This window comes from Arthrobacter sp. T572 (assembly GCF_056780115.1).
The window spans coordinates 4,099,311-4,209,041 of record NZ_JBRAZQ010000002.1 but is presented as its reverse complement, the minus strand read 5'-3'; the positions used below and the strand labels follow the sequence as shown (position 1 = coordinate 4,209,041).

The window sequence follows — 109,731 nt, the reverse complement described above, 5'->3', positions numbered from 1 at the left end:
TGCGCTGCTGGGCGATCCACAGACCATCATCCTGGATGAGCCGGTCAACGGCCTTGATCCGGAAGGTGTGGTCTGGGTCCGGAACCTGGTCAAGTACCTCGCCTCGGAGGGGCGGACGGTTTTCCTGTCCAGCCATTTGATGAGCGAGATGGCACTGACGGCGGACCACCTGATCGTGATCGGCCGAGGCAAGATCATTGCCGATGCTCCTATTGCGGACATCATCACCGGCAAGGGCCAGGTCAGGACCCGGGTGCGGACGGACCAGCCGGAGAAGCTCATGCAGCTTCTGGCCGGTACCGGCGTGTCAGTGGAAGTCCACGAACGCGAACTGCTGGAAGTGACAGGGCTGGATCCGCGCGGCATTGCCCGCACGGCGTTGGACAACCAGGTCATGGTCTATGAGCTCACACCGCTCCAGGCAAGCCTCGAAGAGGCGTACATGGAATTGACCAAGGATGAGGTCGAATACCACTCGCACATCACCGCTGGGGCCCAGGTTCCCGCCCAGGCTGGAAGGAAGTAAACATGAGCACCGCAACTTTGGACCGCCCCATCCGCAACTCGGTTGGCCCGGGACCGGCCTTCCACCGTGTGCTGAACTCGGAGTTCATCAAGTTCCGCACTCTCCTTTCCACGCTGATCCTGCTGGCCTCGACTGCCCTGGTCATGGTGGGGTTTGCTGCACTGGCAGCCTGGGGAACCGGCCAGTTCTCCCAGGAAATGGCCAACGATCCCGAGGCTGCAGCAGCCATGGCAGCCCAAGGCGGAGACCTCGCCGTCAGCATTCCCACCTCGGGCATTTCCTTTGCGCAGCTGATCCTTGGCTCACTGGGCGTGCTGTTGATGAGCTCGGAGTTCACCACCGGCATGGCCCGCTCCACCTTCGCGGCCGTGCCCAACCGGATTTCGCCGTTCCTGGCAAAGCTCATCGTGGTGGTGGTCAGCGCCTTCCTGTTGACTGCGGTTTCCACGTATGTGGCGGGCCTGGTCGCCTTGCCGATCGTTGATAACTACGATCTCAAGCTGGATCTGGGCAGTTCCCAGTCGATCAAACTCCTGCTGGTCAACAGCATTTACGTTGCAGCGGTGGCCGCCATCGGCATGGCTTTGGGAACCATCGTGCGTAACTCTGCAGGCGGCATCATGAGCCTCGTGGGCCTGTTCTTCGTGGCACCCATCGCCTTCCAGCTGATCCCCGGGGACTTCTTCAAGGAAGCCAGCAAGTACCTTCCCACCAACACCCTGACGCCACTGACCGCCGTCGAACATGTCCCGGACACCCTGGAGGCCTGGCAGGCAGCCCTGGTCCTGGGCGCCTGGGTGATTGTTCCGGTCGCCATCGCCATGGTCTTGCTGAAGAAGCGGGACGTCTAAGCCCTCTAGGCTCGAACCATGACAGATGTTCCACCAGCGAAAGACGCGCCGGCACCCACTGCCGACGCGTCTTTCGCGGAAATAGCCCAGCGCCGCAGGGGCCGGGTCCGCCGCTGGTTCTTTGAACGGCCGCGTGCCATGGATGCCGTGGTGGTGCTGTGCTACGTCCTCCTGGCCCTGCCCACCATCATTGGTTCCATCACCGAGGGCAAATGGCTGGTGGTGGCGCTGCTGCTGATGATCGCGGCGGTCCTGGCCTTCAGGCGGCGTTTCCCGCTGCAGGTAGTGATCGCCGTAGCGCTGTTGGAAGTGTCAGCCACCATCCTGAACCCGTGGGGCTCCAACGTGTCCGCGGGCCTGTGGTTCGCCCTCTACGCACTGGCCTCCATCAGGAAGCGGTCGGTGTCCCTGGTGGTCTTCGTCGCCGCAAGCCTGCCGCTGAGCCTGCTCTACCTCTTTATGTGGACCAGCCCCAGCGAGATGGACAACCTTCAGGATGTGCCGGAGAACTTCCACCTGATCAACAACATTGCCACGTCCGTGACCATCATGTTGTCCAACCTGCTGGCCACCGGAATCGGCATATCGGTCCGGCAGCGCCGCGAGCATGAAGCGGAGATCGCGGCGTGGGCGGCACGGACAACACAGCTGGGGAAGGTCACCGAACGGAACCGGATTGCGCGCGAGATGCACGACGTCGTGGCGCATTCGCTCACGGTCATGGTCAGTCTCTCCGATGGAGCCGCGGTGGTGGTCAAGAAGGACCCCGCGCGTGCCGGTGAGGTACTGGGTGAACTGTCCCGGACCGGCAGGGCTGCCTTGGCCGACATGCGCCGCGTCCTGGGCGTCCTGCGGGACGATTCCGGGCGGCCGGCGCCGTTGACGCCCTTGGAATCGGGACACAACCTGGCCAAGCTCCTGGACGGTTTCCGCACTGCCGGGCTGCCGCTGCACTACGCGCACACCGGTCCGGCGCTGCCATCCGATCCCGCCCTGGAGCTGACGGTCTACAGGATCGTGCAGGAATCGCTCACCAACGTGCTGCGGTACGGCCGTTCGCTCAGCCGGGTGGACGTCCAGGTGACCAACGACGGCGATCTGGTCACCATTGACGTGCTCGACGACGGCCGCGGCACCCGGGATGGTGGTGCGGAAGCCGTGGGCAGCCTGGGGACGGGCCAAGGCATCGCGGGGATGCGGGAACGTGCCGGAATCTATGCTGGAATCGTTACTGCCGGTCCAAGCAAGAGGGGAGGCTGGGCTGTCCATGCCCAGCTGCGCTTGAACGGCGACAAGGGGGAACTGTGACAGAAGACGGCATCATCAAAGTCCTTTTGGTGGATGACCAGCCACTGCTGCGGATGGGTTTCAGGCTCATCCTCGAAGGCGAAGACGACTTCTCGGTGGTGGGGGAGGCTTCCGACGGAATCGAAGCGATCGGTTTGGTGGCTGAGTTGCAGCCGGACGTGGTGCTCATGGATGTCCGGATGTCCGGCATGGACGGAATCGAGGCCACGCGGCACATCTCGTCTTCCGGGTCCGAAGCCAGGGTCATCATCCTGACCACTTTCGACCTTGACGAATATGCCTTCTCAGGTCTGCAGGCAGGAGCCTCGGCATTCCTGCTGAAGGACGTGGCCCCTACCGAACTGGTTCATGCCGTTCGGCTGGTAGCCAGCGGGGATGCGGTGGTGGCTCCCCGCGTGACGCAGCGCCTGCTGGAAACCTACGTACGCGGCGGGCATGCCCCGGGGCATGCCGCGCCAACCCACAGGGACCCGCTGCTGGACGAGCTCACGCCCCGGGAAACGGAAATCCTCACCACCATCGCCGAGGGTCTGTCCAACGCGGAGATCGCCCATAAGTTCTTCCTGTCCGAGGCCACGGTGAAGACGCACGTCCGCAGGATCCTCAGCAAGCTGCAGTTGCGGGACAGGGTGCAGGTTGTGGTTTATGCGTACGAAACGGGCCTGGTGGTCCCCAGCAATCCGGATTACTGACGCACAGCCCCGCCACAGTTCCGCCATGTACAAGCCATAGCTGTGGCGCGTTTCATGGATGCATGACCTCCTCCAACCAACCCCACCCACATCATGACCGAGGCCTCGAGTTCGACCTCACGACGCTCCTGAGCAGGCGTCGCACGCTCGGTGTCCTGTTGGGCGCCGGCACCTCAGCAGCCCTGGCCGCCTGCACGCCGGGCACCGGAGGCGGCTCCGCAACGCCGTCGTCCACTGCCAGCGCTGCCGCCACGGCAACGCAAGGTACGACGCCGGCCGACTCGCCTTCGCCAACGGGGACGGTGACCCGTGCTTTTGCCGAATGCGGCGTGGAGATCCCGGAGGAAACCCTGGGGCCGTACCCAGGGGACGGTTCCAACGGACCAAATGTGCTGGAAGCTTCAGGCGTGGTGCGCCGCGACATCACATCGAGCTTCGGTACCTCCACGAGGAAAGCCGAGGGTGTTCCGCTCACCGTCACGCTGACACTCCTGGACAACGCGAACGGTTGCGCTCCCTTGGCCGGCGCTGCCGTGTATGCGTGGCATTGCGACCGGGACGGCAAGTACTCGCTGTACGACGACGGGGTGGAGAACGAGAACTACCTCCGCGGGGTGCAGGAAGCGGACGCGAACGGCCAACTCACTTTCACCACGATCTTCCCCGGTGCTTACTCCGGGCGCTGGCCTCATATCCACTTTGAGGTCTTTGAATCGATGGGCAACACCACTGCGGCCGGGCAGGTGCTGGCCGTATCGCAGATCGCGCTGACTGAGGCGGCGTGCAAAGACGTCTATGCCTCGGCCGGGTATGAGGCAAGCGCCCGCAACTTCCCCAGGACAACCCTGAAGACCGACATGGTGTTCCGCGACGACGGGGCCATCTACCAGTTGGCGACCATGTCCGGTTCGGTGACCGGAGGCTACACGGCGGCACTGAACGTCACCGTGTAGTCCCCGCGGTCCGTTCCGGTGCCTTCCGGGCCCATCTCGTAGACTCGGGGTCATGTCCTCCTCGAACCAGTCCGCAGCCCGTGACCACATCCAGGACCTCGGAAGCTTTGTGTCGGCTTCGCCGTCGAGCTTTCACGCCGTCCATGAGGCAGGGCGGAGGCTGGATGCAGCAGGCTTCACGGCTTTGGACGAGAGGCAGCAGTGGGAGGGGGGTCAGGGAAGGTACTACGTGATCCGGGATGGTGCCTTGATCGCCTGGGTTGTTCCGGGGAACGCCACAGCCACCACGGGTTTCAACATCCTGGGCGCACACACCGACTCGCCGTCTTTCAAACTCAAGCCCAAGCCGACCACCGGCAGGTTCGGGTGGCTCCAGGCCGGCGTCGAGGTCTACGGTGGGCCGCTCCTTAACTCGTGGCTGGACCGGGAGCTGCAACTGGCCGGGCGGCTGGTGCTGCGCGATGGCTCCGAGCATCTGACGGCAACCGGCCCGCTCCTGCGTTTCCCGCAGCTGGCCATCCACCTGGACCGTGCGGTGAACGACGGCCTTGCGCTGTCCAAACAACAGCACATGAATCCGGTCTTCGGGTTGGGGGACCCTGCGGGTGAGGATCTGTTGGGCCTGCTCGCCGCACGCGTGGAAGGCGCCTCCGTGGATGCTGCGGAAATAGGCGGGTACGACGTCGTTATTGCGGACACGCAGGCACCTGCGGTTTTCGGGGCCAACAGTGAGTTCTTCGCATCCGGGCGGTTGGATAACCTGTCGTCCACGCACGCGGGGCTGACGGCATTGATCGATCATGCCGAAGAGGTTCCCGCTGATGCTCCGATCGCTGTCCTGGCTGCTTTCGACCACGAGGAAATCGGATCCAACTCGCGCTCCGGTGCCTGCGGACCTTTCCTCGAAGACGTCCTGACCCGGATCGCAGACGGGCTGGGAGCGTCGGTGAGCCAGCGGCGGCAGGCGTTGTCGGCGTCGTTCTGCGTTTCCGCCGACGCGGGGCATGCAGTGCATCCGAACTATGCGGAGCGGCATGATCCTGCCAACCGGCCGCTGCTTAACGGTGGTCCCCTCCTGAAGATCAATGCCAACCAGCGATACGCCACCGATGCCCCGGGGGCGGCGTTGTGGGCGCAGCTCTGCCATGAGGCCCAGGTGCCTTACCAGGAGTTTGTCTCCAACAATGACATTCCGTGCGGTTCGACGATCGGCCCGCTGACTGCAACACGGCTGGGGATCCGCACCGTAGACGTGGGTGTGCCGCTGCTGTCCATGCACTCTGCTCGTGAACTTTGCGGTGTGGAGGATCCCTACCACCTGACGGTGGTGGTTGGTTCTTTCTTCCGGCGTCACGTGTGACCGGAAGCACCCGCGTCCTTCTCAAGCAGTCATTTCAGGTGCATTTCAAAATTTATCTTGGTGCAACAGTTGATGCCTTGAGCAATACATTTTGTGCAGCTTCCCTTTTTGGCGGGCGTCAAAATGTACGGGCGCACAGCTTGGAGCCCCATCGCGGTAGCTAGTGTGGGAAAGCCATGTGGCCCGGTGCACACACCAGGGCCGTTTCCAGCCAGACTCGAAGGACGGCGCGATCCATGCACGCTGACCAACAGCTTTCCAAGTCGCTGAAGCCCCGACACCTCTCCATGATCGCCATCGCAGGCGTGATCGGTGCGGGCCTGTTCGTGGGCTCCGGTGCCGCGATCCAGCAAGCCGGACCGGGAATTCTTCTCGCCTACCTGGCAGCCGGCCTCGTCGTCATCCTCGTCATGCGCATGCTCGGCGAGATGGCCGCAGCCAACCCGGAAACCGGTTCGTTTTCCACCTACGCGGACAAGGCCCTGGGCCGCTGGGCAGGGTTCAGTATCGGCTGGTTGTATGCGTGGTTCTGGATCATCGTCCTTGGCATTGAAGCAACAGCCGGTGCGGCCATCATGCACCGGTGGGTCCCCGGCGTCGATCAGTGGGTGTGGGCGCTGATCCTCATGGTGCTGCTCACCCTGACCAACCTGGGTTCCGTGAAGTCCTACGGCGAGTTCGAGTTCTGGTTCGCCTCCATCAAGGTAGCGGCGATCGTTATCTTCCTGCTCGCGGGCATCGCGGCCATCTGCGGACTGATCCCGGGCGTATCCGCCCCCGGCGTGGCCAACCTCCTGGACCAGGGCGGCTTCATGCCCAACGGCCCGGGCGCGGTCCTGGCCGGCATCCTTGTGGTGGTCTTCTCGTTCTTCGGCGCCGAAATCGCCACCATCGCCGCCGGCGAGTCAGCCAACCCCGTGGACGCCGTCAAGAAGGCCGTGAAGTCCACTGTGTGGCGCATCCTGATCTTCTACATCGGCTCCATCGCGATCGTCGTAACCCTCCTGCCGTGGAACAGCGCCTCGGTTGCCAAGAGTCCGTACGTCGCGGTCATTGAGCTCTACGGAATCCCCGGTGCGGGAACCATCATGGACATCGTTGTCCTGACCTCCGTGCTCTCCTGCCTCAACTCCGGCCTGTACACGGCCAGCCGCATGCTGTTCTCGCTGTCCCGGCGTGGTGATGCTCCCAGGTCCTGACACAGGATTTCCAAGCGCGGCGTCCCTGCAGCGGCAGTCCTTGCCTCAACCGTGGTCGGCTTTGTCACCGTGGGCCTCAACTACATCGCCCCGGACACAGTCTTCCTGTTCCTCGTGAACACCTCCGGTGCCATTGCCTTGTTCGTGTGGCTGGTCATTGCCGCGTCACAGCTGGTCCTCCGCAAGCGCATGGGTGCCGCCGCCAAGGATCTTTCCCTCAAGATGTGGTTCTTCCCGTACCTGACATGGATTGCCATCGCCAGCATCGTGGCCTTGATCATCGGAATGGTCATCCTGGAGTCCACCCGCGAGTCGCTGTTCCTGTCGCTCGCACTGGCCGTGGTGGTTGTTGGCATCGGCGTGTGGCGCTACCGCAAGGGTGGTACCGCGCACCAGGCGACCCAAGCGGAACGCAAGCCCGCAGAGGTAGGTTCCGGCCCGGCGTCGTAAGCGTTCCTTGGCTGCGGGGCAGCTGCCGCCAGAGTTCGACGGCGGGTGCCCCGTTGCGCTTTATGGGCCGCCCGGGTCAGCCGCGCCGACTCAGCGGCGGGAACTCAGAGGTCGCGTGTGGCGGGCTGCTGGCCGGCCCCGGCGCGTTTCCGGTCCGCCTGGATGATGCCGTCGCGGACCCCGGCCCGGACAACGAAATACAGCGCATACAGGACGACGGACGCGCTGAGGATGGTCAGGACGAGCGAGCTCAAGGGATCCATGCTTCCACCCTAACGGGATGCTGACCGCACCCTGGTGGAGTCAAAATCAACACTTTGGGCATTCTCGTGCTAGTGTCTTTGACGCTGTTACGGAGAAAAAGGAAACCGCTTCTCCGAATCACCCTGCGCGGGTGGCGGAATGGCAGACGCGCTAGCTTGAGGTGCTAGTCCTCGAAAGGGGGTGGGGGTTCAAGTCCCCCTCCGCGCACACAGGAAACCCCTGGAAGATCAAGGTCTTCCAGGGGTTTCGTTGTTGGTGGAGCCCACGGTTCCCCGGAGGCTCCCTACGCCCCGGGGCGGGGAGCAAACATGATGACGGCGACGCCCACCAGGCAGATGACTGCTCCCATGACATCCCACCGGTCCGGGCGGAAGCCATCCACCAGAATCCCCCACGCGAGGGATCCTGCGATGAACACTCCGCCGTAGGCGGCGAGTACGCGGCCAAAGTGCGCGTCCGGCTGGAAGGCTGCGAAGAATCCGTAGATACCCAGGGCTGCAACGCCCAGTCCAGCCCACCACCACGCCTTGTCCTCGCGGACTGCCTGCCAGATCAGCCAGGCGCCACCGATCTCTGCAATTGCGGCCAGGATGAAGAGCACAACAGACTTTGCGATGGTCATCCCATCAGTATTCACTGCCCGGCGGGAGCCGTTTTCCACATAAGCACTTCCGGAGCTTTGAGTGGGGCAATGGGTCGAATAGCTTTGAGTGCGGGGGATGCACTAAGATATTGAAGTCTGTGCTGCGCCCTCCTTCCGAAACTTCGGCGGGGGAGCGATGCACAGCATCGCAAATGAACCTCCTGTTACGGAAAGACCGTAACCGCTTAGCCCAAAGGAGGTGGGTTCACATATGCGTCCTTACGAATTGATGGTAATCATCGACCCCGAGGTCGAAGAGCGTACCGTAGAGCCGTCGCTTCAGAAGTTCCTGAATGTCATCACCACCGATGGTGGAACCATCGAGAAGGTTGACATCTGGGGCCGTCGCCGTCTGGCATACGACATCAAGAAGAAGTCTGAAGGTATCTACGCAGTGGTGAACTTCACCGCTGAGCCGGCTACCGCCAAGGAACTTGACCGCCAGCTGTCTCTTAACGAGACGATCATGCGCACCAAGATCATCCGCCCCGAAGACCAGAAGGTTGTTGCTGAGTAATCAGCCCTTCAAGCTCTTTACCCCGTAGGAACGAACAAGGAGGCAGTAGATGGCAGGCGAAACCACTATTACCGTCATTGGCAACCTGACCAATGACCCGGAGCTGCGGTTCACGCCGTCCGGCTCGGCAGTAGCGAACTTCACCATCGCTTCTACTCCCCGGACCTTTGACCGCCAGTCGAACGAGTGGAAGGACGGGGAAACCCTGTTCCTCCGCGCATCGGTATGGCGCGAAGCCGCTGAGAATGTGGCCGAATCCCTCACCAAGGGGATGCGCGTCATTGTCTCCGGCCGTTTGAAGAGCCGTTCCTACGAAACCAAGGAAGGCGAAAAGCGCACCGTCATCGAGCTTGAGGTCGACGAAATCGGCCCGAGCCTGCGTTACGCAAATGCCAAAGTCAACCGCACCCAGCGCTCCGGCGGCGGGTTCGGCGCCGGAAACGGTGGCCAGGGTGGCTTCGGCGGCGGCAACGCCGGTGGCTTTGGAGGAGGCGCTGCAGCTGGTGCACACCAGGGCGGCGGCAACTCCGGTGGAGGCTGGGGCGGCAACCAGTCCGCACAGCAGGATGACCCCTGGGCTACGCCCGGTGTCAGCAATGCAGGCGGCTGGGGCAACGGCCCCGATTCCGAACCTCCCTTCTAAACACCTAAACACCACCATCCCGTGGATCTCTATCCACGGGCTCCATAGAAAAGGAGCTCCACGATGGCTAAGGCTGAACTCCGTAAGCCCAAACCAAAGTCCAACCCCTTGAAGGCCGCTGACATCACTGTCATCGACTACAAGGACGTAGCACTGCTGCGCAAGTTCATCTCCGACCGCGGTAAGATCCGCGCTCGTCGCGTCACTGGCGTTACCGTTCAGGAACAGCGCAAGATCGCCCAGGCAATCAAGAACGCCCGCGAAGTTGCTCTGCTGCCTTACTCCGGCGCTGGCCGCGGCTAAGGGAAGGGATTAACTAACATGGCAAAGCTCATTCTGACCCACGAAGTAACCGGTCTCGGTGCTGCTGGCGACGTTGTCGAGGTCAAGAACGGTTACGCACGTAACTACCTCCTGCCCCGCGGCTTCGCTCTGACCTGGACCCGCGGTGGCGAGAAGCAGGTTGAGTCCATCAAGGCTGCCCGCGCTGCCCGCGCCCACGCTTCTGTTGAAGCTGCACAGGCACAGGCCCAGGCTCTGTCCTCCAAGAAGGTCAAGCTCGAGGTGAAGGCCGGCGAGTCCGGTCGTCTCTTCGGCACGGTCAAGCCGGCTGATGTTGCTGCTGCTGTTGAAGCTGCCGGTCTCGGCTCCATCGACAAGCGCAACGTTGAACTGCCGAACCACATCAAGTCCGTGGGTTCGTACCAGGCCAACGTCCGCCTGCACGAGGACGTTTCCGCTGTCATCGACCTCGAGGTCGTTGCCAGCAAGTAGCGCAGGGTTCCCTGAGACCGAGCTTGCGAGGTTTTAGGGAGCGTTATGCAGCGCAAGTAGTCGCCGACTGCACCTGAAGGACCCCCGTTGCCGGATTCCGGTGGCGGGGGTTCTTTCGTCCGCGGCTTCGTGCGCCGAGATGGCAGTTAATCGCAGTGTTGACGCTCGGGATTGTCATCAAATGCCAACTCGGCGGGGTAATTTATGGCCGATGGATCTCCGTCATCACATGGTGGTAGCCGGATCGGATCAGTTCCGCGAGGACGTCCCGGTCTACGTCACCCAGCTTGTTGACGTAGAGGCAGGCAACGCTGGTCTTGTGCTTTCCAAGGTCCGGAAGCAGCTTGTCCGCAGCGGGTCCCTCGGTCAGTCCGTAAAGCACCAGGTTGCCCTTCCGGGGCGAGAACCCTACGGCCGGTGCGTCTCCTTCGCGTCCGGTGTCGTATTTGTAGTGATAACTGCCGAAACCGACGATCGACTCCCCATACATGTAGGGCTCCTGGCCGGTGATTTCACGCATCATCTCCAGCAGCTCGAACCCATCGGCCCGCCGTACGGGGTGTTCCACGGCGGTCAGGAATTCTTCCACCGGCACGTCGGTGGGCTGGGTCTTGTTCTCTGCCATGACCGTAGTCTGGCAGGTCCGGGGAGTGTCGGCCAGCAGCGGTGATAGCCTGCCCCGGTGACTTCCAACAGCATGCGCAGCCGCCCCTTCCATCAAGTCGATGTCTTCTCCGGGGAGCCGTACAAGGGCAACCCGCTTGCCGTCGTCGTCGACGCCGAGGGCCTGAGCAGCCAGGCCATGCAGGGCTTTGCCAACTGGACCAACCTGTCCGAGACAACGTTCCTGCTGCCTGCTACGCACCCGGACGCGGATTACAGGGTGCGTATCTTCACGGGCAGCGAGGAGTTCCCCTTCGCTGGCCATCCCACCCTCGGCTCGGCCCACACCTGGCTGGAGGCCGGGGGAGTTCCCAAGACGGACGGCCTCCTGGTCCAGGAGTGCGGTGCGGGTCTGGTCAGGGTCAAGCACGACGCCGGGCGGTTGGCTTTTGCGGCGCCGCCCCTGACCCGCTTCGGTCCGGTCGGGGAGGAAGTGCGGGCACAGTTGATGGCCGGGCTGCAGCTGGCCGACGGTGCACTCCTGGATGCGTCGTGGCTGGTCAACGGTCCCCGCTGGATCGGGGTGCTCTTGGGCTCGGCCGACGACGTGCTGGCCATCGAGCCCGACCTCGCTGCGCTCGGTGAGTTGAACGTCGGGGTGATCGGCCCCCATAAGGAGGGTGCCGGCGTCGACTTTGAAGTCCGGACGTTCTTCCCGGGCGATGCCATGATCGAAGACCCAGTCACGGGCAGTTTCAACGCCGGGGCGGCGCAGTGGCTGATCGGAAGCGGACGTGCGCCGAGGGAGTACGTGGCTGCCCAGGGAACCGTTCTGGGCCGGGCAGGCCGTATCCACGTGAGGGCCGAAGGCGACGACATCTGGATTGGTGGTGAATCCACCACCTGCATCCAGGGAACCGTGGTGTTGTAGGGCAGGGAACGCAGTCCCGGGTGCGCGGGACCTGCGTTGTCGGCACCCGTTGCTGTTGTTAAGCTCAAGCATGCCGCACCAAAAGGGATCCCCATGAGCGAATACTCCCCGGCCGTTGATGCCTACATCGCGTTGCAGCCTGACGACGTGCAAGCGGTCCTGCATGAAATCCGGAGGACCATCCATGATGCGGTGCCCGACGCCGGCGAGATGATCAGCTACGACATTCCCACCGTCACGTTGGGCGGCCGGTACGTGGTGTATTTCGCGGCGTGGAAGCATCACATCTCCGTCTACCCCGTTCCGCACGCGGACAAGGAGCTCGCATCGGAGCTTGAACCCTACCTGGCAGGAAAGGGCACGTTGAAGTTCGTGCTGGCCAAACCCATCCCATACGGCATGATTGGCAGGGTGGCTGCACAATTGGCAGCGGAGAAGGACCGCCGGGGTTGATTGACGCGCGCCGCCAAGGGTACTGAAGGTATGGGCGCACACAGGAGGACAACGCATGGTTTCCGCACGGACATTTGAGTCGATCGTCATCATCTTCAACCCCAACAGCACGGGAGACGCACCGGAACTCGCAGAGCAACTGCAGGGGAAGTTGACGGAGATGCTGCCGTATTCGCCCGAACTCGTCCTCAAGCCGACCCAGCACGCCGGCCACGCAGTGGACCTGGCCCGTGAAGCGGCATCGGCGGGCGGCGACGTCCTGGTGGTGTCCGTGAGTGGCGATGGCGGCTACAACGAGGTGGTGAACGGCGTCATGCAGGCGCAGAACCCCAAGGCCGTTGCTGCGGTCATGGCAGCGGGAAACGCCAACGACCACCGCCGGACTGTGGGGACCAAGCCGCTGGAAGAAGCCATTGTGGAAGGCCACGTGCGGAATATCGACCTGCTGCGCATCCACACCGGCCAGCAGGAAAACGAGCCGCTGGAGTACGCACACTCGTACATCGGGTTCGGACTCACTCCCGTGGTGGCGACCGAGCTGGAAAAGGGCAGCAAGGGCGCCCTGAAGGAGATGGTTTCCGTCATCAAGACCTTCTCCGAGTTCGAGCCGTTCGAGATCCGGCTGGACAACGGAAAACGCCAGAAGGTGGACAGCCTGGTCTTCGCCAACATCCCGGAGATGGCCAAATACGCCACACTCAGCGAGGCGGAGGACACGCCCAGGGATGGCAAGTTCGAGGTAATTTTCTTCCCGCACATGCCCAAGTGGCGGGTGGCGCTGAACGCCCTGCGCGCAACCACCCAGGGCCTGGGTGACCAGCCGAGCGTCAGCAGTTACGAGTTCACCACCCTCAAGCCCTTGCCGTACCAGATGGACGGCGAGGTCAAGAATGTCGAGGCAGGCATCAAGGTCCGGGTTGAGAGCGCTCCGGCAGCTTTGCCCACCATCGGCTGACCTCAGCCGCTGCACGCCTTAGCGACGAAGTCGTACAACGAGCCGCGAAGTCCGGTGGGGGCAGCCACTTTGAGAATGCCCCGGCGTTCGCCCACGGCTATCCGGACCGGCAGCAGCGTTCCCACCTTGTCTTCCGCTACCGCATGCGGATCGCAACGCGCAGCCCGCATCGGCAGCCGCAGTTCCGTGGCATCGCCGCCGGCCTCGATGGTCACGTTCCTGGGCCACGCGCCTTCCACGGCCTCGGCCAGAAGCGTCGTTCCGTCGATTGACTCGATGGTCAGGCTCTTCTGCGAACCTTCCAGCCCTGTGGGGGTGACCAGCAAGCGCACGACGGCGGTACGGCCATCCGCTGCAGGCTCCAGTCCCGGATCCAAGGACAAGGCGGCGACGCCTGCCGCTTCAGCTGCCAGGCATAATTCGCCTGAAGTGCGTGCAAGGATTCCGAAGGGGTCGTGCGCGTCTGCGGCAACCTCCCGGTCCTGTCCGTTGACGCTGTAGTGAACCGTCGCCACAGGGGTCGCAGTGTCCACGTCGCCGCATGCCGGCCCAGGCAGGACGGCGGGGAGCGCTTTGGGCTGTCCGGGTGGCAGTGCCAGGGGAGTGTTTGCCGACGTCCAGCTGATGCTTCCCGGGAACAAGGGGGACTCTACGCGGGCCCCGGTGACGCTGAGCTCTTCCGTTGTGCTGTTGGTGAGTTCGAGCAGGATGGCCTGCGTTCCGTACTGGTCCCTTGACTGGTTCAGTGCCACGCTGACGGCAGCTGCGGGTGTGCTTCCGGCGGGCTCGGGAACCGCCGTTCCACACCCGGCCAACGCTGCAGCAGACATCAGAACCAGACAAACCGCGGCGCGACGCCGGTGAAGGGACGCCATGGGCTCAGTCTAGGAGCAGTCCCTATGGCGATCAAATTATAAGCATGCTTAGCTTAAGGACAATACGCCCGGTTTTGTCACGCAGGAAGGAAGCCACATGTCCACCGTGACCCAGCTGTTCCAGTCCCCGCCAGCAGCTGTCTGGAAAGTCATTGCCAATGGTTGGCTCTATTCGGGCTGGGTGGTGGGCGCCTCGCGGATCCGCGCGGTGGACGACCATTGGCCTGAGGTTGGCTCCCGCCTGCACCACTCCGTGGGCTCCTGGCCGTTCCTGATCGACGACAGCACCAGCGTCACTGCCGTTGATCCGGGCCGCTCTTTGGAGCTGCAGGCACGCGGCTGGCCCATGGGGGAAGCCAAAATACTGATCACGCTCGAGGACCTCGGGGCTGGTAACTGCCGGGTCTCCATCTCGGAGGATGCGGTCCGCGGGCCCGGAAAATTCGTACCAAAGGTGCTGCGGGACCCTGTTATTGCCGTCCGTAACCGCGAAACGCTAAGGCGCCTGGATCTCATGGCCCTTGGCGGCGCCGGAGAAAGCAGGCCCGCCATCTAGGCCCCGCGGGCGCCCGGGAATAGATCCATCGCCTGACCTGTTCAGCCATGTAGATGCATATGCATGTATGCTGGAGATGAACAAGCAACAGGAGAATGCCATGGAAACCCGCCGCATCACCGTCCTTTCCGCCGGGCTCGGCGTACCGTCGTCCAGCCGCCTGCTCGCAGACCAGCTGGCTGCCTCGGCAGGGCGGCAATTGCGCGAGGCAGGCATCGAGGCGAGGATCGACGTCGTTGAACTCCGCGACCTCGCCGTGGACATCGCCAACAACTTCGTCACCGGGTACGCCGCACCGCGCCTCGCTGAGGTGATTGCCGGCGTCGAGGACTCCGATGGAATCATCGCCGTCAGCCCTATCTTCAGCGCCTCCTACAGCGGACTGTTCAAGTCGTTCATTGATGTCCTGGACCCCAAGTCGCTGGACGGCAAGGCCGTCCTTCTGGGCGCTACCGGCGGCACCGACCGCCACCAGATGGTGCTGGATTACGCCATGCGGCCGCTGTTCAGCTACCTGCGCACCCGGATTGCGCCAACCGCAGTCTTTGCCGGGCCCCAGGACTGGGGAAATGACGACGGCGGGTCCCCGCTGTCCGCGCGCGTTGACAGGGCCGCCGGCGAGCTGGTGCAGATGCTGAAGGGACCGCAGCCGGGCCGTAAGCCGCAGGCGCTTGAGTCGCTGCCTTTCGAGCAGCTCCTCGCTGGAATTTCAGCGGGCCGGTAGGGCGAACTTTTCACCGCGGCCAGTCGTTGTGGCAGGCATGAAGTGTCCTGTGGATTCTGTCGACCTGGTGATGAGCGAACGCAGCGGAGTGGAGATTGACTACTGCCCGCAGTGCAGGGGCGTGTGGTTGGACCGGGGGGAGCTGGACAAGATCATTGATCGGGTCAATTCCGAGACCGGCCAGATGCCCCCGCGGCCCGCTGCTGCCCAGCAGCCGCCCATAGCCCCGCCGCCTTTGTACAACCCGTTCGAATCGCGTCCGCGCTACGACGACCGTGACCGCCGGGATTACGACCGGAATGACTACGACCGCCGCGACGGCTACAACCGCGATCAGTACGGCCGGAAGCGCAAGAAGAAGGAAGGCTTCCTGGGCGACCTGTTCGACTTCTAGTCGTCCAGGAGTTCGATGAACTCGCGCGCCTGTTTGATGGTGATGTCGGAATGGCGCGTGAGGGCACGTGCCGCGCCCTCCACGTCGCCGCTCTTGGCCAAGGTGCGGATGCGTCCGTAGATTTCGTCGTTGAGCATGTTGCTGCTTACTTCACGCGTCACGTCGCCTTTGCTGACGATGGCGCGGTAGCGGTAGGGAAAGCGCTCGGGTTCGTCGTCGTCGTCAGCCAACAGGTCCTTGGGCGGTGTCTCCGGGGTAAACGGCTGCGGGTGGGCGGCGAGTGCTCCCACGGCGTCCCTTGAAGCGCGGAGTCCCTCGCCGGTCGCTTGCAGGTACAGCTTGATGGCTGCCATGCCCTGCCCCTGGGCGATCAGCGAATAGAGCCTTCGGTGCTGCTCCTCGTTGAGCTTGGCGGCCGAATCCTTGGCCAGCTGCACGGGATCCTTCGGTGCCTTGGCTGCGGCGGCATCGGCCCTGGTGACTGCCTGCCGTTTGGTGAAGGAGCGGATAAGGAGCAGTACGCCCGCGATGACCGCTAAAAGGATCACGAGCGGGATGAGGAGCGAATCCATGGCGTTTCAGAGCCGATCTATGTAGTTCTTGGCGGTGGCTAGGTCTGTCCGGGTGGCCTGTCTGAGGACCTTGATGGCTTGAATCTTGTGGCCGCTTCGCACCAGGTTCTGCAGCTCGAAGGCGAGCTGCGGATTGAGCTGTCCATTGGGAAGGACTGCCGGTGGCTGCTGTGCAGGGACGGAGTGCCCACCGCCGCCCGGCTGGTCTACGGGCGCAGTCCGCTGCTGGCCGGAGCGGTTGCGCTGGGTGGTCTCCTCGATCCTGGCGCGGGAGGCCAGGGCGGCCTGAACCTGGGACGCCTGATGAGCGGCGGAGCGCGCTGCCAGTTCGCGTTGGTACCGTTCGGCGTCGGAGATCCCCGTGTCGCGGGGTTTTAAGGCCGCAGAAAGAGCCCACAAAAGTCCGACGACGATGATGAGCGGAAGAGCAATCGTCAGCACGTCGCCAAGGTTCGTCCCCATGCTTAGAGCTTATGCCAAATGTCGGTTATCCACAGCACATTCCCGGGTTGGCATAGGGCGGTGATAGAACGCTGTCAAATCCGGACGCCGTTTGTAAGATGCATCACAATTTCGGCATGCTTATCCCCCAAGAAGCACTTGGATTGATGCCGGGTCGACTCGAGGCTGTGGATGGTTTTCCACTGTAAATTTCTTTAACCCACAGCTTGTGGGGAGCATTTCCGCAGGTCAGGGCATGGTTACGTGGAAAAGAAATTCTCTATCCACAAGGTAAAGCACAGGCTGTGCACATCCGTGAACACCTATTCCACAGGTTATCCACAAGTGTGCGTGGGAGTCGGCTTTGCGACAGGGCGGACCACCGCTAACGTGGCTCGGGTACCTGTTTCAGGAGGAATCCGTCCGTGGAGATCCGACTATAGGCACGCACTTGTGCGGCCGCGGAAAGATCCTGTGGATAAGTTGTGGAAAATGGGGAAGTCCCTGAATTGTCAGACCCCGGAGATACAACTGGAGCACTCGGCTGGTCCGTAGGCTCGGACAATCCGTCCAGGTTCAACTGCGCTTGACGCACCGCTGAGCAAGACTCTCTGCAGCGGTACATATTTGGAGGACGGCTTTGTCAGTTACGCACTTGGACTCGATCGAGGGCACCCGCGCTTCCGACTCAAGCAGGAAACCTCCCCAGGACATTGCTGCCGAACAATCTGTGCTCGGCGGCATGATGCTCTCCAAGGACGCTATCGCGGACGTCGTGGAGATTGTTCGGGGCCACGACTTTTACCGTCCTGCCCACGAGACCATCTACGAGGCCGTCATCGACCTCTATGGCCGCGGCGAACCTGCCGACGCCGTGACGGTCTCGGACGAGCTGACAAAGCGCGGAGAGATCAACCGCATTGGCGGACCCGCCTACCTGCACGAGCTGATCCAGACCGTTCCCACCGCTGCCAACGCGGGATACTACGCCGAAATCGTGGCCGAACGGGCTGTCCTGCGGCGCCTGGTGAATGCCGGAACCAAGATCGTGCAGATGGGCTACGGCCAGGATGGCGAGGTCGAGGACCTCGTCAACCAGGCGCAGGCGGAAGTTTATGCGGTAGCCGAGAAACGCACGGCAGAAGACTACGTGGCTTTGAAGGACGTCATGGAGTCCACCGTGGACGAGATCGAGGCCTCCGGCCACCGTGGCGAGGGCATGGTGGGCGTCCCCACCGGCTTCTACGAACTGGATGAGCTTACCCACGGCCTGCACCCTGGCCAGATGATCGTTATCGCCGCGCGTCCGGCTGTGGGTAAGTCCACGTTCGCCTTGGACTTCGCCCGTTCGGCGGCCATCAAGCACAATCTGGCTACGGTCATGTTCTCCTTGGAAATGGGCCGGAACGAGATCGCCATGCGTCTTCTCTCGGCAGAAGCCACCATCAGCCTCCAGGACCTCCGCAAGGGCACCATCAAGGACGAGCAGTGGTCCAAGATCGCCACCACCATGGGACGCATGAATGATGCCCCACTCTTCATCGACGACAGCCCCAATATGTCCCTCATGGAGATCCGGGCCAAGTGCCGCCGTTTGAAGCAACAGCATGATCTCAAGCTCGTGATCCTCGACTACCTCCAGCTCATGAGCTCCGGTAAGAAAGTGGAGTCCCGCCAGCAGGAAGTCTCCGAGTTCTCGCGTGCCCTTAAGCTGCTTGCCAAGGAACTCCAGGTCCCGGTCATCGCGCTTTCCCAGCTGAACCGTGGCTCGGAACAACGCCAGGACAAGCGGCCCATGGTGTCCGACCTCCGTGAATCCGGCTCGATCGAACAGGACGCCGACATGGTCATCCTGCTTCACCGCGAGGACGTGTACGACAAAGAATCACCCCGTGCCGGCGAGGCCGACATCCTGGTGGCCAAACACCGTAACGGCCCCACCAAGGACATCGTGGTCGCCTTCCAAGGCCACTACTCGAGGTTCGCCAACATGGCCGGCGACTCCGGCGGCGGCGGGTTCTAAACCGTAGGGCTTTCGGCGGTGGTGCTACTTCAACTGCCTCCGCAGTAGGCAGAACTCATTGCCCTCGGGGTCCTGTAAAACGTGCCAGTTTTCGTCGCCGGTTTGTCCGACGTCGGCGTGCCGGGCTCCAAGGGACAGAAGGCGTTTCAGCTCCGCTTCCTGGTCCCGGTCAACAGGGTTGACGTCAATATGCAATGGAAGGCGACCCGTGCGGGGGTTGGTGCTTGGGCTCAGGATGATGGTGGGCTGCAGCCCGCCAAAACCCGCGTCTGGTGGCCCAATTTCAATCGCTCCATCCTCGCGGTCCAGTTCAACGTAGCCAAGGACGTCGCTCCAGAACCTGGCAAGCAGTTCAGGGTCGGCACAGTTAAGGACCAGTTCGCTGATGCGGCAGGACATGGAGGCCAGTGTAGTCAGTGAAGCAGCAGGTAAAACAGCACGACCAGGCCCGGTATCAGGGCTTGGCCGATCGCGCTCGTCAGGAGGCGCCGTTCCGTGACCCACAGCCAGAAGCCCAGGAACACGTGGCTTGCACAGCAGAACAGCACGATCGCCACGCCTCCGGCGGCATTGCCGAAGTTGACCATCCATAGTCCGACAGCGATGCCAATCCCGTAGACGATGTTGTAGGCGCCCACATTCATGGCCCACATCCGGACGGCCGCCACGTCCGGCGGTTTGATGAGGAAAAGCCGGTGGAAGCGTTGATCCCCGTGGAAGAAGATCTCAAGCGTACCGACGCTGAGCAACGTCAGGGCGGTGAGCCCGGCAAGAAGCTGGCTTAAGAGGTTCATGGTGGGCTCCTGACCATGTCCAATCCCGCTGTTTCCGTGCAGAATACGCCCGCGGGGATGCACTCTCAAGGTTTCCCAGGAACAGAAGGCCAGGACTCCGCGCAGATCGCGGAGCCCTGGCCTTGAGCCGAAAAGTCAGCAGCCCTCGAAGTCGCTCAGCACCTTAACTTTCGCCGCGGAGCCGGACGAGGGGTCGAAGGCGTAGCCGACCCATTCCTTGGCCAACCGCCGGGCGAGTTCCACGCCCACCACGCGCTGGCCCATGGTGAGCACCTGGCAATCGTTGGACAGGATGGAGCGTTCAACGGAGAAGGAGTCGTGCGCCGCGGTGGCACGGATACCGGGAACCTTGTTGGCAGCAATGGCTACGCCAATGCCGGTGCCGCAGAACAGGATGGCCCGGTCGGCCTTGCCGTCGCGGATCATTTCACCGGCCGCGATGCCAACGTACGGGTAGGGCTTGGTGAAATCCTCATCGGCACGGTTCACTCCGATGTCGATCACCTCGGTGATCCGGGAGTCGGCCTGAAGGTCGGCGAGGATCCGGTCTTTGTAGTCAACGCCGGCTTCGTCGGCGCCCACGATGATGCGCATGGTCGTTCTCCTAGTGGGTTGCTGCGGCAGTTGCGGGAACTGCGGTGAAGTGGGGTCCGACGGCGGTAAACACCATGGCGAGCGACGTCGCCCCGGGGTCCGGCGTGCCGACGCTCTTTTCGGCGAGGGGCCGGGCGCGGCCCTTGAGCGGCCGGAGCTCGGCGGTCGCTGCCGCAGCTTCGGTGGATGCGGCGGCGGCGGAAGCCCAGGCTTCCTCGACCGAAGAACCGGAAGCCACACCCTCCGAGAACGAGGACGTGAACGGCAGCAACGAATCCACCATGGTCTTGTCACCGATGTCGGCCTTGCCAAGTCCAGTGATTCGCTCGGCGAAGGCGCGGACAGCCTCGGCGAGGTCTGCCGGCGTCGGGATTTCGGCGTCGCCCAGCCGTTCGCCAAAGGCGCGCAGCCCGGCTCCCCACAGGACGCCGGAGGTTCCGCCGGCCTTGTCTGCCCAGGCGTCGCCACCGGCGATCAGCACGGATCCGGCGCCGGCACCGGCGGAGTATGCGGCAGCGGCTGCTTCGAGTGCTGCCGAGGACCCGCGGACCATACCGCGGCCGTGGTCGCCGTCGCCGGCTATTGCGTCCATCTCGCCCAACTTTGTCTCTGAATCACGCAACAAAGAGGCAGTCTCTTCCAGTGCGGCGAGGCACTGGCCGGCATAGGCACGCGATTCTTCTGTGGAGGAGTAGTTGGCGGCAGCCTCGGCTACAGCGTCGTCCACAGCAGTGTCAGCGGTGGCAGCGTCGAATCCCACGGAACCACGGCGGTATGCGGGGGTCAACGCAGGAGCCGTCCAGTACTCCTCGAGTTCATCGTCCAGCCACGTTACGGTCAGGGACACACCTGCCATGTCCAGACTGGTCACCAATTCGCCGACCTCAGGCATCACCAGGGTGTAGCCGGCCTCGCGGAGGAGAGGAGCAACCGTACGCCAGAGGACGAACAATTCCTCGTTCTTGGTGGAGCCCAGGCCGTTCAGGATGACGGCAGCACGTCCGGACGCGCCTGCGGGTGCTTCCTCCAGAACGCGGCGGACCAGTTCCCGGCCGAGTTCGACGGCGGTGGGCAGTTCGGTATCGAACAGCCCAGGCTCGCCGTGGATGCCGAGGCCCAGGCCCATGTGACCTTCGGGAAGGCTGAAGAGCGGGGTGTCTGCTCCAGGGAAGGTGCAGCCACTGAAGGCGGTTCCGATGGTCCGGGTGGAGTCGTTGGCCTTGCGTCCCAGCCGGACCACGGAGTCGAGATCCAATCCGGCCTCGGCAGCGGCCCCCATGACCTTGAAGACCACGAAGTCACCGGCGATGCCGCGGCGCTTCTCGATTTCGGCCAGGGGAGCGCTGGCAATGTCGTCCGTGACCAGCACGTTCTCGGCTCGGATACCCTCAGCATTCAACCGTTCGCTGGCCATCCCAAAGTTCAAGACATCTCCGGCGTAGTTGCCGTAAGTGAACACGACGCCGGCGCCGGAGTTGGCTGCCTTGGCCACCGAGTAGGCCTGCTGGGTTGAGGGCGAGGTGAAGATGTTGCCCACCACGGCACCATCAGCGAAACCCGGGCCGATGATGCCGGCGAACGCGGGGTAGTGGCCGGAGCCGCCGCCGGTAATGACGGCGACCTTCGGCGTGGCAGGCCGGTTGCGGCGTACCGCTCCGCCCTCAACCTGGCGGCACCAGGTCCGAGTGGGCGTCGCAGAAGCCGGCGAGGGCTTCGTCGGCAAAATCGGCGGGATCGTTGAAGATTCTGGTCATGGTGGGTCCTGGTGTTCCTTGTGAAGCAGGGACTAGTGGATGTGGCTGCCGCCGTTGATGTCGATGGTGGTGCCGGTGAGGTAGGCGGAGTCCTCGGAAGAGAGGAACGTGATCACGGCTGCCACTTCCTCGGTGGTGGCGTTGCGGCCCAGTGGGATGCCGGCGTTGATGGCGTCTTCCTGCTCCTGGGTGCTGCCAGCGCGGATGTTGGTGTCCACGGCGCCGGGGGTGATGGCGTTGACGGTCACGCCGGTTTCACCGATTTCACGGGCGAGTGCCTTGGTGAAGCCCAGGATCGCTGCCTTGGCTGCGGAGTAGGGAACCTTGCCGAAAACGCCGCCACCGCGCTGGGCGGAAACGGAGGACATGTTGACGATGCGGCCCCAGCCATTGGCGATCATGTCCGGCAGGAAGGCCTTGGTGACCAGGTAGGTGCCGGTGGCATTGACGTCCATGACCTTGTGCCAGAGCTCAAGGGTGGTCTCCAGGAAGGGGATGGGGGAGGTGATGCCGGCGATGTTGGCCAGCGCGCCAACGGGGGGCAGGTTCCCGCCGGCAACTTCAGCGGCAACCGCGGCCTGGGCGGCGGTGACGGAGGCCTCGTCGGCCACGTTGATCTCGAAGCCGAACGCAGGGACGTTGAACTCGTTGCCGATTTCGGCGGCAACCTTGGCGGACTTCTCGCCGTCGAGGTCCAGGATGACGATTCCCCAGCCCTGGGCGGCGTAGCGGCGGGCGGTGGTCAGGCCGATGCCGCGCTCGGAGGTAGCTCCGGTGAGGACTGCGGTGCGCTGGATGGTGGACATGGTGCTCCTTGGAATGGTGGTTGTTAGATGAGGTCAGTGATGAAGCTGCCGGCTTTGGCGGTGGCAGCGGGGCGCTCGTCATGGGTGACGTCGCGCGTTTCAAGTTCAAGCGAGAAGTGGCCGGTGTAGCCGGCATCCCGCAGCTTGGACAGGCCGGTGGCGAAATCCGCCTGGCCATTGCCGATGCTGAGGTTGATGTTCCCCGGCTCGGTTTCGGTGGCGGGCACTGCATCGCGGAGGTGGACGTGCGTGATGCGGCCGCCGAAGCGGTCCACGAAGTCCACGGGATCGCCTCCGGAGGCAACGATGTGGCTGAAGTCCATGACAATTCCGACGTCGGAACCGGCCAGGCGGTCGGCGAGCAACTGCGCGCGTTCGGTGTTCCAGCAAAGCCGGAAATAGTGGAGGGACTCGGTCCACAGTTCGACGCCGAACTCCTTGGCCCGCTCCGATGCGTGGATCAGCTGCGAAGCAACAGCGTCGATGTCTTCTTCCAAACTGCGGACCGGTTCGTGGTCGATCGCGCCACACGGAAGGACCAACGCCTTGGCACCTGTCTTGGCAGCAAGGCTGAGCAGCATCCCAAGGTGACGTTCGCGCTCTTCCGCGGCTCCGGCGTCGAGCGTTGCATTCAGGTCCCCGACGTCGCCGTTGACCGAGCGGACGCGCATTCCCGAGTTATTGACGACGGCGGCAACCGCCTCGACCGCCGCGGCGTCCAGTGCATAGGGCACGTGGTCGCAGACGCCGGGGAGGGCGCCCAGGTCAATCTCGTCGAAACCGAGGCTGCGCATGGTGCGGAGGGCAGTGTCCAGATCCTGGTGGCGGAAGCTGATGGAAGAGCAGCCCAGTCGTGAATGGAACATCGTCGTTGATCCTCAGAGTGCGACGCCTCGTCGTAGAGGCGTTTTAGTGATGGACACCACGGTAGCTCCGTTAACTGTCGACAGTCAACCTTTGGAGTTGACTGTTGACATTGCTGGTGTCACCCGTCACAGTTGACGTATTATGTTGACTGTCGACAGTGAGGTTGCCGTAGACGCGCCCCACTCATCGAAAGGGAAAGACAAGATGAGCAATGAAGCTCTGACCATGCGTGGTCCGGTTCATGGAACCAAAGAAGCAAAGCGCGTCGCCGTCGGCTCAGGCGTAGGCGCAGTCATTGAAACCTATGACTTCATCGGCTTCGGCACAGCCGCCGCACTGTACTTCGGTACGGCATTCTTCCCGGGCGCCGACCCGGTGACCGGTACGTTGGCCTCCTTCGCGACCCTCGGCGTCGGGTTCGCTGCCCGCCCGCTGGGCGGCATCATCGGCGGCCACCTTGGTGACAAGCTGGGCCGCAAGCCAGTCCTGGTTGCCTCGCTCATCCTCATGGGCCTGGCGACGTTCGCCATCGGCCTTCTTCCCACGTACCAGCAGGTGGGCCTCCTCGCGCCGGCGCTGCTGGTGATTGTCCGCATCATTCAGGGCCTCGCATTCGGCGCTGAATGGGGCGGGGCCATCCTCATGAGCTACGAACACGCACCCTGGAAACGCAAGGGCCAGTTCACGGGCATCGTGCAGGCCGGCTTCCCCGTAGGCCTGCTGTTGGCGAACCTCGTGTTCCTGGGCAGCGTGGGCCTGGGCGGTGAATGGGCCTGGCGCGTTCCGTTCCTCGCCAGCATCGTGCTGGTGGCAGTCGGACTGATCATCCGCTCCAAGGTCCCCGAGTCCCCCGTGTTCGAGGACGTCAAGACCAAGGGCGACATTGTGAAGTCCCCGGTCGTCGAGGTCATCAAGACCGACTGGCGCAACATTGTCCGCGGCATCGGCCTCCGTGTCGCAGAAACCGCGGGCTACGCCGTTTCCGTGACCTACATGATCTCCTACCTGCACAGCAACCAGCTGGCCGACAAGACCCAGACCCTGGTGGCACTGTGCATCGCTGCCGGCATCGGCATCTTCGCCACCTACGCATGGGGTGTGCTGACAGACAAGGTTGGTCGCCGCCCGGTCTACATCTGGTCCACGGCCTTTGCTGTTGTCTTCGGCATTCCGATGTTCCTGATGGTCAACACCGGCCTCTTCATCTGCATCATTGCCACGATCGTCATCGCCTACGCCGTATGCCAGAACTCCCTCGCCGGCGCCCAGGGCGCCTGGTTCCCGGAGCTCTTTCAGGCCAAGACCCGCTCCTCCGGCGCCTCCCTGGCCTACCAGATTTCCGCCATGGTTTCCGGTTTCACGCCGTTCATCACCACCCTGCTGTTCGTGAGCTTCGGCTGGGTGGGTCCGGCCGCACTGTTCAGCATCTACGGCGCCATTGGTCTCTGGGCCGCAGTTGTCACCAAGGAAACCTGGGGCAAGCGTGAGCGTCAGCTCGCCGAAGAAGCCGCCAGCAAAACCCCCCAGACGGTAACCGCCTAAGCAACCACTCGACGTCGGGCGCGTTCTCTCCATCAGTGCGCGCCCGACTCCGGAAGGAAACCAGTGTCTCTTTCAGCAGCCCAGGCGGCTCCCATCGCCGCAACCTCGCCCGAGCGCGTCGAGCGTATCCGTGCCGCTGCGTACCGCATCCGCCATCACGCCCTGAACATGGGCGAAGTCCAGGGCCAGGGCTACGTGGGCCAGGCCCTCGGTGCGGCGGACATGCTCGCTGCGGTCTACGCCGACCAGCTCACGTACCGCGCCGAAGACCCCCACTGGGAGGGCCGGGACCGGTTCCTGCTCTCCACCGGGCACTACGCAATCGGCCACTACGCGGCCCTGGCCGAGGCCGGAATCGTTCCGGTTGACGAACTTGAGACCTACGGCTCGGACGATTCGCGCCTGCCGATGTCGGGCATGTCCACGTACACCCCGGGCATGGAAATTTCCGGTGGTTCCCTGGGCCACGGTTTGACGATCGCCGTGGGCATGGCACTCGGTCTGCGGGCGCAAGGTTCCGCTTCCCGGGTCATCAACTTCCTCTCTGACGGTGAACTGGACGAGGGTTCCACCTGGGAAGCGGCCATGGGCGCGCACCACCACCAGCTCGGGAACCTGACTGCGATGGTGGACATCAACGCCCTCCAGGCCGACGGGGCCACGAACACGGTGCTGCGCACCGAACCGGTGACCGAGAAGTGGGAATCGTTCGGTTGGTACACCCAACGGGTGGACGGGAACGACGTCGGTGCGCTGCTGGCTGCGTTCGACAATATCGCCTCTGTTGCGGCTCCGGTTGGCCGGCCGTCCGTGATCCTGTGCGATACGAAAGTCGGCCGCGGCGTTCCCCTGCTGGAGACCCGCGAGAAGGCGCACTTCATGCGCATCGAAGAACACGAGTGGCAGATCTGCCGTGAGCAGCTGACCGCTGGATATGAAGGGACGGCCACGGCATGAGCACCGCAACAGAGGCCCGCAACACTACAGGGGCTGCCAAGCCGAAGCTGAAGACCTCGGCGATGATTGCTTCCTTCGCCGACCCGGGACAGAAGACCACGTCTGCTCCCTTCGGGCACGCACTGGTTGCCGCGGCCGAGGCGAATCCGAAGATCGTCGGGCTCACCGCAGACCTGGGCAAGTACACGGACATGCACATCTTCGCCAAGGCATTCCCGGAGCGGTTCTTCCAGATGGGCATGGCGGAACAGCTGCTGTTTGGTGCGGCAGCGGGCATGGCCGAGACAGGGCTGGTGCCGTTTGCGTCCACGTACTCCGTCTTCGCTGCCCGGCGTGCGTACGATTTCCTCTGCCTGGACATCGCCGAACCGAACCTCAACGTGAACATCGTGGGCGGACTCCCCGGCCTGACCACGGGCTACGGTCCCAGCCACCAAGCCACCGAAGACATGGCGATCTTCCGCGGTATGCCCAACCTGACCATCGTGGATCCGTGCGACTCCGTGGACATTGAACAGGCAGTGCCGCAGCTTGCAGCCTCCGATGGGCCTACCTACCTGCGCTTGCTCCGTGGCAACGTGCCCACTGTGCTGGACGAGTACGACTACACGTTCGAACTCGGCAAAGCCAAGGTGCTGCGCGGCGGCAATGACGTGGTGTTCGTCTCCTCCGGGTTGATGACCATGCGCGCGTTGCAGGCAGCCGATGCACTGGCAAAGCACAACGTGGACGTGGCCGTGGTGCACACGCCCACCATCAAGCCTTTCGACTCCGCGACGGTACTTGCGGAGCTGAACACCGACCGGTTGGCCGTCACCCTGGAGAACCACACGGTTGTTGGCGGCCTGTTCGAAACTGTTGCCTCCGCCGTCGTGACCGCAGGGCTCGGCAAGCGGGTGGTTCCCATCGCGCTGCCGGACCAGTTCCTCGACGCCGGTGCGCTGCCAACGCTGCACGAACGCTACGGACTGTCCGTGGACCGGATTGTTACGAAGGTGCTGTCCGAACTCGGCTGAGCACTTGTCCTCCAGGGGCGCGGGACCGGCATACTGCCGGTACCGCGCTTCTGGCCGTAGTATCGACTGTTAACAGTCGCCCATTGACACCAAGGAACATCATGGCCCTGAGCGCATCCCTGCTGGGACTGGAAAAGAAGAGCCTCCGCGAGCAAGCGCTCTCGGCACTCCGTACTGCCATCACCAGCGGTGAACTCGAACCCGGGCGTCATTTGGTGGAAACCGAACTTTCCGACATGCTGCAGATCAGCCGCGGGACACTCCGCGAAGCCCTTCGCCAGTTGGAGCAGGAAGGGCTTGTCTCCGCAGGAGCGCGGGGCCGCCTCTCCGTGCGGCACCTGGACGTCAAGGAGATCCGCGACATCTTTGCCGTCCGGGGCGTCCTGGAATCGCTCGCTGCGCGCACCCTCAGCGACATGCCGGACAAGGAGGCCGCGCTCGCCGAGTTGCGTGCCGCCGTCGACACCATGGCCAAGGCCGGGGAAGCCTCCCTGGAGCAGCAGATCGAGGCCGACCTGGAGTTCCACCGCACCCTGTGCCGCCTCTCGGGCAACGAGACACTGCTGCATCAATGGGAGTCGCTGGAAGGCTCCATCCGGATGTCCATCATGTTCGCCGGCCTGGAACGCGCCACGAGGAACATGAGCGTCGGGCGGCACCACGACATTGTGGCTGCAATCGAGACAGGCGATGCCGCCAAGGCCCGTGAGACGATCATCGCGCACATGGATGGCGCGGCCGAGAACCTGGTGGGTTAGTTTCCTGCGTCCTTCAGCAGATGGTCCGGCAGCCGGTTTCCCGGGGCGCGCCCCCTGATTTCCAGCAGTTCGCGGGCATGCGCGTGGAGTTTCCTGTCCTCGTCAGACACCGGGATCCAGGCAGGAATGGGTACCGCGGTTCCGGTTTCGTCACGGGCCACCATGACTGTCAGGCAGTACGTGGTGAGGTTCATGTCCTTGGTCTTTGGATCACCGGAGCGGACATGTACCGCGATGTGCATACCTTTGGCACCCGTGTAGACGAGCCGTGCTTCGACCTCCACCACGTGGCCGATCAGGAGGGGACGGTAAAAGCGGACGCCTCCCGAGAACACGGCGACCGTGTCCTTGCCGCAGTAGCGTGAGGCGCATACGTAGGCGGCCTCGTCAATCCACTTCATGACGATGCCGCCGTGGACTTTGCCGCCCCAGTTCACATCGGTGGGGGACGCCATGAACCGCAGCGTGACGCGTTCGGCGGTACCGGCGTCGGTATATTCCTGGGCGTTCATGGCATTGACGATCTGCTCGCGGACTTCGATACGCGCCAAGGCATGGTCCCGGGCTTCGATTTCACCGGGTGTCTTTGGTTCGAACTGGGGGACGGGGATCGGCTTGCCGTCCGGGCCAACTGCCACGAAGATCACCATGCACTGGCTGTGCATCGTTTCCGGTCCGCCCTTGGGATCGTGGGAACTCACCACGGTGTGGATGTGCATTGAGGAGCGCCCCGTGTACACGATGGTGGAGGTTACCTCCACCATGTCGCCGCTGTTGACGGGATCAGCGAAGTGGATGTTGCCCACGTACGCCGTCACGCAATACGACTTTGCCCAGCCCACAGCCGCCGCGTAGGCCGCTTTGTCCACCCACTCAAGGACGGTTCCGGCGTCGACGGAGCCGCTGTGGCCCACGTCCATGGGGGCCGCGAGGAAGCGGAGGGTCACAGAATTCGCGGGGGACTCGCTCATGCTGGAAGTTTACTGGCGGGGTGGGTTTGTTACGGCTCTGCTCCTTGGTCGGCAGCCGATTTGGCCCTTATATGAGAATGAATATCATTTAACTCATGTCACTCCCTTCATTTCCTTCCTTGAGCCTGCCCGGACGCCGCCCCGGGACCAAGTCCATGATCGCCGTCGGGCTTTCCGCGCTTCTCCTGGCCGGCTGTGCCGGACCGGCCGCCAATCCCGGCGCCGCCCCCACTGAAACTTCCGCCTCCAACGCGAAGGAGGCCGGCGCGCCTACGCCCCGCCTCGTGTACACCTACGACGGCGGTGTGGCCGTCCTCGACGCAAAGTCGCTTGAGCCGGCAGGCGCCGCTGCGGAACTGGACGGATTCAACCGGCTGAATCCCGCCGGCGACGGACGCCATGTCTTCATCTCCACCGGCGATGCGTTCCGCCTGTTCGATGCCGGATCCTGGAGCGAACCCCATGGCGATCACAGCCACCATTACGTGGGCGATCCCAAGCTCACCGATCTCTCCTTCGAAGCGAACAAGGCCGGGCACGTAGTGCGTCATGCCGGCAAGACGGTCCTGTTCAGCGATGGATCAGGCAAGGTGGAAACTTTCACGTCAAGTGAGCTCTCGGACGCGGCAGAAGAGGGCAAGCTCCCCGCCACGGACGTCTACACCACGCCTGAAGCCCATCACGGCGTGGCGGTGGAGCTGGAGGACGGCAAGCTGCTGGTCACCCTGGGAAATGAGGAAGGCCGCTCCGGGATCGCCGTCCTGGATGCCGGAAAGGGACAGGAGCGCAGGGAAATTCTCCGGAATGAGGAGTGCCCAGGCGTCCACGGTGAAGCTGTTGCTGCCGACGAGGCCGTGGTGGTTGGCTGCGAAAACGGCATGCTGATCTACAAGGACGGCAAGATCACCAAGGTGGCCAGCCCGGATGCCTACGGGCGAATGGGAAACCAGGCCGGCTCGGAAGAATCGCCGGTCATTCTGGGCGACTACAAGGTAGACAAGGAAGCCACCCTGGAACGGCCCACGCGCATCTCCTTGGTCAACACGGAAACCGCGACGCTCCAGCTCGTTGACCTGGGTGCGAGCTACTCCTTCCGTTCCCTGGGCCGTGGTCCGGCGGGCGAGGCCTTGGTGCTGGGAACGGACGGCGCGCTTCGAGTGATCGACCCTGCTTCCGGAGCCATCACGTCCACCATCCCGGTGGTTGGCGCCTGGGAAGAGTCCGAGACATGGCAGGACCCGCGGCCCACGCTCTTCGTCCAGGGCTCGACGGCGTTTGTCACCGAACCTGCCACGCAGACCCTTCACGCTGTGGACCTGAAGGTTGGAAAGGTCGCCAAGTCGGCAAAGCTCGAGCACGTGCCCAACGAGCTGACCGGCGTTAAGGGCTAGCGTCCCTCTCTCACCTATCGGCAGCGTGAGCCGGATGCTCTCTCACCTAACGGCAGCGTGAGCCGGATGCTCTCTCACCTATCGGCAGCGTGAGCCGGATGCTCTCTCACCTATCGGCAGCGTGAGCCGGATGCTCTCTCACCTATCGGCAGCGTGAGCCGGACGCTCTCTCACCTATCGGCAGCGTGAGCCGGATGCTCTCTCACTTTCTTCAGGGAAGTGAGAGAGCATCGGCGTATTCGCGGTGTTAGGTGAGAGAGCGTCGGTGGAAAGGGGGTGTTAGGTGAGAGAGCGTCGGGGGCGGGGGTGGTTAGGCGAGAGCGCGGAGCTTGGAGCCCGGGCGGCCGAACAGGGCGTTGTCGGCGGAGATCCGGCCTGCGCCTGCCAGGGCGAGTGCCAGGGCAGCTCCTGCGAAGAGCAGCACCAGTTCGTATCCGCCATTGGTGACGAAGACGCCGGCGGGGGCGTGCACCAGGAACAAAGCGCCCAGCATGTTGACGGTCAGGAGGGCCGCGAAGACCCTGGTCAGAAGGCCGACGATCAGCGCGATTCCGCCCACGAGTTCCAAAGTGGCGACGATGGGTGCTACCGCGGAAGCTCCGGGGACGCCCATCTGCGTGAAGGCTGCCTGCGTGCCGGCGATGGTGAATTCGTTGAACTTCTGCCAACCGTGTGCGGCGAAGAGAAATCCTGCAACAACACGCAGGATGGTCAGGGCTGTGGTGGTCAGGGTGGACTTGTTCATGGCTTCAACCCTCCCGAATAAAAGTTGAAGAGTCAACCAATCACGACTTAAAGTGACGCTTCCCACGCGGCCTTTGCAACCACGGCTGTAACAAACGGGTGGTGATGGGCAGGAAAATGTACGTCATCAGCGGCGTCAGAATCACGATCGTCAGCAGTACTTGCAAAACCAAGGGCCAGTCCTGTGTGAGCGGATGCAGGAGGAAGTTGGCCAGCAGGCTCAGCGGGAAAAATGGCAGGAAGATGCTGACGGCCTGCTTCCAGCGCGGAGGCACCACGGTCTCCGGAACCACAACAGAGACATCCCCCGGCTGCGAGAACCAGCCCTCGATGCCGGTGCGGCGCTCCACCCGCGTGGTCTCCATCATGTCGCGGGCACTGTCGATCCACCACCGGCGTTCCTCCGACTGCTCCCAAGCCTGCAGGGTGTCAGCACTGGAGAAGCGGTACAGCATGTGCCATTCCGTGGAATCGTCGCCATTCCGAACCCAGCCCGATCCCAAGTATCCGGGCCATTCGCGGGCCAGCTCCTGGCCGGCATGTGCCCAAGCGTTGGCCTGCCGTGTATAGCCGGGAAGGATGGTGCGGGCTACGGAAACAGTGACGGGATGCTCGTGTGACACGCCCCAAATGTACCCGCCGTCCAGCGGTCTACCCTTGTTTAGTGCCTGAAACCACAACCACTCCCGCTCGATCCAATGCCCGCGAAATCCTGCGCCTTGCCGTCCCGGCCTTCGGAGCCCTCATTGCCGAGCCGCTGTTCCTGTTGGCTGACTCCGCGATCGTGGGCCACCTGGGCGTGGCAGAGCTGGCCGGCGTGGGGCTCGCATCCACTGTGCTGCATACGGCTGTAGGCCTGATGGTTTTCCTGGCGTACTCAACCACACCTGCGGTCGCCAGGGCGATCGGTGACGGGAAGCTCGGCAAGGCTTTGGCTGCAGGGCGCGACGGCGTGTGGCTGGCTGTGCTGCTGGGCGTGGTGCTGGCGGTTGTGGGGTGGATCATGGCCGGGCCGCTTGTTGGCCTGATGGGCGCCACTGGACAGGTGCGGGACTTCGCTGTCGATTATCTGCGCTGGTCCATGCCCGGACTGGTGGCAATGCTCCTGATCTTCGCCGGAACCGGTGTGCTCAGGGGTTTGCAAGACACCCGCACGCCGCTGTTGGTGGCAACTGCGGGGTTTGCCCTCAACATCGCCCTCAACTGGTTCCTGGTTTATGGGCTCGATCTGTCCGTGGCCGGTTCGGCAATCGGTACCAGCATTGCGCAGTGGGCCATGGCGGCGGTGTACCTGGTCATGGTGGGCCGCAATGCACGGAACCATGGCGTCTCCCTCAGGCCCGACTGGCGCGGCATCCGCGCCCTGACGAGGGTGGGCTCGTGGCTGATGCTCCGAACGTTGAGCCTGCGCCTGGCGATCCTGGCGACGGTGCTGGTTGTGACCGCCCAGGGCGAGGTGAACCTGGCGGCGCACCAGCTGGCCATGACCATTTTCTCGTTCCTGGCCTTCGCGCTTGATGCACTCGCCATTGCGGCCCAGGCCCTGATCGGCAAGGAACTGGGCGCGGGGAACGCGGTGCGGGTCCGGGAGCTGACCCGGACCATGGTCCGTTGGGGCCTCGGGTTCGGAGTGATCACTGGCGTCTTGCTGGCGATCGCTGCACCGTGGGCAGGATACGTCTTCACCTCCGACGCCGGCGTCATCAGCGCCCTGACTTTTGCCCTGTGGGTCCTCGCGGCGGGCCAGCCCCTCGCGGGGTACGTGTTCGTGCTGGACGGGGTGCTCATCGGGGCAGGTGACGCACGCTATCTGGCGATTGCCGGCGTCGTGAATCTTGCTGTTTACTTGCCGCTGTTGGCGGCGGTCCACCTGACGCAGCCCGACGGCGCGGCGGGGCTGGTGTGGCTGTGGCTCGCGTTTGCGCTGGGCTACATGCTGGCGCGGGGAGTGACCCTGGGGGTGCGTGCGAGGACCGATCAGTGGGTGGTGCTGGGTTCGCACTAAACTGGACGGGTGACTCTCCCCGCAAATTCGTCCCGGACTCCTTCTGCTCCTGCAGCTGATCTCTGGAAGCCCGTGCTGCTCCGGGCCGTGATTGCGCTGGTTTTTGGCGTGGTGACAGCTTTTTGGAGCAGCCCGTCGGTGCAGGTCCTTGCCTGGGCTGCGGGTCTGTACCTGCTGGCCACTGCCGGTGCCGTGTGGATGCTGCGCTCTCTTCCGGTTGTAGTTCCGGTGGTTGTAGCGCTGGGCGGAGTGGGTGCCTTGGTGACCCAGTCAGACGCCGGTGTTGCGTTGTCCGCGGTTGTTGCCCTGGGCGTCCTTGGCGTGGCCGAACTCGTGCAGGGGCTGCGCAAGCGCGATCAGCTGGCCCGCGACTGGCTGATCTCCGGCATTGTGGGTGTGGGCACGGCGGTGACTTTACCGTTCTTTATCGGGCTTGGTGCGCACGCGCTTCTGGGTGTTGCCGGGGGCGGCGCCATCATTGCCGGTGTGCTGTGGATACTGTCCGGGCTGAGCCTGCGGCACGATACGCGGTCGGGTAGCGGACACCATGCGCCCGGCGCTTCGCCGGAGGCCGTAAACTAGTAGCTGGACGTTCTACTGGCTGTAGAACTATTGCAAAACGGGCGGGAACCGAACAGTCCCGCCATCATTGGAGGAATGACCGTGGCTGACCAGACACCAGGAGAACCGCGCAAGATGCGGACCTCGGTCAAGGGACCGCTCATGTTCTCCGCGTTCTTCGGCGTCCTCGCGTTCTTCGCCGTGCTGATCTTCGCGTCCGGCGGCAGCGCCCGGGCTCCGCGGTTCGACCTCGCCTTCACGGGCGCGGGAATCGCGTTTATCGTGAGCCTCGTGATCGCAGCGATGTTGTCCATGAGCCACAAGGAGAACGCCGAGCACCTTGGCAAGGGGTCCGGCGTCAACCTCAGCTCCAAGCGTCCGGGCCATGGCGGTTCGCCCGCGCCTGGTGCCGCGGACCAGCCGGAAAACCCCGACGCCGACCGCTGAGTCCCAGCGCTTCTCCACTTCTGGTGGGGGAGCGCTTTTGTTTTCCCGCCAGCCTTGGTTGCTCCGGTAGCGCAGTCTGCCGGCCGTCAATGCGGAGCTAGTCCCCCTGGGCGGCTTTCCTTTTGCGGTAGGCCGCCACGTGGGCCCTGTTGGCGCAGTTGCCGGTATCGCAGTAGAGCTTTGAGCGGTTCCGGCTGAGGTCGAGCAGAATGGCGTCGCAGTCGTCGGCAGCACAGACGCGCATCCTGTCCATTTCCTTGCTGCGGATGACGTCGATGATGGCCATGGCGGCTTCCGTGCCCATGCGGTCCGCGAGTGGTGCTTCCGGGGTTGTGGCGTGAAGATGCCAGTCCCAGTGATCGTGTTTGACCAATTGGGGAAGGGCTTTGGCATCGGCCAGGAGCTTGTTCACTGACTTGGCGGCGGTATTTTCCTCGGCGGCCCAGAGTGCTGCCAATTCGCTCCTGAGGCGTTTGATGCTGCGGAGCTCGGCGGCGTCGTGGGTGCGTGATCCGGAGAATTGCTCCGCAACAAGGAACGCGTCCAGGTCGGCAGGAGTGGCCAATGCTTCTTCGCCGTTCGCGGCAGTGTTGACCAGGTTGACGACGCTGCGGAGGGCAACCTCAGTGTCAGGCGCAAAAAGCACTTTGACTCCTTACATGGTTCGGGAGTAATGTCATGACCATAAGCCCACTTTACTCCTGACAGGAGGCTGCTGTGTCAGCTGCAACGACCACGGCTGATGCAAAGGGTTTCCTCGCATCGGGACTCGGCATCGCCCTTTTCTCATCCGCCGTCTTCGGCACCTCCGGTTCGTTCGCAAAGTCCATGCTGGAAACCGGCTGGTCACCCGGCGCGGCCGTTGCCGTGCGCCTCACAGGTGCGGCACTGATCCTGGCGATTCCCGCCGTCGTGGTTTTGCGCGGCCGCTGGCACCAGCTCAAGGACAACTGGCTCACCATCCTGCTGTTTGGCCTGATCGGTGTAGCGGGCTGCCAGCTCTTTTACTTCAACGCCGTGGCCCGGCTTTCCGTAGGTGTTGCGCTGCTGCTTGAGTACCTGGCACCGGTGATGATCGTGCTGTGGCTGTGGATCTCGAGCCGGCGCCGTCCCCGCGCCCTCACGTCCATCGGCGCGCTGCTTTCCCTGGGCGGCCTGGTCCTGGTCCTCGACCTGACGGGTGCCGTGAAGGTGGATTTCATCGGCGTGCTCTGGGGCATGGCCGCGGCTGTCTGCCTGGTGATCTACTTCTTCATCACCGCCAAGGAAAACGACACACTGCCGCCATTGGTGCTCGCTTCGGGCGGGCTGGTGGTGGGTGCCGGCGTGATGTGGTTGGTGGGCCTGGCAGGGCTGCTGCCCATGTCTTTCAACACTGCCGACACCAAGCTCGGCCTGTGGACCACGCCGTGGTGGGTCTCGGCCGCGGGATTGATCATCCTTGCCACCGTGCTGGCCTACGTCTCAGGCATCATGGCAGCCCGCAGCCTGGGTTCCAAAGTCGCTTCGTTCGTGTCGCTGACCGAGGTCTTGTTCGCCGTCGTGTGGGCCTGGCTCCTGCTGGGTGAGCTGCCCGGGCCGATCCAGCTGATGGGTGGGGCGCTGATCGTTGGGGGCGTTGTCCTGGTCCGTGTTGACGAACTACGGGGTGATCGGCGCAGTGGTGTGTCCCTGGCCGACACGGAGGCGTCGCGGGTGCTTGACCACGCCAACGACGTCGAACCGGTCCCATCCGGGCCCGTCACCAAGGGACCCCGCACTTAGCTCGCAGCGGCCTGAGCCACGAAACGCGGTTTCAGAGCCAAGAACGCTTAAAAGGCAAAATGCCCCGGACGACCATGCGTCCGGGGCATTCCCAACTGTCTTAGTTGGAAGCCTGCTGCTGCTGCTCGGCGTTCTTCTGAGCGCGGTCGCCGGCTTCGCGGAGGGCGTCAGCAACCTTCTTCAGGTTGGAAGCGTGCTGGCTGTCCCACTCGCCGCGGAACTTGTCAGCGTCCGGGCCCTTCCAGTCGGTGCCGTCAAGAGCGCCCTTGAGCTGGGAGCGCTGCTGCTCGATGTTCTCGGCACCGGCCTTCAGCTTGTTGCCGAGCTGGCGAAGCTGTTCAACGTCTGCACCCCAAATAGCCATGAGATATCTCCTTCTTTGTTCGGACCCGAGCTCTTCGGCATCCCCAGCGGCCTCCGGCTCATCCGGAAGATCCAATACCTAAAACCTATCCCGGGATTCCGAACATCGTCGATGGGCACCCCTCCCCATGCACGTCTGCCCATGGTTAGCATGGGTTTATGTGCCGCAATATCCGGACCCTCCATAACTTTGAACCGCGTGCCACCACGGAGGAAGTGGAGGCCGCAGCGCTGCAGTACGTGCGCAAGATCAGCGGTTCCACCAAACCTTCCAAGGCCAATGAGGAAGCCTTCGCCGAGGCTGTCCACGAGATCGCCCACATTACGCAGCACTTGCTGGACTCCCTGGTGAGCCACGCACCTGCCAAGAACCGCGACGACGAAGCCGCCAAGGCGAAAGCCCGGGCGGCCGTCCGCTTTGGAACGGCCTAGCCCGGACCGCTGTTTTTGCAGTGGCTGCTACTTCCCGAAGGAGCGCAGCCGCAGGGAGTTGGCGACCACCAGCACCGAGCTTGCAGCCATTGCTGCGCCCGCGATCATCGGATTCAGCAGACCGACCGCTGCCACCGGGATGCCGATCGCGTTGTAGAAGAAGGCCCAGAACAGGTTGGTCTTAATGGTGGACAGCGTCTTCCTGGACAGCTCGATGGATTGCACCAGTTGGTGCAGATCGCTGCCCATCACCGTAAGGTCCGAGGCCTCAATGGCCACATCCGTGCCCGAGCCCATCGCGATGCCGAGATCCGACTGTGCCAACGCTGCGGCATCGTTCACGCCGTCGCCGGCCATAGCCACGGTAGCGCCGGTTGATTGGAGCTTCCGGACGGCTTCCACTTTGCCTTCGGGCAGCACTCCTGCGAACACGTCCCCTTGCGGGATTCCGACGGCGGCCGCCACCTGCGCGGCCACTGCAGCGTTGTCGCCGGTCAACAGCATGGGGCGGATTCCGAGGTCCTTGAGCCGCTGAATGGCGGCGGCCGAACCGGGCTTGATGGTGTCCGTCAGGCTGATGATTCCAGCCGCTTGACCATCCACCGCTACCCAGATGGCGGTAGCTCCGAGGTTCTCCTGCTCCGTCAGGGCTTCACGCTGTTGGGCGTCCACGGTGATGGAGTTTTCCTCGAGCCACCCGGTACGTCCAACGACCACGCTCCTCGTGGTGCCATCAAGGGCGACGGTGCCGCGGACGCCACCGCCCGGTGCGGAGGTGAATCCGTCCACGTGCGGGAGGGTTGCGGACCCGGGAATCGCGGCGTGGGCGGCAGAAGCGATCGCCTGCGCAATGGGGTGTTCCGAGGCGGCTTCCACAGCGCCCGCCAGTGTCAGGACATCGGCGGGGGAGTGGCCGTTCAATGCAGTGGTGTGATCCACGGCCAGTTGGCCGGTGGTGACTGTCCCCGTCTTGTCCAGCAGGATCGTGTCAACATGGCGGGTATCCTCAAGGACCTGTGGCCCCTTGATGAGGATCCCCAACTGGGCTCCCCGCCCCGTGCCCGTCAAAAGGCCCACTGGTGTAGCCAGGCCCAGGGCGCAGGGGCAGGCAATCACCAGTACCGCGACTGCGGCGGTGAACGCTGCATTAGGATCGCCGGTCAGGATCAGCCACGCCAGGAACGTGACGAGGGCGATGGCCAGCACGATCGGCACGAACACGGAACTGATCCTGTCAGCCAGTCGGGCGATAGGTGCCTTTCCCGTCTGGGCCTGGCTGACCAGGCGTCCCATCTGGGCCAGCGTGGTGTCAGCCCCGACGCGGGTGGCCCGCACCAGGAGACGGCCCGAGGTGTTGATGGTGGCTCCGGTGACAGAACTGCCGGGACCTACCTCCACTGGCACGGATTCACCAGTGACGAGGGAGGCATCGACGGCTGAAGCACCTGCTGTGACAACCCCGTCCGTGGCGATCTTCTCGCCCGGGCGGACAACGAAGACGTCGTCCACCAGAAGCTGGTCGGCAGGGATTTTCTGCTCACGGCCGTCCACCAGGAGGGTGGCATCCTTGGCGCCAAGGTTCAGCAGTGCCTTCAGGGCATTGCCTGCTTTGGCTTTTGCGTTGGCTTCAAGATAGCGGCCCAGGAGCAGGAAGGTGGTGACCACAGCGGCAACCTCGAAGTACAGGCCTCCGCCGGACATGCTCTCCATGCCTGGGTGCTCGGTCATCCGGGGATCACTGAACAACTGCCACGCTGAGTAGAGATAGGCCGCGATGACACCGATCGACACCAAGGTGTCCATGGTGGAGGCGAGGTGCCGGGCATTGACTGCAGCGGCCCGGTGGAAGGGCCATGCCGCCCAGCTCACCACAGGCAGGGCGAGTGCTGCGGCAACCCATCCCCAGTGCGGGAACTGGAAGGCCGGAATCATGGACACGGCAAAGACCGGGACTGTGAGGATCGCGGCAAGGACCAGCCTGGGGCGCAGGGTGGACGCCGCGGGGCCGTGGTCCATGTGGTTCTGGTGTGCTTGGTGGTCTGTGGGTTTGTGTCCCGCATGTTCGGGCTGGTCAGGGTAATCGGACTGCTCAGGCTGCCCAGGGTGCGGAGGCTGCTCGGGCTGCTCAGGCTGCCCAGGGTGCTCAGGCTGCCCAGGCTGCGGGCGCGCATGCGGGGCGGGGGTTTGGCGGATGGTGGCCTTGTAGCCCGTGGCGTTGACCGTGTCTACGAGTTGCTGATCCGTGACGGTCGACGGGACGGTGACATGGGCTGACTCCAGGGGAAGGTTGACGGTTGCTTCGACGCCCTCAAGCTTGCCGAGCTTCCGTTCTACTCGATTGACACACGAGGCACAGGTCATGCCTTGGATGTCGAGTTCAACGACCCGGGTATCGGGTTGGCTGAAAATCTCCTGGTTGGTCAACGGAAACTCCTATGCTTGGTTGGCTACCACCACGTAGCCGGCTTCAGCCACGGCCTCGCCGATTTCCGACGGCGAGAGCTCGCTGGTGGATGTGATGGTCACGGCGGACAGGCCGCCGGGATTGAGGTCCACCTTGACGTCCTGGACGCCGCTGAGTGCCTCGAGTTCTTCACTGACGCTGGATACGCAGTGACCGCAGGTCATGCCGGAAACGTTGATGTTGGTCTGGATGGGCTCGCTCATGATGCGCTCCTTGGTTGAGAGTTGGATGGAGTGGTGTGTTCCGGCGGAGTTACCGCAGCAGGCGCCCGATGGCATCGGTAGCCTCCTTTACCTTGGCGTCGATATGTTCGGCCCGAAGGTCGGGGTCCGGCTCAGAGGCGGCACCCACTACGCAGTGGCCGATGTGCTCCTCAACGAGTCCCAGGCTCACCGCATGCAGCGCCTTGGTGGCTGCAGCCACCTGCGTGAGGATGTCGATGCAGTACTTGTCTTCATCGACCATGCGGGCGATGCCCCGTATTTGGCCTTCTATGCGCTTCAGGCGGCGCAGGTAGGCGTCCTTGTTGCCCGTGTAACCGTGGGGTGCTGCATGTTCAAGATCCACCTCCACGGTGGGCAGCGCACCCGGTTGGGTGAGGTCTGCGTTGGTCATGTAAACCAACATATACCCCCAGGGGGTACCGGATCAAGTACCCCCGGGGGGTATATTCCCAGCTGTGGCCAAGAAGTGAGATCACAAAAGGAACCGCATGAACTCCCAGCCTTGCCCCACCCTGGAAGCGGCAAGCCATCCGCCCGCACCAGCTCCCGCATACAGGATCAGCGCACCGCCGGCATCCCGTGCCAGCACGTCCGGCCGGCCATCTCCGTTGAAGCCACCAGGCGCAACGAGTGCATTCATCACATTCCAGCCCTGGCCGACCTCCCGGCGTTCGCTGAGCCATCCTCCCTTGCCGTTCGCGGGGTGCAGCCACAACGTTCCCGAGCCGTCGCGGGCCAGGACATCAGGCGCACCGTCCGTGTCGAAGTCACCCGGCCCCAGAATCGCGGTCGTTGCATCCCAGCCCGTACCAAGGCTGGCCCGCGGCAACCATCCTCCCTTGCCGTTTCCGGGGTACAGCCACAATGTTCCCAAGCCGTCGCGGGCCAGGACATCCGGGTGGCCGTCACCGTTGAAGTCGCCCGGTGTGGCAAGGACAGACATGTCATTCCAGCCTGAACCGACCTGCAAGCGCGGCAGCCATCCGCCGGAACCATTGCCCGGATACATCCACAGATAACCGGCACTGTCCCGGGCCAGTACGTCAGGTTTCCTGTCGCCGTTGAAGTCGCCGGGACTGACGACGGCGGTCATCGGGTTCCAGTCGGAGCCCACCTGGGCGCGGGGGAGCCATCCGCCGGCGCCGTTGCCGGGATAAAGCCACAGCAAGCCCTGGGGGTCGATGGCAAGGAGGTCCGATGTGCGGTCCCCGCTGAAGTCGTTTTTCAGTGGGGTGGGCATGTCGCCGTCGATCACTGCCATGGGACCCTGGGACGTGGTGATGTATGCCTTGTTGGTGACGTAGTTGACCGCGAGATCATTGACGGGGCCTGTGCTGAACGTGGACAGCGCCGACGTCGCGGGGTCGTAGACACCAGCCCCTGCGCCCAATTTCAGGTATGCCTTCTTTGTCATGCGGTTGACGGCAACATCCCCGGGAGCCGACCCGGTGGGCACGTGCTTGGTACCTGACCCGCTGAAGATCGACAGCACGCCTGTCTGCGACAAGGCTGCGGACCCGCTGTTCTGTGAGCGGCCCAGGTACACGGTATTCGCCGTCTCCTCGACAGTCAGTGCGGTCGGGTAGGAGTTGGAGTCGGAATAGAGGACGGTGGCGGCGTTGGTGGCGCCGTCGACAACCTCCAACACCATGGTCGACCGGAGGCTTGAGGCGACATAGACCTTGTTGTTTGACTGGCTGAGTGCAAGCTCCCTGATGGGCAGCACGCTGTTACCCAGCGGGATGGACGTCACCGAGTGGGTGATGCCGTCTATCGCTTTGAGCCCGCCGGCCACGGCATACACCCGGTTGCTTGCTTGATTGACCACCAGCTGGGACGGCCGGTCCATGCCGATGGCGACGGTGGAGTTGGTGTTTCCGTTGATGACGGAAACACCTGCGTTGGTAGCTACATATATCTTGTTGGTGAGCTGGTTGACGGCGACGGTTCTCGGCTCCGGACCTACGGCCACTTTGGTGACGGCGAGTGTGGCGCCGTTGAGCACCGCCACCGTTCCGCTGCCGGTCATGCTGGCGTAGATCCTGTTGCTGGCCGCATTCACGGCTATCGCCGCCGGCGCCCCACCCAGCGCCACTGTCCTGGTGGCGTGGGTCTTCCCGTCCACCACGGTCACCCCGGTCCGGGTGGCAACGTACACCGTGTTGGTGAGCGGATTGACCGCAACCCCTGCGGCACCGGACCCAGCGTTCACCCGGTGAGTGACGTCGTCGGCGTTTGCAGGACCGCCGGTAAGGCTGGAAGCCAGCAACAACGACGCGGCCAATGCACCAAGCAGGACACGCCTGAAGCCGTGCCCCGCGCCCCTTGTAACAGGTTTCACCGCAATCCCCCCACCGCGCCGGTTACCGTGGTCGTGGCCCGGATTCTACCGGGAGCTGGAAGGCAGGAACAGCCCCGACGGCGGTACCCGCCGCGGTGCGCCCCGCGCCGGGGCCCGTTCATGTTTCCTTCACCATCAGTTGCTAGGCTGCCGCGCACAAGCCTGACGCAGAGATCGGCCGACCAGGAGGAACGCATGACGGACGCTACCCCGCCAACTACCGAACTTGACGATTGGTGGGTCCGGGACAACCTGCGTGAAACCATCGACCACCTGGTGGAGCTGGGTTACACCATCAACGGCGGGCAGGGCGAGGACCCGGACCTCATTGATCCCGGCGGATCCGCAGTGCAAACGTGGCACGAGGACTATCCATATGAACAACGGATGACCCGCGAGGAGTACGAGATCGAAAAGTACCGCCTGCAGATCGAACTGTTGAAGTTCCAATACTGGGGGCAGGACCTGGGACTTAAGCACGTGATCGTGTTCGAGGGCAGGGACGCGGCAGGCAAGGGCGGAACCATCAAACGGTTTACCGAGCACCTGGATCCCCGGTCCGCGCGCACGGTGGCACTCGGGAAGCCGTCCGACCGTGAGCAAGGCCAGTGGTACTTCCAGCGCTACGTCCAGCACCTCCCCACGGCCGGCGAGATCGTGATGTTCGACCGCTCCTGGTACAACCGCGCCAACGTTGAACGCGTCATGGGTTTCTGCACCGAGGACGAATACACCACGTTCATGGGTCAGGCGCCGGTCTTCGAAAAGATGCTGGTGGATGCGGGAATCCACGTCACCAAATTCTGGTTCTCCGTGACGCTCCAGGAGCAGAGGACCCGTTTTGCCATCCGCCAGATCGACCCGGTGCGTCGGTGGAAGCTCTCGCCCATGGACCTCGCTTCGCTGGATCGCTGGCACGAATATACGGACGCGAAGGAACAGACCTTCCTCCACACCGACTCCGACCACGCGCCCTGGACCACCATCAAGTCCAACGACAAGAAGCGCGGCCGCATCAACGCCATGCGCTACTTCCTCAACCAGTTCGACTATGAGGACAAGGACACGTCCGTGGTCTACGCTGCCGATCCCCTGATCGTACGCCGCGGCCGCGACGCCGTAGGCGACTGACGCCAGGCCGCGCCTTGGCCAGCCACCGGTAAACCACGACGCCGGCACTCAACGCGAGTGCCGGCGTCGAGCCTTGGCGGGTAGATCCGGAAAGTCCGTTACATTTTTCGGATTGCCGGACATTAACCGGTTATGAGCTTGCGAACGGGCCAAGGAGATCGCGTGGAGACAGCGAGGGAGAAGCGCTTTCTCGCAGCCCACACGGCCTGCCATGACGAGGTTTACTGCTACTTCCGGCGTCGGACAGAAGGAATAACAACAGCCGAGGACCGCGAGGTTCTCCTGCTGACGTACTGGGACGGATTCACCTCCGCCGAGGTGTCCCACCTGCTCAATGTCACCGCGCCGGCGGTAAGGATGCGCCTGCACAGGGCACGGAAGGAACTCAGCCGACTGCTTCTGTCGGATCAAGCCACGGAGGAACGCCAGCAATGAGCAGTAAGAAGATGTCAGCGCTTGACCGCCTCACGGCAGCCGACCCGGCCTTGTTGGTCATCGAAGAAGACCTGGTCCGCAGCCGCCGGAAAAGCCTGGCCGTCATGCACAGTGATGCGGACCAGCTCACCGTGAACGCCTCCGGGGCGGACCTTCACCACCGGCCCTCGTCCCGCCGTTTTCGGGTGACGGCGGGGATTGGGCTGGTGGCGGCCACGGCTGCGGTGTTTGCCGGAGTCGTTATGTCAGCCGTGCCGGCACCGCTGGCCGGAGTGCCTGCGCCGGGTGTGGCAGAAACTCCTGCCACGGAGCCTGGCATTGCCCCGGGAACAGGATCCGCCGACCTTCCGCCGATGCCCGTGGTGACGCCCGCCCCTTTGCCGACAGTGGAGGCCGGGATCGTTACCGGCCGTGCAGGGACGGTGGCCGTTTCCACGCCGGACATCGACCGTCAATTGACCGAGGGCATTCAGATGCGTCCGGATGTTCTTCGGCACCTGAAACTTGGCGCGGACCAGAACGGCTGCATCGGTCAGGGCTTCCTGTTCCCCACCGGCACCAAAGTCTCCGACAAAGGCTTGGTGATGCCCGACGGAAAATCCTTCAGCATGGGTGACGTCATCCAGTTCGGAGGGATCGAGCTGGAATCAAAGGCCGTGGGAGTATGCTCGGACGGCCGTCCGCTCGTCTATGTCGAGGATGTGCGGGCTGCCGACCAGGCCATGCCCGGACTTAGCGGGTGACGCCAAAACCCGACGCCGGCACCCGGCTTGAGTACCGGCGTCGAGCGCTTTATTCGGCGGGCTCGTCCTCTGCGACCGGCTCCCTCAAGACCAATGCCGTCCCCTGGAAGGCACCCAGTTCCAGGAAGAAGCTGTGGAGATCGTCCACCTGGCCCACGTCCTCGCCGCTGAAGAGGTCGTGGACGATGGATCCTGGCACAAGGTGCGGGGACTGGATGCTGCCGGAGATGTCCTGGTCGGAGAAATTCAGGACCGTCACCTCCAACGCCCCGGAACCAAGCTGGTTGACCAGGACCAGAAGGCCGCGATGTGAAACGTCCGGGACATCCAGGAGCGTGCTGGTGGCGATGCCCGATTCCTCACGCACCGTGAGGATCTTCTGCAGCCGCCGCGCGTAGGACTCCGGGTCCTTGAGCTGGTCAGGCAGTGAACCATAGAGGCTCCGGGCGCGGGGCATGCCCGCCAGTGAGGTCTTGGCTTCCGGGCTGGTTCCCATGAGGTCGTGCGCGCCGCGGTTGATCCAGCGGGTGTCGCCCTGTGAGGTCAGTTCGGCCACCCTGTTGCGATCCAGGGCGGTGACACCGGTCAGGTCCCAGCCGGAGAGCGCGAACACGCCCGGCTGCAGGGCGTTGTACATGGACAACAGCACGTGCGCGTCGAGAATCCGGGCTTCCTGCTCCTTGGTGATGGCCTCGGGATCCTTGATGCCCAGGGCTGCCATGATGAAACTGACGGTGGTGCAGGCGATGCCGTTGGTAGTGAAAACGGCGTTGTAGGGACCGTTTTCCCCGGTCAGCCGTTCGCGCATGGTGTTTTGGACCTTCTCCGCCACCTCGGCTCCGGTAAGTTCCTCACCGCCGAGTTCGAAGATGTCTTCCCGGTGGCCGGCGGCGAAATGCAGCAACTCGTAGGTCAGCTCATCGTGGTTCTGGAGCGCATGGACCAGGGAGGCCTGATCAACGCCGATCTCCATGGCGAGCTTGATGGTGAGGCGCAGGAACTCGGTGTCGGCGGTGACCAGTGCGTAGTGGTACGCCGGCCTGGTGATGAAGTCGTAAGACAGATCGGCGCCGGACACCGACTGGGCTTTGATGTCGTCGATGGTCAGGTTGAGTTCCTGGAAGGAGAAACCCCCCACCTTGCGGATCATCGAACCGATCAACTGGTTCGCGGCCTCGGACAAGGGGTGGCCCTCGGACCAGCCCGGCTGCTCTTCCGCACTCTTTTCCACACCCAGGAATCCGTTGGCATCCAAGCGCAGGGCGCCGGTTCCGAGGTCCAGGAGCGAGTGCAGCGCATCGCCCACCACCAGGCGCATGCCGGCAAAGGTGGGGTCAAGCCAGTTGATGGACGGTTGCCCGGCTTTGAAGTAGTGGAGATAGACCCAGCGGCGCGTCTTGCCGGTGGTGTCCACGATGGGACGGGTGGCGCTCCAGTTGGTCTCCTTGACGCCCGGTTCGTAGAAGATGACGCGCTGGAGGCGTCCGATGATGTACCCGGCCTGCTGCAGCGCTTTCTCGGCCTCGGGACTGATGTTCACCGAGTCCGCACCCTCGGGAACGTCCGGCAGCAGGTGCCAGTCTTCCTCCGGGATGTCCACCATGTGGTAGATGCCGGGGTAGTCACGGAAGTTCATTTCGGCGAGCCGGAAGTCGGCTCCCTTGCCCGTGTGTCCCGGGACAATATCGTCGATGATCGTGCCGTCGTGGTCTGCGGCAACCTCGCACATCTGGCGGAACTCTTCCTCCGTGCCGAAGGCAGGATCGATCGCCATGCTGATGCGGTCGAAATGCCCGTCAACACTGGGCGTCTGCGACCATCCACTGATGCCGCCGGCCAGCTTGACCGGACCCGTATGGAGACCGCGGATGCCGATTTCACGGAAGGCTTCCCACAATTCCGGATCGCCCAGGGCGGAGAGGAAGGACTGGCCATCGCCGGTAATGAAGGACAACGGGTAAGCGGTGAACCAGACAGGTGCACGCTCTACCGCGGACCGTGGGTTGGGACGGGCGTAGGCGTTCTGCCACATGCTGGCCTGCCCGGAAAGCTGCCGCGCCAAGGTGTTGGCGTCGCCCAGCATGGACTGGTTGCGCAACCAGTCGACATAGGTGGCGTTGCGGCCGTCCAGTTCCAGCGACGGACGGGCGGCAAAGAACTGGCGACGGCGGGCGATGGGCCGCAGTGCCTTGGGCCGGGCCGGGTAGAACTGTTCGTCGAAGGTGATCTCGGCGGCGTCGCTGGCCGGGGTTTCTTCCGTTGCCTCCACGTCCTTCGCTTGGCTGGGGGCTTCCGCAGGCCCCGCAGCTGATTCCGACACACGCTCGCTGACTACAGGCTCCCGCACAGCATTCTCCTTTACGTGGCCACCGCGTCTACGGCGACCGTCCGAGGGGTCGTTCAAGAGGTCACGTACCCAGGCTTGCCGGGCGTATTCATGCTAAGCATCCTTGGCAGCTGTTTGTCGAGCCACCCATGTACATCCCACTTCACAACCCCGAAGCTTAAGGAACGCAATCCGGGGGAGCATCCATGTACAAGGCACCCAGCAAGGAAGCCACGGACACGTGGCTGGACCACGGTTTCTTTGTCCTGGCCGGAGCAGCTGCCGTGTGGCTGGCATTCCTGTTGGCGGGCGAAAGCCTCCAGCTCGGCTGGGGCCAGCTTTGGTCCTGGTTGGTGTTCTGGGCGTTCCTTGCCTACCTGCTTTTGCCGCGCCTCCACCGGATCCTGACCACGATCTATGTGCCGGGCTATTTCATTGGCCGGGCCCGGACCAGCGACGGACTGCTTGGTGATCCCGTCAATGTGGCACTCCTTGGGACCGAACGGCAGATCCACGCCATCATGAACCGTGCCGGCTGGACCATCGCGGACGACGTCACCTTTGCCAGCAGCCGCCGCATCGTCACCTCCACGCTCTTGCGGCAAAGCTACGAGCAGGCTCCGGTCAGTCCGCTGTACCTTTTCGACCGGCAACAGGACTTCGCGTACCAGCAGGAAGTGGACAACAACCCCGGCAAACGGCACCATGTGCGCTTTTGGCGCTGCCCCGAGGGGTGGATGCTCCCTGGTGGACACAAGGTGGATTGGCTTGCGGCCGGAACCTACGACCGCAGCGTCGGCTTCTCCCTGTTCACCCTGCAGATCACGCACAAGATCGAGCAGAATACCGACGTTGAGCGCGACCACATTGTCCGGACAGTGTCCGAGGGCGAGCCTGCGGTCACCGTGCGGGTCATTAAGGACTTCTCCACGGGTTACCACTCGCGGAATGGGGGCGGCGATTCCATCTCCACGGACGGTGACCTTCCCGTTGTCGACGCCCGCTCGGTTCCGGTGTCCGTCCCCAACGCGCCGCAGCAGACGGACAGCCGGGACCGTCGGCCCGCCCCCACGATCGTCGGTGCCGCCCTTGTGGTGGTGAGGGCGCTCGCCGCGCTCGCTTTGGCGGTCACGTTGTTCTCCTCTTCCAGCGAATTAGCCGATGTCACCCTTGGAGACGGTCCGGCGGATGCGCAAACCACGACGGCGGCAGTCACCTTCGTGGGTATCGCCGTCCTGGTGTTCGGCTTGGGTGAGGTGTTCCTGGCATGGCGGATCTTCCTTGGCAGCAATGGTGCGCGCGTGATCGCGATGGGGCTGAGCTCGGTCTCCATCGTGGTCCAGGCCATTGATGCCTCCACCGGAACCACCAGCATCACCCTGGAAGCCGGCCTGGCGGGCTTGGCCACTGACATTCTGGTGCTGCTGGCACTTTCCAGCCAGCGTTCCCGCGTGTACGCCAAACGCCAACGGGTCCCGGCTGTCCCGCCAAACCTCACCCCAAAGCGCCTCGCTTCCTGAGCCGGACTTTGCGCCGCGGGCGCAGGGACCGTAGCCTCACAAGGGTGAATGGGGACACAGAGCAAACATCAGGGCCGACGGCGAACAAGGATCAACGCGGGGGCTCGGCATTCCTGCCTGTGGGCATCGTCTTCGCAGTCCTTGCGGTGGCCATGGCCGTCATCGGAAACCCGGCCTGGATAGCCTTTGCAACCATGGGAGCCACCTTCTTGATCCTAGGATTTAGGGGCCGCGCAAAGAAGCAGCCCACAGACACGCCGCCGGACTAAAACGGAACCGTAAGCGCCGTACTGCCACCACCAACTTTGAAGCCCGGCGCCGTCGAGGTCGCGGGAAAAGTCGGCGTGTCGTCTGGGGAGCCGGGCCAAAGTAGGTGGTGGCGGCACACGGCCCCTGGCCAACCACCCCTAAAACCCCGACGGCGGCACTCAGGTCGAGTGCCGCCGTCGGGCTTCCCGTTGGGTGAGAGAGCGTCGGCTCAACGCGTCGGGAGGTGAGAGAGCGTTCCCCAGAAAGGGGGTTTAGGTGAGAGAGCGTCGGTAGTTGCCCGATGCTCTCTCACCTTGTCCGTGAAGGACACCCTGAAGACGTGGACCGTGCTGGAGACGGTGTTGTCCATTGTGGGCTTCGGGATGGCAGCCCTCCTGTACACCTTCGTGAGGTAGGCGTTCGCGCCTGAGGTGAGTGCCGCCGTCGTACGCTTGTACCGTCGCCACCAACTTTGAACCGAAACGGCCCCGACACGTCCGTCCCAGCGGCGTGTCGGGGCCGTTTGTGCGTCAAAGAAGGTGGTGGCGGTACGCCACGATCCCATGGAAACGCCGGGTATTAAACAAAAAGCTCCGGAGTGCGTTATTGGGGGATACGCACTCCGGAGCAGCCTTTGAGCAGGCGCTTTCGCTGACCTGCAGTCATTACTCTACGTGGGCCGGGACGGCATTGCCACCCACATGAATAAGTACTTTCACTTTAGTTTTTCGGTGGGCTGTCCGGCCGCCTTTTCTGGGGAACGATCAGCACGGGACGGCGTTGATGATGGCTTAGCCACGCGGCCACAGAGCCATTCAACGCCTCGGAAATGCGGTGCCCCAGGCCGGGTTCCGGGGTGCCGACAATGATCATGGAAGCATCGATGTCAGCCGCAAGCCGGCCGAGGGCCCGGGCAGGATCACCGGCCAGCAAACGCAGGGTCCAGTCGGCGGAACCGCCATCCATGGCTTCTCCGATGACCCGTCCCAGATCACCGCGCATGGCGGCAATGTCCTCGTCGTCCTTCTCTGGATGAAGCGACATCCTGTGGGTTTCCCGGGAGGGATCCCATTCAACCAGGTAGCTCGCCTCGTCCACGTATGCGCACACCAAGGGCACGCCGAGTTGCTCGGCCAAGGTCCGGGCGGTTTGCAGGACCTCCACGTGCTGATCCGGCAGGACACCCACCACCAGCGGAATCCGTCCACGGAAATTCTCGGCAGCCATACCTACATTGTTGCGCCGCGGCATGTGCTTGAACAGGCCGCACGCTCACCCAACTAGTACGAAAGTAGTGGTGGGTTAGGCTGCGGTGACCGGGGTGATGGTGACGTTGTAGCCGAGGTTGTTGAGTTGTTTGATGGCGTTGTTCTTGGCTCTGGTTGGGTTGATCCTGTTGAAGTGGTCGGCGCCGGGGTCGGTGTAGCACTCGCCGTTGCGGAGCATGTGCCAGGCCGCTGTGAGGATGGAGTGTTCGATGGCGACGAGGGCTTTGTTGGTTCCGGAACGGGCGGTGATGCGGCGGTATCTCGCGGCGAGGTAGGTGTTTTTGGATCGGGTCGCGGACATGGCCGCGGTGCCGAGTGCTGCTTTGAGGTATTTGTTGCCGGGCATGATGTGGCTGGATTTGATCCTGCCGGCGGATTCGTTGGCGCTGGGGCAGACCCCGGCCCAGGACGCGAGCCGGCCCGGGGTTTCGAACACGCTCATGTCAGCTCCGGTTTCGGCGATGATCACTTCGGCGACTCGTTGGGATACTCCGGGGATGGTGGCCAGGGCTTCCCTGGCCTCACGAAAGGGTTCCATCGCCTCCTCAATCCGTGCCGTGAGGGTATCGATGGTGCGGGTGCGGGCGTCGATCTGGTCCAGGTGCAGTCGTGCCATGAAGGCGTGGTGGGGTTTGAACCTGCCGGTGAGGGCGTCGACCAGTGCCGGGATTTTCGAGCGCAGCATTCCACGGGCCATCCCGGCCAGCACCTCGGGGTTCCGTTCGCCGTTGATGAGGGCTTCGAGCATGTCCCGGGAAGAGACCCCGGTCAGGTCTGAAACCACGGAAGAGAGTTTGATCCCGGAGCTTTCCAGGAACTTCTCCAGCCTTTGGATTTCCCGGGCCCGGTCGCGGGTGGCGATGGCGCGGGCCCGGGTGAGGTCCCGCAGTTCGCGGATGGGTTCGGGCGGCACGAATGATGCCCGCAGCAGCCCGTGCGCGGCCAGTTGGGCCAGCCACGCGGCGTCGGAGACATCGGTTTTGCGTCCCGGGATGTTCCGGGCGACTTTGGCGTTGACCAGCATCACCGGCAGGGTTTCTTCGAACAGGTAGAAGAACGGTTTCCAGTAATCGCTGGTCGCTTCCATCACCACAACAGTGACGTGTTCGCGTTCGAGGAACTCCCGAAGTTCCAGGATCGCGTGCGTGGTCGCGCCCCAGGTTGTGACCTTTGAGGTGTAGGTCCCTGCCCGTTCTCCGGGGACCCGCACGCAGACCTTCGCGTCGCGTTTGGAAATATCCATTCCCGCGGCCCGTTCATGAACAATGTCCATTCCAGCTTCCCTTCAATACATCCAGTTACCGGCGTCGTCTCGGGGAGGACAGGGAGAATATTCAGGAATCTAGTACCCGTGCTTGAAAGCAACAATCCACGGTTCCCGTGGAAGTCCTCCACGCCACGCTGGGTCACGGACTCAAGGCACCAAGTTGGGCCGGCGTTCACCGAGACGAACAATCCCATGATCAACCCGTATGGGCAGAGCCCACCAGAGCCCAGGCGAGCCAACCGCATACTTTCCCGGATCACGGCGCGCCGAAGGCACTCACACGCTGGGTCGCATTTGTGCGCGTTATGAGCGCTCAAAACGCGCACTAATGCGACCTACTTGGGTGAGGGGGGTGGGGCGGGCGGGTCAGGTTTGTTCCAGGTCAGGCTCACCCTGAAGTTGGACGCCGTGCTCGCCGAAGCAATGAACGCACCCGCCTCCGCATGAAGGTCGATCCCGAACTCCACGCTCACCTGGTCCGGCCGGTTTTCCAGGCTCAGCAGTTCATCGATCACACCCTGCACCGCGGGACGGACATGCGCCAGGGCACGCTCGAACGTCTGCTGCGCCCGCGCAAAAACCCCGGAGTGATCCCCGACGTGGTCACCACCCCTGGTCACCAGGCTCCCGGCGGTGCTCGCCACCTCCACGACCACCGTGCCGCCGTCGTGGGTGCTGAACTCCACCAGCCGACTCATGGCGCGGTTCCCGCACCCACAGCCGGCCGCAGGCGCCGGGCATTCACAAAGAACGCAATACCAACACCGCACAGCAGCACCAGATGCAGCAGCAACGGCAACGCCTGCGTCATGTACCAGCTCTCCATGAAAACGCCTTTCCCTTGGATCCAAATGATGGGTTGCAACACCGTGGGCAGCAGCAGGAGCCAGGCCAGGGTCTGCTGCGCCGGATACTTCATGGCCAGCAAACCCGCCCCCAGGCCGAATGCTGCCACCGCGAAACTGCCGTAGACCGTGGCCGCTTCCACCGTGTAGTTGAGCCCCGCCAGCCCGAAGACCCCTTGGGATACCACCAGTCCGGCCATCGCCAGGCGGCCCTGGCCGGTGTTGTCCGGCAGCCCGGCGATGACCAGCAGCAGATACCCGAAGGCAGTAACCACGCCATAGATGATGCGGAGCACGATGTCGCCGCCGACGTCCTGCCAGAAATACGTGTCGAACCAGATGAAGAACACCGCGAAACCTGCGCCAACCGCGCCTGCGGCCGCCAGCACAGCACCGGCCCAGGCCAGCGGGGAAGCGGCCAACTGCGGCGGTTCCTTCCGGACGGCTTCTTTAACGCCCTTAACGCCCGACGGCGGAACTCCCGCGGGTGCCTTGGCTTGGGTTGGTTGCGTGGTGGGGCTGGACGGGCGGGGTTTTCGCGGCGGGAGGTCGATGGCCGTGAAGGATCCACGTTCTTCCTCTCTCTGAGCCGGGGCGGCCCCTTCCGAGTCCTCGGTCTTCCGGAGTTCCGCCCGGGCAGCTGTGGCAAGACCATCCGGGTCGGCAGCCTTCGGATCCACTCCGGCCAGTTCCTGTGCGACGTCCACCACCGCCTCCCACGCACCCAGGGACGAGTGGTAGCGCAGCTCACCCTGAAGGTCGGAAATGCGTTGCCGGCGCTCGCAGTCCCTTTTTCGCTGGGCCGCGTCGGGGAAGGCAGGGTCGTCCTCGACCTGTGCAAAGCCATCTGCGGCAGCCAGCCAGTCCCCGGCCTCCTCGGCTTCCAGCGCCGCACGGTAGGCCATGGTCAGCTCCAGCCGTTTCCGGGCGTTGTCCCTCAAAGCTGCGGCATCCCGGTAGTCCGGCTCGAGGGTCAGGAGGTCCTCCAGCAATTCAAGGGCCGGTTCAAACCGCCGTGCCCGCAACTCCGCTGATGCCTGGACGTAGAGTGCACGCAGCTGGGCACGCTTGCGGGTTTCGGCTGCATCTTGTGCAGGGGCCGGTTGGTCCGCTTCCCGGACGGGGCGCGCCTGCTTGTGCGGGACGTCCTGCCCCGGTGCGAAGGCTGGCTGCCCGGCCAAGGTGCCGGCCGGCGTCGCGGTTTGATCGGTTGGGGTGGGCCGGGCCGGTACGGTGCGTACCGGCGTCGTACCTTCCGCAGAAGCAGCCGCGCGCGGGGTGCCGTTGAGGGTGAACAGTTGCGTGGAACCGCCCCGGACGTAGAGGGCGGGCGTGACCCATTCGAGGGTGCCGTCCGGGCTGGCCATCACTGAGATACGGCCGATCCGTGCGGCCTCATCAACGGTGCGGCCGTTGGCGATGGCTGCGTAAAAGCCGTGGGCGAAGGCGATGGCGGCGTAGTCGCTGATGGCGAACTGCATGGCAGCCACGGCCCCGATACCGCTCCTGACCAGTGATGATGCCGTGCCGGAGAAGAGATCGCTCTGGCCCATCTCCCCTGAAGAGCAGGAGTTAAGGACCACCAGCCGCGGGCGCGGTGCGGCGACGCTGAGGAGGGCCATGAGCCTGACGGCACGCACCATGGCCGCGCGGCCATCCTGGCCGACCAAAGCGATCCTGCCTTCGTCGGTGCGTGAGTCGTAGTCGCCGTGACCCACGAAATGCACCACATGCCACGGTCCGGAAAGCAGCGTGGATTGGATGTCGTCCCACGTGCCGCTCCTGGTCCAGACAAGTTCCACCCGCCCCTCGTCCACAGGACCGGCCAAGGCGCGGCCCAGGTGGTCCTTTTCCGCCTGGACATCCAGGGCAGGGAGGTCGCGGGGCGAGGCGACGATGCCCAGGATCCTCAGTGGGGGAGCAACATCCAGCGGATTCGGATGGTAATCCGGTGCAGGAACGTGGCGCAGCAAGGGTTCGGTCTGACAGAGGTACGTTTCCGTTTCGGGGTCGAACAGCGTCTCCCAGGGCATGGTCGCAAGCTCCGGCGCGGCGAGCCTCAGCACCACGCGAAGCTGCTGGCCGGCGTGCTGGGCCGCGCCGAGGCTGGCCCTGTACGTCCCGTACACCTCGCGGGTAAACAGCGACTGGAAGAGTTGCCGGCCCACGTCCCGGACCGCCACCTCGGCCACCGGCAGCGTCCTCCGGGCCGCGACCGCAGACGCGAGGACCGTGGCCTCCAACTGGGGGAGCCGTTCAATGATCGCGTCGACATCCAGGGTGAAGACGCCGGAGGCGTGGCCTCCCGCCGGCGCACGGACCACGTGCACCGTATATTCACCGCGTGCAGAGCCGGCGCCGATCTCCAGCTCGATGTCACAGTCCATCGCGGGTCCCTTGTAGCGGCCCGTTGCCCGGGCCCTACGTACAGATTGGCCCTGGACCGGGTTGCTTACAAGGGTTTGCCGGGAACTCTTGCTGGTGAATCCGGCCCGTCCTACGGTTAATCCGGGGTGTTGATCCGGGTCTCCAGTGGAAGGTGGCGTGCGATGGAAATCTTCATGTGGTGGCTGGACCTGCCCTTGGCCAGCAAGGAATGGCTGCGCGAGAACCTGCGCGCCGAGGAGCTCCCGCTACAGGTCCTGCAACACATTGCCGAGGCCGGCGGACCCCACCCGGACAGCCTCGGCGGCGGGCTGACGCAGCGGGACTGGGACTTCATCGAGACGCAATCGGAGTTTGTGGACTGATCAGCCCGCCGGCTTCCACCCCAAGGCCGGGCCGAGCTTTTCCGCGATGTCGGTCAGGATCTGCACGTAGTCCTCGTGGTCGAAGCTGAACGGCAGCGCGAAGGCAACCTCGTCGACTTCCTGGAAGCCCTGGTGGGCGTAGAGCTGATCCGCGATTTCCCCGCTGGTGCCAATAAGGTCCTGGGCGAACATCATGCGCTTGGGGCCCTGCGGCGTTGTGGTGCGCGGCGTGCGTTCGTCCACGTAGCGCCGGTACTTTTCTCGCTGCGCATCTGTTGCGGAGTCGGTGGGGATCACCACCAGGCCTTGGGACACGCGACCCTTGTTGCCGGATGCTTCGCGGTAGGCACGGATCTGCGCCTGCTGGACACGGGCGAAGTCCGGCTCCTGCCCTTCTTCGGGGAAGATGACGCTGCTGGAGAGCAGGTTGAAGCCGTTCGCTCCCGCCCAGATGGCTGACTTGAGGCTGCCGGCGCCGTACCACAGGCGGTCCCGGAGACCGGGGGAGTGCGGTTCCACGCGGTTGGAGAACTCCTCCACCACCCCCTGCTTACCGGAGAAGTCCCTGACTTTGTCTCCCGCGACCAGCCGCGCGAACCGTTCCACGCGGGCGTAACTGAAGTCCTCCGTGCCGGCGGTGTCCGGGTAGAGCTCGTGCCTGACGGTGTCGTAATTCATCGGTTCCCCGACGCTGACTCCGGGGTTGATGCGCCCACCGCTCAACAGGTCCACCGTGGCCAGGTCCTCCGCCAGGCGAAGCGGGTTTTCCCAGCCGAGCGGGGTCACCGCCGTGCCCAGCTCAATTCTGGACGTGCGCTGGGTGGCGGCGGCCATCACGGCCACGGGGGACGAAATTCCGAACTGCAGGTGCCGGTGCCGCAGCCAGGCGCTGTCGAACCCGAGCCGCTCCCCGAGTTCGATGACCTCCAGCGTGGACCTGTGGCCTGCCGCCGGGTCAGCGGGATCAAACAGGCCGATAGTGAGGAAGCCAAGCTTGAGGAGCGGCTGGTCGGGCTTGGGCATGCGGATTCCCTTCACGTCTCTGGCGGCGGCTACTGCCCACGATATGCCCACCAGCAGAGCACGACGGCGGGAGGTTACCTTTTGTGATGGGGCTGCGGCTCCGGCGTTCTGGACTGTGTCCTAGTTCAGTGCAGGGGTGTCCTTCGGGATGACGCCCGAGCCATACAGGTCCGTGGCGAGATCCTGCAGGGCACGCAGCGCAACACGCTGGGTGAAAGGTCCGTAGGAAACGCGTGCTACTCCGAGCTGCTGCAGTTCTGCGGCCGGCAGGGCTCCCGGTGCACCGATCACGGAAAGTTTGCCGTGGCCGAGTCCTTCCACCAGCGGTTCGATGACATCACGCGTCAGGGCGCCGGGAACGAAGACCAGCGAGGCTCCGGCATCGAGGAAGGCGCGGCCACGCGCAATGGCGTCGTCGATGCTTTCCTGGATCGGCCGGTCGCCGCCCCTGGCGATGGCGTCGGTACGTGCGTTCAACTGGAAGGGAATGCCTTCATCGTCCGCTGCCTTGACGATGGCCCGCACGCGGGAGACAGCTTCGTCGAAGGGCCGCAAGCGGTCTTCCACATTGGCACCGACCACACCGATCGCAATCGCCCGGCGGATGGTTTCGGCAGGGTCTTCGTAACCGTCGTCGAGGTCTGCGGTGACCGGGAGGTCAACTGCCTTGACGATTCGTTCCACGCCGCCCAGTGCGACATCCAGCGGCATGGTTCCGTCGGCGTAGCCAAACGCCGATGCGATGGAGTGCCCGGCCGTAGCGATTGCCTTGGTTTCCGGGAGGGCGGCAATGGTGGTTGCGCTGACGGCATCCCACACGTTGACCACGCTCAGGATTTCCGGTGCCTCATGAAGGGCCTTCAGTTGTTCTGCGCGGGCTTTGGTACTTGTTTCGGTCATGGTGTTCTCCGTCATCCTCGGTTGGGAGTTGTGCCAAAGCCAGCCTAGACGGCAGGAGCCTTTGCAGGGCAAGGCGGGGTCAGGCGGCGTAACAGGGGTATCAGCGTGGGCCCCTGCAGCAGTGGTCCTGCCGTCTATCCCTTCCTTGGTCTGCTTCCAGTCATGAATCCCGCAACCCTTCAAGAAGGGCTCGGAGGCTGACGTGCAGGTGCCACCAGCATGTGTTTGCTGGTGGCACCTGTATGGCAAGCGCTGCAGGGCCTGTCAGGCTCTGCGTTTCCGCAATCCACGGAGCAGGATGGCTGCGAGGCCTCCTGCCGCCAGTACCCAGGGGGCGCCGACGATGATCGGATCCATCCACTGGTGGCTGAGGTCGGTGCGCTTTTGTCCCACCCGGGAACGGACCCCTCCACGGGTGAACTCACTGAGCACACCCGTCTCGGTAATGGGGTTGTCGGGCCGAAGGGTGGCGAATGAGCGGAGGTGGTGCTCAAACGCGTCAACCCTGTCTGCTGCGACGAGCAGCAGCCAGTGGGCTGCCCGGCCCTCGCTGTACTTGTAGGCGTACTTCCGGATAGCTCCCGAGACTCCGGCCGGAGGCGTGGACGTCCCGAAAACCGGAGGCAGGAAGGCGTGTTCCACCGACCTTTCACGCGGCCATTTTTCCGGCTGGCGTTCCGGGAAATCCCAGCGCGCACCCGTCTCAATGCCGGGTTGTTCGCGGGGGTAGGAGGGGCGGTCAGCGGGGTCGAGGTCGGCGCCCCACCCCGGGATACGGGCCCGCAAAGCCTCTGCGGACTCCTTCAAGCCAGACTTGCTGGCGACGTATGGTGTGGCTGTTTCAGTCAAGGTGCGCTTCCCTTCAGGACTGGCCGGCGACAACCAGCGGCTTGATGATGTTGTCCAGCTTGGCGGAGAACATGTGGTAGCCCTCCGCGATATGTTCAAGCGGAATGCGGTGCGTGACAATGTCGCTCGGCTTCAGGTACCCGTTGCGGACGTGCTCGAAGAGCCGGGGCCATTGACGTTTCACCGGACACTGGTTCATGCGCAGGGTCAGGCCTTTGTTCATGGCGTCGCCAAACTTCACGGCACTGAAAAGCGGACCATAGGCGCCCACCACCGAGACCGTGCCACCCTTCCTTACGGAGTCGATGGCCCAGTTCAGGGCGATGGGAGAGCCGCCCTGGAGCTTGAACTTGCTGCTGGTGACGTGCTGCAGGAAGTTTCCGTCGGCCTCGGCCCCCACGGCGTCAATAACGACGTCGGCACCCAGGAAGTCGGTTTCCTTCTTGAGGTGCACCACGATGTCGCCGTACTCGGTGAAGTTGTACGTCTCGGCGTGGGCGAAGCTGCGTGCCTTCTCCAATCTGTACTCCAGGTGGTCAATGACGATCACCCGTCCCGCGCCCATGAGCCAAGAGGACTTGGCGGCAAAGAGTCCCACTGGGCCGGCGCCGAATACCACTACGGTGTCGCCTTCCACTATGTCCCCAAGCTGGGCGCCGAAGTAGCCGGTGGGCAGGGCGTCGGTCAGCAGGACCGCGTCCTCTTCCTCCATCCATTCGGGAATCTTTGAAGGTCCCACGTCTGCGAATGGTACGCGGACGAACTCGGCCTGGCCGCCGTCGTAACCACCGCAGGTGTGTGAGTAGCCGTAGATGCCGCCCACCGCCGTCGCGTTCGGATTTACGTTGTGGCAGTTCGAGTACAGTCCCCGGGAGCAGAAGTAGCACGAACCGCAGTACACGTTGAACGGCACCATGACCCGGTCGCCTACGGCGAGGTTCTCCACGGACGAGCCCACTTCGTGGACAGTTCCCACGAACTCGTGACCGAAGGTCATGCCAACCCGGGTGTCCGGCATCATGCCGTGGTACAGGTGCAGGTCGGAGCCGCAAATGGCGCCCGCGCTGACCTTGACGATCGCATCGTTCGGATGCTCGATTTTGGGAATGTCCTTCTCTTCGACCCTGACCTTGTATGGGCCGCGATAAACCATTGCTCGCATCAGTACCCCGTTCTGGACATTGCTTGTTCAGACATCTGAAAAGTCCCTCAGACTCCGGCTGGGTGGAGGACAACCTTCGTCCAGCCGTCTTCCCGGCTGTCGAAGTTCCGGTAGCCCTCTGGAGCCTCGTCAAGGCTCAACTCGTGGCTGACGATGAAGGACGGGCTGGCCTTTCCGCCGGCTACGAGGTCCCGCAGTGCGCGGTTGTACTTCTTGACGGGACACTGGCCCGAGCCCATGGTCTGACCCTTGAACCAGTAGTTTCCGTAGTCGAAGGCAACCTGGCCTTGCTTCTCGAGTTCGTCGGGGGAACCCGGATCCTGCGGCAGGAAGACACCCACCACACCCAGGCCGCCCACAAAGCGGACTGAGTCTACGAGCCGGTTCAGGGTTTGGTTGGGGTGTTCGTTGCCTTCGGGATCGTGGGCCTGGTAGCCCACGCATTCGCATCCCCGGTCCGCGCCGAATCCCATGGTCTGGTCCTTGACGAACTCCACAGGATCAACTTCGGCGTCATTGACGGGAATGGCGCCGATCTGTTCGGCCAGCTTCAGCCTGTCTTTCTGGCGGTCCACCACCATGACCTTGCCTGCACCTTTGATGATGGCGGAGTAGGCGGCCATGAGTCCCACCGGTCCGCCGCCGTAAATGACCACGGAGTCGCCCGGGTAGACGCCTGCCATTTCGGTTGCGTGCCAGCCTGTGGGGAAGATGTCTGCGAGCATGACGTAGTCGAGTTCCTTCTCCTCGGCGTCCTCCCCCAGCCGCAGGCAGTTGAAGTCGCCATAGGGAACCCTGAGGTACTCAGCCTGTCCACCCTGGTAGGGACCCATATCCGCGAAACCGTAGGCAGCGCCGGCAAGCTTTGGCTCGGGCTGCATGGTCAGGCAGTAGTTCGTGAAGCCGCGTTCGCAGTTCTTACAGAATCCGCAGGCGATGTTGAAGGGCAGGACAACCCGTTCACCCACTTTGACTTTGCTGACCGCGGGGCCAACCTCAACCACCTCCCCCAGGTTCTCGTGTCCGAAGGAGCGTCCCGGTTCGAAGCTCGTCCTGCCCTCGTACATGTGCAGGTCCGAGCCGCAGATATTGGCCGAGGTGATCCGCACCAATACATCGGCCGGGTGTTCGATCTTGGCATCGGGGATTTCTTCGACGCTGACATCGTTTGGTCCTTTGTAAACTACTGCCTTCACTGTTTCGCTCTCTTCCTTGGTTTATCCCAAGGGCCTTACGTGGCATCCACGAAGCTGTTTGGAGGCGCGCGCCATCAGGCCGCGAAGGAATGTGATACGTAGAGGACCTCGGGTGCCCGGAAGGCGTGAGGCCCAGGATTCAAGACGACTGGCTGCCCCGGCACATTCCCGGTTGCCCAGCTGTTTACAAGGTGAAACCGATCAAGACTTAATAGTAAGGAACCTTATTAACAATGTCGAGGGGTTACGCATATGGATCCGGCGCAACCCCCACCGGCCGCCGGCAACATCCTCCCGCAAGCTATGGAAGCTGCAGGTTGATGCTCGCCGGTTGGACCGATGGGAGCCCCCGTCGAACTACCCCTGGTGCGCTGCCGGTGGCCCTCAGGCCGATGCTGCCGGGAAGCGCTCCCACGCCCGGTGGGCAGCCAGCAGGCCCGTCAACTCTGCCACCACGGCGTCTGCATCCTTTCCCGCAACAACGCCGGGTGCGTCCTGCGGGACACCTGCTGCGGCCAAGGCCGGCGCGGCGCCGTCCAGCGAGGCAATGGCCTTTGCGTGGCGGAAAGCCTCACCAAGGAGCAATCCAGCCCGCGGATCCAAGGTGCCGGCGGGAGCGCCGGCCTTGGCGTCCAAGCCGGGTTCGGCATCGGCAGCCGGCGTGGCGGCCGTGGCCACGATGACGGCGTCGAACTCTGTTGAGCGGGCGGTGAGGTAAGTACGCTGAACGGGGATCCCGCCGTCGTTCTCTGATCCCAGGAAGCCGCCTTCCGGGGCGATAACCAGCGGGACGATGCCCTCTGCGTCCAGGGCTTTCCGTGCCGCGGCCACCGCAGAAAGGTCGCTGTCCTGGTCGGCCAGAATTCCGACAATGCGGCCGGCGACGGGCCAGGTCTTCCCGACCTGCGACAACGCCGGGCTGGGTTCGACCTCCGGCACTTCGACGGTTGCAGACGGCGCCGGGAGGCCGAGGCCCTTGGCTACCGCGGCGCACAATCCAGCGTCCACGTTGGCCAGAGCTGCAAGCTGGCGTTCGCGGATCGACTTCTCGTAGCACTTGCCGAGCTCAAACGTGTAAGCCTGGATCACGTGGTCCTGCTCGATCGGGCTGAGGCTGCGGAAAAACAGCCTGACCTGGCTGTAGTGATCGTCAAACGAAGCCGGGTTCCGGCGCTCCTTGAGGGATGCGGCGAGTTCCTCCGGGACGTCAATGAACGCCCCCACGTCCTGGCCGGCGTGGAAGGGGCAACCGCCGTCGAGGGAGTTGGGGCGGTACGGCGCAACGCCACTGTGGTCTGCCTGCTGGTGCATGCCGTCGCGCAGCATGTCGTTGACCGGAGTCTGCGGCCGGTTAATCGGAATCTGTCCGAAGTTCGGCCCGCCCAGGCGTGAGATCTGGGTGTCCAGGTAGGAAAAAAGGCGTACCTGCAGCAGTGGGTCATTGGTGACGTCGATCCCGGGGACAAGGTGGCCGGGGTGGAATGCCACCTGCTCGGTTTCGGCGAAGTAGTTGGTGGGATTGGCGTTGAGGGTCATGACGCCGATGGGCTGGACCGGCGCCAGTTCCTCCGGCACGAACTTGGTGGGATCCAGCAAATCGATCCCTTCGAACATCTGGTCCTCGGTGTCCGGGAACGTCTGGACCCCCAGCTCCCATTCCGGATAGGCACCGGCCTCGATGGCGTCGGCCAGGTCGCGGCGGTGGAAGTCGGGGTCCATGCCGTTGATGATCTGCGCTTCTTCCCACACCAGCGAGTGGACGCCTTGCTTTGGCTTCCAGTGGAACTTCACCAAAGTGGTGCGGCCCTCGTCGTTGATGAACCGGAAGGTGTGGACGCCGAAGCCTTCCATGGTCCGGTATGAGCGCGGGATTCCACGGTCAGACATGTTCCACATGGTGTGCGCCTGCGCCTCGGTGTGCAGGGAGACGAAGTCCCAGAAGGTGTCGTGGGCACTCTGCGCCTGCGGAATTTCGCGGTCCGGATGCGGCTTGGCGGCATGCACGACATCGGGGAACTTGATGCCGTCCTGGATGAAGAAGACGGGAATGTTGTTGCCTACCAGGTCATAGGTTCCCTCGTCCGTGTAGAACTTCGTCGAAAAGCCGCGGGTATCACGGACCGTATCCGCTGAACCGCGGGAGCCGAGGACGGTGGAGAATCGGACGAAGACGGGAGTTTCGACATCCTTGGCCAGGAACCCTGCCGTGGTGATGTTGGCGGCCGTCCCGTAGGAGCGGAAAACTCCGTGGGCTCCCGCGCCGCGGGCATGCACCACACGCTCCGGGATGCGCTCGTGGTCGAAGTGGGTGATCTTTTCCCGGAGGTGGTGGTCCTGCAACAGAATGGGACCGCGCGCACCTGCCTTCAGCGAGTGGTCGGTGTCGCGAAGGCGGAGACCCTGGGCTGTTGTCAGGTACTGGCCTGACTGGGCGCGGGAGGTGGCGGGGGCTCCCGTGGGCGTACCGGTCGGGGAAGCCGCCTCGGGTCCGCGCTGATCCTGCTTGGGCGGCAAGGGTTCCCTGGGTGTCGTGGGTTCTTCCAGGCTGGCCGGTTCGCTTCCCGGCACGCCTGGAATGTCGATGCTGTTCTTCTTTTCCGCCATGAATTTCTCCTCAGGATGGGCAAAACCAGCAGTATTCGACCGATGGCCGAAATGCTAAGCATACTTAGCATGCTCTGCACCCTAGGGAAGATTCTTCAACTCCACAAATTTTGCCCGGAATCCGGACCGGGCATACGCGACAGGAAACCAAGCCCCGTACTCCTCATCCGTCACGTGCGCCAGCCGCGTCACCACGTGGCCGTTCCCATGCTGTGGATCCGGGATGGATGCCCACCCGCATGGGAGGAGCAGGCGCCCCCGACGATCTCCGGCTGGGACACCTCACGCAAGCCTGGCTTGCAGCCGGCTCAGGGCCGGAACGCACGGAACCGGCCAGTACTGGTACCACCGGAAAACCCGGGAACCGCACCCGTCGGTCCACGATCATCGCTTTCAGGACGCGCTGCTTGCCTCGCTGTCCGAACACACGGGAAGCGCCATCCGTTGAACCACGACGGCGGATGGTCACCCAGGCGACCATCCGCCGTCGGGCGTTTCTAGCCGATGCGGGACGCGTCCGTGAGCCGGTGGAACCACCGGTCGTGATAGACCAGCGGGTCGGCTGTGCCGGGCTGGCCGAGGATCTCCAGTACCTCTGCGGCCAACAGGATGGACGTACCCACCGGCACACGGTGCGTGATCCGGCAACGCAACGCCCACGGTGCTGCCCGGAGCAGCGGCTCACCCGTGGGCAGCGTGGCCCAGTCCATGGCCGTGGTGAAGCGCTCTGTACCTGGCTTGGAGAAGGTCTTCACGAGGTCCAACTGTCCGGCGTCCATCATGTGGACCACCACTGTTTCGGCCTGGATCAATTGCTCGGCCGACCTGCTCCCGGACAGGGAGAAGGAAAGCGCCGGCGGCTCGGCGGACACCGATGCTACGGAGGAGGCAGTGAGCCCCACAGGCCCCACTTCACTGGCCGCGGTCACTATGGCAACGCCGGCAGGATGTGAGCGGAAGGCGTTGCGGAAAAGGTGGTGTGTTGTGTCGGCCGGGGCGCTGGAGAGGGGCATAACCTGTGCTTTCGTTGCGGGCCCAGGATTTTCGGGGCCCTTACAACCCTAAAACCTCAACATTTGTTGAAGTCCAATCGAGGCAGGCCGGTCGTTGGTTCCCGGCGCCACGCCGTCCCCTCTCCTTGGAAATCATGCATCCACGGTTGACGATTCCTTTCGTCCTGTATTGGGAAGGAGGAGGAGGCACACAATGCTGATGGCGGCCGTCACGGCCAGATAGAAGGCTACTGGATCAGTGCTTTTCCCGTTGGCCGCAAAGAGCGCTGTGGCAATGACTGGTGCTAGCCCTCCGCCGAGCACGTTGCCCAGCTGGTAGCCCAGGGAGATTCCGCTGTAGCGGACGCCGGTGCCGAAGAGCTCGGCGAAGAAGGCAGCCATGGGACCGTGGATCGCGGCGGATCCGCTGTAGGCCACCACGATCGCCGCAACAATGATGCCCGGATTCGCGGTACGGATCAGCGGGAACAACGCAAAGGCAAAACTGACCAGGAACACGCCGCCCAGCAGCATCACCGGTTTACGGCCGATCCGGTCCGAAAGAGCGGCCCAGGCAGGTACTGTAACGACCTGCAGCAGCAGGCCAAGCATCGAAGCGTTGAGCAGCAATGTCCGTGGCAGACCCAGCTCCTGCGTGCCGTAACTGAGGAGGAAGGTGAAGACGATGTACACGAACGTCGAGTATCCGATCAGTGCTCCGGTGGACAGCAGGATCGCCTTTGGCTGGTCACGGATGACCTGGACGATGGGCAGTTTTGCCGGTTTCGCCGCTTTGGCCTTCAGGAAAGCCGGTGTCTCCTCAATGCCGAACCGGACCAGCAGCCCAATGGCGCCTATGACGATGCTCGCGAGGAAGGGCATTCGCCAACCCCAACCCATGAATTCTTCCTTCGGCAGACCGCCAAGCAGCGCGAAGGCTCCGGTCGCCAGCAGTGCACCAATGGATACGCCCAGAATGGTCCAGCTTCCGTAGAACCCTTTCTTTCCGGAAGGCGCGTGCTCAATCGCGATCAGTGCGGCACCTGCGAATTCGCCGCCTGCCGCGAATCCTTGAAGGAGGCGGAGGAGCACCAAAGCTATGGGCGCCCAGATGCCGATCTGGGCGTAGGTAGGAAGTGCGCCGATGAGAACAGTGCAGGCACCCATGACGATGAGGGTGAGGAGCAGCATCTTCTTGCGCCCCAGCTTGTCGCCGAAATGCCCGATAACGATTCCACCCAAGGGACGTGCGATGAAGCCTGTTGCAAACGTCGCCAGAGACAACAGTGTGCCGATCAGTGGGTCCGTGGCCGGAAAGAAGACCACGTTGAAGACAGTGGATGCCGCGATGGCATACGCGAGGAAATCGTAGTATTCGATGGCTGTACCGGCGCATGACGCTGTGGCCAGTTTGACGAGTGATGGGCGGGACTCCGGCTTGTGGTCCGGCGCAGCCTCGTGGGAGATCATTTCCTTCACAGTTCACCTCGTTGTTTGTCAGGCGTCCGCGGCGTCGTTGCCGGGGCGGAGTGGATAGTGACTAACCGAAGACCAGGCCGGGTCGCTGTTCCATGGCTTGTTGCAGGCTGCCGAGGACGGAGCCGGCCATTTCCGTGCCGGAGACGCCTTTCATCGGCTGCTCCTTGATGATGTGGAGACGTGACCCGTCGGCTCCTGCGGCGCTTGTTTCCAGGCGTCCCACGGTTGCGTCCGGGTCGCTGACCAGCCGGGCACGGCAGTGATCCAGTCCCACCGTCGCCAGCGCATAGGTCACCATGGCGTTGACGTTCCTTGGGTACAGAGCGGCGATTCCCCGCACGGGTCCGTCGTACAGGACCATCCGCCTCTCCGCGTGCTTAGGTGCCGGCTCAAGGCTGGAGGGGGACTTCACAAATTCGATGGTGGCTGAGTCCCATTGCTGGGAGAGATGGCTTTCAACACCCACCAGCGCTCCGTGCGGCAGGATCAATCTGGTCCCGTGCTCTGTTGCCGTTTCAGCGAGGGCCAACCGCACGTCGTCGTCCACCAGGGCGCCGCACGACAGGACCATGAGGTCCGATGTCCTGAGGATCCGCGCCCCGTATTCCTTGACCACCTCCGGATGGGCTGCCTCAACCACCAAGTCGGTTTCCCGGAGTTCATCATTGGTTGCCCTCGTGGTTGTGGCGATGCCGGAGCCGAGGGAGCGCGCCTGAACGAAGGTCAGCTGGTGGCTCGCAGTTTGCAAAACATAGGACGCGATGCTGGTTGCTATTCCGCCGCCGCCAAGTACGCCGATTCGCGCCACAACCAACTCCTGATCATTGATGGGTTTGCCGCCCGATGATGGCCGGTGTTGATCAATGTAGCTCTAAGCTCCGCATGAAGGAATAGCTTGAAATAGTATTCCTTTATGCGGAATTTTGGGATGATGCTCCTATGAGCGACACCTTGCAGTCAGTCCAGCAGGCCCTTCGGATCCTCGATACGCTTCAAACCCGGTCAGAGCTCGGCGTTACTGACGTGGCCCGGGAACTCGGGTGTGCCATGTCCACGGCGCATCGACTCATTTCCACGTTGGCCGAGGCCGGCTACGTACAGAGAGCCACCACCGGGAAGAAATACAGGCTTGGTCCAGCCATGCTGGGTGCCAATGATGCCGCGGCCATTGAGCATTGCATCGAAAAGGCTCAACCCCATATGGAGAGCTTGCGGGACTCATCCGGTGAGACCGTCCAGCTGGCCGTGTTGCACAAGGCATCGATTCGCTTCGTTGCCGGCGTCGAATCCCGAAATATCATGCGCGTGACCAGCCGCGTGGGGATGTTGATGCCTGCCCATGCCACGGCATCCGGCAAACTCCTGCTGTCCCTGAAGGATGACGCCGAAGTGGCTCAGTTGTATCCGGACGGCCTGCCCTTGCCGCTGACACCGGCGGGTGCGACGTCGATGGAAGCGCTTATGCGCTCGATCCATGATGCCCGCGAAGGCGGATTCGGGCAGAGCCTCAACGAAGTGGAAACGGGCGTAGCCGCGCTCGCGGTTGCGGTGAATCGTCCGAAGGGGCGGGTTCTCTGCGCGCTCACGGTGAGCGGTCCGTCGGCGCGTTTCGAGTTGGATGGGCCGGCAGGGACTTCGCGTCGGGACTGGCTCTTGGAAGAACTCCGGACCCAAGCCGGGAGGATCGCCGTGGACCTGACCTTTTAGGCCCAGTGATTTCGGCAATCCGTCCAAATAGCCCTAAACGGTTGCCTTTGTGCGGCGGCGGGCGGTTGGGTTGGGGGGCGGAGATATCGCCCGCCCAGGATACGACCCGGGCGGGCGACATCTTTGAATGCTTGACAGGGAATTGTTCGAGTATTCAGGGGCTGGGCGATGCAGCGGGAGACCTGGCCGGACTGGCTGTCCCCAGAGCAAGTTGCCACTTCGCGTCGAACCAATCGAGTTCGAACGAGGCTGCATCTCCTTCGGCATCTGTAGCGGTGACAATGTAATTGTCTGGAGCCCCGTGATGCTCCCGGTATTCCACCGAGTATGAAGAGCTCAACCGGCCAACTTGGACGATCAGGGCATCTGCTGCGGCGTCCCGTTCCTGCATTTCCGACAGAGCGAGGTCGAGCAGTTCTTGCCTGTCGCCGTTCCGGGCGGCCTTGATGACTTTCTCCGTTGTAGCATCACGCATTTTCATATCGGGCTCAAATGTTCTGTCGCAGCCGCTCAGCACCAACCCAAACCCAAGAACTGCCGCCACGATGGCATTCGGTCTCATGCTGCGCACGTCTGCTAACTTACTCCTAGGTCCTTAGCGCATACCACGTTGCGTAGGGGAATGAGGAGTACAAATTCCAGATGCTCCTGTCGAGGGTATCCGTCGTGTGGTAGCTGACCCGGATGTCACGTGTGCCAGCACTCCATGGCGAATACGTGACAATCATTGAGTGATCAACATCGGGAGTGCCCTCCCAGTGCACCTGCAGCACGTCCGCGGGTCCGAGGTCGTTGAGGTAGCCAAGGTAGGAAACCCGGCCTTGCGATACGGCGAAGTTGTGAAAGTGCTGGGCTCCGGTCCACGACCAAGTCTGATTGGCCCAGCTGTACCACCAGCTGCTGTCGTATTGATACCAGCCTCCCACGTGCTGCCATCCTCCAGCATTTAAGGACTGGGAGACGAAGTTTTGGCAATCGTTACCGAATTGCCTGTATGCACCGTTTCGGCCGAAGGCCCAGTAACGTGCGTGATTTACCATCGCCGTGTAGTTGTAACCTGCGGCGCGCGAGATTTCCTGATCACTTTTCTGAGGTACAGGCGACTGCTTGACTTGTGGCGCATGGCTGTTCGCAGCCTCAGCCTTCGCTGGGTCCGCCTTTTGGCCGGACTCAATATGGAGTGCGGCGTTAGAGCCAGGCGGGTTCTTCGAATAGGAAAGCTGCTCCGCGCTGACAACTGTAGATGGAGGAATTCCTTCCGAAGACTTTGGTTTGATGGCATCGATGACCCAGCCTGTGCCTGATCTTGAGAAATCCACGACCTGTTCGTACTCGTAACTTTCTGGAGGTCCGCCAGTTGTGTATGTCAGTTCAGTTCGTTCAGTGACCTCTGCGGTGGCGCGGTCTCCAGTGACTTGGAATTTCTCCGATTCAAAGTTCGTACTAATGCCGGAGTAGCCCTGGCCATACCCTGCCAACCTCTTCTTTCGAGCCTTGAGTTCGCTGTACTCAGCTGCGACCTTACTTTTGGACTTGGTACTAAATCTTTGCAGACTCATCTGGTCAGTGGAGTCAAGGCTTTCGCCAACCAGCATCTGCTGGTTTCGCTCATTGATGGCCGACTGCAGGATCGCTGATAGCTCCTTGATTTCGGCCGGTGTTGTCTGAACGGGTTCTGGAGAAGCAGATGCAACTGCAGGTTCGAATGCGCTCAAACCTACGACCACTTCTACTAAAGCGGCGCCTACATGCTTTGCTCTCGTCACTACTTGTCCCCTCTGCGATTGCGGCCGGAGTTTGCAATGCTGAAGCCGGGAATCGATTCATACGTGGATGTCGGCAACCTTCAGTGTTACTCCGCTGATGATCTGAAGTGGCGGCCGTCACCACAACGTGATGCGTCTCACTGGAAATGGTTTCAACTCGTTGGGTTCGCCGCTGACTATCCACATAGCCGACAAACCCATTGCCCTCCCCAGCCCGCGATGGTTCGATGGGACTCATGGCAACCCCAAATACCGCAGAGAGTTATGTCTTGGCGATCGGGACCAAGAAAGGTCTGTGGCTGGCAACCAGCCCGGACCGCAAGGATTGGTCCCTCTCCGGCCCGCACTTCCTGATGAGCGAGATACCAAGCATCGGGATTGATACGCGGGACGGCACAACACGAATCATGGTGGGTGTCCGTTCCGAGCACTGGGGACCCACTGTTGCCCACTCCGACGACCTCGGCAAGAGCTGGACCGAGCCCGAACACGGCGCCATCACCTTCCCGGACGGCACCGACGCCGCCCTGGAGCGCATTTGGCAGATCTACCCCGACGCCGACTCCCGCCCTGGTGTGGTTTGGGCCGGTTGCGAACCAATTTCGGTCTGGAAATCCACCGACGGCGGGGAGCACTTCGAGTTGAACCGCGGTCTGTGGGACCACCCGCACCGGAGCGAGTGGGGCGCCGGCTACGGCGGCGCGGCCGCCCACTCGATCGTGGTGGACCCGTCGGGCGAGAAGGTGCATGTCGCCATGAGCACGGGCGGCGTCTACAGATCGCTCGACGGCGGTACCTCCTGGGAGCCCCGAAACAAGGGGATCTCGGCCTACTTCATGCCGGATCCCAACCCCGAGTTCGGCCAGTGCGTCCACAAAATCGCAGCCGACGCCACTGTGGAAGGCCGTTTGTACGCGCAGAACCACCACGGCGTCTACCGCACGGATGACAACGGTGACAATTGGAATTCAATTGCCGAGGGGCTGCCGGCAGACTTTGGCTTTGTCATGCTGACACACCCCCGCCGCGAAGGGACAGCCTGGGTGATCCCGCTGAAGGCAGACGGCGAACGCATCCCGCCGGGCAGCAAACTCAGCGTTCACCGGACCGCTGACGCGGGAAATTCCTGGACGGAACTGCACACGGGTCTGCCGGACCACGAATACAACGCGGTGCTCCGCGACGCCGCCTCCGTGGATACGGCAGAACCCGTGGGTGTGTACTTTGGAACCCGCGGAGGGTCCGTCTATGCCAGCGCCGACGAGGGCGGGACCTTTACTGAAGTGGCCTCGCACCTGCCGGACGTGCTGTGCGTGAGGGCCGCCGTCGTGGTTGGAAACCCAACGGGCGCGGACCAGCCGCTGGCAGTCGCGGAAGCGACGGTGCTGGCAGAGGCTGCAGAGGTCGTCGAGACAGCTGCGAAAGCAGCCGGGACGCCCGGGGACACTGCCAGCGCTCCGGTACCCGGTTAGGTCCGTTGTGGCTGACATTACGGTCCTGCTGCCTGGCGTCCTGCAGCCGCTCGTCGGCGGACAGTCCTACCTGACTGCGTCCGCCGACGGTGCTGTGACCGTTGGACAGTTGCTGGACACCGTGACCGGTGAATACCCGGTGCTGGCCCGGCGCCTGCGCGATGAAACCGGTGCGCTCCGCCGTTTCGTGAATATTTACGTGAACGGCGATGAGGTCCGGAGGCTGAAAGGGCTTGATACGGAAGTTGCGGGCGGCCAGGAGGTCTTGATAATCCAGTCCGTGGCCGGCGGCTGAGCTGGTGTTCGGGGTCGGGCCAGGCTCACTGTGGCGGTAGTTCAGGCAACGCGCCAAACACTGCATTCGTCGGTGTTGATGGCTTTCCTCATCCCGGAGATGCGGTCCATGATCCAGACAACACCGATTCCCGGCGCTGTTTCCTGGACGAGTCCGCGGCGGACCACCACGTCATCGTAGGCGGGGCCCACGGACAGTCGGGCCTCGATTTCGTCTCCGCGGTGAAGCTGGCTGACGGCTCGGATACGTGTGGTTCGGGTTGTGGCATCCTTCAACATGGTGTCCTCCTCCTGACTGGAGCTTGTGCCTGCAGTTGCCGGCTATTCCAGTGTGGAGGGGCAATGTTGCCGACGTATTTCGGCGTGGTTAGGGTCCGGTAAGCATTGCGGGTTGGTCGCGTATCGGGCTGCTGCCACAAGACGCGCCGAGTGTTGGCCCGGACCTCCGCGGGCTGGTGCGGACCCCGCTGTAACCTGATGTCGGTTCTTGAGACTCACAGGAACCACAGCCTCCGCCCCCGGGAGATTTCATGGGTTTCTTGCGTCGTTCCATTGCGTTGTCCACAGGCTTGGTGGTGTTCGCCACCGGCCTGTTTTTCGTTCAGGCGCCGGCCACCGCCGTGCCGGCACCAACACCGGACAATCCCAACGTCAGGTTCGTCGAGGGAACCCCGCATTCGGAGCATACCTTCGAGGGCCCGGCCGGGGTGGCGACGCAACCAGCCGACGAATCCGCCGATGTCGAATCCCTCCTGCGGGACGGTGCGGCCGCAACCGGCCCGGGCGGCAATATCCGCGTGAAGCTCGTGACAGCCAAGCTGGCCGACAACACGAATGCCGTCTCCATGTCCGGGGCCGAGCAGGCAGTTGTTGCCACCAGTAATTACTGGAAAGCCATGACGGACAATAAACTCTCCATGTCCGTGGCCAGCAAGGTCGCCGGCTTCCAGTCCAAGGCGAGGTCCACGGACAGCTACAGCACCATCATGTCCACCATCACCAGCGAACTGACCTGGGCTCCGAATCCCTACACGGCACTGGTGATCTTCATCCCCACCAGCACCCTGTCCGGCAATGCCCTGGGTGCCGGCTACAGCAGTGGCAGCTACAGCGGCAGGGTCCTGCTGCCGCAGATCAGCAACTTCACCAACAACGTGATCAGCCACGAGTTCGGCCATGTCATCGGCTTGATGCATGCCGATGCGCTGCAGTGCGGCAGCGGAGCCTCGGACGTGGGTGTCAACAGCAACGGCCAGTTCACCGATCCCTCCTGTTACGTCCGCGAATACGGCGATACCACTGACATCATGGGCGCGGCGCAGTTCGCATCACCGGTGGTCAGTTCCACCCTGTGGGACTATGCGGGCTTGGGCCGCGGAGATGAGATCCGCGACGTCGGTGTGGCCACGGGTGTCAAGAGCTATACCCTCAAGCCGTGGGGAGGCACGGAAGCCCAGCGGGCCATCAAGTTCACGGACCCCGTCAGCAAAGAGGTCTACTACCTTGAACTGCGGCAACCGGTCGGCTACGACAGCTACCTTTCCGGCGCAGGCCGGGAAGGAAACCGCGGCGTAAAAATTGTCCAGCGCGGCGGCGCCACCATTGCCTCCTCCCTGATTCTCATGCCGGACACACGGCCATTCAGTGGCTGGTACAGCTCCAACCATGCCTGGCAGGCGGGCTCGACCTTCACCACGTACACGGGCACACAGGTGACCATCAACTCTGTCAGCTCCACGTCCGCCACGGTCACCATCAACGCCGACCCCAAGCTGAAGGCGCGCATGCGCTTCTCGGCCGGGGATTTCGACGGCGACAAACTCGCCGATGTCATCTCCCGCGAAACCGACGGCTCCCTGCTCCTGTACGCGGGCCTGCGCGGGAACCGGCTGGCCAACCCGGTCCAGATTGGCTCCGGCTGGGGGATCTTCAATTCCGTGATCGGCACCTCTGATTTCAACGGTGACGGTTTCCCGGACATTCTGGCCCGGACCAGTGACGGCGCACTCTGGCTCTACCCCGGCAACGGCAAGGGCGGATTCCTGGCCCGGAGCCAGGTGGGTGTTGGATGGCAGGGCTTTACGAGGTTGCTGGCCGTTGGCGACTTCAGTGGAGACGGCCGCGCGGACCTGATGGCCACGACCACCGACGGCCGGCTGTGGCTCTACCCGGGCAACGGCGCAGGAGGCTTTCTGACGCAGCAGCAGGTTGGACAGGGATGGGATGCCTTCACCAGCCTTACCCCTGCAGGCAGCTTCGGCGGCGGGAAGGCCGGGCTCCTCGCCCGCACGGGCGATGGCACCCTCTATGTCTACCCCGGCGATGGCAAGGGGGGCTTCCAGCCGCGTGCCGCCGTCGGGAGCGGTTGGAACCAGGCCGGTGACATTGTTGGCGGGCAGGATCTGACCGGTGATGCAACCGCCGATGTTCTGACCGCCAGCGGCGCGGACATGCGCGTCTACCCCGGCGACGGGTCCGGCTTTGCCGACCGGCTCGCCATCGGTACCGGATGGAGCGCGTTCCGCCAGGTATGGGAAGCCGGGGACTTCGACGGCGACGGCGTGGCCGACATCCTGGCCCGGGGCACTGACGGCGCACTCTGGCTGTATCCGGGCAACGGCTCGGGCGGCTTCCTGCCGCGGGTCCAAGTGGGGAGCGGGTGGAACATGTTCACCGCGGTTCTGTCGGCAGGTGATTTCGACGGCGATCGGCGCCCGGACCTGGTGGGTCGGGCCTCCGATGGAACGCTGTGGCTCTATCCGACCGACGGGTCGGGGCGATTCCTGCCCAGGAAACAGATCGGCACAGGCTGGCAGGGCTTCACGCAGTTGCTGGCTCCCGGCGACTTCACGGGTGATGGCAAGCCGGACATCGTGGGCCAGACCGGCGACGGTGTGTTGTGGGTCTACCCGGGCAATGGCTCGGGCGGGTTCCTGGCTCGGAAACAGATCGGAAGCGGCTGGAACATGTTCAACCTGGTGCTTCAGGCAGGGGACTTCAACGGCGACGGACGTGAAGACCTGCTGGGCCGCGCAGCCGATGGCGGGTTGTGGCTGTACCCGGGCAATGGTTCGGGCGGGTTCCTCCAGCGCTCGTACCTTGGTTCCGGCTGGAACATGTTCTCCGGCATGGCCGCCCTCGGCAACGGGTTCACGGGTACCGGTGATCCTTCCGTTGTGGGTGTTGCCGGAGACGGCACACTGCTCATGTATTCCGGGACCGGGCGCGGGGCCTTCAAGCCGGTGGTGCTGAACCCGCGGTAGATGGTTTTTTCTTGTGGGACACACGGGAATGCCCGGCATGTCGGGGAACATGCCGGGCATTTTCGCGTGTCGTCACCGATGGACGCGCCCTGGAACCGGGAAGGGCGCAGCGAGTGTTACTTGTGCAGTCCCAGCTGGGCCGTGGGAACCTTGGCAGATTCACGGGCAGTCAGCGCGGAGACGGCAGCGATCACGCAGATGACACCGCTGAAGATGGAGATCTGGACCCATCCACCGGGCTTGGTGCCGCCCATGGCAGTGACGATCGCCGGAGCGAAACCTGCCATGAGGAAGCCGAGCTGGGTGCCGATGGCCAGGCCGGAGAAGCGGACCTTGGTGCTGAACATTTCACCGTAGAAGGACGGCCATACGGCGTTGGCTGCTGCGTATCCGAAGGAGAAGAACACCACGGAGACCAGGAACATGAGCGGTACGTTGCCGGATTCCAGCGTCAGGAGGAAGACCGGGGTCATGATGGCACTGGCCAGTGCGCCATAGATGAAGACTGGCTTGCGGCCGATCTTGTCGGCGAGCATGCCGAACAGGGGCTGCGTGCCCAGAGCCACGATGTTGGCCACCACTACCAGCCAGAGGGTGATCGTGCTGCTGACGTGGGCCACATCCTGGGCGTACTTGATGGCCAGGGTACCGAAGACCGTGCTGACAGCGGCAATGAAGGCGCAGCAGATGACGCGGAGAACGTCCCGCCAGTGCAGTCTCAGGAGGTCGGCCACGGGAAGTTTGGCGATCTGGTTGTTCTTCTTGGCTTCTGCGAAGGCGGGCGGCTCATGCAGTGTGCGGCGGATGAAGTAGGCAACGATGACCACCACGGCGCTCAACCAGAACGGGATGCGCCAGCCGATGCCGTACTTGATGTCGTCGGGCAGTGCCACCACCGGGATGAAGACCAGTGCTGCCAGGATCTGGCCGCCCTGGGTGCCTGTCAGGGTCCATGAGGTGAAGAAGGAGCGGCGGTTGTCCGGCGCGTGTTCCAGCGTCATGGATGAAGCGCCGGCCTGCTCGCCGGCCGCGGAAAGGCCCTGGCAGAGACGTGCCAGCACGAGCAGGACGGGCGCCCACCAGCCGATGGTCTTGAAGTCGGGGAGGCAGCCGATCACGAAGGTGGCCGCACCCATGAGGACCAGCGTGAACATGAGGACTTTTTGCCGTCCGATCCTGTCACCGAAATGGCCCAGGATGATGGCGCCGACCGGACGTGCGACGTAGGCGAAGCCGAAGGTCGCGAAGGACATGATGGCTGCATTGGCGTCAGCGTCAGGGAAGAAGACGTGCGGGAAGATCAACGCTGCGGCGGATCCGAAGATGAAGAAGTCGTAGTACTCAACGGCGCTGCCCAGGAAGCTGGCGAGTGCGGCTTTCTTGGGTGTACCCGTTGTTGATTCAGTGCCGGGCGTCGCTGACGGCATTGTTTGGCTCATGGGAGGTTCCTTCTGTGACAACGATGTCGCGGGTAAAGCGAAGAGGGATCGCGAGCGAGGTGCGGCTGGCTTATCCCGACAGTAACCACATGGTGAGAGCTACTTGTGCAATACAGCAATAGTGGCTGTGAGTGCGGTCACTTGTCAAGAGAAGTAATCACCATCTAGAAATAGCTCTCACTATGTGGGAGCATTTCCCTTATGAGTGTGAAAGAGGACACAAAGACCGACATGGTGGGCAAGGCTCTGAGCCTTTTGGTTTTGCTTGGCGACGAACCGAAGGGCGCCAGCGCCGCGGACCTTGCGCGAAGTGCGGGGTTGCCGTTCAGCACCACTTACCGACTGCTTGGCTCGCTGACACGCGACGGGTTTGTGGACTATGAGGCGGATGGTCGCCGCTATCACCTGGGCCTTCGTGTATTCCAACTTGGGCAGCGGGTTTCCAACCATCACGGTTTTGCCGCTACTGCACTGCCCGTCCTCCAGCGAGTCACCGAGCGAACACATGAGGCCACCATCCTGTCAGTGCGCGACGGCGACCATCACCTGACGGTCAACAAGGTCGATGGCCCCAAGACTTTCCGGGTGACCAGCGATCCGGGCCACCTCGGAGCCCTGCATACGACGTCGGTTGGCAAAGCGATCGTCGCCTTCGAAGAGGACGTGGAACGCAAGCGCCTCCTGGAGGAGCTTCCGCTGGAGGCCTTGACGGAGCACTCCATCACGGACCGCGACAAGTTCCGCGAGGAGATCGAGCAAGTCCGCCGCCAAGGCTACGCGGTGATGGATGAGGAAAACGAGATAGGGATGCGGGCCGTGGCTGTCCCGGTCCTCAATTCCCAGGGCCATGCCTTCGCTTCGATCGCCACCGCTGTTCCCGTGTTCCGCCTGACCATGGAGGAACTCATCGCCCATGTGCCCACCCTGCAGGAAGCCGCTGCCGAACTCGCGGCCCGCCTGCCCCAGCGCTGACCCAACTGGGTCGCATTAGTGCGCGTTTTGACCGCGCTAAACGCGCTTAAGTGCGACCTAGTTGGGGGCGAGGGGGAGCGCGGGGGAAAGATGTTCGCGATAAGAACAAGCGTGCGGAATATGAACAACTGTAGTAATCTGAATCATACGTTCGGTCCGAACAGCGTTGAGCGCTTCGGGCAGGCCGTGAAAGTAAAAGGAGCTTGAGGATGAGCAACCGAGCCGAATCCGTTCTGGTGGGCCTGATTGGCGAAGGCGTGATGCCCTCGCTGACTCCGCCCATGCATGAACGCGAGGCCGATGTGCAGGGCCTTCGCTTGCTGTACCGCCCCATCGACCTGCTGGAGCTCGCGCTGCCGGCCACCGCCGTCGGGGATCTCCTGACAGCAGCCCAGCGGATGGGCTTCAACGGCCTCAACATCACTCATCCGTGCAAGCAGTTGGTGCTGGGGCACCTTGACGAAATTTCCGACGACGCCGCTCGCCTGGGTGCCGTAAATACGGTCCTGATCCAGGACGGCCGGTTCGTCGGCCACAACACGGACTTCTCCGGCTTCGGCGCGGCACTCAGCAATGGACTCCCGAAGGCCAAGCTCGACCACGTCGTCCAACTGGGTGCCGGAGGTGCCGGCTCCGCCGTCGCCTATGCCCTGCTCAAGGCCGGCGCCAAGCACCTTGACCTCGTGGACATGGACGCAAGCCGTGCCGGCGAACGCGCTGCCGAACTCGGCGAACTTTTCCCGGCGGCAAGCATCACAGCCCGCAGCACCTCTGAGCTGGGCCAGATTATGCCCCTCGCCGACGGCCTGGTGCACTGCACCCCCGTTGGGATGGCCGCCCACCCCGGCCTGCCGCTGGACATCGACTTGCTCGAATCACGCCACTGGGTGGCAGACATCGTCTATCGGCCCATTGAAACTCAACTGGTCCGCGAGGCGCGCGCCAAGGGTTGTGACGTGCTCGACGGCGGTCGCATGGCAGTTGGTCAGGCGGCGGACGCCTTCAAGATCTTCACTGGCAGGGACGCTGACCGCGACCGCATGCGTGAACACTTCCTGGACCTCATCGCCGCCGAAGAATCCGCACTCGTGAAGGCGGCCCACTGATGCGCACGGGAATCGCCACGGTCTGCCTGTCCGGCACGCTGAAGGAGAAGATGCAGGCCTGCGCCATCGCCGGGTTCGACGGCATCGAGATCTTCGAGCAGGACCTCGTCACCTCCTCGCTCAGCCCGGAAGACGTTCGTAAGATGGCGGCGGACCTGGGTCTCGGCCTTGATCTGTACCAGCCGTTCCGCGATTTCGACGGCGTCACACCGGACCTGCTGAAAGCCAACCTCAAGCGCGCGGAAGCCAAGTTCAAGCTCATGGCCCGCCTGGGCATGGACACCATCCTGGTTTGTTCCAACGTTGCCACGGCCACTATCGATGATGATGAGCTTCGGGCCGCACAGCTGGCCGAACTCGCCGAACTGGCCGGGGACCACGGCGTCAAGGTTGCCTATGAGGCTTTGGCCTGGGGCAAGTACGTCAACGACTTCGAGCACGCTTACCGCCTGGTGGAGATGGTGGACCACCCAAACCTGGGGACGTGCCTGGACTCGTTCCACATCCTCTCCCGCGACTGGGACACGGCGCCGATCGAGGATATCAACGCGGAGAAGATCTTCTTCGTCCAGGTAGCCGACGCCCCCAAGCTGAGCATGGACGTGCTGTCCTGGAGCCGCCACTACCGGGTCTTCCCCGGGGAGGGGCAGTTCGAGCTCGCCAAGTTCATGGGACATGTGGTCCGCGCAGGCTACACGGGCCCGGTTTCCTTGGAGGTCTTCAATGATGTGTTCCGCCAATCGGACGTGGAGCGGACAGCCGTGGATGCCATGCGTTCGCTCATCTGGCTGGAAGAACAGAGCGCCAAGTGGTTGGCCAGCAGCCCGGCGTCCGGCTCGGCAGGAGCCCAACAGAACTCCCGCCGTCGTTATCCCATGGAACTGGCCACCCTGCCCAAGGTGAACGAGCCCGCCGGGTTCAACTTCGCCGAGGTCAAGGCTGACGACACTGCGCAGCTGGAGAAGCTCCTGGGCCAGCTCGGCTTCGAGTTCGAAGGCCGGCACCGGACCAAGGACGTGCAGTTGTGGACCATGGGCCAGGCCCGGGTGATCATCAACGAGCAGGCGGCCTCCCATACGGAACCGGCTATTGCCGCGTTGGGGTTCGACGTCGACTCTCCGGTCATTGCCTCCGCTCGCGCCCAGCAACTCAAGGCACCAGTGGTCGCCCGCAAGGTTCAGGCGGACGAGGAGGTGTTCCAGGGCATCTCTGCTCCGGACTCCACCGAGATCTTCCTGTGCCATGGCAACCCGGACGGAACAGCAGCATGGACGCAGGAGTTCGGCGAGGGGCTGGAGCACCCGCGTGCACGGCAAAGCGCCGTGATTGATCACGTGAACCTGGCCCAGCCATGGCAGCACTTCGACGAGGCCGTCCTCTTCTACACCAGCGCGCTGGCCCTGGAACCCCAGCCTTTCGCCGAGGTTCCCAGTCCCAGCGGCCTGGTCCGCTCGCAGGTCATGGAGACCAGCAATGGTGCGGTGCGGCTGGTGCTGAACCTGGCACCCGTGCAGCAGGCATCCACGCCAAAGACTTATCAGGAACACATCGCCTTCGCCGTCGACGACCTCGTGGCAACAGCCCGGTCGGCGCGGGACCGCGGCCTTGAGTTCCTGCAGATTCCGGCCAACTACTACGAGGACCTGGATGCGCGGTTCGATCTTGTATCCGGATTCCTGGACACGCTCCAGGAACTCAACCTCCTGTATGACCGGGACGCCAACGGCGAATTCCTCCACTTCTACACCGCCACGGTTGGCAGCGTGTTCTTTGAAATGGTGGAGCGCCGCGGCAACTACAACGGCTACGGAGCCCCGAACGCCACAGTCCGCCACGCCGTCCAATACGACTCACTCCACCGGGCCTAGCTGCCCGGACCCGACAAAGAATCCATAGAAAGGAGCCGGCTGTGCCGCAAGACAACACCGCACAAGCCCTCGAATCGGAGGAACTGGTGCCGCCAGCTGAGCCACACGCCGCGCATGAGTCCAAGAAGGTGGAAACGCAGGCGGACCTCAGTGCCGAGATCAAGGCGATCGGCGACCGCTATGCCGAGGCACTGAAGAACGGCAAGGCACCGGAAACCATGCCGCGCCTGGACTACGCACCGTACCGCAGTTCCATCCTGCGCCACCCCACCAAGAACCTGCACCACGCAGATCCGGAGACCATCGAGCTGTACTCGCCGGCGTTCGGCCACCAGGACGTGCACGCGCTGGAGTCGGACCTGACCATCCAGCACAACGGCGAGCCGCAGGGTGAACGGATCATCGTCTCGGGCCGGGTCCTCGACGGTGACGGCCGCCCGGTTGCCGGCCAGCTCGTGGAAATCTGGCAGGCCAACGCCGCCGGACGCTACATCCACAAGCGCGACCAGCACCCCGCCCCGCTCGACCCGAACTTCACCGGCGTCGGACGTTGCATCACCGGCGCTGACGGCTCCTACTCCTTCACCACCATCAAGCCCGGCGCGTACCCCTGGAAGAACCACCTCAACGCCTGGCGTCCGGCGCACATCCACTTCTCCATGTTCGGTTCGGAGTTCACCCAGCGGATCGTCACCCAGATGTACTTCCCGGGTGACCAGCTCTTCCCGTTGGACCCGATCTACCAGTCGATCGTGGACCAGGACGCCCGTGACCGCCTGGTTGCGCAGTACGACCACGAGCTGACCAGCCCCGAATGGGCCCTCGGCTACAAGTGGGACATCATCCTGACCGGTTCCAAGCGGACCTGGACCGAGAACGAAGCATACGGCGACGCCGGGGACGAGGAGTAAGCACATGAGCAAGCTGACACCCACACCGGGCCAGACCGTCGGACCCTTCTACGGCTACGCCCTTCCCTTTAACAAGGACAACGAACTCCTGGCACCGGGCAGCCCGGGCAGCATCCGTCTCCAGGGCACGGTGTACGACGGTGCGGGCAACACCATCCCCGACGCCATCCTGGAAATCTGGCAGCCGGACTCCGACGGCAACATCGTTCAGCGCACCGGCTCACTGGTCCGTGATGGCTACACCTTCACCGGTTGGGGCCGCGGCTCTGTTGGAAACTCGGGCGTGTACACCTTCACCACGGTCAACCCGGGGCCGCTTAAACCCGGAGCGGCGCCGTTCATCTCCGTGGCGGTCTTCGCCCGTGGCCTCATGAACCGCCTCTTCACCCGCGTCTACCTGCCGGAAAACGAGGAAGCGCTGGCAAACGATCCACTGTTGAGCTCGCTTGACCCCGAACGCCGCAAGACGCTGATCGCACGCCGCGATCCCGACGGTGGACTCTCCTGGGACATCCGCCTGCAGGGTGGCGACGAGACCGTGTTCCTGGACTTCCAGCAGGACGGTTCGCTGGATCTGGCCTCGGACCAGTCATGACCGACGGCGACTTCGGCATCCTCAGCCCCGTCACTGCCTCGCCTGCGGTGACGGCGTTGACGGGCGACCGTGCCGTGATTGCGGCGATCCTCGACGTCGAAGCTGCCTGGGCGGCTGTCCTCGAGGAAGCCGGGCTCGCACCCGAAGGTTCGGCAGCTGTGGTGGCCGAAGCCGCCGACCCCGGTCACTACGACCTCGCCGTCATCGCCGAACGCGCCCAAGGCGGCGCCAACCCGGTAATCCCGCTGCTCGGTGAACTCCGCGCCCATGTGCGCAGCCTGGATGCAAACGGGGTCGGCGCCGGGAAAGCCGTCCACACCTCCCTCACCAGCCAGGACGTGCTGGATTCGGCACTCATGCTGCTGGCCAGCCGCACCGTTTCGGCGTTGCTCACTGAAGTGAAGAGCACGACGACGGCGCTCGCCACCCTGGCGGAACAGCATGCGGACACGCTATGCGTGGGCAGGAGCCTGACGCAGCATGCGCTTCCCTACACGTTCGGGCTCAGGGCGTCGCAGTGGTTCCAAGGGGTGGCTGCGGCTGCGTCGCGGTTGGCTTCGCAGGAGTTGCCGGTGCAGTTCGGCGGTGCCAGTGGAACGTTGGCATCCGGGTCCAAACTGACAGCCGGCTCTTCAGAGACGCCCTTCACGTTGGCCGACTCCTTGGCCCTCAAGCTCGGCCTGGCCGCGGCTCCGGCACCCTGGCACACCAACCGTTTGGCCGTCACGTCCCTCGGGGATTCCCTGGCTTCCCTGCTGGATGCCTTTGGCAAGATCGCCGTGGACCTGGTGTTCCTGAGCCGCCCGGAAGTGGGCGAACTCGGCGAACCCCTGGCTGCCGGGCGTGGGGTGTCGTCCGCCATGCCCCAGAAACAGAACCCTGTGCTGTCCGTGCTGATCCGCAGTGCGGCCCTCCAAGCTCCGGGTCTTGGTTCCCAGCTCCACCTGGCCGCTGCGAGCTTCAACGACGAGCGGCCGGACGGTGCCTGGCACACGGAATGGCCGGCGCTGCGTCGGCTCCTCGCGCTGGCGCTCGGTGCCGCGCTTCAATTGCGCGAGCTCGCGGAAGGTGTCCGGGTGTTCCCCGAGGCCATGCGCAGGAACCTGGAGATCTCGGGGCCGTTGCTCCTCAGCGAAGGTGTGGCGGCCGCCGTCGCACCTCTCCTGGGCGGGGACGGAAAGCAGAAGCTGCAGGCCGTCGTCGACGAAACACTTTCGGCTCCCGCTGGCCAGCAGGCGGACACCTACCGGAAGCTCCTCCGCGAGGCCGTCCCGGCGGACACGCTGTCCGACGAAGAGTTGGACGCCTTGCTGGATCCCGCGAGCTACCTCGGCGAGGCCGCGGAAATCAGCCGACGCATCCTCGCCGCCTACCCCGAATTCACCGCTTCAACGAAGGGAGCCCATCGTGGCTAAGCCAACCGTCAAGGCTGTGCTGCTGTCCCCGCAGCGCGAACTGGGAACCAAGCCGCTCCTGGTGGTGGGCCCCTCGCTGGGTACCTCCACGGTGCTGTGGTCCGAAACCGCCGCCTCGCTCGGCGACGAGTACGACGTCATCGGCTGGGACCTCCCAGGCCACGGCATCTCGCCAGCCGCCACGGAAGGTTTCGATGTCGCGGAACTGGCGGACGCCGTCGTCGATCTTGTGGAATCTGTTGCGCCGGGCGCGAGGTTCCATTACGCGGGCGTCTCGCTGGGCGGGGCTACGGGCCTGCAGCTCGGCATCAAGCACGGTGACCGTCTCCGCAGCCTGTCCGTCCAGTGCAGCGGCGCCAAGCTCGGAACCCCGGATGGCTGGCTGGAACGCGCGGAGACTGTGCGGAAGCTGGGCACTCCCGTGATGATCCAGGGCTCGGCCGAACGCTGGTTCGCCAAGGGCTTCATGGACCGCCAGCCGGAGATCAGCAGCCGGCTCCTGCACGCGCTCCGCGACGCCGACCGCTTCAGCTATTCGTTCTGCTGCGAAGCCCTCGCTGCCTTCGATGTCCGCGAGCAGCTCGGCAGCATCACCGTCCCCACCCAGGCGATAGCCGGCGTCGAGGACACAGTGGCACCGCCGCCGTTCGCGGAGGAAGTGGTGACCGGCGTGCGCGCGGGCGGCACCTTCGCGGTGGCGGAAGCGCTCGACGGCGTCGGGCACCTGGCGCCTGCCGAGGCACCCGCCGTCGTGGCTGGTTTGATGCGGAACTTCATGAAGGAGAACGGACTGTGAGTACCTCTTCAGAGCGGAACGGGGCTGTCCAGCCGGAGGCCACCGCGCAGGAAATCTACGACGCCGGCATGGTGGTGCGCCGCGAAGTGCTCGGCGACGCACATGTGGACCGAGCCAACGCCGGCAAGGATTCCTTTACCGAGGACTATCAGGACATGATCACCAGGATCGCGTGGGGTGGGATCTGGACGCGGCCAGGGCTGAGCCGGCAGATGCGTTCCGCCGTCACCCTGACGGCGCTGGTGGCGCACGGTCACTGGGAAGAACTGGCCATGCACGTCCGGGCCGCCCTCAACAACGGCCTGAGCAGGGACGAGATCAAGGAAATCCTGCTCCAGACCGCCATCTATTGCAGCGTGCCGTCGGCCAACTCGGCATTCAAGACGGCCCAAAAAGTATTCGCAGAAATCGACGCTGCATCCACCCCCAACTCACCCAACTAGGTCGCAGTTAAGCGCGTTTAGACCCCTCAAAACGCGCACAAATGCGACTCAGTTGGGTATCAAGAAACGAAGGAAATCCTATGAACCAGGCTTTTGTGTACGACGCCGTGCGCACGCCCTTTGGCAAGTTCGGGTCCGGTCTTGCTGCCATCCGTCCGGATGACCTCGCGGCCCATGTGGTCCGGGAGTCGGTTAAGCGTGCGCCTGGGCTGGATGTTGAGCGGATCGATGAGGTGGTGTTCGGGAACGCGAATGGTGCCGGCGAAGAGAACCGCAACGTCGCGCGGATGGCGACGCTGCTGGCCGGCCTGCCCGTCTCGATTCCGGGGACCACCGTGAACCGTCTCTGTGGGTCGTCCTTGGATGCGGCGATCATTGCTTCCCGCCAGATCAACGCCGGCGACGCCGATGTGGTGCTGGTTGGCGGGGCCGAGTCGATGTCCCGTGCCCCGTGGGTGCTGCCGAAGACGTCCAAGCCCTACCCGGCCGGTGACATGACTCTGGCGTCGACCACTCTGGGTTGGCGTTTGGTGAACCCGGCCATGAACAAGGACTGGACCATTTCCCTGGGCGAGGCCACCGAGCGCTTGCGCGAGAAGTACGGGATCACCCGTGAGCGGCAAGACGCCTTTGCGGCGGATTCGCACAACCTGGCCGACGCTGCGTGGAACGAAGGCTTCTACGATTCTTTGGTTACGGCGGTTCCCGGTACAGACCTGGTCCGTGATGAGGGCATCCGTGCCGGTTCTTCGGCGGAGAAGCTTGCCGGGTTGAAGACGGTGTTCCGTCCGGAGGGTTCAGGGCCCGACGGCGGCACGGTCACCGCCGGGAACGCCTCGCCGTTGTCTGACGGTGCTTCGGCGGCGTGGATCGGGTCGGAGGCTGCGGCTGGGATTCTGGGGTTGGAGCCGCTGGCCCGCATTGGAGGCCGTGGCGCGCACGGCAACGATCCCCAATTCTTCGGGTTTGCCCCGGTGGAGGCCGCCAACAAGGCCCTCGCGAAGGCGGGCATCGGCTGGGACCAAGTTGGCGCCGTCGAACTTAATGAAGCGTTCGCCGCGCAGTCGCTGGCATGCATTGATGCGTGGGGGATCGACCCCTCGATCGTGAACCGCCACGGCGGTGCGATCGCGATGGGCCACCCGTTGGGAGCCTCCGGCAGCCGGATCCTTGGCACGCTGGCCCGTTCGCTGCAGGCCTCCGGCCAGCGCTGGGGTGTGGCTGCGATCTGCATCGGCGTTGGGCAGGGCCTGGCCGTGGTGCTGGAAAACGTAACCTCTGGCGTTGAAGGAGCGTAAGGGCGATGTTGAATTTCATTGACACTGTTGGCGAGGCCGTGGCCGGGATCAAGGACGGTTCCACGGTGATGATCGGTGGGTTCGGCAATGCCGGGCAGCCGTTCGAGCTGATCGATGCGCTGATGGATTGCGGTGCGAAGGACCTGACCGTGGTGAACAACAACGCCGGCCAGGGTGACCAGGGCCTGGCGTTGCTGATCAAGGAAGGTCGGGTGCGGAAGATGATCTGTTCCTTCCCGCGGCAGTCCGATTCCTGGCACTTCGACGCCAAGTACCACGCGGGGGAGATCGAACTGGAACTGGTCCCGCAGGGGAATCTTGCCGAACGCATCCGCGCTGCCGGGGCCGGTATCGGCGGCTTCTTCACTCCCACGGGCTATGGCACCACGCTGGCCGAGGGCAAGGAAACCCGGTTCCTCGACGGGAAATGGCAGGTCTTCGAGACGCCGATCCACGCCGACGTTGCCCTGATCAAGGCACTCAAGGCCGATGGCAAGGGCAACCTCGTGTACCGCAAGACCGCCCGAAACTTCGGGCCCATCATGGCCGCTGCGGCAAAGCACACCATCGTGCAGGTTTCCGAGATCGTGCCCACGGGTTCACTGGACCCGGAGAACGTGGTGACGCCGGGAATTTACGTGAATTCGGTGGTCCGGGTTGGCGCTGTTTCTGAAGCAGCTGCTGACTCTTCGAACGGAAAGGTGGCCTGAGTATGGGCACGCAGACAAGCATCCAGACCTCCGAGAAGCCGCTCGGCCGCGATGAACTGGCCCAGTTGGTGGCCCGCGATATCGCCCCGGGCTCGTTCGTGAACCTGGGCATTGGCCAGCCGACGCTGGTTTCGAACTACCTCACCGAAGACCAGAACATCACCCTCCACACGGAGAACGGGATGCTCGGTATGGGCCCTGTCGCCGAGGGGGATGCCGTTGATGGTGACTTGATCAACGCCGGGAAGATCCCCGTCACGGAACTGCCCGGTGCCTCCTACTTCCACCACGCCGACTCGTTCGCGATCATGCGCGGCGGGCACCTGGACATCTGCGTCCTCGGAGCGTTTCAGGTCTCGGCTACCGGTGACCTCGCGAACTGGCACACCGGCGCACCCGACGCGATTCCCGCCGTCGGGGGCGCCATGGACCTGGCCACCGGCGCCAAGGACGTGTTCGTGATGATGACCCTGCTGACCCGTGACGGCGCGTCAAAGCTGGTGGAACAGTGCACCTACCCGCTCACCGGCGTCGGCTGCGTCACCCGCGTGTACACCGACAAAGCCGTGTTCCTCACCGGACCCGAAGGTGTCACCGTCCGCGAAACGTTCGGCTGCACCTTCGAGGAAATCCAGGAACTCGTCCCGCTGCCGCTGAAGGCCGGGGCCTAGCTCTCCAAACTAGGATGGGTAACCATGAGCGAATCCGCAACGACCCCGCAGGCCAGCGACCAGTACGTACAGTCGTTGGCGCGGGGTCTTGCGGTGATCCGGGCGTTCGACGCGAACAACCCGGTCATGACGCTCAGTGAAGTCGCTGCCCGCACCGATCTGACGCGGGCCACGGCCAGGCGATTCCTGCACACGCTGGTAGAGCTCGGCTACGTCCGGACCGATGGCAAGACCTTTGCGCTCACGGCCAAGGTGCTGCAGCTGGGGTATTCGTACCTTTCGGCATTGTCCCTGCCGCAGCTCGCCCAGCCGCACCTGGAGGAACTGAGCCTGAAACTCGGGGAGTCCACCTCCGCTGCTGTTTTGGACGGCCAGGACATCTTCTACGTTGCCCGCGTCGCCACCAGGCGCATCATGAATGTGGGCATCACCGTGGGCACCCGGTTCCCCGCGTACGCCACCTCGATGGGCCGCGTATTGCTCGCTGGCCTGCCGCCCGCAAAGCTGGATGCCTACTTGGAGAAGGCTGAACTCAAGCCACTCACCCCTCGAACCGTAGCCAGCGCGCCCGAGCTGAGGTCCGCCGTCGAGCGTGTCCGGAAGCAAGGCTGGTGCCTGCTGGACCAGGAGCTGGAACTCGGCCTGATGTCCATAGCGGCGCCGGTTCACAACCGCAATAACGGCGATACCGTCGCGGCGATCAACGTGTCCCTTCAGGCGCAAGCGGTCGCCGCGCAGCCGGAGGACTATCTGGATTCTGTGCGGGAGGCGGTTGTGGCCACTGCGGATGCGATCTCGCAGGACGTCTCCGCCAAGCACTGACCCAAGGCCGAACAAGAACCTGGGCCAGCGCCAAGCCCTACTGCTAGAACAGTGCGGTGTATGTGCCCCACCCAGGTGACAGATTCTTCCGTGGCTTCCAGCTTCCGGAGTTGAACGGGTAGATCAACAGATCGCCGCGTTGGTCCACTGCGTACAGATCATTCCAGCCATCGAAGTCAGAGTCTCCGGCACTGCCAATGAATTTCATTGACGACCAGCCAGTCCCAATGATCCGAGAGCCGAACCAGCCGCTTCCTCCATTGGATGAGTAGAGATGCAATTGACCGTTCTTATCCCGAGCCAAGACATCCGGATGCGAATCACCGTCGAAGTCTCCGGGGGAAAAGACTTTGTCGAAGACATTCCAGCCTTGTCCGACCTGACGTGGTGAAAGCCATCCGCCGCGGCCGTTCCCCGGGTAGAGAATCAGTTTTCCTGAAGCGTCCTTTGCCAGGATATCCATTCGCTTATCGCCATCGAAGTCTCCGGGGGCGATGAGTTCGGTCATGCCTTGCCAGCCCCACCCGACCACACTGGCCGTCAACCAGCCCCCGTTGCCATCCCCGGGATAGAGCCACAGTTCTCCGTTGGATTTACGCGCCAGGACGTCAGGAAGGCTGTCTCCGTTGAAGTCACCCGGCGTGATCAAGAGGTTGAAGGCTCCCCACCCCCAGCCGATATAGGGCTGGGACTCATGCCTGTACTTGGAGATCGTGTAGTGCTGGATGAGGTCGCCCCAACTTGTCCGCGCGATTAGGTTGTTCGTTGAGCCCCCGCCGAAGTTCCGCTTTGGGGTGGGGTTCGAGACCGCGGGAGAGACGTTCAATTCGGGGTAATCCATGGTTGGGGCGCCTATCAGGCCGACGAGCCTGCCGTTATGGCGGATCAATGCCACCGCACGAATGCTGCGCCCGGCGTCCGACGCCTGGATGGTGTACGTGGAGCCGGAACCGATGCGTTCATGTGCTTCGTTGTACCAGTCGAACGTGATAGTCGGCTTAGCCGCCGCGGGGAGACCAAAGACGGTTGATGGGTCGAGGCTCGCCTTCAAAGTTTCGCCGAACCAAGGGTTTCCCGTGACCTTCGGGACAGGTGCACCGGCTGGAGTGAATTGGGCCGTGGAGAGGGTCACCGGCCTGTAGCCGGGTTTCAAGGTTGTGTACCTGACGAGGAGCGATTTCCCCGGAATCCCGTAGGCCACTACCGGGCCAGGGTCGTCTGTCCATCCGCCCTGCAACCATCCGCCGATGAACGGTTCCACATAGAACTTCGGGACGGGCTCGGACCATTGTCCGGGGTCCCTCACGACGTCGACTGCGCCAACCGTGCTCATGTCGTAGGTTTCCATGACTTCGACCGTGGGCGGTGACAGGTTGGTTAGTGTTTTCAGCGGCCGCGCCGGATTGTCCACGGTGAAGTCCACGTTCTGTATCCGGGAATCCCCGCCGCCGTCACGGGGATAGACAGCACCTGTGTCCCTGGAGAAGTAGGTTTGCATAGTCGCCGTTGTTCCGTCGGGCTTCTCCCATAGGTAGGAGACGATCACGAATTTGAGCCGCTGATTGCCGGCGTAGTAGGTGCTGTCAACTGCAGCGGTGGCAACGGCCGTGAAGGGTCCTGTTGTCCCGGAGCCCTCCCACACCACTGACCGCAGCTCTGCCAGCGAGTCATCTTGGTACTGAAATTCGACCTTCTGCGCCGGCAATGTGAGGCTGAAGGTGACTTTCGCGGTATCGCCCGTTTTCAGCACATTAGTAGCCGAAGACCATTTCGCAGACACCAGATCCGGTCGCGGTGGGTTGGCGGTGCCCACTGCCAGAGCTGGCGTCGCCGGTGCGGTAAGCGCCGACGCCAGCGCAATGCCAAGGACCATTGCAATCGTTCTTAGCGCCCTCGGAAGCGAGGATGCGGGCGTGTTTGAGTGGCGACGCAAGAGTTCCCCCAAGTTGTACGTCTCGAAGTCGGCGAGATGAGCCGATCCGTTTGAGGATACAGCCACTTTGGCCTACCTCAGAAGGCCCCGCCCTACTTCCGGATCGCCGCCAGCCGGGTCTCCAAGATCCGGCGCACCAACGAGTCGGGCACCGGATTCTCCGATGAAAACCGCAGCGTCCCCGGCGACCACGAGTGCCCGCCCAGCTCCTCGGACATCTCCGGCAGGATCTGCCCGCTGAACGGGTACAACGCCAGGTGCTTCTTGGCCTCCTGAACGCTGACGAAGCCCTTGCCGTCAACGAGCAGTGCCGGCATTCCGTAGCTGGTGCCTTCTTCCGCGTCCGGCGCAAGCTCGCGCGCAATGGCAACGATCCTCTCCAACGCCGGACGGTTGGCAGCACTGACGTTTTCCAAGTACTCGGTGACTGTTCCCATACGGCTATGCTGCCGCACGCCCAAGAGCCGAGGCCAGAGGCCTAACGCTCCGGAATCACCGCGATGCCCTGGATTTCGATCATGGCTTCCTTCTGCCAGAGCCTCGTGACTCCGATGCCCGCCATGGCCGGGTACTGCGAGCCGGCCATCTCGCGCCAGATGCGCCCGATTTCGCGGCCGTTGGCCATGTAGTCGTCCACGTCGGTGAGGTAGATGGTCACGTTGACCAGATCCTCGGGTTGGCCGCCGGCTTCGCGCAGCGTGGTGAGGACATTGGAAAACGCCTGTGTGAACTGCTCCACTATCCCGCCGGGCACGATGTTCATGTTTTTATCCAGCGCTGTCTGCCCGCCCAGGAACACGGTGTTTCCGGCGAGCATGCCGTGGGCAAATCCGGACGGCTTGGGCAGCGATTCCGGGTTGATGGTCTTGTGGCTCATGGTGGTCCTCCTCGGTTGTGACAGTTGCGAAAACTTTTGAAAAGCCCCTATGCAGATCATTCCCGCCCTGCTACGTTGAGCATATGTGACGATCGTAAAAAAGTCGACACATCGAATATCTCGAAGGGAACCCAGCGATGAAACTAGCCACCCTGCGCGTTTCGGGCGGACGTACGACGGCGGCACTCGCCACTGGCGAGGGCACTTACCGAACGCTTCCGGCCAGTGATGTGGGCGCACTCCTGGCCCAGGACAACTGGAGGGCCGTAGCCGAAGCAGCTGAGGGAGAAGCTGTCAGCAATCCTGACTTCGCACCCCTGCTCCCCAATGCCGGAAAGGTAATCTGCTGTGGCCTGAACTACGGTGACCACATTCAGGAGATGGGCCGGGATCTCCCCGAGTACCCCACGCTGTTCGCCAAGTATGCGGACACCTTGGTCGGCGCGAACGATCCTGTAGAAGTCCACGGGAGTGGGCGCGTCGACTGGGAAGCCGAGCTGGCCGTCGTCGTGGGTTCCGAGCTGTACCAAGCGGACGAGGACCAGGCGCGCGAGGCAATAGCCGGCTACACCGTTGCCAACGACGTCTCCATGCGCGACTGGCAAAACCGGACGCTGCAGTGGTTCCAGGGCAAGGCCTGGGACCGGACCACTCCGGTCGGCCCGGTGCTGGTCACCGCGGACGAGGCCGGGGAACACTTCCAGGTCAAGGGCTACGTCAACGGCGAGCTCGTCCAGAACGGAAACACCCGCACGCTCGTGTTCGGACCGGCGCAACTGCTGTCCTACATCTCGCAGTTCACCGTTCTTCGTCCGGGCGACCTAGTCCTCACGGGGACGCCCGGGGGAGTGGGCATGGGCATGACCCCGCCGCGCTTCCTGCAGGACGGCGACACGCTGACTACCGAAATTGACGGGATCGGGCGGTTGGAAAACCAGTTCCGCATCCACGCACCCGTCCACGCCTAAGAACACCGCCTAATACAAGGAGAGAGACCATGAGCCAGGCAACCACTGAATACCGCCTTGAAGGCGACAACTCCATCTACGCCCAGCCCGACGGAAAAGTAGTTCCCGTCGTCACCCGTGCCGGCGCAGAGGACACCAACACGGCCCAGTCCGGCGACTGCATCCGCGTCTCCGGCGTCAGCATCCAGCACACCCCGGCAACCAAGATTTGGTTCGGCCAGGTCTCAAACACTCCCGGCTACCGCTCGCTGCCGCACCACCACGGCGAAGCGGAAACCGGCGGCTACGTTCTCCGCGGCCACGGCCGGATCTACTTCGGTGAGAACTACTCAGAGTTCATCGACATGAAGGCCGGCGACTGGGTATTCGTGCCGCCGTTCATGCCGCACGTCGAGGCGAACATGTCTGTCACCGAGGAACTTGTCTGGCTGACCGCCCGTACGCCGGAGAACCTCGTGGTCAACCTCGAGGACGTCCCTGACGAGACCCTCGCCGACTACCGCCGGGCATAGCCATGATCACGGGAACCCTGACATCGGAGACCTTCCTCCGCGCTGTTGAGCTGACAAAGACCGAACCCCAGGTCTTCGACGAAGCGTATGAGGCCACTACCCAGTACGTTCCGTGGCCCAAGGCTTACGGTGGAGACATGGTGGCCCAGGCCGCAGCGGCGATGATGCGCTCAGTGGATGCCGACCGGCAACTCCACTCGATGCACAGCTACTTCATGCGCCCCGTGGATATCGGTTCAACGGTCCGCTACGAAATCGAGCGCCTGCGCGACGGTCGCGGCTACTCCACCCGCACGGTCCGGGGTTTCCAGAACGGCAAGCCCGTGTATGCCGCGATGGGGTCCTTCCAGGTTCCCGAAGACGGGCCGGACTTCCAGCCTGAGGCGCCTGCCGCCGTCGAGCCTGAATCGCTGCGCTCCGCAGCAGAGGCGCTCACCGAAAGCGAAGGCCCGGCCGCTGATTACTGGGCAGCCGGCCGTAGTTTCGACATGCGGCATATTCCCGGTCCGGTATATGTCGAGATGGAGGGTGGAGCCGCCCCCCAGCAGTCCATCTGGGTCAAAGCCTTCGACACCCTGCCTGATGACACCAACCTCCAGCGCACGGCACTGGCCTACGTCTGCGACTACACCATCTTGGAACCACTGCTCCGGGTCAACGGCCTCAACTGGTCCAGCCCCGGCCTCGCCACCGCCAGCCTTGACCACTCCATGTGGTTCCACCGCGACGGCCGGGTGGACGACTGGGTGCTGTATGCCCAGGAAGCCATCTCCGGCCAGAGCAACCGCGGCCTCGCCATGGGCCGCTTCTTCGACCGTCAGGGACGGCTCCTGGCAACCGTCGCCCAAGAGGGCATGATCCGCGCCTGAAACCCCCATCCCCAGCCCCAACGACGCACCACTGAAAGGAACGGCCATGAGCATGTTGCCATCGGCCCACGTGGACACGTTCACCCGAGACCACCTGCCGTCCACCGATACCTGGCCGGCGTTCGAATTCCCCCTCCCCGAACTGAACTACCCGGACCGGCTCAACGCCGCCGCCGTGCTGATCGACGACGCTGTCGCCCGGCACGGCGCCGACCGCCCCGCCCTCCGCACCCCGGACGGCGTTGTCTTGACGTACGGCGAGCTCCAGACCCGCTCCAACCAGGTGGCCCAGGTCCTCACCGAAGACCTTGGCGTCGTCCCCGGTAACCGCGTCCTGCTGCGGGGACCGAACAACCCGTGGATCGTGGCTGCCTGGCTCGGCGTACTGAAAGCCGGCGCCGTGGTGGTGACCACCATGCCCATGCTGCGCTCCACCGAGGTCTCCACGATCATCGAGCTGACAAAGCCCGTTGTGGCGATTTCCGACCACCGCTTCGTGGACGAGCTCGCGGTGGCCGCAGGTGATGACGTCACGGTCCTGACGTACGGAAAGAACGACGACGGCGACCTCATCTCCCGCTGCTCGCGCAAGAGTGGAGAGTTCACGCCAGTGGACACGTCCTCGGACGACGTTGCCCTGCTCGGCCCGACGTCAGGCACCACGGGTGTGCCCAAGGTGACCATGCACTTCCACCGCGACATCCTCGCCAATGCGGACACCTTTGCCCGGTACATCCTGGAGCCCACGGCGGATGACGTCTTCGCGGGATCTCCCCCGCTTGCCTTCACGTTCGGCCTGGGCGGACTGGTGGTCTTCCCCTTGAGGTTCGGCGCATCGGCCTTGCTGACCGAGAAGGCCGGACCCGTGGAACTCGCTGAGCGGGCAGCAGAGGCCGGAGCCACGGTGCTTTTCACCGCTCCGACGGCCTACCGGGCCATCCTCAAGGAGAAGCGCGGCGATCTGCTCAGCGGTCTTCGGATCGCCGTCTCCGCGGGCGAACACCTGTCCAAGGAAACGTGGGAGGCCGTCCACGAGGCTACCGGCCTGCGTCTGGTCAACGGCATCGGCGCCACGGAAATGCTGCACGTATTCATCTCGGCGGCCGGGGACGACATCCGTCCGGGTACCACCGGCAAGGCCGTGCCGGGCTACCGAGCCACCATCCTGGACCAGGACGGCAAGGAACTCGGCCCGGGACAGTCCGGCCGCCTCGCCGTCATTGGCCCCACGGGCTGCCGCTACCTCGATGATCCCCGGCAAGCCAACTATGTGGTGAACGGCTGGAACGTCACGGGAGACACCTTTTCCATGGACGAGGACGGCTACTTCACTTACCAGGCCCGCTCGGACAACATGATCGTTTCCTCCGGGTACAACATCGGCGGACCCGAGGTTGAGGCTGCCATCGACCAGCACCCCGACGTCGTGGAAAACGCGGTCATCGGCATCCCGGATGAGCAACGCGGAAGTATCGTGTGCGCGTTCGTGGTCCTGCGTGAAGGCGTCACAGGAGACGCGGCCAAGCGCAAGGAAATCCAGGACTTCGTGAAGCAAACCATCGCCCCGTACAAGTACCCGCGCGATGTCCGCTTCGTCACCGAACTTCCACGCAATCCCAGCGGCAAACTGCAGCACTTCAAGCTGCGCGACCGCGTCCTCGCAGAAGAACCAGAGACACAGGAACTTACCGCCGCCGGCCAAAGCCAGGCGTAGCGGGCCCGAGAAGGAGCAACACCATGAAGATCGCAATCGTCGGAGGCGGCCCGGGGGGCCTGTACTTCGCAGCACTGATGAAGCAGTTGGACCCGTCCCACGACATCACCCTCTGGGAACGGAACGCCGCGAGCGACACCTTTGGGTTCGGCGTCGTGTTTTCCGATGAGACCCTCGGCGGCATCGGCAACGCCGACCCCGTAGTGGCCGACTACATGAGCCGCCGCTTCGCCCGCTGGTCCGACATCGACATCCACTTCCGCGGCGAAATGATCACGGTCGGAGGCCAGGGCTTCGCTGCCATGAGCCGCAAGGAACTGCTGGAACTCCTCCAGCGGCGATGCATCGAACTCGGCGTGGATGTCCGGTTCAGCACCATGGCACCGGCCATCGAGGAGCTGGAAGCCAACCACGATCTGGTCCTCGCAGCAGACGGCGTGAATTCCCAGATCCGCGCCAAGTACGCCGACGCGTTCGGCCCTGACCTGGATCCGCGCACCAACAAGTACATGTGGCTCGGAACGGACCAGGTGTTCGAGGCCTTCAAGTTCTTCGTGAAGGAAACCGAGTGGGGTGTCATGCAGATCCACGGCTACCCGTACTCGGACGAAGGCTCCACGTTCATCGTCGAGATGCATGAGGACGTGTGGCATGCGGCCGGCTTCGATGAGACCGCCAATGAGGTGTTCCCTCCGGGTGTCTCCGACGAGAAGGCCATCGCCAAGATCCGTGACATCTTCGCTGAGGAACTGGCCGGCTACGAGGTCCTCTCCAACAACTCCAAGTGGCTGAACTTCAACACGGTCCGCAACCAGAGCTGGCGCAAGGGCAACGTGGTCCTGGTGGGCGACGCCGCCCACACGGCACACTTCTCCATCGGCTCCGGGACCAAGCTGGCCATGGAAGACTCCCTTGCGTTGGCTGCCTGCCTCCACGAGCACCCCACGGTTGAGGCAGCCCTGGAAGCCTATGAAACCGAACGGCGTCCCGTGGTGGCCTCTACCCAGCGTGCCGCGCAGGCTTCCCTTGAATGGTTCGAGCGCATCGGCCAGTACAAGGATCAGGACCCCACGCAGTTCGCATTCAACCTGCTCACCCGCAGCCGGCGCATCACGCAGGAGAACCTGCGACTGCGTGATCCTGAGTTCGCCGACGCCGTGGACCGGAACTTCGCCGCAGCCCAGGGCCTCACCGAGGTGGCCCCGGCCATGTTCCAGCCCTTCAGCATCGGGGAACTGGAACTGAAGAACCGCATCATCGTCTCGCCCATGGACATGTACTCCGCCACTGACGGCATCCCCGGCGACTTCCACAAAGTCCACCTGGGTTCCAAGGCCCTGGGTGGCGCCGGACTGGTGATGACGGAAATGGTGTGCGTCTCCGAAACGGGCCGCATCACCCCCGGCTGCAGCGGCCTCTACACAGACGAACAGCGGGACAGCTGGAAGGAAATCGTCGACTTCGTACACTTCCGTTCCACCGCCAAAATCGGTGCACAGCTGGGTCACTCGGGCCGCAAGGGCTCCAGCAAGCTTATGTGGGAAGGAATCGACCAGCCACTCGACTCCGGCAACTGGACCGCCGTCGGACCATCCGCCCTTCCGTACGGCCCCGGAAACCAGACCCCGCAGGAACTGGACCGCGCCGGCATGGACGCCATCAAGGCCGAGTTCGTCGCAGCAACAAAGCGCGCGGAGCAGGCAGGCTTCGACCTCCTGGAAATCCACGCGGCCCACGGCTACCTGCTCTCCTCCTTCCTCTCGCCGGTTTCCAACCAGCGCGCGGACGAATACGGCGGCAGCCTGGAGAACCGGCTGCGGTTCCCGCTGGAAGTCTTCGACGCCGTCCGTGCGGCTTGGCCTGCCAACAAGCCGGTGACGGTGCGGATCTCCGCGACGGACTGGATCGACGGCGGCAACACCTCGGATGACTCGGTCGCCATCGCCAAGGCGTTTGTTGAGCATGGTGCCGCCGGGCTTGATGTCTCTACCGGCCAGGTCGCCAAGGAGGAGAAGCCCGCGTTCGGACGCAGCTACCAGACCCCGTTCGCGGACCGCATCCGCCAGGAAGTTGCCGCTCCGGCAGGCGTGGCAGTGATCGCCGTCGGCGCCATCTCAAGCTACGACGACGTGAACTCGATCCTGCTCGCCGGACGTGCCGACTTGATCGCCCTTGGCCGTACGCACCTGTACGATCCCCAGTGGACCCTGCACGCAGCCGCGGAGCAGGAATACCAAGGCCCCGGCGCCGACTGGATCCCCCAGTTCCGTGCCGGGCGCCGCAAGCCGCCAAGCTCCCGCACGGACGCCGTCCGCCCGCGGTTGTCCCTCCTGAAGGAGCCCGATGCCGAACAACTCAACGCCCACCTCCGCTGGACGCCTGCAGCAGCAGCGTCGGCCGCAGCTTCGGTGCTGGTGAAGTAGCCATGGCCGCCGCCTCCGTGAACACCTGGAACGTCCCCAAGCGGACCACCGGTGTGGTGCTGTTCTGCTGCTGGCTCGCCATCCTTGCGGAAGGATACGACGTCGGCGTGCTGGGTGCCGTGCTTCCCGCACTCGCCGAGTACAAGGAGTGGAACCTTTCGCCGCTGGCCCTGGGTGGCCTTGGCTCATATGCCTTGATTGGCATGCTGATCGGTGCCCTGTTCATCGGGACCCTCAGCGACCTCGTGGGCCGGAAGAAGATGCTGCTCGCCTCCATGGCGATCTTCACGCTGACCCAGGCAGGAGCCGCCTGGGCTCCGACTCCGGAAATCTTCGGAATTTTCCGACTCATCGGCGGGCTTGGCATGGGCGGTGTCATCCCGGTGGCCGCTGCCCTGACCATCGAATACTCGGCGCCGAACAAGCGCTCCTACAACTATGGGTTGATGTATTCGGGTTACTCGCTGGGCATTGTGGCCGCGGCGCTGGCGGCATTGTTCGTCCTGCCGCTGGGCGGGTGGCGCGCGGTCATCGCGATCGGCGCCGTCCCTGTCCTGCTGATCCCGGTCATCTGGAAGTTCCTGCCCGAATCCCTGGAATACCTGGAGTCAAAGGGTCGCCGGTCCGAAGTGGAAGCGCTGGCTTCCAAGCTGAGGATCAGCGACTACCGGCCCACTGTTGCTGCAGCTACGCCGGGCTCCCAAGCCGCTCCGGCTGATCCGTGGTGGAAGACCATCACCACCATGTTCTCCCTGAAGTACCTCCGCTCCACCGTGTTCTTCTGGATCTCGCTGTTCTGTGGCCTGGTGCTGGTCTACGGCCTCAACACCTGGTTGCCCAGCATCATGAAGAAAGCAGGCTACGACCTCGGGTCCTCCCTGACCTTCCTCCTGGTCTTCAGCCTCGCCTCGGCCATCGGCGGCCTGATCCTGGGACGTGCAGCAGACAGGTACGGCAAGAAGCTCATCCTGGTGGTGTTCTACATCCTTGGCGGCCTGGGCATCATGCTGCTCGTCTTCCCGAACACCATGGTGGTCAACCTGCTGTTCGTGGCCTTCGCGGGCATCGGATCCATCTCCACTTCACTGGTCCTCACGGGCTACATCGCCGACTACTACCCGGCAAAGGTCCGCGGCACAGCCACGGGCTGGGCCCTCAGCTTCGCCCGGCTCGGTGCCATTTCCGGTCCGTTGATCGGTGGGTGGATTGCGGGGTCCAAGCTCCCGTTCGAGGCGAACTTCGCCATCTTTGCCGGAATCGCCGTGGTGGCCGCGGCCGCCGTCGCGCTCATTCCCAAGCCGCAGCCGGAGCAGCCGGTGGCGGCAGCGAGCACCGACCCGGAGGCCGAGGACGCCAACGTCCCGGCCCGGTAAGGAAGGGCAGGTCATGGAGTTTCCGGAAGCAAGCGTCACCCGGACGGTGGAATGGGTGGACACCGACGCCTCGGGCCACCAGCACAACTCGGCCGTCCTGCGCTGGGTGGAAGCCGCCGAAGCCGAGCTCTTCCGGAAACTCCAACTGCCGGATTACTTCCCCCACGCGCCGCGCGTCCAGCAGGTAGTCAACTACAAGTCAAAGCTGTGGTTCGGCCAGCGCGTCACCGCGACGGTCAGGGTCCACCAGCTCGGGCGGACGTCGCTCACGTTGGGGTTCGAGGTGGTGGGTCACCCGCTCGAAACCTCCGCGGACAAGAACTACGACGGCGGTACCGACGACGGCGGCACACCGGCAGGCAGCGTAGTGGCCGCTTTCGGGACGGTCACCACGGTCCACGTTCCCAACGGAACCACCGCATCACAGCCTTGGCCGGAACATCTGGTCAGGGCTGTGCAGGGCCCGGTTTCATCCCCGCGAGATGGCACTTAATGACAGTCCGGGAGCCCGGGATTGTCATTAAGTGCCATCTCGGCGGGTGAGTGGGCGTGGGACGTCGCCCCGCGACCCCCCCAAGGTGCGGGTGCCGCCGTCGTGATCATCCAGGACCCGGCTTGCCGGCAACTTATGATGAACATGATTGGCGCCTGGACTCCGGCGCGGAAATGAGGAAGTTTCTATGTTCGCCGTCCCGGCACCGCCCGTTCGTCACCAGCAGCTCCTGGTGACGATCTTCGGCCTCTACGGGCGGAATGCGGGTGACGCCCTGCCGGTCTCGGCACTGATCTCCATGCTGGGGACGCTCGGCTACGACGCCCCCGGAGTGCGGTCCTCGGTGTCCCGGCTCAAAGCAAAAGGTGTGCTGAAGAGCGTCCGTGAAGGCGGCATTGCCAAGTACAAGATCGCTGAGTCGATCAGTGACGTGTTCCGCGAAGGTGACCGGCGGATCTTCGCGCCAGAGCAACCCGCGCCGGTGGACACCTGGGTGCTGGCAGTCTTCTCTGTCCCGGAATCGATGCGGAACAGGCGTCACCAGTTGCGCTCGGCGTTGTCCGGACTTGGCTTCGGCTCCGTGGCTTCCGGGGTGTGGATCGCCCCCGCCCACAAGCTTGAGCAGGCTCGGGAACGACTCACGGCCAGCGGACTGATCGAATTCGTGGATTTATTCCGCAGCGACTACGTCTTTGACGGGCCCATGCGTCCCAAGATCTCCGAATGGTGGGACCTCAAGGAACTCGATGGCCAGTTCACCGCATTCCTTGAGCTGTACCGCGGAGCCGGGCAGTTGTGGGCCGACCGCGTGGGCGGCGACCCGGATTCTGCCTTGGCGCGCTCCACGGAAGAACTGCGGCGGGACGCTTTCCGGTACTACATCCCCATGCTCACCATGTGGCGCCGGTTCCCTTACCGCGACCCCAACCTTCCTTCGGACTACCTTCCGCCGGACTGGCACGGCCCTGAAGTGCGCAGGACTTTCCAGGCCGTGCACCGCCTCGCCGCTCCGCTTGCTGCGGAGTACGCGCACGAAATCATCGCCGGAGCAATGGATCCGGCAGTGGTTTAGTTTTCGGCCGGGGCGACGGCGATGAGTCCAAAGACTTCCCCTTGCAGGCCCTGCACGATCGCCATGCGGCCGAACGGGCTGTCACTGACGGGCATGAGGAGCTTTGCCCCGAGGTGTTCGGCCAGCGCCGCCGTGGCAGCGACGTCGTCGCTGGCGAACCAGGTCAGCCAGTAGTCCGGTGTTTCCCCGGGGAGCGCGCCGTCCAGCTGGATGCCGGCCACTTCGCGCCCGTCCTTTGGGCGCAGGCACGTGGAGTACACCATGTCATGTCCGTCGATGTCGTGGTAGCTGAAGCCGAAGACGTCAGCGTAAAACGAGCGGGCCGCGGAGTAATCGCGGGTGTGGAGCTCATTCCAGCACAGGGAACCGTGCTCATTGACGCGTTCCGCCCCGATATGGTTGCCGGCCTGCCAGATGCCGAAGACCGCGCCGCCGGAGTCGGCCGCGACAGCCATGCGGCCGGCATCCATGACATCGAAGGGCGGTACCAGAAGCCGGCCACCTGCTGCCTTGACCTGCGCTGCGGTGGCCCCGGCGTCGTCGGAGGACAGGAAGGTGGTCCACGACGGCGGCAGCGCGGCATCATCCTTGGGCCCCAAACCGGCCACCGCATGCCCGTCGAGGTGCGCCAGCAGGTAGCCCCCGGCGTCGTCGTCGGAGGTGTAGCCCCAGCCGAAGAGTCTGGAATAGAAGTCCCTGGCCGACTCAACGTCATCGATGGACAGATCGACCCACATGGGTGTGCCGGGGGGCCATGTGGAGATTTTGGTGGTCATTCGTGACTCCTCAGGGTAGGAATTCCGGGCGTTACCGCCTCCCCGGGCGCCCTATGCGCCGGACCCCGGGGAAGCAGCCACCCATCCTGTGTGCTTCAGCCCTGATTCGTGTCACGAACCGGGGATTTAGTTCCCCAAATCCTCCAGGACCGCCATGGCGGCGTTGTGGCCTCCCAGTCCACTGACCCCGCCACCCCGGCGTGCCCCCGCCCCGCACAGGAACACCCGCGGGTGGCCGGTACCGACACCCCAGCGCTCGGCCGGCGTTTTCCGGGGTTCGTCGTCTTCAAGGAACGGCCACTGGAGCTTGGCGTGGAAGATGTTGCCGCCGGTCATATTCAGGGCGTGCTCAAGGTCCAGCGTGGTTTTCGCTTCGATGCACGGATTGCCGTCGGCGTCAGTGAGCAGGAGGTCCTCCACCGGTTCGGCCAGGACGGAGTTGAGCGAGGAGAGCACGGCGGCCTGGAGCTCGGCCCGCATCTGCTCGTTGTTCTCCTCGGTGACCAGCCGGCCCGGTGTATGCAGGCCGAAAATGGTGAGGGTCTGTGCGCCTGACGCGGCAAGTTCCTTGGACAGGATGCTCGGGTCGGTCAGTGAATGGCAATAGATCTCGCAGGGCAGCGGTGAAGGAATCCGGCCTTCTGAGGCGGACCGGTAGGCCGCCTCCAACTGGCCATGGCCCTCGTTGATGTGGAAGGTGCCGCCGAAAGCTGCTTCGGGTGACACAGACGTATCCCGCAATCCGGGAAGCCGGCGCAGGAGCAGGTTCACCTTGATTTGCGCACCCTCGGGGCGTTCGCCCTGGATGCCCGAAGCGTCGCCCAGGAGACGGCCGAGCACCCACGGCGACACGTTGGCCAGCACGCGCTCGCCGTGGAACTCCTGAACGACCCCGCCACGCTGGAACCGGACCGTACCGCCGTCGGAAATGTCCGTGACCTCGGCGCCGGCCAAGAGGACGGCCCCGGCTTCCCGGGCCACGCGCTCCAACTCCCTGGACACCGAGCCCATGCCGCCCAGCGGAATGTCCCAGTCTCCCGTTTCATTCCCTATCACGTGATAGAGGAAGCAGCGGTTGGCGTCCAGGGAGGGATCGTCGAGGGAAGTGAACGTGCCGATCAGGCCATCGGTTGCCACGAGGCCACGCACCAGGTCGTGCGATAGGCGATTCGTGACAACGGTGCCCAACGGATTTTCGATGAAGTCAGCCCACAGCTGGTCATCGCCGAGCAGTTCGCGTGCTTCCGAGCGGCTGGGCAGCGGCCGGCATACCGTGGGAAACAAAGCGCGGGCCAGTTTCTCGGTGTCGGCGTAGAAGCCTTGGAGGGCATCGAAGTCCTCGCCGGCGCCCACCCGGGCGAAGGAACTGCGGCTTGCCTGAGCGTCGTCGCCGTCAATTAACAGTCCCGTCTCCACGTTGAGCGGGTTGGGCGTGTAGGAGGAATACCTGCGCCTTGCGAGCTTGATGTCCAGCCCCAGCTCACGGATGATCTGCTCCGGCAGCAGGCTGACCAGGTAGGAGTAGCGGGACAGGCGGGCGTCCACACCCTTGAAGGCCCCGGCCGAAACCGCGGCGCCACCGAAGTGGTTGTCGCGTTCAAGCACAGCCACGCTTTTCCCGGCCTTGGCCAGATAGGCAGCTGCCGTGAGTCCGTTATGTCCGCCGCCCACAATGACAGCGTCGAAGTGTGTGTTATCCATGCCGAGAGACTAGCCATGGCGTGGCGCTGCTTACCGGAATTGCTCCGTGACGTAAGCAACCCTTGGTCTCGCGGCACCCGCCCGGCGGGCAAGCGTAAGGTGCCTGCCCGCCGTCGTGGTTGCTCAGATGGTTCTGGTCGCCTTGGCGAGGTTCTCGCGCAGTTCGACGGCGTTCTGCCGCACCACGTAGGCGGGCCGGTCGCGTTCGACCCGCCAGCTCTCCTCAAGCGGCCCGATGTTGACGGTGTCGAAACCGAACTCGTCGTAGAGCCGGGTGACCAGTTCCACGGCCTCCGGGAAGTCGCTTGCAGTAGCCAGTGCCCGGCGGTTCGCGGTGCCGGCGGGGCTTCCGTCGGTGGTGATGTCCGCGGCGCCGATGTGGTTGAAGCCCTTGGCTACCTTGGAGGTGGGGAGGTGCTTTTGGAGCAGCCCGGACGTGGTGGCCTCACCCTTGTCGAGCTCGGGGATGCGGCCGTCGCGCTCCCAGTAGTAGTTATTGGTGTCGATGACGATTTTGCCTTCGAGGGGCTCCACCGGGATGTCCCGGTAGGCCTTGAGGGGTACGGTCACGACGGCGAAATCGCCTGCCGCTGCTGCTTCGGCCGCCGTCGTGGCCCGGGCGCGGGGCCCGAGTTCGGCAACGCGTGCCGCGAGGGTTTCCGGTCCGCGTGAATTGCTGATGACGACGTCGTATCCAAGTTCCACGGCCTTGCGTGCGACCTGGCTGCCAATGTGTCCTGCACCGATGATTCCGATTGTTGTCATATCTACGGCAACAGGAAGTTGCAGACGCGTATTTCCAGCGTTACGCAGTATGTCGGCCCGCCTTGGGTCCCGGACGTCAACCGGGAGTTATATACTAAGTAATCTTACTAAGCAGACGATCATCACGTACGAGGAGGTTGGGAATGGCTGGTCACTTGGAGTTGGTTGATGCTCCCGATGGGGGCTACCGCGTGCTGATGGTAGACGGCGAGGACTCGCTGATGGGGTTGTCCAGGCGCTATTCATCAAAGGACGAGGCGGTCCGTGCTGTGGAATCGCTTCGGGAAGTCGCGGGGACGGGGCTGCTGCGGCAAGGTTCGGCGGAGCGGTATGCGTTGCTGGAGTCCGAAGAGTTCATGATGGACCGGGCGCTGGCCGGGGCCGCGCCCTTGCGCGCCGAGGTCGGGTAGCCATGGCCGGGTCTGCGCAAGGAGGCAAGCGGGGCGTTCTCTTCGATGTTGACGGGACGCTCATCGATTCAAGCTACTTTCACGCGTTTGCGTGGTGGCAGGCGTTTCGGCGGGAGGGCCTGGACGTCCAGCTCTCCAACATCCACCGCTCGGTGGGCATGGGCGGTGACAGGCTGATCCAGCATCTGGTTCCTGACTGTACTGAGGAGATGCAGGAGGAACTCAAGAACGCCCATGGTGCAGTTTTCTCCACTTTTTGGCCGTCCTTGAGGCCGTTCGACTCGTCGCGGGACCTGCTGGCAGCCTGCTCTGATGCGGGTCTGGCGGTGGGGTTGGCGTCATCGGCCCAGGAGCGCGACCTGGACGTCAGCCGGAGGCTTCTGGATGCCGGGACGTCCATCGATGCATGGACGAGTTCGGCTGACGCCAAGGAGAGCAAGCCGGCTCCCGACATCCTGGTGGCGTGCCTGGAGAAACTTGGAGTGGATGCGCCCAATGTGGTGTTCGTCGGTGACGCGGTCTGGGATGTGAAGGCGGCTGCGGCGATCGACGTTCCCGCCATCGCGCTGACCTGCGGCGGAATCAGCGAGGCTGAACTGCGCGACGCAGGTGCCGCGGAAGTCTACGACAATCCGCGGCACCTGCTGGAGAACCTTGAGGGCAGTGCGATCGGACGCCTGGCCTCGGAAATTCCGCGACCTTAGCGGCTGACTTCCTTGTTGCGGCCGCGCCCGCGAACCGCCCAGATGATCAGCGCGATGACGATGATTGCGGCAATTGCCGCAAGGATCCACGGGGTGACGTCAGTGCGCGTCTGTTCCTGGGGTTCCGACTCGCCCGTGCCCGGGTTGGCCGGTCCGCTGCTGGCCGGGTTGGGAGTCTCGGAGGTACCCGCTGAGGGGCCGGGGTTGGTTGGCGTGGCCGTTGACGGCCCGGAGGGATTGCTGGGGCCCTGGGATGGCGTGGGACTGGTTGCGGCAACATGTGCTTGAACAGTTGAGGGCGTGGCGGCAGTGGCGGCCGCGCCCGTGGACAGCAACGCTCCGCCGAAGAGTGTCAGGGCTGCGGTGGTCAGGGCTAATCTGCGAAGCATCGTTTCTCCTGGGGGTAGGCGTGTTCGTGCATCCTCATGGTAGTAAGCATACTGACTAAATCGGTAAAAGTGTGGGTGACGCGTGCACTCGCACCCGGCACCCACTGGTGGGGCTAGCGGGTGAGCTTGGCGGAATCCGGTTCCAGGTCGCCGATATGGCCCGGCGCGTTGGCGGCCAGGACGCGCTGGACGAAAGCGCTGTACTCCTCCATGTAGTGGCGCAGCAACCCGGCGGTCCCTTCGTCCTTAACGGTGCCGTCGTCGTCGTACGCGTCCGCGACAAAGCGGATGTACGCCTCCGGCGCGTTCAGCTGCGGCGCGTCCAGGAAGCTCAGGACGCTGCGCATGGAGGACTGCATCACCGCAGTGCCGATGCCGCCCGGCGAGGCGCCAATGATTCCGGTGGGTTTTCGGGCGAACGAATTGGTGCCCCACGGCCTGGATCCCCAGTCGATGGCGTTCTTGAGGGCGCCCGGGATGGAGCGGTTGTATTCAGGCGAGACGAACAGGATGCCGTCCGACGCGGCGATCGCATCCTTCAGCGCCTTGCCCGCAGGCGGGAAGTCGGCGTCGTAGTCGGAGCTGTACAGGGGGAGATCCTTGATTTCGATCTCATGGAATTCGAGTTCGGGCGGCGCCACGCTGATGAGCGCCTTGGAGAGGGTCCGGTTGATGGAGGTGCTTGAGAGGCTACCCACGAAATAACCGATCTTGAATGTATCCATGGCGGCATTCCTTCCCGACGGCACGGCCGTGACCGGCGCGTCGACGTGCGGAGGCTGGTTGCCCCCAGCTCACGTTCGACCCTAGTTGAGAAGCGGGTCCGGCGCAGCCCCCCAAGTCTGCGCCGGCTGAGCAGTGCGTCCTGGTCCACGAGTTCGCCCCGGGAGGTGTGGATGAATGTGGCGCCGTTCCTCAGTTTCGCCACCAGCCCGGCATGGATGAGGTTCTCCGTGGAAGGTAACGACGGCGCGTGGAGGCTCACGACGTCGGAGCTCGCCACGAGCTCGTCCAGGCTGACGCGTTCGACGCCGAGTGCGTCCGCCGCGGCATCGTCCAGATAGGGGTCGGAGACAACGGTGTCGAGGTAGTAGGGAGCCAGGAGCCGGATCACGTGGCGGCCGATCTTCGAGGCGCCGATGATCTGACTGCCCCGGGGATGACACTATTGCTCTCTCAAGAAAGTTTTAGTGTATTGACACTAATGCTTTCGCGGGAAAGCATTAGTGGGTGGAGCGAATCAAAGGACTCTCAACGGGAGAAGTCGCGGAACGTCTTGGAATAACCCAGGTGTCGGTGCGCCAGCTCGTTGAATCCGGACAGCTCACTGTCATCGGGCGCGTGGGCCGGTCCATCCTTCTCGACACGGCCTCCGTCGAACGACTGTCCGCAATCGGCACGCGCCGAGGCCGGGCGTGGACTGCCAAGACAGCTTGGGCAGCGCTGGCGCTCTTGTCCGGGCAGAACCCCACGTGGATCTCATCATCGGAGAAGTCCCGACTGAAAAGCAGACTGCGGCGACTCGATGCGGCCGCTGTCTGCACCCTCGCCAGGCACAAGGACCATGTTCTCCGGTATAGAGCTACACAGGAGGCTCTGGATCGGCTCAGCCATCACCTGATCGCCAGCGGGGCCGCCGCCATGCAGGACGAATCCACTGCCGAAACGTTCGGCATGGCCGGCGGAAGCGGCATCGCCGAAGGTTATGTCATGGCCGGAGACGCCAAGGCGCTGGCTGATTCATTGGGTCTTGTTGAGGACCCGTCCGGCAACGCCATCATCCATGAGGTCGAGCTGGTAGAGCCGTTCGCCGAGGGCAGGGTACCTGTCGCCGCCGTGGCCGTGGACCTGATGGGGTCGCTGGCCACCCGGGAACGCACCGCCGGCAAGCGCGTCATCGAGGAGCTGCTTCATGCCTGAGCCTGCCGCGGCCACGGCCAATGGCCGGGAAATTTGGGACGTCTCCATACTGCCAGGAGGTGGGGGCTCGCCATGGCCGCAGTGTCTGGAGCTGGCCAGGACGCTGCCCTCCACCCAGTGGACGCTCGTGGGCGGCCTCATGGTCCAGCTGCACTCCGCGGCCGCCGGCCTGCCCGTCTCCCGACCAACCGCCGACGTGGACATCGTGCTTCATATCGAGACCGGAGCGGCCACGACGTCGTCGGTGTCAGCAGCGCTCAGCGGGCTGGGCTACACCCTGCAGAGGTCCATCGACCACGACGCTCCTGCGCACCGGTTCGTCTGCGGCAAGCAGCAGATCGACGTCATGATCGCTGATCACTTGCCGGAGGCTAAAGTTCCCACCCTCGGTGGCCGCAAGCCCTTCCAAGTCTCCGGCGGCACGCAGGCTCTGAAGCGGACCGTCAATTGCCGACTTGTCGGCGGCGACGGCGAGTCTGTCCTCATCAGCATCCCCAACGCGCTTGGTGCCCTGGTCTTGAAAGGTGCGGCCTACCGGGAGGACTCCCGCGATCGGGACCGGCACCTCGACGACGCCGTGGTCTTGTGCGCCACGATCAAGACGCCACTGACCACTGCCAAAGCGATGGGCGGCAGCGATAGGTCCCGCATCCTCACGCTCCAAAGCGTGCTTGAGAATCCGGACCACCGCTCCTGGCAACTCCTTGACGAAGCTGATCGGACACCCGCGATGGACGCTCTACGCATCCTGGCCAGCAACCCGCTGCAGCTCCCGCGGGTGAACACGCTCAAAGAGGGGTAGCAGGGGGCGTAGCGCGCAATTGCTGGATTGTTGAACTGAATTGAACTCCTTGCCGATCCCAAGACGTATAGGCTCAAATCCATGAGCTCAGTCCCGGAGGGTGGAGAACCCATGGAACCGTTCCGTGTGGTCATCGGCTTCAGCGATCAGAAACTCTCCGCTACGTGGCCCTTTATCGAGCTCCTGGCAACGCAGGAACGACTGGAGTTCCGTGCCCGCATGGGGTTTGCCCGGCTTTTGGGACCATGGGGCGTCGAACGGTCCCAGGTCACCGAGATCTTCAGGGCTCCGGGTTTGCTGACCCGCGACTGCATTGCCGTCCGGGGCAAGCATTACATGGACTGGACTATTTACGCGTTCAGCCTGGAGCCCATTCTTCTGAGGCTCGAGGAACTCGGCTATCCCGTGGACTGGGTTCATCGGAGACCGTGAATATGGACACCAGGGGAGGGGGCCCGATGAAGCCGAACCGCCGGCTCGGCACAATACTGGGCGCACTCGGAGTCGCGGCACTCTCACTCAATTTCTTTATTAGTCTCAACCATGCCTTTAGGTATCCGGACGGGCTCAAGGTACTTGAATGGCCTTGGTCATCGTGACGATTCCTGCAGTGGCTTGGTTGGCTTGGACGTTCCACAAGGCAAGAACCTTCAAAGAGAGGCAGCAAGCGAGCCAGCCAAGCGGCTGACCCAAAGCTACCGCAACTCGCCCACCCCGGTACGGGCCAGCCGGTGGTAGTCGGCGTGCTCAAGCAGGGACGCTGCTTCCTCGTCTGCGATCACTCCGGTGGTCAGCCCGAGCACGGCATCAGGCTTACCTTCGAGGTGCTCAACAACGAGCGAGGCCGCGATTTCTCCTGCTTCTTCCTGGGCGCGGACAATGGTGACTTCTGCCATAGGATTTCTCCCAATTCCGCCGGCCTGCAGCAGTTGCCGGCGATTCAGTGAAATGGACATGGAAGGTCTCCTCGTTGAGTATCCCGTTGGGGGTCCAGGTTGTGGTAGCTTCCGAGACGTTCCGGATACGTTCAGGGCACCTGCGATCAATGTTCCAGCCGCCGAAGTGCGAATTCCAGAATTCGAACATTTTCAAACCTCCCCATCCCTACCGGCGCCCTGCGCACCGCCATAGACTCATGCCATCCACGTTCTGGACGGTTCTGGAGAGGGGTGGCGTTGAGGGCAGGCATAGCGCGGGAGCGGATCGACGGTGAACGCCGCGTTGCCGCGACACCGGAAACCGTCAAGCAACTCGTCGGCCTTGGCCTCGAGGTCCATATCGAGTCCAGTGCGGGACTTGCCTCCGGCCATGGCGACGCTGACTACCAGAAGGCGGGTGCCGCCGTCGTGCCTTCCTTGAACCTGTCCGAAGTGGACGTCTACTGCCACGTGCGTCCCATGGACCCGACGACGGCCGGAGCCCTCCGCCGGGGCGCGGTCACCGTGGGGTTGGGGTCGCCGTCGTCCGAGTTGCCTACTGTCCACGCGCTCGCCGCAGGCGGCATCACGTCCTTCGCCCTGGAACTGGTTCCGCGCATCTCCAGGGCGCAGTCCATGGATGCCCTGACGTCGCAGGCGCTGGTGGCCGGATACCGCTGCGTGCTCGAAGCTGCCATGCGACTGCCCCGGTTCTTCCCGCTCTACATGACGGCCGCCGGAACCATTCCTCCGGCACGCGTCCTGGTGCTGGGTGCGGGAGTGGCGGGTTTGCAGGCGATCGGCACTGCGAAACGGCTCGGTGCACGGGTGTCCGCCAACGACATCCGCCCGGCGTCCGCCGATGAGGTTGCGTCCATGGGCGGCACGTTCATCAAGCTGGATCTCGAGACGGCCGAAGCGTCCGGCGGGTACGCCCGCGAGCTCAGCGCCGACCGCGGCACCCTGCAGCGCGCCCTGCTCGCTCCCCACGTGGCGCAGGCTGACGTACTGATCACCACCGCGGCCGTCCCCGGAAGGCGGGCGCCGCTCCTGGTAACCCGCGAGATGGTCCAGGCCATGAAGCCCGGTTCCGTGGTGGTGGACCTGGCGGCGGAATCGGGCGGCAACGTTGAAGGCGTCGTTCCCGGGCAGGATCTCCACGTTCCTGCCGCCGACGGCCAGGGCACCGTCACGCTGGTTGGCCTCAAGGACCCGGCGTCCGCGATGCCCGCCGACGCGTCCCGGCTTTATGCCAAGAACGTCGCCAACCTCATCGCCCTGATGACGCAGGACGGCGTGGTGTCCCCCGACTTTTCGGATGAGGTGGTGGCGGGCACCTGCTTAACCCACGACGGCGTCATCCGCCACGCGCCCACGGCGGAGGCTGTAGCGGGACTCGCCGGGGAGACGTTGGGCAAGCCAGGTGAAGGAGTGAACTGATGGATGGTTTGAGCCTGCTCACGATCACCGTGCTGGCGGTATTCGTGGGTTTTGAAGTGGTTTCCAAGGTATCCAGCACGCTGCACACCCCGCTGATGTCCGGCGCCAACGCCATCCACGGCATCATTCTGGTGGGTGCCATCATCGTAGCCGGGCAGGCCGCGAAGCCGCTTGTCCTGGTGGTTGCACTCCTGGCAGTTGTCCTTGCCACGGCCAACCTCGTCGGTGGCTTCGTGGTGACCGACCGCATGCTGGAGATGTTCCGCGGACGGCAGCGGCCGCCGTCGAACGTTGAACGCGGCGAGCCTGCCGCAAAAGCCGCTGAGGAGCGTGGCCGGTGACGCTCCTGGACCCTCATTGGACCGCGCTTCTCTACTTGGCGGCCGCGGTGTGCTTCATCCTGGCGCTGAAGGGTCTGAGTTCGCCGAAGACGGCCAGGCGAGGCAATGTGATCGGGGCCTTCGGCGCTCTACTGGCGGTGGTCACCGTCTTCGTTTCCGTGCGGTTGGACAACGTGCCATGGATCCTGGGGGCGATCGCGGTCGGGTCCGGCGTGGCGGCACCTGTGGCCCGGCGCGTGCAGATGACGCAAATGCCGCAACTGGTGGCGCTGTTCAACGGCGTTGGTGGTGGGGCTGCTGCGCTGGTCGCCCTGCTGGAGTTGGCGCACGCCGGCGACGAGTGGGTGCGGGTGGCAATTGTCTTCACCCTCCTGGTGGGCGCGGTGTCTTTCTCGGGTTCGGCGGTGACATTCGCCAAGCTGCAGGGCCTCATGACCACGCGACCGGTCACCTTCCCCGGCTTGCCCGCGCTGATGGCCGGGGTACTGGTGGCCGCCGTGGCGGCGTCGGTGGTGGTGGTCCTGAACGGCTCACTTCCGCTGGCCCTTGTTCTGCTGGTGCTGGGTCTGGTGGCCGGTGTCCTGTTGGTTCTTCCCGTGGGTGGGGCCGATGTGCCGATCGTCATCTCCCTGCTCAACGCGTTCACCGGCCTGGCGGTGGCGGCGTCCGGCCTGGTGCTGGGCAACGTGCTCCTGGTGGTGGCGGGCACGCTGGTTGGTGCTTCCGGAACAATCCTCACCCGGGCCATGGCCGCGGCCATGGGACGCAGCGTCGCCGGGATCCTTTTTGGCGCCTTCAAGGGAGGTTCGACGGCGGGGTCCACCGCTGTCAGCGAACGGCCGGTCCGCTCGTCCAGCGCAGAAGACGTGGCGGTTCTCCTTGGCTACGCACAACGGGTGATCATCGTTCCCGGCTACGGACTGGCTGTGGCACAGGGCCAGCACACGGCCGCAGAACTTGCCCAGGCACTGGAATCGAGGGGTATCGAGGTGGACTTCGCCATCCATCCCGTGGCAGGACGCATGCCCGGCCACATGAATGTGCTGCTGGCCGAGGCCAATGTGCCCTACGAGTCGCTGAAGGAAATGGGCGACATCAACTCCGAGTTCAAGACCGCCGATGTTGCCCTGGTGGTGGGCGCGAACGATGTGGTGAACCCGGCAGCAAAGACCACGTCCGGCTCACCGATCTACGGCATGCCCATTCTGGAAGTCGCTGACGCCCGGCAGGTGGTGTTCCTGAAACGCTCCATGCGGCCGGGCTTCGCGGGGATCGAAAATGAGCTCCTGTACGAACCACAGACCACCCTGTTGTTCGGGGATGCCAAGGAATCGTTGACCAAGGTTCTGGGCGCGGTGAAGGGGTTGTAGTCTGCTCCGGTTTCCCAGTCAGTGCATGAAGCCGCTTGAATCCCGTTCGGTTTCATACTTGCCGCAGCGCCGGCATCGCCTGTAACGCTCGCCATCCTCGGTGCTTTCGATGTGCCAGTCGTGGCTGAGATTCAGTTTGCAGAGCAGCATCTTGAGCATGGCGGACTCCGTTT

At 63.7% G+C, this 109,731-nt stretch carries 113 protein-coding genes, 1 tRNA gene and 3 pseudogenes (1 of these 117 cut by a window edge); 67 read left to right on the top strand and 50 right to left on the bottom strand.

Annotation, left to right across the window (positions count from 1 at the left end; genetic code table 11):
* From ACUYMZ_RS20755 to ACUYMZ_RS20725, 7 genes and pseudogenes are all read left to right on the top strand, one after another.
* A protein-coding gene (locus ACUYMZ_RS20755) for an ABC transporter ATP-binding protein (RefSeq protein ID WP_426004962.1) crosses the window boundary here: on the top strand, positions 1-526 show its 3' portion. 419 nt of this gene lie to the left of the window's left edge; only the last 526 of its 945 coding nucleotides appear in the window; its start codon lies beyond the left edge, outside the window; the stop codon is at positions 524-526.
* 2 nt (positions 527-528) lie between these two features.
* Entirely contained in the window at positions 529-1,377 is an 849-nt protein-coding gene (locus tag ACUYMZ_RS20750; RefSeq protein ID WP_426004961.1) for an ABC transporter permease, read from the top strand.
* An 18-nt stretch (positions 1,378-1,395) separates the two neighbouring features.
* Complete coding sequence (locus ACUYMZ_RS20745; RefSeq protein ID WP_426004959.1) at positions 1,396-2,685, top strand: sensor histidine kinase; 1,290 nt, start codon at positions 1,396-1,398, stop codon at positions 2,683-2,685.
* On the top strand, positions 2,682-3,377 hold the full coding sequence (locus ACUYMZ_RS20740) for a response regulator (RefSeq protein ID WP_442423223.1): 696 nt from the start codon (positions 2,682-2,684) through the stop codon (positions 3,375-3,377). Before ACUYMZ_RS20745 ends, ACUYMZ_RS20740 begins: the two co-directional genes overlap by 4 nt.
* 62 nt (positions 3,378-3,439) lie before the next feature.
* Entirely contained in the window at positions 3,440-4,330 is an 891-nt protein-coding gene (locus tag ACUYMZ_RS20735; RefSeq protein WP_481605751.1) for an intradiol ring-cleavage dioxygenase, read from the top strand.
* A 52-nt stretch (positions 4,331-4,382) separates the two neighbouring features.
* Positions 4,383-5,690 carry a M18 family aminopeptidase gene (locus tag ACUYMZ_RS20730; protein ID WP_481605749.1) on the top strand — a complete coding sequence of 436 codons (1,308 nt, stop codon included), beginning with the start codon at positions 4,383-4,385 and terminating at the stop codon, positions 5,688-5,690.
* Between the two features lie 236 nt (positions 5,691-5,926).
* Positions 5,927-7,339 (top strand): annotated as a pseudogene (locus tag ACUYMZ_RS20725) (amino acid permease).
* A 104-nt stretch (positions 7,340-7,443) separates the two neighbouring features.
* Here the strand turns inward: ACUYMZ_RS20725 and ACUYMZ_RS20720 are convergent.
* Positions 7,444-7,602, bottom strand: coding sequence for a hypothetical protein (locus ACUYMZ_RS20720; RefSeq protein WP_481605747.1), 159 nt, complete (start codon positions 7,600-7,602; stop codon positions 7,444-7,446).
* Between the two features lie 125 nt (positions 7,603-7,727).
* Here ACUYMZ_RS20720 and ACUYMZ_RS20715 point away from each other — a divergent pair.
* Positions 7,728-7,810: transfer RNA gene (locus tag ACUYMZ_RS20715), tRNA-Leu, on the top strand.
* 76 nt (positions 7,811-7,886) lie between these two features.
* Here ACUYMZ_RS20715 and ACUYMZ_RS20710 read toward each other — a convergent pair.
* The gene (locus ACUYMZ_RS20710) at positions 7,887-8,225 is read right to left on the bottom strand and encodes a YnfA family protein (protein ID WP_481605745.1); all 339 of its coding nucleotides are present in this window, start codon (positions 8,223-8,225) and stop codon (positions 7,887-7,889) included.
* Between the two features lie 232 nt (positions 8,226-8,457).
* On the opposite strand from ACUYMZ_RS20710, the gene rpsF reads away from it, so the two are divergent.
* The 4 genes from rpsF to rplI all read left to right on the top strand — a co-directional run bounded on the left by rpsF (position 8,458) and on the right by rplI (position 10,180).
* Positions 8,458-8,763 (top strand): 30S ribosomal protein S6, encoded by a 306-nt coding sequence (gene rpsF, locus ACUYMZ_RS20705; RefSeq protein ID WP_021473324.1) that lies wholly within the window; start codon positions 8,458-8,460, stop codon positions 8,761-8,763.
* A gap of 49 nt (positions 8,764-8,812) precedes the next feature.
* Positions 8,813-9,406, top strand: a complete 594-nt coding sequence (locus ACUYMZ_RS20700; protein WP_426004950.1) for a single-stranded DNA-binding protein — start codon at positions 8,813-8,815, stop codon at positions 9,404-9,406.
* Positions 9,407-9,469: 63 nt separating this feature from the next.
* A complete protein-coding gene (gene rpsR, locus ACUYMZ_RS20695; protein WP_003800144.1) occupies positions 9,470-9,709 on the top strand; it encodes a 30S ribosomal protein S18 in 240 nt (79 codons plus the stop codon).
* An 18-nt stretch (positions 9,710-9,727) separates the two neighbouring features.
* A complete protein-coding gene (rplI, locus tag ACUYMZ_RS20690; protein ID WP_426004949.1) occupies positions 9,728-10,180 on the top strand; it encodes a 50S ribosomal protein L9 in 453 nt (150 codons plus the stop codon).
* Between the two features lie 202 nt (positions 10,181-10,382).
* Here the strand turns inward: rplI and ACUYMZ_RS20685 are convergent, their stop codons facing one another.
* Positions 10,383-10,805: a DUF1801 domain-containing protein gene (locus ACUYMZ_RS20685; protein WP_442423218.1), complete on the bottom strand. Its 423-nt coding sequence runs from the start codon at positions 10,803-10,805 to the stop codon at positions 10,383-10,385.
* 57 nt (positions 10,806-10,862) lie between these two features.
* Here ACUYMZ_RS20685 and ACUYMZ_RS20680 point away from each other — a divergent pair, with 57 nt between their 5' ends.
* The 3 genes from ACUYMZ_RS20680 (at position 10,863) to ACUYMZ_RS20670 (ending at position 13,122) form a co-directional block, all read left to right on the top strand.
* On the top strand, positions 10,863-11,714 hold the full coding sequence (locus ACUYMZ_RS20680) for a PhzF family phenazine biosynthesis protein (RefSeq protein WP_481605742.1): 852 nt from the start codon (positions 10,863-10,865) through the stop codon (positions 11,712-11,714).
* Positions 11,715-11,807: 93 nt separating this feature from the next.
* Positions 11,808-12,167, top strand: a complete 360-nt coding sequence (locus ACUYMZ_RS20675) for an iron chaperone (RefSeq protein ID WP_426004945.1) — start codon at positions 11,808-11,810, stop codon at positions 12,165-12,167.
* Between the two features lie 55 nt (positions 12,168-12,222).
* Positions 12,223-13,122: a diacylglycerol/lipid kinase family protein gene (locus ACUYMZ_RS20670; RefSeq protein ID WP_442423215.1), complete on the top strand. Its 900-nt coding sequence runs from the start codon at positions 12,223-12,225 to the stop codon at positions 13,120-13,122.
* Positions 13,123-13,124: 2 nt separating this feature from the next.
* Here ACUYMZ_RS20670 and ACUYMZ_RS20665 read toward each other — a convergent pair whose 3' ends face one another.
* Positions 13,125-13,997 (bottom strand): hypothetical protein, encoded by an 873-nt coding sequence (locus ACUYMZ_RS20665; RefSeq protein ID WP_481605740.1) that lies wholly within the window; start codon positions 13,995-13,997, stop codon positions 13,125-13,127.
* 97 nt (positions 13,998-14,094) lie between these two features.
* On the opposite strand from ACUYMZ_RS20665, the gene ACUYMZ_RS20660 reads away from it, so the two are divergent.
* The 3 genes from ACUYMZ_RS20660 (at position 14,095) to ACUYMZ_RS20650 (ending at position 15,671) form a co-directional block, all read left to right on the top strand.
* Positions 14,095-14,553, top strand: a complete 459-nt coding sequence (locus ACUYMZ_RS20660; RefSeq protein WP_442423213.1) for an SRPBCC family protein — start codon at positions 14,095-14,097, stop codon at positions 14,551-14,553.
* Positions 14,554-14,653: 100 nt separating this feature from the next.
* Entirely contained in the window at positions 14,654-15,277 is a 624-nt protein-coding gene (locus tag ACUYMZ_RS20655; protein ID WP_481605950.1) for an FMN reductase, read from the top strand.
* 49 nt (positions 15,278-15,326) lie between these two features.
* A complete protein-coding gene (locus ACUYMZ_RS20650; RefSeq protein WP_442423212.1) occupies positions 15,327-15,671 on the top strand; it encodes a TFIIB-type zinc ribbon-containing protein in 345 nt (114 codons plus the stop codon).
* Here ACUYMZ_RS20650 and ACUYMZ_RS20645 read toward each other — a convergent pair.
* Both ACUYMZ_RS20645 and ACUYMZ_RS20640 read right to left on the bottom strand, forming a co-directional pair.
* Positions 15,668-16,243, bottom strand: coding sequence for a hypothetical protein (locus ACUYMZ_RS20645; RefSeq protein WP_426004939.1), 576 nt, complete (start codon positions 16,241-16,243; stop codon positions 15,668-15,670). The genes ACUYMZ_RS20650 and ACUYMZ_RS20645 overlap by 4 nt on opposite strands.
* A 6-nt stretch (positions 16,244-16,249) precedes the next feature.
* The gene (locus ACUYMZ_RS20640) at positions 16,250-16,705 is read right to left on the bottom strand and encodes a hypothetical protein (protein WP_481605737.1); all 456 of its coding nucleotides are present in this window, start codon (positions 16,703-16,705) and stop codon (positions 16,250-16,252) included.
* Positions 16,706-17,324: 619 nt separating this feature from the next.
* On the opposite strand from ACUYMZ_RS20640, the gene dnaB reads away from it, so the two are divergent.
* Positions 17,325-18,707 (top strand): replicative DNA helicase, encoded by a 1,383-nt coding sequence (dnaB, locus tag ACUYMZ_RS20635; protein ID WP_426004935.1) that lies wholly within the window; start codon positions 17,325-17,327, stop codon positions 18,705-18,707.
* Between the two features lie 24 nt (positions 18,708-18,731).
* Here the strand turns inward: dnaB and ACUYMZ_RS20630 are convergent, their stop codons facing one another.
* The 6 genes and pseudogenes from ACUYMZ_RS20630 to ACUYMZ_RS20605 form a co-directional block, all read right to left on the bottom strand.
* Positions 18,732-19,106, bottom strand: a complete 375-nt coding sequence (locus tag ACUYMZ_RS20630; protein ID WP_481605735.1) for a VOC family protein — start codon at positions 19,104-19,106, stop codon at positions 18,732-18,734.
* A gap of 14 nt (positions 19,107-19,120) precedes the next feature.
* The gene (locus ACUYMZ_RS20625) at positions 19,121-19,501 is read right to left on the bottom strand and encodes a DUF1304 family protein (protein WP_442423210.1); all 381 of its coding nucleotides are present in this window, start codon (positions 19,499-19,501) and stop codon (positions 19,121-19,123) included.
* A 135-nt stretch (positions 19,502-19,636) separates the two neighbouring features.
* Positions 19,637-20,095 (bottom strand): ribose-5-phosphate isomerase, encoded by a 459-nt coding sequence (locus ACUYMZ_RS20620; protein WP_442423209.1) that lies wholly within the window; start codon positions 20,093-20,095, stop codon positions 19,637-19,639.
* A gap of 10 nt (positions 20,096-20,105) precedes the next feature.
* Positions 20,106-21,849 (bottom strand): annotated as a pseudogene (locus tag ACUYMZ_RS20615) (dihydroxyacetone kinase family protein).
* A gap of 32 nt (positions 21,850-21,881) precedes the next feature.
* Positions 21,882-22,655, bottom strand: coding sequence for an SDR family NAD(P)-dependent oxidoreductase (locus ACUYMZ_RS20610; protein ID WP_481605732.1), 774 nt, complete (start codon positions 22,653-22,655; stop codon positions 21,882-21,884).
* A 23-nt stretch (positions 22,656-22,678) separates the two neighbouring features.
* Positions 22,679-23,521 (bottom strand): sugar phosphate isomerase/epimerase family protein, encoded by an 843-nt coding sequence (locus ACUYMZ_RS20605; protein ID WP_481605730.1) that lies wholly within the window; start codon positions 23,519-23,521, stop codon positions 22,679-22,681.
* Positions 23,522-23,726: 205 nt separating this feature from the next.
* On the opposite strand from ACUYMZ_RS20605, the gene ACUYMZ_RS20600 reads away from it, so the two are divergent.
* From ACUYMZ_RS20600 to ACUYMZ_RS20585, 4 genes are all read left to right on the top strand, one after another.
* On the top strand, positions 23,727-25,064 hold the full coding sequence (locus tag ACUYMZ_RS20600) for an MFS transporter (RefSeq protein WP_426004928.1): 1,338 nt from the start codon (positions 23,727-23,729) through the stop codon (positions 25,062-25,064).
* 63 nt (positions 25,065-25,127) lie between these two features.
* On the top strand, positions 25,128-26,021 hold the full coding sequence (locus tag ACUYMZ_RS20595) for a transketolase (RefSeq protein WP_481605728.1): 894 nt from the start codon (positions 25,128-25,130) through the stop codon (positions 26,019-26,021).
* Positions 26,018-27,037: a transketolase family protein gene (locus ACUYMZ_RS20590; protein ID WP_481605726.1), complete on the top strand. Its 1,020-nt coding sequence runs from the start codon at positions 26,018-26,020 to the stop codon at positions 27,035-27,037. Before ACUYMZ_RS20595 ends, ACUYMZ_RS20590 begins: the two co-directional genes overlap by 4 nt.
* Before the next feature lie 101 nt (positions 27,038-27,138).
* Positions 27,139-27,795: a GntR family transcriptional regulator gene (locus ACUYMZ_RS20585; RefSeq protein ID WP_426004925.1), complete on the top strand. Its 657-nt coding sequence runs from the start codon at positions 27,139-27,141 to the stop codon at positions 27,793-27,795.
* On the opposite strand, the gene ACUYMZ_RS20580 is transcribed toward ACUYMZ_RS20585, so the two are convergent.
* Positions 27,792-28,766, bottom strand: a complete 975-nt coding sequence (locus tag ACUYMZ_RS20580) for an acyl-CoA thioesterase (protein ID WP_426004923.1) — start codon at positions 28,764-28,766, stop codon at positions 27,792-27,794. The two genes, ACUYMZ_RS20585 and ACUYMZ_RS20580, sit on opposite strands and share 4 nt — an antisense overlap.
* 95 nt (positions 28,767-28,861) lie before the next feature.
* On the opposite strand from ACUYMZ_RS20580, the gene aztD reads away from it, so the two are divergent.
* Entirely contained in the window at positions 28,862-30,157 is a 1,296-nt protein-coding gene (gene aztD, locus ACUYMZ_RS20575; protein WP_481605724.1) for a zinc metallochaperone AztD, read from the top strand.
* Positions 30,158-30,467: 310 nt separating this feature from the next.
* Here the strand turns inward: aztD and ACUYMZ_RS20570 are convergent, their stop codons facing one another.
* Together ACUYMZ_RS20570 and ACUYMZ_RS20565 are read right to left on the bottom strand one after the other, a co-directional pair.
* Positions 30,468-30,902, bottom strand: coding sequence for a DoxX family protein (locus ACUYMZ_RS20570; protein WP_481605722.1), 435 nt, complete (start codon positions 30,900-30,902; stop codon positions 30,468-30,470).
* A gap of 40 nt (positions 30,903-30,942) precedes the next feature.
* Positions 30,943-31,524: an antibiotic biosynthesis monooxygenase gene (locus ACUYMZ_RS20565; protein ID WP_426004919.1), complete on the bottom strand. Its 582-nt coding sequence runs from the start codon at positions 31,522-31,524 to the stop codon at positions 30,943-30,945.
* 41 nt (positions 31,525-31,565) lie between these two features.
* On the opposite strand from ACUYMZ_RS20565, the gene ACUYMZ_RS20560 reads away from it, so the two are divergent.
* The 3 genes from ACUYMZ_RS20560 (at position 31,566) to ACUYMZ_RS20550 (ending at position 33,914) form a co-directional block, all read left to right on the top strand.
* Positions 31,566-32,906 carry an MATE family efflux transporter gene (locus ACUYMZ_RS20560; RefSeq protein WP_426004917.1) on the top strand — a complete coding sequence of 447 codons (1,341 nt, stop codon included), beginning with the start codon at positions 31,566-31,568 and terminating at the stop codon, positions 32,904-32,906.
* Between the two features lie 9 nt (positions 32,907-32,915).
* Positions 32,916-33,488: a hypothetical protein gene (locus ACUYMZ_RS20555; protein WP_481605720.1), complete on the top strand. Its 573-nt coding sequence runs from the start codon at positions 32,916-32,918 to the stop codon at positions 33,486-33,488.
* A gap of 75 nt (positions 33,489-33,563) precedes the next feature.
* Positions 33,564-33,914: a hypothetical protein gene (locus tag ACUYMZ_RS20550; RefSeq protein ID WP_426004914.1), complete on the top strand. Its 351-nt coding sequence runs from the start codon at positions 33,564-33,566 to the stop codon at positions 33,912-33,914.
* A 97-nt stretch (positions 33,915-34,011) separates the two neighbouring features.
* Here ACUYMZ_RS20550 and ACUYMZ_RS20545 read toward each other — a convergent pair whose 3' ends face one another.
* Positions 34,012-34,560 (bottom strand): CGNR zinc finger domain-containing protein, encoded by a 549-nt coding sequence (locus tag ACUYMZ_RS20545; protein ID WP_481605718.1) that lies wholly within the window; start codon positions 34,558-34,560, stop codon positions 34,012-34,014.
* Positions 34,561-34,631: 71 nt separating this feature from the next.
* On the opposite strand from ACUYMZ_RS20545, the gene ACUYMZ_RS20540 reads away from it, so the two are divergent.
* Positions 34,632-35,678: an EamA family transporter gene (locus tag ACUYMZ_RS20540; protein ID WP_481605716.1), complete on the top strand. Its 1,047-nt coding sequence runs from the start codon at positions 34,632-34,634 to the stop codon at positions 35,676-35,678.
* A gap of 100 nt (positions 35,679-35,778) precedes the next feature.
* On the opposite strand, the gene ACUYMZ_RS20535 is transcribed toward ACUYMZ_RS20540, so the two are convergent.
* Complete coding sequence (locus ACUYMZ_RS20535) at positions 35,779-36,042, bottom strand: WXG100 family type VII secretion target (RefSeq protein WP_426004911.1); 264 nt, start codon at positions 36,040-36,042, stop codon at positions 35,779-35,781.
* A 158-nt stretch (positions 36,043-36,200) separates the two neighbouring features.
* Between ACUYMZ_RS20535 and ACUYMZ_RS20530 the strand changes: the two genes are divergently transcribed.
* On the top strand, positions 36,201-36,473 hold the full coding sequence (locus tag ACUYMZ_RS20530; protein ID WP_426004909.1) for a DUF2277 domain-containing protein: 273 nt from the start codon (positions 36,201-36,203) through the stop codon (positions 36,471-36,473).
* Between the two features lie 27 nt (positions 36,474-36,500).
* On the opposite strand, the gene ACUYMZ_RS20525 is transcribed toward ACUYMZ_RS20530, so the two are convergent.
* The 4 genes from ACUYMZ_RS20525 to ACUYMZ_RS20510 form a co-directional block, all read right to left on the bottom strand.
* The gene (locus ACUYMZ_RS20525; protein ID WP_481605714.1) at positions 36,501-38,897 is read right to left on the bottom strand and encodes a heavy metal translocating P-type ATPase; all 2,397 of its coding nucleotides are present in this window, start codon (positions 38,895-38,897) and stop codon (positions 36,501-36,503) included.
* Between the two features lie 9 nt (positions 38,898-38,906).
* Positions 38,907-39,140, bottom strand: coding sequence for a heavy-metal-associated domain-containing protein (locus ACUYMZ_RS20520; RefSeq protein WP_426004906.1), 234 nt, complete (start codon positions 39,138-39,140; stop codon positions 38,907-38,909).
* Between the two features lie 49 nt (positions 39,141-39,189).
* Entirely contained in the window at positions 39,190-39,552 is a 363-nt protein-coding gene (locus ACUYMZ_RS20515; protein WP_426004905.1) for a metal-sensitive transcriptional regulator, read from the bottom strand.
* An 81-nt stretch (positions 39,553-39,633) separates the two neighbouring features.
* Entirely contained in the window at positions 39,634-41,502 is a 1,869-nt protein-coding gene (locus tag ACUYMZ_RS20510; protein WP_481605712.1) for an FG-GAP-like repeat-containing protein, read from the bottom strand.
* Positions 41,503-41,697: 195 nt separating this feature from the next.
* Here ACUYMZ_RS20510 and ppk2 point away from each other — a divergent pair, with 195 nt between their 5' ends.
* From ppk2 to ACUYMZ_RS20495, 3 genes are all read left to right on the top strand, one after another.
* Complete coding sequence (ppk2, locus tag ACUYMZ_RS20505) at positions 41,698-42,633, top strand: polyphosphate kinase 2 (protein ID WP_481605710.1); 936 nt, start codon at positions 41,698-41,700, stop codon at positions 42,631-42,633.
* Positions 42,634-42,795: 162 nt separating this feature from the next.
* The gene (locus ACUYMZ_RS20500; protein ID WP_481605708.1) at positions 42,796-43,068 is read left to right on the top strand and encodes an RNA polymerase sigma factor; all 273 of its coding nucleotides are present in this window, start codon (positions 42,796-42,798) and stop codon (positions 43,066-43,068) included.
* Positions 43,065-43,811, top strand: a complete 747-nt coding sequence (locus ACUYMZ_RS20495) for a hypothetical protein (protein WP_481605706.1) — start codon at positions 43,065-43,067, stop codon at positions 43,809-43,811. Before ACUYMZ_RS20500 ends, ACUYMZ_RS20495 begins: the two co-directional genes overlap by 4 nt.
* 49 nt (positions 43,812-43,860) lie before the next feature.
* Here ACUYMZ_RS20495 and treS read toward each other — a convergent pair whose 3' ends face one another.
* The gene (gene treS / locus ACUYMZ_RS20490) at positions 43,861-46,158 is read right to left on the bottom strand and encodes a maltose alpha-D-glucosyltransferase (RefSeq protein ID WP_481605704.1); all 2,298 of its coding nucleotides are present in this window, start codon (positions 46,156-46,158) and stop codon (positions 43,861-43,863) included.
* Positions 46,159-46,343: 185 nt separating this feature from the next.
* On the opposite strand from treS, the gene ACUYMZ_RS20485 reads away from it, so the two are divergent.
* Positions 46,344-47,657, top strand: coding sequence for an LssY C-terminal domain-containing protein (locus ACUYMZ_RS20485; RefSeq protein ID WP_442423197.1), 1,314 nt, complete (start codon positions 46,344-46,346; stop codon positions 47,655-47,657).
* 569 nt (positions 47,658-48,226) lie between these two features.
* A complete protein-coding gene (locus ACUYMZ_RS20480) occupies positions 48,227-48,322 on the top strand; it encodes a hypothetical protein (protein WP_426004897.1) in 96 nt (31 codons plus the stop codon).
* A 304-nt stretch (positions 48,323-48,626) separates the two neighbouring features.
* Here ACUYMZ_RS20480 and ACUYMZ_RS20475 read toward each other — a convergent pair whose 3' ends face one another.
* The 4 genes from ACUYMZ_RS20475 to ACUYMZ_RS20460 form a co-directional block, all read right to left on the bottom strand.
* Positions 48,627-49,133 carry a universal stress protein gene (locus ACUYMZ_RS20475; RefSeq protein ID WP_426004896.1) on the bottom strand — a complete coding sequence of 169 codons (507 nt, stop codon included), beginning with the start codon at positions 49,131-49,133 and terminating at the stop codon, positions 48,627-48,629.
* Between the two features lie 75 nt (positions 49,134-49,208).
* Entirely contained in the window at positions 49,209-50,447 is a 1,239-nt protein-coding gene (locus tag ACUYMZ_RS20470; protein ID WP_481602290.1) for an IS110 family RNA-guided transposase, read from the bottom strand.
* Between the two features lie 329 nt (positions 50,448-50,776).
* Positions 50,777-51,139: a CU044_2847 family protein gene (locus tag ACUYMZ_RS20465; RefSeq protein WP_426004894.1), complete on the bottom strand. Its 363-nt coding sequence runs from the start codon at positions 51,137-51,139 to the stop codon at positions 50,777-50,779.
* Entirely contained in the window at positions 51,136-53,673 is a 2,538-nt protein-coding gene (locus ACUYMZ_RS20460) for a CHAT domain-containing protein (protein WP_481605701.1), read from the bottom strand. The genes ACUYMZ_RS20465 and ACUYMZ_RS20460 overlap by 4 nt, the downstream gene beginning before the upstream one ends.
* 162 nt (positions 53,674-53,835) lie before the next feature.
* Here ACUYMZ_RS20460 and ACUYMZ_RS20455 point away from each other — a divergent pair, with 162 nt between their 5' ends.
* On the top strand, positions 53,836-54,036 hold the full coding sequence (locus ACUYMZ_RS20455; RefSeq protein ID WP_481605699.1) for a hypothetical protein: 201 nt from the start codon (positions 53,836-53,838) through the stop codon (positions 54,034-54,036).
* Here ACUYMZ_RS20455 and ACUYMZ_RS20450 read toward each other — a convergent pair whose 3' ends face one another.
* From ACUYMZ_RS20450 to ACUYMZ_RS20410, 9 genes are all read right to left on the bottom strand, one after another.
* Complete coding sequence (locus tag ACUYMZ_RS20450) at positions 54,037-55,059, bottom strand: LLM class flavin-dependent oxidoreductase (protein WP_442423193.1); 1,023 nt, start codon at positions 55,057-55,059, stop codon at positions 54,037-54,039. It lies immediately after the preceding gene.
* A gap of 120 nt (positions 55,060-55,179) precedes the next feature.
* Positions 55,180-55,959 (bottom strand): isocitrate lyase/PEP mutase family protein, encoded by a 780-nt coding sequence (locus ACUYMZ_RS20445; RefSeq protein ID WP_481605696.1) that lies wholly within the window; start codon positions 55,957-55,959, stop codon positions 55,180-55,182.
* 264 nt (positions 55,960-56,223) lie between these two features.
* Positions 56,224-56,808 carry a hypothetical protein gene (locus ACUYMZ_RS20440; RefSeq protein ID WP_426004889.1) on the bottom strand — a complete coding sequence of 195 codons (585 nt, stop codon included), beginning with the start codon at positions 56,806-56,808 and terminating at the stop codon, positions 56,224-56,226.
* Between the two features lie 13 nt (positions 56,809-56,821).
* Positions 56,822-57,970 (bottom strand): zinc-dependent alcohol dehydrogenase, encoded by a 1,149-nt coding sequence (locus tag ACUYMZ_RS20435; protein ID WP_426004888.1) that lies wholly within the window; start codon positions 57,968-57,970, stop codon positions 56,822-56,824.
* A 47-nt stretch (positions 57,971-58,017) separates the two neighbouring features.
* The gene (locus ACUYMZ_RS20430) at positions 58,018-59,166 is read right to left on the bottom strand and encodes a glutathione-independent formaldehyde dehydrogenase (protein ID WP_426004887.1); all 1,149 of its coding nucleotides are present in this window, start codon (positions 59,164-59,166) and stop codon (positions 58,018-58,020) included.
* Between the two features lie 384 nt (positions 59,167-59,550).
* Positions 59,551-61,770 (bottom strand): catalase, encoded by a 2,220-nt coding sequence (locus ACUYMZ_RS20425; RefSeq protein ID WP_481605693.1) that lies wholly within the window; start codon positions 61,768-61,770, stop codon positions 59,551-59,553.
* A 497-nt stretch (positions 61,771-62,267) separates the two neighbouring features.
* A complete protein-coding gene (locus ACUYMZ_RS20420; protein ID WP_481605691.1) occupies positions 62,268-62,783 on the bottom strand; it encodes a flavin reductase family protein in 516 nt (171 codons plus the stop codon).
* A gap of 132 nt (positions 62,784-62,915) precedes the next feature.
* Entirely contained in the window at positions 62,916-64,232 is a 1,317-nt protein-coding gene (locus tag ACUYMZ_RS20415) for an MFS transporter (RefSeq protein WP_481605689.1), read from the bottom strand.
* Between the two features lie 70 nt (positions 64,233-64,302).
* Positions 64,303-65,049 carry an aspartate dehydrogenase domain-containing protein gene (locus ACUYMZ_RS20410; RefSeq protein ID WP_481605687.1) on the bottom strand — a complete coding sequence of 249 codons (747 nt, stop codon included), beginning with the start codon at positions 65,047-65,049 and terminating at the stop codon, positions 64,303-64,305.
* A gap of 131 nt (positions 65,050-65,180) precedes the next feature.
* On the opposite strand from ACUYMZ_RS20410, the gene ACUYMZ_RS20405 reads away from it, so the two are divergent.
* Complete coding sequence (locus ACUYMZ_RS20405) at positions 65,181-65,948, top strand: IclR family transcriptional regulator (RefSeq protein ID WP_481605685.1); 768 nt, start codon at positions 65,181-65,183, stop codon at positions 65,946-65,948.
* Between the two features lie 154 nt (positions 65,949-66,102).
* Here the strand turns inward: ACUYMZ_RS20405 and ACUYMZ_RS20400 are convergent, their stop codons facing one another.
* Together ACUYMZ_RS20400 and ACUYMZ_RS20395 are read right to left on the bottom strand one after the other, a co-directional pair.
* Positions 66,103-66,423 carry a hypothetical protein gene (locus ACUYMZ_RS20400; RefSeq protein ID WP_481605683.1) on the bottom strand — a complete coding sequence of 107 codons (321 nt, stop codon included), beginning with the start codon at positions 66,421-66,423 and terminating at the stop codon, positions 66,103-66,105.
* A 112-nt stretch (positions 66,424-66,535) separates the two neighbouring features.
* Positions 66,536-67,714, bottom strand: a complete 1,179-nt coding sequence (locus ACUYMZ_RS20395; protein ID WP_481605681.1) for an amidase domain-containing protein — start codon at positions 67,712-67,714, stop codon at positions 66,536-66,538.
* Positions 67,715-67,941: 227 nt separating this feature from the next.
* Here ACUYMZ_RS20395 and ACUYMZ_RS20390 point away from each other — a divergent pair, with 227 nt between their 5' ends.
* Both ACUYMZ_RS20390 and ACUYMZ_RS20385 read left to right on the top strand, forming a co-directional pair.
* Positions 67,942-69,186, top strand: coding sequence for a WD40/YVTN/BNR-like repeat-containing protein (locus ACUYMZ_RS20390; RefSeq protein WP_481605679.1), 1,245 nt, complete (start codon positions 67,942-67,944; stop codon positions 69,184-69,186).
* A gap of 7 nt (positions 69,187-69,193) precedes the next feature.
* On the top strand, positions 69,194-69,481 hold the full coding sequence (locus tag ACUYMZ_RS20385) for a MoaD/ThiS family protein (protein WP_387439476.1): 288 nt from the start codon (positions 69,194-69,196) through the stop codon (positions 69,479-69,481).
* Between the two features lie 41 nt (positions 69,482-69,522).
* Here ACUYMZ_RS20385 and ACUYMZ_RS20380 read toward each other — a convergent pair whose 3' ends face one another.
* Positions 69,523-69,759: a hypothetical protein gene (locus ACUYMZ_RS20380; RefSeq protein ID WP_426004858.1), complete on the bottom strand. Its 237-nt coding sequence runs from the start codon at positions 69,757-69,759 to the stop codon at positions 69,523-69,525.
* Positions 69,760-70,010: 251 nt separating this feature from the next.
* On the opposite strand from ACUYMZ_RS20380, the gene ACUYMZ_RS20375 reads away from it, so the two are divergent.
* The gene (locus tag ACUYMZ_RS20375) at positions 70,011-72,743 is read left to right on the top strand and encodes an FG-GAP-like repeat-containing protein (protein WP_481605676.1); all 2,733 of its coding nucleotides are present in this window, start codon (positions 70,011-70,013) and stop codon (positions 72,741-72,743) included.
* A gap of 116 nt (positions 72,744-72,859) precedes the next feature.
* Here the strand turns inward: ACUYMZ_RS20375 and ACUYMZ_RS20370 are convergent, their stop codons facing one another.
* Positions 72,860-74,182: an MFS transporter gene (locus ACUYMZ_RS20370; protein WP_426004856.1), complete on the bottom strand. Its 1,323-nt coding sequence runs from the start codon at positions 74,180-74,182 to the stop codon at positions 72,860-72,862.
* 201 nt (positions 74,183-74,383) lie between these two features.
* Between ACUYMZ_RS20370 and ACUYMZ_RS20365 the strand changes: the two genes are divergently transcribed.
* From ACUYMZ_RS20365 to ACUYMZ_RS20310, 12 genes are all read left to right on the top strand, one after another.
* Entirely contained in the window at positions 74,384-75,154 is a 771-nt protein-coding gene (locus ACUYMZ_RS20365) for an IclR family transcriptional regulator (RefSeq protein WP_481605674.1), read from the top strand.
* Between the two features lie 209 nt (positions 75,155-75,363).
* Positions 75,364-76,260: a shikimate dehydrogenase gene (locus ACUYMZ_RS20360; protein ID WP_481605672.1), complete on the top strand. Its 897-nt coding sequence runs from the start codon at positions 75,364-75,366 to the stop codon at positions 76,258-76,260.
* The gene (locus tag ACUYMZ_RS20355; RefSeq protein WP_481605670.1) at positions 76,260-78,128 is read left to right on the top strand and encodes a bifunctional sugar phosphate isomerase/epimerase/4-hydroxyphenylpyruvate dioxygenase family protein; all 1,869 of its coding nucleotides are present in this window, start codon (positions 76,260-76,262) and stop codon (positions 78,126-78,128) included. Before ACUYMZ_RS20360 ends, ACUYMZ_RS20355 begins: the two co-directional genes overlap by 1 nt.
* Before the next feature lie 41 nt (positions 78,129-78,169).
* Entirely contained in the window at positions 78,170-79,039 is an 870-nt protein-coding gene (gene pcaH / locus ACUYMZ_RS20350; RefSeq protein WP_442423176.1) for a protocatechuate 3,4-dioxygenase subunit beta, read from the top strand.
* A gap of 4 nt (positions 79,040-79,043) precedes the next feature.
* Positions 79,044-79,634 (top strand): protocatechuate 3,4-dioxygenase subunit alpha, encoded by a 591-nt coding sequence (gene pcaG, locus ACUYMZ_RS20345; RefSeq protein ID WP_426004849.1) that lies wholly within the window; start codon positions 79,044-79,046, stop codon positions 79,632-79,634.
* A complete protein-coding gene (locus tag ACUYMZ_RS20340; RefSeq protein ID WP_481605668.1) occupies positions 79,631-81,049 on the top strand; it encodes a lyase family protein in 1,419 nt (472 codons plus the stop codon). Before pcaG ends, ACUYMZ_RS20340 begins: the two co-directional genes overlap by 4 nt.
* Complete coding sequence (locus ACUYMZ_RS20335; RefSeq protein ID WP_481605666.1) at positions 81,042-81,845, top strand: alpha/beta fold hydrolase; 804 nt, start codon at positions 81,042-81,044, stop codon at positions 81,843-81,845. The genes ACUYMZ_RS20340 and ACUYMZ_RS20335 overlap by 8 nt, the downstream gene beginning before the upstream one ends.
* Entirely contained in the window at positions 81,842-82,288 is a 447-nt protein-coding gene (pcaC, locus tag ACUYMZ_RS20330) for a 4-carboxymuconolactone decarboxylase (protein ID WP_481605664.1), read from the top strand. Before ACUYMZ_RS20335 ends, pcaC begins: the two co-directional genes overlap by 4 nt.
* An 80-nt stretch (positions 82,289-82,368) precedes the next feature.
* Entirely contained in the window at positions 82,369-83,586 is a 1,218-nt protein-coding gene (locus ACUYMZ_RS20325; protein WP_481605662.1) for a thiolase family protein, read from the top strand.
* 5 nt (positions 83,587-83,591) lie between these two features.
* Positions 83,592-84,296 carry a 3-oxoacid CoA-transferase subunit A gene (locus tag ACUYMZ_RS20320; protein WP_481605660.1) on the top strand — a complete coding sequence of 235 codons (705 nt, stop codon included), beginning with the start codon at positions 83,592-83,594 and terminating at the stop codon, positions 84,294-84,296.
* 2 nt (positions 84,297-84,298) lie between these two features.
* Positions 84,299-84,967 (top strand): 3-oxoacid CoA-transferase subunit B, encoded by a 669-nt coding sequence (locus ACUYMZ_RS20315; RefSeq protein ID WP_481605658.1) that lies wholly within the window; start codon positions 84,299-84,301, stop codon positions 84,965-84,967.
* A gap of 24 nt (positions 84,968-84,991) precedes the next feature.
* Positions 84,992-85,789: an IclR family transcriptional regulator domain-containing protein gene (locus ACUYMZ_RS20310; RefSeq protein WP_481605655.1), complete on the top strand. Its 798-nt coding sequence runs from the start codon at positions 84,992-84,994 to the stop codon at positions 85,787-85,789.
* A gap of 43 nt (positions 85,790-85,832) precedes the next feature.
* On the opposite strand, the gene ACUYMZ_RS20305 is transcribed toward ACUYMZ_RS20310, so the two are convergent.
* The 3 genes from ACUYMZ_RS20305 to ACUYMZ_RS20295 form a co-directional block, all read right to left on the bottom strand.
* Complete coding sequence (locus tag ACUYMZ_RS20305; protein ID WP_481605653.1) at positions 85,833-87,662, bottom strand: FG-GAP repeat domain-containing protein; 1,830 nt, start codon at positions 87,660-87,662, stop codon at positions 85,833-85,835.
* Positions 87,663-87,814: 152 nt separating this feature from the next.
* Complete coding sequence (locus ACUYMZ_RS20300; protein ID WP_481605651.1) at positions 87,815-88,159, bottom strand: iron chaperone; 345 nt, start codon at positions 88,157-88,159, stop codon at positions 87,815-87,817.
* 41 nt (positions 88,160-88,200) lie between these two features.
* On the bottom strand, positions 88,201-88,599 hold the full coding sequence (locus ACUYMZ_RS20295; RefSeq protein ID WP_216927234.1) for a RidA family protein: 399 nt from the start codon (positions 88,597-88,599) through the stop codon (positions 88,201-88,203).
* Positions 88,600-88,736: 137 nt separating this feature from the next.
* Between ACUYMZ_RS20295 and ACUYMZ_RS20290 the strand changes: the two genes are divergently transcribed.
* The 8 genes from ACUYMZ_RS20290 (at position 88,737) to ACUYMZ_RS20255 (ending at position 98,023) form a co-directional block, all read left to right on the top strand.
* Positions 88,737-89,567 carry a fumarylacetoacetate hydrolase family protein gene (locus tag ACUYMZ_RS20290; RefSeq protein ID WP_481605649.1) on the top strand — a complete coding sequence of 277 codons (831 nt, stop codon included), beginning with the start codon at positions 88,737-88,739 and terminating at the stop codon, positions 89,565-89,567.
* Between the two features lie 29 nt (positions 89,568-89,596).
* Positions 89,597-90,079, top strand: a complete 483-nt coding sequence (locus ACUYMZ_RS20285) for a cupin domain-containing protein (protein ID WP_144660639.1) — start codon at positions 89,597-89,599, stop codon at positions 90,077-90,079.
* A 2-nt stretch (positions 90,080-90,081) separates the two neighbouring features.
* A complete protein-coding gene (locus ACUYMZ_RS20280) occupies positions 90,082-90,948 on the top strand; it encodes an acyl-CoA thioesterase (protein ID WP_481605647.1) in 867 nt (288 codons plus the stop codon).
* 46 nt (positions 90,949-90,994) lie between these two features.
* On the top strand, positions 90,995-92,662 hold the full coding sequence (locus ACUYMZ_RS20275) for an AMP-binding protein (protein WP_481605645.1): 1,668 nt from the start codon (positions 90,995-90,997) through the stop codon (positions 92,660-92,662).
* A 23-nt stretch (positions 92,663-92,685) separates the two neighbouring features.
* Positions 92,686-95,085: a bifunctional salicylyl-CoA 5-hydroxylase/oxidoreductase gene (locus ACUYMZ_RS20270; protein ID WP_481605643.1), complete on the top strand. Its 2,400-nt coding sequence runs from the start codon at positions 92,686-92,688 to the stop codon at positions 95,083-95,085.
* Positions 95,086-95,087: 2 nt separating this feature from the next.
* Entirely contained in the window at positions 95,088-96,458 is a 1,371-nt protein-coding gene (locus ACUYMZ_RS20265) for an MFS transporter (protein ID WP_481605641.1), read from the top strand.
* A gap of 13 nt (positions 96,459-96,471) precedes the next feature.
* Complete coding sequence (locus tag ACUYMZ_RS20260; protein WP_481605639.1) at positions 96,472-96,951, top strand: acyl-CoA thioesterase; 480 nt, start codon at positions 96,472-96,474, stop codon at positions 96,949-96,951.
* Between the two features lie 187 nt (positions 96,952-97,138).
* Positions 97,139-98,023 carry a PaaX family transcriptional regulator gene (locus tag ACUYMZ_RS20255; protein WP_481605637.1) on the top strand — a complete coding sequence of 295 codons (885 nt, stop codon included), beginning with the start codon at positions 97,139-97,141 and terminating at the stop codon, positions 98,021-98,023.
* On the opposite strand, the gene ACUYMZ_RS20250 is transcribed toward ACUYMZ_RS20255, so the two are convergent.
* The 3 genes from ACUYMZ_RS20250 to ACUYMZ_RS20240 all read right to left on the bottom strand — a co-directional run bounded on the left by ACUYMZ_RS20250 (position 98,020) and on the right by ACUYMZ_RS20240 (position 101,265).
* Positions 98,020-98,799 carry a VOC family protein gene (locus ACUYMZ_RS20250; RefSeq protein ID WP_481605635.1) on the bottom strand — a complete coding sequence of 260 codons (780 nt, stop codon included), beginning with the start codon at positions 98,797-98,799 and terminating at the stop codon, positions 98,020-98,022. The two genes, ACUYMZ_RS20255 and ACUYMZ_RS20250, sit on opposite strands and share 4 nt — an antisense overlap.
* Positions 98,800-98,925: 126 nt before the next feature.
* Positions 98,926-100,500, bottom strand: coding sequence for a phytoene desaturase family protein (locus ACUYMZ_RS20245; RefSeq protein ID WP_481605633.1), 1,575 nt, complete (start codon positions 100,498-100,500; stop codon positions 98,926-98,928).
* 123 nt (positions 100,501-100,623) lie between these two features.
* Positions 100,624-101,265, bottom strand: a complete 642-nt coding sequence (locus tag ACUYMZ_RS20240; protein WP_481605632.1) for an NADPH-dependent F420 reductase — start codon at positions 101,263-101,265, stop codon at positions 100,624-100,626.
* 143 nt (positions 101,266-101,408) lie between these two features.
* Here ACUYMZ_RS20240 and ACUYMZ_RS20235 point away from each other — a divergent pair, with 143 nt between their 5' ends.
* Both ACUYMZ_RS20235 and ACUYMZ_RS20230 read left to right on the top strand, forming a co-directional pair.
* Entirely contained in the window at positions 101,409-101,675 is a 267-nt protein-coding gene (locus ACUYMZ_RS20235; RefSeq protein ID WP_481605630.1) for a hypothetical protein, read from the top strand.
* 2 nt (positions 101,676-101,677) lie between these two features.
* A complete protein-coding gene (locus ACUYMZ_RS20230) occupies positions 101,678-102,379 on the top strand; it encodes an HAD family hydrolase (protein ID WP_481605629.1) in 702 nt (233 codons plus the stop codon).
* Here the strand turns inward: ACUYMZ_RS20230 and ACUYMZ_RS20225 are convergent.
* From ACUYMZ_RS20225 to ACUYMZ_RS20215, 3 genes and pseudogenes are all read right to left on the bottom strand, one after another.
* Positions 102,376-102,768, bottom strand: a complete 393-nt coding sequence (locus tag ACUYMZ_RS20225; RefSeq protein WP_426004812.1) for a superantigen-like protein SSL4 — start codon at positions 102,766-102,768, stop codon at positions 102,376-102,378. The genes ACUYMZ_RS20230 and ACUYMZ_RS20225 overlap by 4 nt on opposite strands.
* A 113-nt stretch (positions 102,769-102,881) precedes the next feature.
* A complete protein-coding gene (locus ACUYMZ_RS20220; RefSeq protein WP_426004811.1) occupies positions 102,882-103,493 on the bottom strand; it encodes an NADPH-dependent FMN reductase in 612 nt (203 codons plus the stop codon).
* 137 nt (positions 103,494-103,630) lie between these two features.
* Positions 103,631-103,909: pseudogene (locus tag ACUYMZ_RS20215) on the bottom strand (NAD(P)-dependent oxidoreductase); the annotation flags it as partial.
* Between the two features lie 89 nt (positions 103,910-103,998).
* On the opposite strand from ACUYMZ_RS20215, the gene ACUYMZ_RS20210 reads away from it, so the two are divergent.
* The 3 genes from ACUYMZ_RS20210 to ACUYMZ_RS20200 all read left to right on the top strand — a co-directional run bounded on the left by ACUYMZ_RS20210 (position 103,999) and on the right by ACUYMZ_RS20200 (position 105,922).
* Positions 103,999-104,688 carry a helix-turn-helix domain-containing protein gene (locus ACUYMZ_RS20210; protein ID WP_481605626.1) on the top strand — a complete coding sequence of 230 codons (690 nt, stop codon included), beginning with the start codon at positions 103,999-104,001 and terminating at the stop codon, positions 104,686-104,688.
* Positions 104,681-105,490: a hypothetical protein gene (locus ACUYMZ_RS20205; RefSeq protein WP_481605624.1), complete on the top strand. Its 810-nt coding sequence runs from the start codon at positions 104,681-104,683 to the stop codon at positions 105,488-105,490. Before ACUYMZ_RS20210 ends, ACUYMZ_RS20205 begins: the two co-directional genes overlap by 8 nt.
* 81 nt (positions 105,491-105,571) lie before the next feature.
* Entirely contained in the window at positions 105,572-105,922 is a 351-nt protein-coding gene (locus ACUYMZ_RS20200) for a hypothetical protein (RefSeq protein ID WP_481605622.1), read from the top strand.
* 263 nt (positions 105,923-106,185) lie between these two features.
* Here the strand turns inward: ACUYMZ_RS20200 and ACUYMZ_RS20195 are convergent, their stop codons facing one another.
* Positions 106,186-106,386 (bottom strand): hypothetical protein, encoded by a 201-nt coding sequence (locus ACUYMZ_RS20195; RefSeq protein ID WP_481605620.1) that lies wholly within the window; start codon positions 106,384-106,386, stop codon positions 106,186-106,188.
* Between the two features lie 279 nt (positions 106,387-106,665).
* Here ACUYMZ_RS20195 and ACUYMZ_RS20190 point away from each other — a divergent pair, with 279 nt between their 5' ends.
* From ACUYMZ_RS20190 to ACUYMZ_RS20180, 3 genes are read left to right on the top strand one after another with little or no spacing between them, the layout of a single operon-like run.
* Positions 106,666-107,847: a Re/Si-specific NAD(P)(+) transhydrogenase subunit alpha gene (locus tag ACUYMZ_RS20190; RefSeq protein WP_481605948.1), complete on the top strand. Its 1,182-nt coding sequence runs from the start codon at positions 106,666-106,668 to the stop codon at positions 107,845-107,847.
* Positions 107,847-108,188, top strand: coding sequence for an NAD(P) transhydrogenase subunit alpha part 2 (locus tag ACUYMZ_RS20185; protein WP_481605618.1), 342 nt, complete (start codon positions 107,847-107,849; stop codon positions 108,186-108,188). The genes ACUYMZ_RS20190 and ACUYMZ_RS20185 overlap by 1 nt, the downstream gene beginning before the upstream one ends.
* Positions 108,185-109,558: an NAD(P)(+) transhydrogenase (Re/Si-specific) subunit beta gene (locus ACUYMZ_RS20180; RefSeq protein ID WP_481605616.1), complete on the top strand. Its 1,374-nt coding sequence runs from the start codon at positions 108,185-108,187 to the stop codon at positions 109,556-109,558. Before ACUYMZ_RS20185 ends, ACUYMZ_RS20180 begins: the two co-directional genes overlap by 4 nt.
* 18 nt (positions 109,559-109,576) lie before the next feature.
* Here the strand turns inward: ACUYMZ_RS20180 and ACUYMZ_RS20175 are convergent, their stop codons facing one another.
* Positions 109,577-109,717 (bottom strand): hypothetical protein, encoded by a 141-nt coding sequence (locus ACUYMZ_RS20175; protein ID WP_481605614.1) that lies wholly within the window; start codon positions 109,715-109,717, stop codon positions 109,577-109,579.
* Positions 109,718-109,731: the final 14 nt, after the last annotated feature.

Excerpts from the sequence above, each read along its gene's own strand:
- ACUYMZ_RS20640 (WP_481605737.1), bottom strand. The coding sequence starts at position 16,705 with ATGGGGACGAACCTTGGCGACGTGCTGACGATTGCTCTTCCGCTCATC.
- ACUYMZ_RS20285 (WP_144660639.1), top strand. The coding sequence starts at position 89,597 with ATGAGCCAGGCAACCACTGAATACCGCCTTGAAGGCGACAACTCCATC.
- ACUYMZ_RS20750 (WP_426004961.1), top strand. The coding sequence starts at position 529 with ATGAGCACCGCAACTTTGGACCGCCCCATCCGCAACTCGGTTGGCCCG.
- ACUYMZ_RS20745 (WP_426004959.1), top strand. The coding sequence starts at position 1,396 with ATGACAGATGTTCCACCAGCGAAAGACGCGCCGGCACCCACTGCCGAC.
- ACUYMZ_RS20280 (WP_481605647.1), top strand. The coding sequence starts at position 90,082 with ATGATCACGGGAACCCTGACATCGGAGACCTTCCTCCGCGCTGTTGAG.
- pcaG (WP_426004849.1), top strand. The coding sequence starts at position 79,044 with ATGAGCAAGCTGACACCCACACCGGGCCAGACCGTCGGACCCTTCTAC.
- ACUYMZ_RS20470 (WP_481602290.1), bottom strand. The coding sequence starts at position 50,447 with ATGGACATTGTTCATGAACGGGCCGCGGGAATGGATATTTCCAAACGC.
- ACUYMZ_RS20390 (WP_481605679.1), top strand. The coding sequence starts at position 67,942 with ATGGGACTCATGGCAACCCCAAATACCGCAGAGAGTTATGTCTTGGCG.
- rpsF (WP_021473324.1), top strand. The coding sequence starts at position 8,458 with ATGCGTCCTTACGAATTGATGGTAATCATCGACCCCGAGGTCGAAGAG.
- ACUYMZ_RS20625 (WP_442423210.1), bottom strand. The coding sequence starts at position 19,501 with ATGAACCTCTTAAGCCAGCTTCTTGCCGGGCTCACCGCCCTGACGTTG.
- ACUYMZ_RS20370 (WP_426004856.1), bottom strand. The coding sequence starts at position 74,182 with ATGAGCCAAACAATGCCGTCAGCGACGCCCGGCACTGAATCAACAACG.
- ACUYMZ_RS20340 (WP_481605668.1), top strand. The coding sequence starts at position 79,631 with ATGACCGACGGCGACTTCGGCATCCTCAGCCCCGTCACTGCCTCGCCT.
- ACUYMZ_RS20630 (WP_481605735.1), bottom strand. The coding sequence starts at position 19,106 with ATGTCCTGCCGCATCAGCGAACTGGTCCTTAACTGTGCCGACCCTGAA.
- ACUYMZ_RS20475 (WP_426004896.1), bottom strand. The coding sequence starts at position 49,133 with ATGGCTGCCGAGAATTTCCGTGGACGGATTCCGCTGGTGGTGGGTGTC.
- ACUYMZ_RS20620 (WP_442423209.1), bottom strand. The coding sequence starts at position 20,095 with ATGCGCATCATCGTGGGCGCCGACGAAGCCGGCGTTGACTACAAAGAC.
- ACUYMZ_RS20425 (WP_481605693.1), bottom strand. The coding sequence starts at position 61,770 with ATGGCGGAAAAGAAGAACAGCATCGACATTCCAGGCGTGCCGGGAAGC.
- ACUYMZ_RS20355 (WP_481605670.1), top strand. The coding sequence starts at position 76,260 with ATGCGCACGGGAATCGCCACGGTCTGCCTGTCCGGCACGCTGAAGGAG.
- ACUYMZ_RS20260 (WP_481605639.1), top strand. The coding sequence starts at position 96,472 with ATGGAGTTTCCGGAAGCAAGCGTCACCCGGACGGTGGAATGGGTGGAC.
- ACUYMZ_RS20730 (WP_481605749.1), top strand. The coding sequence starts at position 4,383 with ATGTCCTCCTCGAACCAGTCCGCAGCCCGTGACCACATCCAGGACCTC.
- ACUYMZ_RS20375 (WP_481605676.1), top strand. The coding sequence starts at position 70,011 with ATGGGTTTCTTGCGTCGTTCCATTGCGTTGTCCACAGGCTTGGTGGTG.
- ACUYMZ_RS20195 (WP_481605620.1), bottom strand. The coding sequence starts at position 106,386 with ATGGCAGAAGTCACCATTGTCCGCGCCCAGGAAGAAGCAGGAGAAATC.
- ACUYMZ_RS20520 (WP_426004906.1), bottom strand. The coding sequence starts at position 39,140 with ATGAGCGAGCCCATCCAGACCAACATCAACGTTTCCGGCATGACCTGC.
- ACUYMZ_RS20205 (WP_481605624.1), top strand. The coding sequence starts at position 104,681 with ATGCCTGAGCCTGCCGCGGCCACGGCCAATGGCCGGGAAATTTGGGAC.
- ACUYMZ_RS20685 (WP_442423218.1), bottom strand. The coding sequence starts at position 10,805 with ATGGCAGAGAACAAGACCCAGCCCACCGACGTGCCGGTGGAAGAATTC.
- ACUYMZ_RS20720 (WP_481605747.1), bottom strand. The coding sequence starts at position 7,602 with ATGGATCCCTTGAGCTCGCTCGTCCTGACCATCCTCAGCGCGTCCGTC.
- ACUYMZ_RS20580 (WP_426004923.1), bottom strand. The coding sequence starts at position 28,766 with ATGAGCGAGTCCCCCGCGAATTCTGTGACCCTCCGCTTCCTCGCGGCC.
- ACUYMZ_RS20235 (WP_481605630.1), top strand. The coding sequence starts at position 101,409 with ATGGCTGGTCACTTGGAGTTGGTTGATGCTCCCGATGGGGGCTACCGC.
- ACUYMZ_RS20660 (WP_442423213.1), top strand. The coding sequence starts at position 14,095 with ATGTCCACCGTGACCCAGCTGTTCCAGTCCCCGCCAGCAGCTGTCTGG.
- ACUYMZ_RS20250 (WP_481605635.1), bottom strand. The coding sequence starts at position 98,799 with ATGACCACCAAAATCTCCACATGGCCCCCCGGCACACCCATGTGGGTC.
- ACUYMZ_RS20465 (WP_426004894.1), bottom strand. The coding sequence starts at position 51,139 with ATGAGTCGGCTGGTGGAGTTCAGCACCCACGACGGCGGCACGGTGGTC.
- ACUYMZ_RS20645 (WP_426004939.1), bottom strand. The coding sequence starts at position 16,243 with ATGGATTCGCTCCTCATCCCGCTCGTGATCCTTTTAGCGGTCATCGCG.
- ACUYMZ_RS20315 (WP_481605658.1), top strand. The coding sequence starts at position 84,299 with ATGGGCACGCAGACAAGCATCCAGACCTCCGAGAAGCCGCTCGGCCGC.
- ACUYMZ_RS20270 (WP_481605643.1), top strand. The coding sequence starts at position 92,686 with ATGAAGATCGCAATCGTCGGAGGCGGCCCGGGGGGCCTGTACTTCGCA.
- ACUYMZ_RS20220 (WP_426004811.1), bottom strand. The coding sequence starts at position 103,493 with ATGGATACATTCAAGATCGGTTATTTCGTGGGTAGCCTCTCAAGCACC.
- ACUYMZ_RS20185 (WP_481605618.1), top strand. The coding sequence starts at position 107,847 with ATGGATGGTTTGAGCCTGCTCACGATCACCGTGCTGGCGGTATTCGTG.
- ACUYMZ_RS20515 (WP_426004905.1), bottom strand. The coding sequence starts at position 39,552 with ATGACCAACGCAGACCTCACCCAACCGGGTGCGCTGCCCACCGTGGAG.
- ACUYMZ_RS20450 (WP_442423193.1), bottom strand. The coding sequence starts at position 55,059 with ATGCCCAAGCCCGACCAGCCGCTCCTCAAGCTTGGCTTCCTCACTATC.
- ACUYMZ_RS20455 (WP_481605699.1), top strand. The coding sequence starts at position 53,836 with ATGGAAATCTTCATGTGGTGGCTGGACCTGCCCTTGGCCAGCAAGGAA.
- ACUYMZ_RS20670 (WP_442423215.1), top strand. The coding sequence starts at position 12,223 with ATGGTTTCCGCACGGACATTTGAGTCGATCGTCATCATCTTCAACCCC.
- ACUYMZ_RS20405 (WP_481605685.1), top strand. The coding sequence starts at position 65,181 with ATGAGCGACACCTTGCAGTCAGTCCAGCAGGCCCTTCGGATCCTCGAT.
- ACUYMZ_RS20535 (WP_426004911.1), bottom strand. The coding sequence starts at position 36,042 with ATGGCTATTTGGGGTGCAGACGTTGAACAGCTTCGCCAGCTCGGCAAC.
- ACUYMZ_RS20305 (WP_481605653.1), bottom strand. The coding sequence starts at position 87,662 with ATGGTCCTTGGCATTGCGCTGGCGTCGGCGCTTACCGCACCGGCGACG.
- ACUYMZ_RS20590 (WP_481605726.1), top strand. The coding sequence starts at position 26,018 with ATGAGCACCGCAACAGAGGCCCGCAACACTACAGGGGCTGCCAAGCCG.
- ACUYMZ_RS20365 (WP_481605674.1), top strand. The coding sequence starts at position 74,384 with ATGAGTGTGAAAGAGGACACAAAGACCGACATGGTGGGCAAGGCTCTG.
- ACUYMZ_RS20310 (WP_481605655.1), top strand. The coding sequence starts at position 84,992 with ATGAGCGAATCCGCAACGACCCCGCAGGCCAGCGACCAGTACGTACAG.
- ACUYMZ_RS20240 (WP_481605632.1), bottom strand. The coding sequence starts at position 101,265 with ATGACAACAATCGGAATCATCGGTGCAGGACACATTGGCAGCCAGGTC.
- ACUYMZ_RS20445 (WP_481605696.1), bottom strand. The coding sequence starts at position 55,959 with ATGACCGAAACAAGTACCAAAGCCCGCGCAGAACAACTGAAGGCCCTT.
- ACUYMZ_RS20300 (WP_481605651.1), bottom strand. The coding sequence starts at position 88,159 with ATGGGAACAGTCACCGAGTACTTGGAAAACGTCAGTGCTGCCAACCGT.
- ACUYMZ_RS20655 (WP_481605950.1), top strand. The coding sequence starts at position 14,654 with ATGGAAACCCGCCGCATCACCGTCCTTTCCGCCGGGCTCGGCGTACCG.
- ACUYMZ_RS20665 (WP_481605740.1), bottom strand. The coding sequence starts at position 13,997 with ATGGCGTCCCTTCACCGGCGTCGCGCCGCGGTTTGTCTGGTTCTGATG.
- ACUYMZ_RS20275 (WP_481605645.1), top strand. The coding sequence starts at position 90,995 with ATGAGCATGTTGCCATCGGCCCACGTGGACACGTTCACCCGAGACCAC.
- ACUYMZ_RS20255 (WP_481605637.1), top strand. The coding sequence starts at position 97,139 with ATGTTCGCCGTCCCGGCACCGCCCGTTCGTCACCAGCAGCTCCTGGTG.
- ACUYMZ_RS20230 (WP_481605629.1), top strand. The coding sequence starts at position 101,678 with ATGGCCGGGTCTGCGCAAGGAGGCAAGCGGGGCGTTCTCTTCGATGTT.
- rplI (WP_426004949.1), top strand. The coding sequence starts at position 9,728 with ATGGCAAAGCTCATTCTGACCCACGAAGTAACCGGTCTCGGTGCTGCT.
- ACUYMZ_RS20570 (WP_481605722.1), bottom strand. The coding sequence starts at position 30,902 with ATGAACAAGTCCACCCTGACCACCACAGCCCTGACCATCCTGCGTGTT.
- rpsR (WP_003800144.1), top strand. The coding sequence starts at position 9,470 with ATGGCTAAGGCTGAACTCCGTAAGCCCAAACCAAAGTCCAACCCCTTG.
- ppk2 (WP_481605710.1), top strand. The coding sequence starts at position 41,698 with ATGACGGACGCTACCCCGCCAACTACCGAACTTGACGATTGGTGGGTC.
- ACUYMZ_RS20530 (WP_426004909.1), top strand. The coding sequence starts at position 36,201 with ATGTGCCGCAATATCCGGACCCTCCATAACTTTGAACCGCGTGCCACC.
- ACUYMZ_RS20400 (WP_481605683.1), bottom strand. The coding sequence starts at position 66,423 with ATGCGTGATGCTACAACGGAGAAAGTCATCAAGGCCGCCCGGAACGGC.
- ACUYMZ_RS20435 (WP_426004888.1), bottom strand. The coding sequence starts at position 57,970 with ATGCGAGCAATGGTTTATCGCGGCCCATACAAGGTCAGGGTCGAAGAG.
- ACUYMZ_RS20700 (WP_426004950.1), top strand. The coding sequence starts at position 8,813 with ATGGCAGGCGAAACCACTATTACCGTCATTGGCAACCTGACCAATGAC.
- ACUYMZ_RS20600 (WP_426004928.1), top strand. The coding sequence starts at position 23,727 with ATGAGCAATGAAGCTCTGACCATGCGTGGTCCGGTTCATGGAACCAAA.
- ACUYMZ_RS20735 (WP_481605751.1), top strand. The coding sequence starts at position 3,440 with ATGACCTCCTCCAACCAACCCCACCCACATCATGACCGAGGCCTCGAG.
- ACUYMZ_RS20320 (WP_481605660.1), top strand. The coding sequence starts at position 83,592 with ATGTTGAATTTCATTGACACTGTTGGCGAGGCCGTGGCCGGGATCAAG.
- ACUYMZ_RS20415 (WP_481605689.1), bottom strand. The coding sequence starts at position 64,232 with ATGATCTCCCACGAGGCTGCGCCGGACCACAAGCCGGAGTCCCGCCCA.
- ACUYMZ_RS20245 (WP_481605633.1), bottom strand. The coding sequence starts at position 100,500 with ATGGATAACACACACTTCGACGCTGTCATTGTGGGCGGCGGACATAAC.
- ACUYMZ_RS20485 (WP_442423197.1), top strand. The coding sequence starts at position 46,344 with ATGTACAAGGCACCCAGCAAGGAAGCCACGGACACGTGGCTGGACCAC.
- ACUYMZ_RS20225 (WP_426004812.1), bottom strand. The coding sequence starts at position 102,768 with ATGCTTCGCAGATTAGCCCTGACCACCGCAGCCCTGACACTCTTCGGC.
- ACUYMZ_RS20585 (WP_426004925.1), top strand. The coding sequence starts at position 27,139 with ATGGCCCTGAGCGCATCCCTGCTGGGACTGGAAAAGAAGAGCCTCCGC.
- ACUYMZ_RS20360 (WP_481605672.1), top strand. The coding sequence starts at position 75,364 with ATGAGCAACCGAGCCGAATCCGTTCTGGTGGGCCTGATTGGCGAAGGC.
- ACUYMZ_RS20175 (WP_481605614.1), bottom strand. The coding sequence starts at position 109,717 with ATGCTCAAGATGCTGCTCTGCAAACTGAATCTCAGCCACGACTGGCAC.
- ACUYMZ_RS20200 (WP_481605622.1), top strand. The coding sequence starts at position 105,572 with ATGAGCTCAGTCCCGGAGGGTGGAGAACCCATGGAACCGTTCCGTGTG.
- ACUYMZ_RS20675 (WP_426004945.1), top strand. The coding sequence starts at position 11,808 with ATGAGCGAATACTCCCCGGCCGTTGATGCCTACATCGCGTTGCAGCCT.
- ACUYMZ_RS20420 (WP_481605691.1), bottom strand. The coding sequence starts at position 62,783 with ATGCCCCTCTCCAGCGCCCCGGCCGACACAACACACCACCTTTTCCGC.
- ACUYMZ_RS20550 (WP_426004914.1), top strand. The coding sequence starts at position 33,564 with ATGACCGTGGCTGACCAGACACCAGGAGAACCGCGCAAGATGCGGACC.
- ACUYMZ_RS20495 (WP_481605706.1), top strand. The coding sequence starts at position 43,065 with ATGAGCAGTAAGAAGATGTCAGCGCTTGACCGCCTCACGGCAGCCGAC.
- ACUYMZ_RS20380 (WP_426004858.1), bottom strand. The coding sequence starts at position 69,759 with ATGTTGAAGGATGCCACAACCCGAACCACACGTATCCGAGCCGTCAGC.
- ACUYMZ_RS20710 (WP_481605745.1), bottom strand. The coding sequence starts at position 8,225 with ATGACCATCGCAAAGTCTGTTGTGCTCTTCATCCTGGCCGCAATTGCA.
- aztD (WP_481605724.1), top strand. The coding sequence starts at position 28,862 with ATGTCACTCCCTTCATTTCCTTCCTTGAGCCTGCCCGGACGCCGCCCC.
- ACUYMZ_RS20295 (WP_216927234.1), bottom strand. The coding sequence starts at position 88,599 with ATGAGCCACAAGACCATCAACCCGGAATCGCTGCCCAAGCCGTCCGGA.
- ACUYMZ_RS20325 (WP_481605662.1), top strand. The coding sequence starts at position 82,369 with ATGAACCAGGCTTTTGTGTACGACGCCGTGCGCACGCCCTTTGGCAAG.
- ACUYMZ_RS20290 (WP_481605649.1), top strand. The coding sequence starts at position 88,737 with ATGAAACTAGCCACCCTGCGCGTTTCGGGCGGACGTACGACGGCGGCA.
- ACUYMZ_RS20460 (WP_481605701.1), bottom strand. The coding sequence starts at position 53,673 with ATGGACTGTGACATCGAGCTGGAGATCGGCGCCGGCTCTGCACGCGGT.
- ACUYMZ_RS20265 (WP_481605641.1), top strand. The coding sequence starts at position 95,088 with ATGGCCGCCGCCTCCGTGAACACCTGGAACGTCCCCAAGCGGACCACC.
- ACUYMZ_RS20610 (WP_481605732.1), bottom strand. The coding sequence starts at position 22,655 with ATGTCCACCATCCAGCGCACCGCAGTCCTCACCGGAGCTACCTCCGAG.
- ACUYMZ_RS20605 (WP_481605730.1), bottom strand. The coding sequence starts at position 23,521 with ATGTTCCATTCACGACTGGGCTGCTCTTCCATCAGCTTCCGCCACCAG.